Raw genomic sequence first — 109,042 nt, forward strand, 5'->3', positions numbered from 1 at the left:
GGAAGGTCAACGCGGAACTGCCCCACCCGGACTCCTTCGAGGCGGCGACCCAGTTCGTCACCCCGGACGACGTGGCCGAGTCCATTCCGTGCGGTGACGACCCGGAGGCGTTCGTCGAGGCCGTCCGTCCCTACGTGGAGGCCGGGTTCACCGAGGTCGCCCTGGTCCAGATCGGCGGCGAGTCGCAGCCGGCGTACCTGGACTGGTCGGAGAAGACCCTTCTGCCGGCGCTGCGCGACGCGTTCGCCTGAGGTCACGCGCCGGCGCCTGTCCGCGCACGGGGAGGCGCCCTCCGCCTCGGAGGGCGCCTCCCCGTGCGCGGACCCGGCCGCCGCGGCGGGTGCCGATAGGCTTCCGTCCGCATGCGAGCCCCCCACCCAGGAGAGTCGTCCGTGACCGTCGCCCTCACCCCGCCCGAGACCTCCCCCGCCTCCCCCGGACCCGTGTCCGACCTCGTCGCCCGCGACGCGCGCGAGTTCGGCGCCTACGCCCGGACCGGGGGGTGGGCCTTCGGGCTGAAGGTGGCGCGCAGCGTGCGGCCCGGCGGGGAGGCGGCGGGCGAGACGCCGAAGGTTCCGGCGAAGGAGTTCGCCGAGCTGGCCGGGTGCTCCCCGGAGCGGGTCATGCGGTACTACAAGGCGTGGGACCGGGCGGCCGACGACGGCCTGGTGCCGCACTTCGAGGCCCTGACGCCCGGTGCGGAGGTCGAGCTTCCCGACGCGGACGTGTGGCCGGACTACTACGTCTCCCGCAGCAGCGCCGGCTCCCCGCGCGGCACCGCCATCACGGAGGCCGCCGCGGCGGAGGGCATCCGGCCCACGAAGGCCCTGGAGGTCGCGGAGAACCCCACCGCGCTGCGCGCGGCGATCCTCGCCGACCCCTCGACCGCCCGCGCGGCCCGCCAGGCCCTGCTGGACCGTGTCCGCGAGGACCCGGAACTGCAGTCCGAGCTGGCCCGGGACGTGGTGCGCACCGATGAGCTGAAGAAGGCCGTCGCCGGGGAGAGCAGGGCGGCCGACCGCATCGGCTACGTGCGCCAGATCGCCGAGTCGGGGCAGATCAGGACACCCGCCGGCCAGACGGTGGAGGCGCCCGCCGGACTGCGCCAGGAGGCCGAGCGGCATCTGTCGCTCATCGACGAGCTGGACGAGGACGAGGACGCCGGCGAGTGGGCCGCGGAGGCCTACGGCACCATGAAGTCGCTGGTCGTCGAGGCCGTGGAGGCCGACCCCGGGCTGCGGGTCCAGGAGCGGCGCACCAGGTTCTACAGCAGCCTGGAGAAGGCGACCAAGGTGTTCGAGGAGCTCACCTTCGACGACGCCGGCGAGTTCTACGAGGACGACATGGTGCAGCGGCTGGAGGAGCTCCAGCGGGCCGTTGCCGTATGCATCGACTCGCTGCGCGGTGCGCGCGGGAATCACCCGTTGAGCTGAGCATCACTGCGGAATCGGGGGTACAAGAGGGCTCTACATCGGTTTTCCGGAGGCCCTCTCGTGAACTCGTTCGTCCACAAGACCGTGGTGGTGCAGCTGCAGGCGGGTGACACGGACCGCTTCTCCGTGCTCGCCCACCTCGGCTACGACGCGGCGGACCCGTTCGCCGTGACCGTCGTCTTCAGCCACGACGGCCGGGTCCTGGCCCGGTGGCAGCTGGACCGGGAGATGCTCGGGGAGGCGCTGCGGCACCCGGCGGGGATCGGCGACGTGCGCATGCGCCCCGAGTCGCGGGGCATGTGGCGCGAGCTGCGCATGGAGTTCCTCGGTGACGTCCGGCCCGACGGCGGCCGTCACCACGCGATCGTGTTCGCCTGGGCCCCGGCCCTGGCGGCGTTCCTGCGGGAGACGCACGAACTGGTCCCGCCGGGCCACGAGGAGGTCTGCATCGACGACTTCCTGGCGGACATCCTCGCGGGGAGCTGAAGGGCGGCCGGCCGGGCCGGAGCCCGGGCCGACCCGGGTGAACGACCGGTGCCGGGCTGAGTAGCCGTACTCATGGCACCGCGCACCGGGCGCCGGGACGATGGGCTGCCACGAGAGGAGCCCGCCCATGTCCGCCCTGTCCGAGGTGCGTTCGCGTCCACGCCCGTCCCTGCCCGCCGCGCTCGCCGTGGGCGTGGTCGCGGTGCTGGCGCTGTCCGCCTGGAACCCGCACGACCGCACGACCTGGTTCCTGGAGACCGTGTGGGTCGTCGTCGGCCTGCCGCTGCTGGTGCTGGTGTGGCGGCGCTTCCCGCTCACGCCTCTGCTGTGCTGCCTGCTCGCCGTCCACGCGGTGGTGCTGATGGTCGGCGGCCACTACACGTACGCCGAGGTTCCGCTCGGTGACTGGGTCAGGGACGCCTTCGGGCTGGACCGCAACCCGTACGACCGGCTGGGCCATCTGATGCAGGGCTTCGTCCCGGCCGTGCTGGTGCGGGAGCTGCTGGTGCGCACCTCCCCGCTGCGGGACAGCCGCTGGCTGGCGCCGCTCACGGTGTGCGCGTGCCTGGCCTTCAGCGCCGTCTTCGAGATGCTGGAATGGGCGGCCGCGGTGGCCGGCGGGCACGCGGCGGACGCCTTCCTGGCGACCCAGGGCGATGTGTGGGACACCCAGTGGGACATGTTCTGCGCGCTGATCGGCGCGACCTCCTCCCTGCTGCTGCTCGGCCGGGTGCACGACCGGCAGCTCGCGGCGCGGTGGCCGTCACCGGGCGGTGTAGCGGTGCCGGGTCCACAGCGGCAGGACGAACCAGCACAGCAGGTACCAGCCGACCACCCCGGCGACCAGGTAGGGCACGAAGCCGTTGTGCGTCGCCACGCGCAGGATGAGCAGCAGTGAGGCGGTCGTCGTGGCGAGCAGCAGCAGCAGGCCGAGCAGGGTCAGCCGGGAGGCCACCCGTACGGCCTGGGCCTTGATGCGCCGCCCGGCGACCAGGCGGTGCAGGGACACCGGCCCGATGAGCGCCCCGGTGGCGCAGGCGCCGAGGACGACCGTGACCAGGTAGATCGTCTGGTCGGTGGCGGACAGGTCGTCGTACTTGTCGGTGAAGACCACGGTGAGCAGGAAGCCGAACAGGATCTGCACGCCCATCTGCGCGACGCGGACCTCCTGGATGAGCTCCTGCCACATCCGGTCGGCGCGCTCCTCCTCGGTCTCGTTGCGCCCGCGGCGCGGGGCTACGCCCTCGGACGTCTCCGGCACGGTTCCTCCCGGTGGTCGACGCGGCCTTCCCTCCCCGTGTGCCCCGTAACGCGCCGTCGTCCCCGGTCGGCACCGGTTTGAACCACCGGTGGACGGTTACACGGACGGCTCGAACGCAGCACATCCCGAGGAGGTCGTGGACGCATGTCCGGTACGCAGCTCACCGTGACGCTCAGCGGCGGAGGCGCCGACGACGCGCGCACGGTCGTCCGGGCCCTGGAGGGCACCTTCGGGGCGCCCGACGAACGCCCGGCAGACGGCAACGCGACGGTGCACACGGCGACCTTCGACGGCGAGACGGACGCGGGCGCCGCCGGCGGCGGCGAGGACGCGGGACGTCTGTCCGCGCCGGTCACCGTCACCGTGCAGGGCAGCCCCGAGGCCGTGCGCCGGGCGAGCGAGACGCTCACCCGGGCCTTCACGGCCCGCGACGAGGGTGCCTCCTCCGGCGACCAGGAGCAGGAGAGGCAGCTGCACCTGGAGCCGTGACAGCCGGCTTGACGGGGTGGCCGGGCAGCCATGCTGCCCGGCCGCCCCGTCGGCGCTACCAGCGGTGTTCGACCTGGTCCTTGATGCGCCGGTCGTACAGGTCCCGGATCGCGTCCAGCGTCGCGGCGGGCAGTTCCGGCAGCCGGGCCGCGGCGGCGTTGGCACGGGCCTGCTCGGGTGAGCGGGCGCCGGGGATGACGCTGGTGACGCCGGGCTGCTCGACGATCCAGCGCAGGGCCAGCTGGGCCGGGGTGTACCCCTCGGGAGCGAGCGCGGAGAACTCGGCGGCGGCCTGGACACCGGTCGTGTAGTCGACGCCGGAGAAGGTCTCGCCCACGTCGAAGGCCTCGCCGTGCCGGTTGTAGGCGCGGTGGTCGTTCTCCGGGAAGACGGTCTCCTCGGTGTACTTGCCCGACAGCAGTCCGGAGGCCAGCGGGACCCGGGCGATGATGCCGACGCCCGCGGCACGGGCGGCGGGAAGCACCTCGCGCAGGGGTTTCATCCGGAACGGGTTGAGGATGATCTGCACGCTGGACACGTTCGGCCGCGCGATGGCGGTCAGCGCCTCGGCGCAGGTCTCCACGCTGACGCCGTAGGAGGCGATCCGCTCCTCCTCGACCAGGGTGTCGAGGGCGTCGAACACCTCGTCCGTGGAGTAGACGGGTGTCGGCGGGCAGTGCAGCTGCACCAGGTCGATCCGGTCGACGCCGAGGTTGCGGCGCGAACGGTCGTTCCAGGAGCGGAAGTTGTCGAGGACGTAGTTCTCGGGGATCTGCTCGACCCGGCGGCCCATCTTGGTGGCCACCATGACGTGCAGGTCCGGGCGTCCGCTGAGGAACGCGGCGATGGTCTGCTCGCTGCGGCCGTCGCCGTACACGTCGGCGGTGTCGAAGAAGGTCACCCCGGCCTCGGCCGCCGCCTCCAGCACGGCGAGGGCTTCCTTGTCGTCGACGTCTCCCCAGTCGGCACCCAGCTGCCATGTGCCGAGACCGATCACGGAGGCGTGCCGGCCCGACCTGTCGAATGTGCGCTCGTCCATGGGCGTCAGTCTGTCACCTGTCCCCGCCGGGCGCGGAGACGGAGTGGTCCGGACCGCCCGCCCGGGCCGCCTCGCCCGGCCCGGGTCCGTGGGCGGGGCGTCAGTCGCGGGGTGTGAGCGTCCGGGCGTGCACGGTGCGGGCCACCTTCGGCCCCAGCCAGCGCTTGAAGCGCCGCAGCGACTCCAGCTGTCCGGCCGCCCGGTCGAGCCGGTAGTAGACCTGCGGGGGGATGTGCGGCAGCAGGGGCGAGTGGCGCTGCCCCAGCAGGGCGAACATGCGCTCCGGCGGCAGGTGGATGTAGCGCGGGAGGTTCTCGTACCACTGGGCGCTGTAGCGTGCGGCGCTCTGCACCGGGAGCAGGGCCGCCTTGCGTTCGGCTTCGTAGCGGGCCAGCGCCTGGGGCAGGGCGGTGTGCTCGCGCAGCGCGGTGGCCAGGGCGATCGCGTCCTCCAGGGCGAGGGTGGTGCCGGCGCCGATCGAGTAGTGGGTGGTGTGGGCGGCGTCGCCGAGCAGGACGAGGTTGCCGTGGTGCCAGGTGCGGTTGGTCAGGGTGCGGAAGGTCTGCCACGGGCTGCCGCCGGGCCGGCCGAGCAGGGGGTGGCCGTCCAGGACGGTGGCGAAGAGCCTCTCCAGCAGGGCCCGCCCGTCGGCCTCGCTCGCCCGGTCCAGGCCGAGGCCGGTCCAGGTCTCGGGAGCGCACTCGATGACGCAGGTGCTGCGGTCGGCGCCGTACCCGTACCCGTAGCACCAGATCCAGCCGTGCCCGGTGTCGACGAAGGCGAAGGTGAAGGCGTCGAAGACCTTGGTGGTGCCGAGCCAGACGTAGTGGTTGCGCCCGGCCGTGAGCCGGGTGCCGAAGTGTGCGGCATGCCGTTCGCGCAGCGTGCTGCGGACGCCGTCGGCCGCCACGACCAGGTCGGCGTCGGCGGGCAGGTCGGCGGCCGTGACCTCGCGGGCGTACTCCAGCCGGACACCGAGTGCGCGGGCACGGGCGGTGAGGACCTCCAGCAGGCGGTGGCGGCCGATGCCGTGGCCCTCGTCGCCGCGGTGCCGGGTCGTCAGGTCGCCGACGTGGGCGACGCCGTCGCGCCAGCGGACGGAGCCGGCGTCCAGGGCCCGCGCCGACTCGGGGTCCTCCGCGTGGAGGCGGTCGAGCAGTCCGCGCCAGTAGGTCACGCCCCAGCCGTAGGTGGAGCCCTCCGGGTCGCGTTCGTGGACGGTGATGTCGTGGGACGGGTCCTGCCGCTTGAGCAGGATCGAGAGATACAGGCCGGCGGGCCCGCCACCGACGCAGGCGACCTTCACGCACACCCCTGGGATCACTGAGAGCTGTCGATTGCGGACGCAGGGTAGCAGCAGAGGGAGCCGATGGCCGGGCGGCCGGATCGCGCCAGGTTGACGGCGTGACGTGCGCCACGCACCGCCCGGAAGGCGGGGAGAAACATCCGGCACGGCACCCACAGCGGGCGGAATTTCCCCTTCCGTACACGGGGCCACTCCCCTCCGCAGCAAGATCATCTTCGTTCAATCTTGCAGGACATAAGGGGAATTGCCCGGATCGCAGCCAACCGGCTCGGGGGGATTTCTCCCGCTCGCGCACCACCCGGTAGGCATGCGGGGTCAGCAGCCGAACCGATCAAGGAGATCCGCATGCCGGAACTCAGCCGTCGCCGCGCGCTCACCGCCGCGGCCGCCCTCGCCACCGTCACGGCGGCGGCGACCCTGCCGGCCGCCGGGCCGGCGCAGGCCGCCGGGCACCACGCCGACCCCGGCGCCTTCGACGAGGTCTACAAGGGCCGCCGGATACAGGGCCGTCCGGGCGGCGGGTCCGGGCACCACCACCACGGCGCCGGCTACGCGGTGTTCGTGGACGGCGTGGAGCTGCACGTGATGCGCAACGCCGACGGCAGCTGGATCAGCGTCGTGAGCCACTACGCCCCGGTGCCGACGCCGCGCGCCGCCGCCCGGGCCGCGGTGGACGAACTGCAGGGCGCACCGCTGCTGCCCTTCCCCGCCAACTGACCCACCCCGCACGGCACCTGGAGCACCCGCACATGGCAGTCCGCAAGAACCAGTCCGCCCTGACCCCCGACGAGAAGCGGCGTTTCGTCGCCGCGCTGATCGAGCTGAAGCGCAGCGGCCGCTACGACGAGTTCGTCACGACGCACAACGCGTTCATCGTCTCCGACACCGACAACGGCGAGCGGACGGGCCACCGTTCACCGTCGTTCCTGCCCTGGCACCGAAGATTCCTGCTGGAGTTCGAGCGGGCCCTGCAGTCGGTGGACGCGTCGGTGTCCCTGCCCTACTGGGACTGGACCGTCGACCGCACTGCGCGCGCCTCGCTGTGGGCGCCCGACTTCCTCGGGGGCACCGGCCGGGAGCGGGACGGCCGGGTGACGGACGGGCCGTTCTCCGCGTCGGGCGGCAACTGGCCGATCAACGTGCGCGTCGACGGCCGCACGTTCCTGCGGCGCACGCTCGGCGCCGGGGTGCGCGAGCTGCCGACCCGCGCCGAGGTCGAGTCGGTGCTGGCGATGCCCACCTACGACATGGCGCCCTGGAACAGCGGTTCGGACGGCTTCCGCAACCACCTGGAAGGGTGGCGCGGGGTCAACCTGCACAACCGGGTCCATGTGTGGGTCGGCGGCCACATGGCCACCGGGGCCTCCCCCAACGACCCGGTGTTCTGGCTGCACCACGCGTACATAGACAAGCTGTGGGCCGACTGGCAGCGCCGGCACCCCGGCTCCGGGTACCTGCCGGTCTCGGGTACGCCGAACGTCGTCGACCTGAACGAGACGATGCGGCCGTGGCACGACACGAGCCCGGCGGACCTGCTGGACCACACGCGGCACTACACCTTCGACGTCTGATCAGACGCCGGCGCCCGCCCGGCACTCCGGGTGGCCCCAGCCGCTGTCGTTCTTGGCGATCTGCTCCCCGGCCGCGTACGGCCGGCCGCACTGGCAGCGGCCGGGGAACTTGGCCTTGAGGGTGCGCGAGGACCCGCTCTTCGCGGCGGATCCCTTCCCCGTCGACGCCCTGCCCTGGCGGGACGAACCGCCCCGGGGGCGCGGCGCCCTGGCCGGGGTGTCCGGGGAGGGCGGCGGCTCGGGCGAGCCGAGGCCGCTGCCGGCCGGCTCCTGGACGGTGGCGGCCTGGCTGGCCGCGCGGTCGGCGAAGTCGTTGAGCCGGTCGCCGTCCACCTGGTGGGCGGGGACGTAGCGGAACTCGACCGAGCGGCCGTCGAGGAGTTCGTCGATGCGGACGACGAGCTCCTGGTTGGCGACGGGCTTGCCGGCGGCGGTCTTCCAGCCGTTGCGCTTCCAGCCGGGCAGCCAGGTCGTCACGGCCTTCATGGCGTACTGCGAGTCCATGCGGATCTCCAGCGGCACGGCCGGGTCGGTCGCCGCCAGGAGGCGTTCGAGCGCCGTCAGTTCGGCGACGTTGTTGGTCGCCCTGCCGAGCGGCCCCGCCTCCCACCGCTGCGGCGCCTCGGAGGCGTCGGCGACGACCCAGGCCCAGCCGGCGGGTCCGGGGTTTCCCTTCGAAGCGCCGTCGCACGCGGCCACCACACGTTCACGCATGGCCCGATCATGCCATGGCCGCGTGGACCGTCCCGACGGCCGGAGTTCCCGGCATCCTGCGCAGCGCCCGGGCGATCACGGAAATCCGTTCGACACGACGCGGCCCGGCCGCTGCAATGGTGCGCCATGGGCGCCCCACGCATGCACGAGGACGAACGGCACATCGACACCGCGCTCGTCGGCCGGCTGATCGCCCGGAGGTTCCCCCGGTGGGCGGGGCTGCCGCTGAGGCGCCTGTCGTCCTCCGGCACGGAGAACGCGATGTTCCGCCTCGGCACCGACAAGGTCGTGCGGCTCCCCCGGCATCCGCGGGCCGTCGACGCGATCACGCACGAACTGCGCTGGCTGCCGCGGCTGGGCCCCGGACTGCCCGCCGCCTCGCCCGAACCCCTGGGCGAGGGGGAGCCGGACGAGGACTTCCCGTGGCCCTGGTCGGTCTACGGCTGGCTGGAGGGCCGCAACCCCGAGCCGGGGCGGCTGGAGCGGCCGGAGCTGCTCGCGGAGGACCTCGCGGCCTACGTCACGGCCCTGCGCCGCGTCGACGCCTCGGGCGGTCCGCCCGGCCGGGGTGTACCGCTGGCGGCCCGGGACGCCGAGGTGCGCGCGGCACTGGACCGGCTGGCCGGCCGGGTCGACACCGGTGCGGTCGCGGCCCGGTGGGAGGAGGCCCTGGGCGCCCCGCCGCACACCGGGCCGCCGGTCTGGGCCCACGGCGACCTGATGGCCGGGAACCTGCTGGTCAGGGAGGGTCGGCTGAGCGCCGTGATCGACTTCGGCACGGTCGGGGTGGGTGATCCGGCCGTGGACCTCATCGGCGCCTGGTGCGTGCTGCCCGCCCGTGCCCGCGCCGTCTTCCGCGCGGCGGTGGGCGCCGGCGGGGCCGAGTGGGCGCGGGGCAGGGGCTGGGCCCTGTCGATCGCGGTGATCGCGCTGCCCTACTACTGGGACACCAACCCGCCGGTCGCCGCGAACTCCCGCCACGTGATCCGGGAGATCCTGGCCGAGCCGGCGTAGCGGCGCGGTGGCGGCTCCCCGTGGGGAGCCGGTCCCGCCCCGGGTCGCCGCGTCACTCGCCGGCGTACGCCCGGTCCAGCGCGGCGAGGTCGAACTTGCCCATCGCCATGAACGCCTGGGTCACCCGGGCCGCCTTCGCCGGGTCCGGGTCGGTGATCATCGCCTGGAGCCGGTCCGGGACGACCTGCCACGACACCCCGAAGCGGTCCTTGAGCCAGCCGCAGGGGCCGGGCTCGCCGCCGTCGGCGGTGAGCCTGCTCCAGTAGTGGTCGATCTCCTCCTGGTTCTCGCAGAAGATCATGAAGGAGACCGACTCGTTGAAGGTGAACTGCGGTCCGCCGTTGAGTGCGAGGAACCGCTGGCCGTTGGCCGTGAACTCGACGGTCATGACACCGCCGGCCGGCTGCGGCGCCCCCTCGGGATAGCGGGCCACCTCGCCGATGGCGGAGTTCTTGAAGACCGACACGTAGAAGTGCGCGGCCTCCTCGGCGCGGCCGTCGAACCAGAGACACGTGGTGAAGCCGTCGGATGCCATGGGTTCCTCCCGGGGGCGTTCGTCGCTGTCACCCATGTCGACCGGTCCCGGCCGCGAAACTCATCGCCGGTCCCCGGCGGATCTGCCGGCAGCGGATCTGCCCAGGGCAGAGGAACGGCCTGCGAGCGGCCAACGGCGCCGACAGTGGACCCGACGGCACGTCCGCGGCAGATCCGCGGCCCTCTCGCCACGACGAGGAGAACCGATGACTCCACTCACGACCCTCGCCCCGCGGGCGGAGGAGGGGGACACCCCTCCCACCCGCTTCGACGACCATCTGGCCGCCCAGTTGCTCACGCAGCGCATCGTGCTGCTCGGCACCCAGGTCGACGAGGTCTCCGCCAACCGGGTCTGCGCCCAGCTGCTGATCCTGTCCGCCGAGGACCCGCGCACCGACATCAGCCTGTACATCAACAGCCCCGGCGGTTCGGTGCACGCGGGGCTCGCCATCTACGACACGATGCGGCTCGTCCCGAACGACGTCGCCACCCTGGCGATGGGCTTCGCCGCCAGCATGGGCCAGTTCCTGCTGAGCGTCGGCACGCCGGGCAAGCGCTACGCCCTGCCCCACGCGCGGATCATGATGCACCAGCCCTCCGCGGGCATCGGGGGCACCACCGCCGACATCGAGATCCAGGCGGAGAACCTGGAGTTCACCAAGCGCACCATCGAGCGGATCACCGCCGAGCACACCGGTCAGAGCCCGGAGACCATCTCCCGGGACGGCGACCGGGACCGCTGGTTCACGGCCGAGGAGGCCAGGGAGTACGGCATGGTGGACCGGGTCGTCCACTCCCTCGCCGACGTCCGCCCGGCCACGACGCGACGCAGGATGGGGCTGCAGTGATGGGGAGCTACACGATTCCGAACGTCGTCGAGCGGACCCCGCAGGGCGAGCGGTCCTTCGACGTCTTCAGCCGGCTGCTCAACGAGCGGATCGTCTTCCTGGGGACCGAGATCGACGACGGCGTGGCCAACGTCGTCATCGCCCAGCTCCTGCACCTGGAGTCGTCGGCGCCGGAGAGCGAGATCTCGGTGTACATCAACTCCCCCGGCGGCTCGTTCACCTCGCTGATGGCCATCTACGACACGATGTCCTACGTGCGGGCGCCGATCTCCACGTGCTGCGTCGGGCAGGCGGCCTCCACCGCCGCCGTGCTGCTCGCCGGCGGCGACCCGGGCCGGCGGTTCGTGCTGGAGCACGCGCGCGTGCTGCTCGGCCAGCCGGCCTCGGGCGGGCAGCGCGGCATGGTCTCCGACCTGGCGCTCCAGGCCAAGGAGATGGTGCGGATCCGCGGCCAGGTGGAGGAGGTGCTGGCGCGCCACACCCACCACGACGTGGCCACGCTGCGGGCGGACATGGACCGCGACAAGGTGTTCACCGCTGCGGAGGCGGTGGCGTACGGGCTGGCCGACGAGGTGCTCAGCCGGCGCCTCGTGACGGTGTGAGGCACCGGCCGGCCCGGCTCAGGCGGCCAGGCACATCCCGTCGTGGGAGGCCGCCTGCGCCCCGCGGCGGCCGCCGCCCGCGTAGCGGGAGGTGACGCGCACCAGTTCGCCCTGGGCCCGGGCCAGCAGGTCCCCCAGGCCCATGCCGAGGGCCTGGGCGGCGGCCGCGAGGACCTCCGAGGAGGCCTCCTTGCGGCCGCGCTCCACCTCCGACAGGTACGGCATGGAGATGCGCGCCGCGTCGGCGACGTCCTTCAGCGTGCGCTCCTGTGCGAGCCGCTCCCGGCGCAGGACGTCCCCCACCAGGTCGCGCCAGAGCGGCTCCTTCGCGGCGGGGGCCGGGGGCCCCTGGAGCGGCGGGGCCGCCGGGCGGCCGGCGGGCGGGCGCAGGGGGACGACGCGGGCGGTGTTCTGCGGTCGGTTGCTCACCGTCCCAGCCTAGGAATCCCGGCCGCCGGGGGAAGGCTCCGGCGTTCCGCCCTGAGGGGAATCAGCGGGAAACGGGATTCCGGAAAATTGGTGGGCATGGTGCACGCGTGAGCGGGTACTCGCAACCCGGGAGTACCCACGCACAGCACAGCCGCGACGTTCGGGAGAGGTAATGGAGACCGCCGTGATCCGGTCGAAGGCAGAGGTCGTCGCAGAGAACGCCGAGGTCGGCACGGGTGACGGGACACTGCCGGGTCTGGCGGACCCGCGGTCGGTCGCCCCGCGGGACGCCCGCGCGCTGTCCCGCCAGTTCTTCCGGCGCCTGACGGAGCTCGAAGAGGGCACGCACGAGTACCAGTACGCGCGCAACACCCTCATCGAGATGAACATGTCGCTCGTGCGGTTCGCTGCCGGCCGGTTCCGGGGCCGCGGCGACGACATGGAGGACATCGTGCAGACCGGCATGATCGGTCTGATCAAGGCGATCGACCGCTTCGAGCTGTCGCGCGAGGTCGAGTTCACCTCCTTCGCGCTGCCGTACATCGTCGGAGAGATCAAGCGCTTCTTCCGGGACACGACGTGGGCGGTGCACGTCCCGCGGCGTCTGCAGGAGCTGCGCGTGGAGCTGGCCAAGGCGCGTGAGGAGCTGGCCAGCCGCCTGGACCGCGAGCCCACGGTCGCCGAGCTGGCCACCTTGATGAACATCTCCGAGAAGGAGGTCGTCGAGGGCCAGATCGCGGCGAACGGATACAACTCGTCCTCGCTGGACGCCGCCCTCACCGGGGACGGCACGGAGGGCGGCGAGGCCGTCCTGGCCGACTTCCTCGGCGTCGAGGAGGAGGGCCTGCGCCTCGTCGAGGACTTCCACTCGCTCGCCCCGCTGATGGCGGAACTCAGCGAGCGCGACCGGCAGATCATCCACATGCGGTTCGTGGAAGAGGCCACGCAGGCGGAGATCGGTGAGCGGCTCGGCTGCTCGCAGATGCACGTCTCCCGGCTGATCAAGCGCATCATCACGCGGCTGCGCGAAGGGATGCTGGGCGAGCTGGGCTGCGCCTGACACGGAGACCGGAGCAGCGGGTGCCGTCCCCCGAGCGGGAGGGGGCGGCACCCGCTGGTCATGTCCGCACGCCTCGGCCGCGCGAGCCCCGGATCCCGACAGCCGGCTTCGCCTGCGGGCCCGCGACCGGCGACGACCGGCACGTCCACGCACGGCGGAGACCGGAGGGTCCGCAACCGACTGAGAGCCGCCCGGTGTCCGGGCGGCTCCGATGTATCTCCATGTTCGTGGTGTAGCCGGGCCACCCGCAGTGGCTCGGTGACGTGACGTCCCCGCAGGGCCTCGCGCCGTCGGTGGATCCGCGTCCCCGCGGGGTTCACGCTCCGGTGGCGCCGGTCAGCGGCAGCACGGCACGCACCCGCTTGCCCACCGGCACCCGCTCCACGGTGACCTGCTCCGCAAGGGCGTGGACGATCTCCAGGCCGTGCCGGCCGATGCGCTCGGGGTTGCGGGGGAAGATGCGCGGCAGTGCGGAGCTGCTGTCGTAGACCGACACCGTCACCGCGTTGTCCGTGCCCGTGAGCTCCAGGATGTAGGGGCCGTTGCTGTGCCGGTCGGCGTTGGTGACCAGCTCGCTGACGACCAGCAGCACCGCCCCGTCGATCCGCTCGTCGACGCTTGCGCACCACTCGGTCCGCAGCTGCTCGAGGAAGAGCGCGGCGAAGGACCGCGCCTCGGCGATGCAGCCCTGCTCGCCTGAGTAGTGTGCGGACCGCCGCAGCGGCTCCACGGGCACGTCGAAACCAGTCGGTATCACTGCCCCGTCCAGGTGGTCGATCATACGTTTCTTTCTGGGAAGCCGGACTGGCCGGACGCTCTGCAGAGTGCTCGTACCCCGAGTCGGCCTTCACAGTCCTCACGATTTCCGGCCCTTGTGGGACCCCGGGCATTGTCCCCCTTCGACGGGGCACCCGGAGGACACCGGGACCGGTCGAGGGGCGACCGGACCGGATCGCCGGAGGTGCGCGGTGGCCTGGTGGACATGGCTGGTCGTGGTGATCGCGGCGCTCGCCGCCCTCGCCGTGGTGACGCTCGCGGTGCAGGCGGGCAGGCGGTCGGGCACGGTCATCGCGGTGCGCCGCCGGCCGGGCGGGAAGGGCGTGCGATGAACGAGCTGCTGGCCGCGCGGAGCCTGACGACCCTGCCCGTGGTCACCCTGGGCGGCGACGCGGTGGCCCAGATCAAGGACACCGTGTTCGACCCCGCGGCCGGCCGCATCACCGGCTTCACCCTGAGCGGACGCGGTCTGCTGTCGGGCCCGCTGAAGCAGAGCCTGCCCTGGTCGGCGGTGCACGCCCTCGGCCCGCACGCCGTCATGGTCCGCGACGCGCACGCCCTGCAGGACACGTCCGTCGTGGTGGCACGGCGCGAGGCCCAGCAGGGGCGGGTCCTGCACGCGAAGGTGCTGACCGACGAGGGGGCGGAGGTCGGCACGGTGCTCGACGTGGTGGTCGAGGGCGGTGGCAGCGGCCGGGTGGTGGGTTTCCGGATCGCCGCGGACAAGGCGCTGGTGCCGGGGTCCCGGCGCAAGAGGCAGCGGGTGTACGTGCCGCGCGGCGAGACGCTCGCCGTGTCCGGCCGGGCCCTGGTCATACCGGCGGACGCCACGCGGTACGTCGCCGACGACCTGCCGGCCTTCACCGCCCGGGTCGGCGCCTTCCGGCAGGAGCACCGGGGGGCACCGTCATGATGCTGTTCTCGCAGGCCCGGGGGCTGCCGGTGCTGACCCTGGACGAGGCCGAGGAGATCGGCGTCCTGAAGTCGCTCACGGTCGACGCCGTGTCCGGCGTGGTGACGCACGTCCGGGTGGGCGGCAAGCACTCCCGCAAGGAGACCGTGCTGCCCTGGGGCGCCCTGCACGCCGTCGGCCCGGACGCCGTCCTGGTCCGCACGACCGCCGCCCCGGCCGCCACGCCGCCCCACCACGAACTCCAGGGCCTCAGGATCCTCACCGACACGGGCGACGCCCTCGGCACGGTGCAGGACGTCGCCTTCGAGCCGGAGACCGGCCGGGTGGAGTCGGTGGTCACCGCCCGGGGCGAGCTGCCGGCGGAGCGCCTGCTCGGACTCGGCGACTACGCCCTGGTGGTCCGGGCCGGCTGAGCCCTCTCCTCGGGGCCCGGTGGCCCGGGCCCCGAGGGCTGTCGTCAGGACGCGGGGGGCTGCTCGGTCGTACCGCCGCCGCTGCCCGAGCCGGTTCCCGGGTCCGAGCCCGAGCCGCCGCTGTCCGGCGGGGACTGCTGCTCCGACGACGGGGGTGCCGGTCCGTCACTGCTGGGCGGCTCCGACGTCGTCCCGCCGTCCGAACTCGGCGGTTCGCCGGTCGACGGTCCGTCGGACGTCGTGTCGCCGGGTGACGAGGGCGTGGTCACGCCGGTGGACGGGGTGGGCTCGTCCGGCTTCTCGGTCTTGTGGTCCTTCTTGCCCGTGTCGCCCTGGTGCCGCTCGAACCACTGGCCGTCGGGTTCGCACATCACGAAGACGTCGACCGGCTTCGGCGCTGGCTTGACCACCACGAGCCTGGAGGGCGAGTAGCCCGGCCACGCCTCGCCGGTGGTCCTGGCGTTCTTCTGGGCGACCGGGGGGTCCAGCGGGTTGCCGCAGGCGCAGCGCACCCGGGGCACTCCGCGCTCGTCGACGAGGACGGCGGTGCCGGCCTGAAGCACCGCCTGGTAGGTGGTGGGAGTGCCGCCGTTGTAGCCGTGGTTGGTGACGCGGGTGTCCATCCGCAGCTGCACGGGGGTGAGCGAGCGCAGGTATGCGGGCACGTCGGACGGCTCCTTGTGCACGACCGAGGCGAACGCCCGCTCCTTGTCCGGGTCCTGCTCGAAGAACGTGATCTGTTTCTCCACGTCGCAGGCGGCGACGTTGCGGGTGCCGCCGTACAGACCGGGTGCGTCGCCCTTCACCCCCGGGAGGGTGTTCGGCCCCGCCGACTCGCTGGCCCGGGTGGGCGGTACGGGCGAGGCCGAGCTCTTCTCGTCCGCGGTGGAGTCGGTGAAGGGGTCCGGGCCGGTGTCCGCCGCGGGTTCGAGGAACACCTCGCCGCTGGAGGTGCTCGTGCCGGCGTCGGAGGCGCCCGTGCTGCCGCCGTCGGGCCGGGACAGCACGACGGCCAGGATCACGGCGGCCACGACGGCCGTGGCGACGATCGCGACACGGGGTACGGAGCCCCACCACGGCCGGCGGGGCTGCGGGGGTTCGCCACCACCGCGCCCGGTGGGCGGTTCGGACGGCGGCCCGCCGCCCGGCGGAGGCTGGGAGGGGCCCGACAGGGGCCCCGAGGGAGGACCTGTGGGACGGCCGGACGACGGCGGATCGACGCTCACGATCTCTTCTTCCGCGTGATTGCCTGCGGCCTTCGCGCAGTCGGGGCACTCGGCCCGGCATGTGCTGGTGTGCCGCCTTTGCACTCTTCTTTCATTGTGTGCTCCAGTCCCACCGGTCCCGCAAGCCGACGCGGACGGACCTCTCCGGCGGGCGTCCGGGCGGGGCGCTGCTTAGCGTGACAGCGTGACTTCGCGCTCCCCCTCCGACCGGGCCGAGCCCTCCGCCGGCCGGGCGACCGCCCCCCACGGCTGGGTACACGCCCTCGTCACGGTCCTCGCCGGGCTGCTGGCGATGGCGGTGGTGGCCGCGCTCGGCCTGTGGGCCGCCGGGGCCACGGATCTGCCGGACGGCGCGTTCGCGCCGGTCGTCGCGGCGACCATGGTCACCGCCGTGGGCGGCACGGTGGAGCTCTCCGGCAGCGCCGGGGACCTCGCCGACACGCAGGCGGGCCTGACCGTGATCCCCCTGTCGGTCACGCTCACCGGGGCGCTCGTCATCGCCTGGGGTTTCCTGCGGCCCCTGCGGCACCGCGCGGTCGCCGGTAGCGCCGAACTGGCCGGCTGGGCCGGGCGGGTGGCCGCCCTGTGGCTGCTCGCCCTGATCGGGCTGACGCTCGCCGCCCGCCACACCTTCGACATCTCCCTCGGCGACGAGCTCGGCGCACTGGGGGATCTGTTCGGCGCCTCACCCGAGGTCGGCTTCACCACGGACGTCCCCCTGTCGGTGTTCGTCGGCGTGGTGTGGCTCGCCGGTGTGCTGGTGCTGGCCCTGCTGGTCGCGCGCGGGGCCCCGCTGCCCGGCGGGCTGCTCCGCTTCCAGGCGTCGGTGCGCCCGGCCGCGTACGCGATGGTCGCCATGCTGCTGGCCTGGGTCGTCGCCGGTGTGGTGATCGCGCTGGTGGTCGCGGCCACGCGGGGGCACGCGGCCGAGACCTTCGCCGTGATCCTGCTCGGCATGCCGAACCTGATGTGGCTGGGGCTGACCATCGGCCTCGGTGCCACCTGGAACGGGCAGGTGCAGGGGCCGTTCGGGCTGCCCATGCCGCACGTGCTGGACGAGGTGCTGCGCACCCCGGACGTCGCGGAGCTGAATCTGCGCACGCTCTCCGAGCACGACGGCCGGGTGTGGTGGCTGCTGGTCGCCGACGTCGTGCTGCTGCTGGCCGCCGCGTTCGTGATGGCGGCGCGGTCGCCGGCCCGGGTCAGGGCCTGGCAGCACGCCGTGCACATGGCGGTCGCGCTCGCGCTGACGGTGTTCATGATCTGCCTCGTCGGGCGGATCTCGGCGCACTTCGGCCTGTCGGTCCTCGGCATCGGCGACCTCGGCGGCGGTCTGTCGGGGCGGCTGTTCCTGCGGCCCCGGATGTGGGGGGCGGTGGGTCTGGCCGTGCTGTGGGGGCTGGTGGCCGGGTTCGCCGGGGCGCTGCTGGCGCGGCACGTGCGGCGGCGGGGCGAGGCAGGGCCCGCGAGCGAGGGCTGAGCCGCCCTCCGCTACAGCCCGCGTGTGCGCTCCACGAACACCGGCTCGGCCCAGCGCGGCGGCGGCTTGGGCAGCTCCTCCCCCGCACCCGGCACCTGCCGCTCGGCGCGGGTCGACGCCCGCACGGCTCCGACCGCGCCGCCGGTGGTGGCGGCCCGCAGTGCGGTCACGAACGCCAGGCAGGACGGGTAGCGGTCGTCCGGGCTCTTGGCGAGGGCCTTGGCGACGACGGGGTCGGCGCCCGCCGGGAGGTCCGGCCGGGCCTCGGTCAGCGGGGGCGGCTCGTCGTACTGGTGGGCCCACAGCAGCGCCATGTCGTCGTCGCGCAGGAAGGGCGGGTGGCCGGTGAGGATCTCGTAGACCACGCAGGCGAAGCCGTAGACGTCGCAGCGCGCGTCGACGGGCTTGCCGGAGATCTGCTCGGGGGCGACGTAGTCCAGGGTGCCCACGAACTGGCCGACCGTGGTGAAGCCGGTCAGGGACAGCGACTTCTTGGTCAGGCCGAAGTCGGTGAGGTAGACGTGCTCGGGGTGGTCGCTGTCGGTGCCGCGGGAGACCAGGATGTTGCCGGGCTTGACGTCCCGGTGCACCAGGCCGTGCTCGTGCGCGGCGTCCAGCGCGGAGGCGACCTGGGCGGCGACGCGGACGGCGGTGGCGGGTGGCATCGGGCCCTCGCGGTCCAGGAGGTGCCGCAGGTCGCTGCCGGCGACGTACCGCATGGCGATGTAGAGGACGCCGTCGGTCTCGCCCGCCTCGAAGACCGGGACGATGTGCGGATGGTCGATCGCAGCCGCGGCCCGGGACTCGTGCGTGAACCGGCGGCGGAAGGTGTCGTTGCGGGCGAGTTCCGGGGCGAGCAGCTTCAGGGCCACGGTGCGTTCCAGGCGCAGGTCGCGGGCCCGGTAGACGACGGCCATGCCGCCGCGCCCGATCTCCTGCTCGATCCGGTAGCCCGCGATCTGCTGTCCGAGCAGTTCGGAGGGCCGTCCCGAGAAGAGGCTGGTCTCGCGGTTCACCGCCCGTCACCTTCGGGCGGGACGACACGGGTGGGCGCGTACCCGACGGCCCGGGTGGGGGGCGCCCCGGCCGGCGGCTGCGTCTCCTCCGCCTCGTCGGTCTCCCGGTGCCCGCCCGGCGCCGCGGCCTCCTCGGCGTCCTCGGGGCGGACGACGCGGGTGGGCCCGGGCGGGCCGCCCGCCACGACCCGTGTGGGCTCGGGGGCGTCGGGGGACGCGGGCCGCTCCGGCCGCGGCGGCTCGGACCCGGCGGCCGGTTCGGGCGCGGGGTCCTGGGGGGTGACGACCCGGGTGGGGACCGGGGCCTTCGGCGGTACGCCCCCCGGCGTCCCGGGCGCGACGACCCGGGTCGGTTCGGGGGCCTGCGGTGGCGGGTCGCTTCCCCGCGGGGACGCCCCGGCAGGGCTGCGGGGCTCCTGCGGCGCCGGGGGCGGCTCGGGGGCGACCAGCCGGGTCGGCGGGTGGGCGGGCGCCGCCTGCGGCGGGGACGGGGCGGGGCCGCCCTGGGCCGGACGGTCGGCCCGGGGCGTGTCGTCCGTGGCGTAGGTGGTCAGCCGGGTGCCGTCGGCGTACACCCAGCGTCCGTGCGCGGAGTCGTACAGCCAGACGGACTCGCCGTCGACGACCACGCCGATGCGCGTGCCGCGGGTGCGGGCGCGGAAGGACTCCAGGTCGAGCCCGCCCGCGAGGTCCTCGACCGCCGACCGGTAGCGCGCGAGGGCCTCCTGCGCGCGGCCCAGCAGCGGACGCGGGTCGGCGGTGCGGGTCAGTGGCCCGTCGGTGGTGGGCGGGTCCTGCGGTACGGCGACCAGGCGGCGCCCGTCGACCCAGGCCGACCAGCCGTTGGAGCACAGCACGTGCCCCCAGTCGCCCTGGCGTTCCAGCAGCTGCACCGGCAGCAGGGGGTCGAGGTCGACGGTGGTCCGGGACGGGTCGGGGGCCTCCCAGGCCGGCATCCCGTGCTGCGGGACGACGTGCGTGGGCCGGAATCCGGGGGTCGTCACGGGCGGTGCCTACTTCCGCATCACGGCGGGCTCGTGGCGGCGCAGCAACCGGGACACCAGGAACCCGAAGACCACCGACAGCACGACGAGCATGGCCACGTCGAGCAGCCAGGTGCCGACCGCGTGCTCGAAGAGCGGGTCCTCGGTCAGCTCACCGGGCACGATCCGGGACAGCCCCACCGTGCCGGCCATCGCGGCCAGGGCCCAGCGCGCCGGCACCAGCCAGCCCAGCTGCTCGAGCCCCGGGGTGCCGGCCAGGTGCAGCAGGGCCCCGCAGAAGACGACCTGGACGATGGCGATGAGCACGAGCAGCGGCATCGTCACCTCTTCCTTGCGCACCAGCGCGGAGACCAGCAGACCGAGCATCATCGCCGTGAAGGCCAGCAGGGCGACGGCGACGGTGATCTCCACCAGGGGCGGCATGAGCACCCCCTCGCCGCCGGGCGCGTTGATGTCCACCCCGAGCAGGGCGACCAGGGTGAGCACCACCGCCTGGAGCACGGTGATGACGCCCAGGACGACGACCTTGGACATGAGGTACGCCGATCTGGACAGGCCCACCGCCCGTTCGCGCTGGTAGATCACCCGTTCCTTGACGAGTTCGCGCACGGCGTTGGCGGCCCCGGTGAGGACCGCCCCGACGCAGAGGATGAGCAGGGCGTTCATCGCCGTGTCGAGGGTCAGCTTGCCGCCGGCCAGGGCCCGTGCCATGGCGCCCATGACGAACGGCAGCGCGATCATGATGATCAGGAAGGTGCGGTCGGCCGCGAGCGCGGCCGCGTACCGGCGCACGAGGGTGCCGAGTTGGGCGCCGCGGCTGCGGGGGCGGGGTGGCGGGGCGATGACGACCGGGCCGGAGCGGTCCTGTCGCGGCTGCGCCGAGGCGTCGGTGACGTACCGGCCGTGCAGGGGCGACGCCAGGTACTCCCCCGCCCAGTCGCGTTCCCGGTCCCGCTCGAAGTGCTCGAACGCCTCCGGCCAGTGCTCGAAGCCGAAGAACGGCAGGGCGTCCTCGGGCGGTCCGTAGTAGGCGATCTTCCCGCCGGGCGCGAGCACCAGGAGGCGGTCGCACACGTCGAGGCTGAGCACGCTGTGCGTGACGACGATGACGGTCCGGCCGTCGTCGGCGAGGCCGCGCAGCATGTGCATCACCGAGCGGTCCATGCCCGGGTCGAGGCCGGAGGTCGGCTCGTCGAGGAAGAGCAGCGAGGGCTTGGTCAGCAGTTCCAGGGCCACGCTGACGCGCTTGCGCTGGCCGCCGGAGAGGCTGTGCACGGGCTGGTCGGCGCGCTGCTCCAGTCCGAGTTCGCGGATCACCTCGTCGACCCGGGCGCGCCGCTCGGCCTTGGCGGTGTCCTGCGGGAAGCGCAGCTCCGCGGCGTAGGACAGGGCCTTCCGTACCGTCAGTTGCGCGTGCAGGATGTCGTCCTGCGGGACGAGGCCGATGCGCTGGCGCAGTTCGGCGTAGTCGCGGTAGAGGTCGCGGCCGTCGTAGAGGACGGTGCCGTGGCCGGCGGGCCGCTGCCCGGTGAGGGCGTTGAGCAGGGTGGACTTGCCCGCACCGCTCGGGCCGACGACGGCGAGCAGGCACTTCTCGCCGACGGGAAAGGAGACGTGGTCCAGCAGCGTCTTGCGGCCGCGGTCGACGGTGACGGCGAGGTCCTGCACGTCGAGGGAGACCTCGCCGGTGTCGACGTACTCCTGCAGTTCGTCGCCGACGAGGCAGAACGCCGAGTGGCCGATGCCGACGATGTCGCCCTGGCCGACCGGCGCCGTGGTGACGGGGCTGCCGTTGAGGTACGTGCCGTTGTGGCTGCCGAGGTCGGTGATCTCGTAGGTGCCGTCGGGCAGGGCGCGCAGCTCGGCGTGGCGGCGGGAGACCACGAGGTCGTCGATGACGAGGTCGTTGTCGCCGGCTCGGCCGATGCGGACGGTGCGGGACGGCAGGGGCCGCACGGTGGTGGGCGCCCGGTAGGTGCCGGTCATGGCCGGCATGGAGACCGCCGAGGGGCGTTCGGGGGCGGGTGCGGGGCGGCCCGTCAGCACGACGCTCGGTCCGTCGGCGGGGTTGCCGAAGCGGATGACGCTGCCGGGGCCGACGTCCCACGCGTGCACGCGGCGGCCTTCGGCGTAGGTGCCGTTGGTGCTGTCCTCGTCCTCGATGGTCCAGTGGCCGTCCTCGGGCCTGAGCACCGCGTGGTGCCAGGAGACCCGGTCGTCGTCGATGACGATGTCGCTGAGCGGATCGCGTCCCACGTGATAGTCGCGGCCCGGGATCATCACGGTGGAGCCCGTCTCCGTCCGCAGGACGAGTTCTGGTGCTACCGATGGCTGCGCCATGGTCAGATTCTACCGATGTGCCCTGGTATGCGCCTGGGCGGACGGGTGGCGGCGGGCTCAGGCCACGGGCACCCCCAGCAGGGGCGCGGCACGCTGCATCCGCAGGGCGTCGACGGACTCGGCGAGCAGTTCGTACTCGGTGGTGTCGTCACTGGTGGCGATGCGCACCAGCCGTCCGGCCGCCAACTCCTCGGCGACGCGCTCCTGCTGGGCGGGGTCGGCGCACCAGGCGCGCAGCAGCATGGGCACGTCGGGCACGGTGTCGGCGACCGGCACGAGCGCGCCCGGCGGTAAGTGCTCGGCCTCGGGCCGGGGGTCCAGGCGTTGCGCGATCCAGGAGGCGCGGTCGCGCAGCCACCACAGGGCGAGGGCGAGGGTGGGCGCCCGGTAGGTGCCCAGCGGCACACCGATGCGGCGGCCGTCGCACACCCCGTACGCGGTGACATGGCACAGGAACTCGTCGTGCACGTGACCCTCCCCCGTTGCCCGGCCCATCGGCCGTGCCTCGCGTGTCGTGCGGCTCGCGTGCGGTGCGTGAGGGCGCGGTCGCTCGATGTGAAAGCGCTCTCGCGTGTCAGTATGTTCACCGCTGAAACACTGTCACCATGACTTTTTGGCCACTCTCCTGGCATATTCACCGCCCGAGTTGGCCGAAATCCGGCAAGGCCCGCGTGGAGGGCAGGACCGCCGCGGTGATCCGGCCGCGGGACCCGGGCCCCGACCAGCGCGAAGGCCTCCCGCGTGCCGGGGTGCGATGAGTTTCCCGGGCCGCCGCGGTCTGCACCCCCGAGAGCGCGAGACGAGAAGGCCGACCGCACCGGAGGATCCGATGGCCACCACCGCAGCCCTGGACGCCGAGTTCACCGCCGTCCTGCGCAAGAGCCCCGCCGAGGGCGGCTGGACGTACCTGGTCTGGCCCCGGTCCGTCGAGTACTTCGGCACCCGGGGCCTGGTCAAGGTCCGCGGCACGATCGACGGGCAGCCGTTCCGCAGTTCCTTCATGGCGCTGGGCGACGGCACCCACAAGCTGCCCGTGCGGGCCGAGATCCGCCGGGCCCTCGGCAAGCAGGAGGGCGACACGGTGACCGTGCGCCTGGAGGAGCGCCTCGGCTGACGCCCGGGCGCCCGGACCGGCGCCCGCGCGGGTACGCGTGCGGCCCGGAGGCGGGAGACCGCCTCCGGGCCGCACGGTGGCCGCTACTGCTTGACGATCGCGTCGATCCGGGCCAGCTCGTCGGCGTCGAACTCCAGGCCGGCGATGGCGCCGACGCTGTCCTGGAGCTGCTCCGGGCTGCTCGCCCCGACCAGCGCCGAGGTGACCCGGCCGCCCCGCAGCACCCAGGCCAGCGCCATCTGGGCCAGGGTCTGGCCCCGGGACTCGGCGATGGCGTTCAGCTCGCGCAGCCGGCCGACCAGGTCCTCGGTGAGCGCGTCGGAGTTCAGGAACGGGCTGTCGCTCGCCGCCCGGGAGCCCTCCGGGATGCCGTTCAGGTAGCGGCCGGTGAGCAGGCCCTGGTCCAGCGGGGAGTAGGCGATGGACCCGGCCTGCAGTTCGTCGAGGGCGTCCAGCAGCCCCTCGTCCTCGGGGCGGCGGTCGAGCATGGAGTAACGCGGCTGGTGGATCAGCAGCGGCGTGCCCAGCTCGCCCAGGATGCGGGCGGCCTCGCGGGTCTGCTCGGCGGAGTAGTTGGAGACGCCCACGTAGAGCGCCTTGCCCTGCTGCACGGCCGAGTGCAGCGCGCCCATCGTCTCCTCGAGCGGGGTGTCGGGGTCGGGGCGGTGCGAATAGAAGATGTCGACGTGGTCCAGACCCATCCGCCGCAGGCTCTGGTCCAGCGAGGACAGCACGTACTTGCGCGAACCCCACTCGCCGTACGGGCCGGGCCACATCAGGTAGCCGGCCTTGGTGGAGATCACCAGCTCGTCGCGGTAGCGCGCGAAGTCCGACTTGAGGAAGGCGCCGAGCGCGGACTCGGCGGCACCGGGCGGCGGGCCGTAGTTGTTGGCGAGGTCGAAGTGGGTGATGCCGAGGTCGAAGGCGCGGCGCAGGATGGCGCGCTGGGTCTCGGCGGGGCGGTCCGGGCCGAAGTTGTGCCACAGGCCGAGCGAGAGCGCGGGGAGCTTCAGGCCGCTGCGTCCGGTGCGCCGGTAGGGCATGTCCGCGTAGCGGTCGGGGTGTGCGGTGTACAACGCGACTCCAGAGGGGTTGGCTCGGTCGGGGTGAAACCGGTGTCCACTCTGGCGTGACCTGCGCCCATGCGTCCAACAGAAGAATCCGATGGAATTCAGCGGTTACGCTTCTCAGTCATGGAACTGCGCCACTTGCAGCACTTCGTCGCGGTCGCCGAGGACCAGCACTTCACCCGGGCGGCGGAGCGCCTCCTGGTCTCCCAGTCGGGGCTGTCGGCGTCCATCCGCGCCCTGGAGCGGGAGCTGCAGACACCGCTGTTCGTGCGCACGACCCGCCGGGTGACGCTGACCCCGGCCGGGCGGGCGCTGCTCGGCGAGGCGGAGCGGATCCTGGCGCAGGTGCGCTCGGCGCACGAGGCGGTCGCGGCGGTCCAGGGCGTGCTGCGCGGGATGCTCGCCCTGGGCACGGAGCAGTGCGTCGCCGGGGTGAACGTGGCGGGCCTCCTGGCCGGCTTCCGGCGGCGTCACCCCGACGTGGAGATCTGCCTGCGGCAGGCCGGCTCGGGCGCGCTCGCGGAGGAGGTCGCGGCCGGGCGGCTGGACCTGGCGTTCGCCGTGCGCACCGCCCGGGAGGAGACCGACCAGTTGCGGGCGGTGCCGCTGTCGAGCGAGCCGATGACCGTGCTGTGCCATCCGAGCCACCGGCTCGCGGCAGCCGGGGAGCCGGTGGGCCCGGAGGATCTCGGCGGAGAGGTCTTCGTCGACTTCCACCCGGACTGGGGCCCCCGCCGCACCACGGACGCGGCCTTCGCCGCGGCGGGAGTGCGGCGCAGTGTCGCCCTGGAGGTCAACGACGTGCACAGCCTGCTGGACCTCGTGGACGAGGACCTGGGCATCGCCGTCGTGCCGCGCCACTTCCGGCACAAGCGCGCCTCGCTGACCGCCCTGCCCGTGCGGGGCTTCGGGGACGCCGGCTACGAGACCGTCGCCCTCCTGCCGCCCGCCCAGGCGACCAGTCCGGCCGCCCGGGCCCTGATGGCCCTGCTCGAGCCGGAGGTCCCGGCGCCCTCCCAGGAGGGCGTCCAGCCCTCCTGACCGGCGTGCCGTGCGGGACGGACTCGTGCACCCCCCCTACAAGAGGCGACGACGGCCAGGAGCCGGGCAGGCGACGAGCCCCACCCGACGGCCTTACCGCCGGGCGGTCGCGTCATGCCGTCCGGGCGGTGCTGCGCGCGGGCGGCGGACGACGACGGATACGTGCTTCCCGTCCACGACCCCGACCCGCGGTGCGGCGGACCTGCGAGTCCTGGCGGCCCGGGATGTCACCGGGGGACCCGTGGCGCGCATCCGCCCGCCCGGGCGGGTGGCCGCCGGCGTGCCGGGGAAGCCGGATTCTCTGCGCGTGTTTTCCGGCGATGGGCGAAGGTGGACGTATGCATGCCAAGGACATCCTCATCGAGGGCTACAGCCGCATCCGGGAAGAGGTCCACGCTACGCTCGACGGCCTCGGGCCCGAGGAGCTGGCCGCCCGGCCCGCCCCGGGCACCAACTCCGTCGCCTGGCTGGTCTGGCACCTCACCCGCGTCCAGGACGACCACGTCGCCGACGCCTTCGGCCTGGAGCAGGTGTGGCTGTCCCAGAAGTGGGACAAGCGCTTCGGGCTGCGCCTGCCCCGCCGCGACACGGGCTACGGCCACAGCCCCGAGCAGGTCGCCGAGGTGACCGTCGACTCGGCGGAACTGCTCACCGGCTACCACGACGCCGTGCACGAGCAGAGCCTCGACGCCCTGCGCGGCCTGACCGCCAAGGACCTGGAGCGCGTCGTCGACGAGCGCTGGGAGCCGCCGGTCACCCTGGGCGTTCGGCTGGTCAGCGTCCTGTCCGACGACCTCCAGCACATCGGACAGGCCGCCTACCTGCGGGGACTGCTTCAGAGCGCGGCGTCGTAGCCGGGCAGCACGACGTCGCGGAGCAGGGCGGTGCGCTCGTCGAACGGCAGGAAGGCGCTCTTGACGGCGTTGACGGTGACCGTCCGCAGGTCCTCGACGGTCCAGCCCGCCTCCTCCACCAGCAGGGACATCTCGCGGGTCATGGTCGTGCCCGACACCAGGCGGTTGTCGGTGTTGAGGGTGACGCGGAAGCCGAGGTCCTTCAGCGCGGTGATCGGGTGCTCCGCGATCGACGTGGCGGCACCGGTCTGCAGGTTGGAGGTGGGGCACATCTCCAGGGCGATGCGCCGGTCGCGCACCCAGCCCGCGAGGCGGCCGAGCTTGCCGGACGCGAGGTCGGGGATGTCGTCGGTGATGCGCACGCCGTGACCGATGCGCTGGGCGCCGCACACCTGGACGGCCTGGTGGATGCTGGGCAGGCCGTGCGCCTCGCCGGCGTGGATGGTGAAGGGGACGCTCTCGCGGCGCAGGTGCTCGAAGGCCGCGAGGTGGTCGGCGGGCGGGAAGCCGTCCTCGGCGCCGGCGATGTCGAAGCCGACCACGCCCGCGTCGCGGAACGCCACGGCCAGGTCGGCGGCCTCGCGCACCCGGTCGAACATCCGCATGCCGCACAGCAGGGTGCCCACCCGTACGGGCGTGCCCGCGGCGGCGGCCTTGGCCATGCCCGCGGCCAGGCCCTCCTGGACGGTCTCCACGACCTCGGCCATGGTCAGTCCGCCCCGGGTGTTCAGCTCGGGCGCGTAGCGCACCTCGCCGTAGACCACGCCGTCGGCGGCGAGGTCCAGGACGTACTCCTCGGCGGTGCGCAGCAGGCCCTCGCGGGTCTGCATCACGGCGAGCGTGTGCTCGAAGGTGGCTATGTAGCGCACGAGGTCGCCGGAGTTGGCGGCCTCGTAGTACCAGGCGGCGAGCTCGTCCGGGTCGGTGGTGGGCAGCGTGTGGCCGACGGCGTCCGCGAGCTCCACGACAGTGGCGGGGCGCAGACCGCCGTCGAGGTGGTCGTGCAGCACGGCCTTGGGGAGACGGCGGATCACATCGGCGTCTACGCGCGTAGCAGTCATAGCGGGGTCTTTCCTTGATCGGGCGGTACGAGCGGGGAGCGGAGCGGGTCAGGCGGCGGGCTGGAGCAGGTCCCAGCGGTTGCCGTACAGGTCCTGGAAGACGGCGACCGTGCCGTACGGCTCGTGCCGGGGCTCCTCCAGGAAGGTCACACCGGCGGCGGTCATCCGGGCGTGGTCGCGGGCGAAGTCGTCGGTGTGCAGGAAGAAGCCGACCCGCCCTCCGGTCTGGTCCCCGACCCGGGCGGCCTGAGCCTGCCCCTTGGGCCGGGCCAGCAGCAGCCCGGTACCCGTCGCCGCTCCGCCGGGTTCGACGACGACCCACCGCGACCCGTCGGGCCGGGCCTCGTCCTCGGCGAGCCGGAAGCCGAGGGCGTCGGTGTAGAAGCGGATCGCCTCGTCGTAGTCGTCGACGACGAGGGTGACCAGGGCGATACGGCGCATCGGGACCTCTCGGAGCACGGGGTTGACCGGAGAGGTTATACGTAAAACCCCCTGGGTGACAACCGTTGCCGCGTGGGCGCGCGCGGGGCGGGACGTCGCACCGTCCCCACCACGGTCGCGCCCTCTGCGCAATGTGAGGGAGATCCGGTGCATATATGGCCCACTTCTGGGTGGGTTGCACTGTCGCCCCGGATGCGGGACGGTTGCGGTTGCATGTTTTCCAGACAGGAAGGTGGTGGGGTGCGCATCATGCGTGCCTCCGCTTGTGACCGCTTCCCCCAGTTCCTCCGCCCGCTCACGCAGCGCCGACACCAGGGTCGGCAGCGCGTGGGGTGACGCCCCCTATCCCGTGCTGGTCGTCGACCGGCACGGCACCGTCGTGCAGCTGAACCAGGCCGCGCGGCTCCTCCTGCCGGACGCGGCGAGCGGGGACGACCTGCACGAGGCGGCGCCTTCCTGGCTCTTCGAGGCGCACCGGCGCCTGGCCCTCGAACCGTCCGTCCCCGGCGCCGCCGCCCCCCTGAGCGGCCCGGTCAACGACCGGATCGTCCAGGCCCACCCGACCGCCGCGGTCGACGGGGACGTGGTGTGGTGGCTGGTCGACGACACCGACCGCCGGCTGGCCGAGCAGGCCGCGCACAACGCGCAGGCCCGCTCGGAGATCCTCTCCGAGGTCTCCTCGACCCTGCTGTCGACGCTGAACGTGCCGCGCTGCATGGAGGTGGCCGCGTCGATGGCCGCGGAACATCTCGCGGAGGCGGCCGTGCTCGTCGCCCCCGCACAGGGCCGCCGTCATCCGCTGACGTACGCGCCGCAGGGCGGGCCCGTGGTGCAGGTGACGCGGCAGATCGACACGCACAGCGTGCCGGGCCTGCCCGAGGCGCTGCAGGGGTTCCCGCCGGTGCCCGCGCGCTGGATCGACCCGGCGCTCCTCCCCGACTGGGTGATTCCCGACGCCTTCACCGGCCCGGTCGGCTCGGTGATAGTCACTCCCCTGCCCGGGCACGGGGTGCCCGCCGGGGCCCTGATCCTGCTGCGCTCCAGCACCGAGCAGGCGTTCACGGAGGGCGAGGAGGTCTTCGCCCGGCTGTTCGCAGCCCGGGCCGGTGCCGCCCTCTCGGCGGCGCGGCTCTACACCGAGCAGGCCACCCTCACCGCGACCCTGATGCACGAGCTGCTGCCGCCCACGCTCCAGCGGGTGCACGGCGTGCAGTACGCCGGCAGCTACCGGGCCGCCAAGGACCACGAGCGGGTCGGCGGGGACTTCTACGACGTCCACCCCGGCGCCGACCCCTCGCAGGAGACCCTGGTCGTGCTGGGTGACGTGGCGGGCAAGGGTCTGGACGCGGCGGTGCTGACCGGCAAGATCCGCAACACCCTGCACGCCCTGCTCCCGCTGGCCGGCGACCACCAGCGGGTGCTGGACCTGCTCAACGGGGCGCTGCTCAGCTCCCGGCACACCCGCTTCGCGACCATGGTGCTCGCCTCGGTGCGCCGCCGGGCGGGCCGGGCGCAGCTCCGGCTGACCAGCGCCGGCCATCTGCCCCCGCTCGTCGTGCGCACCGACGGCCGCGTGGAGGAGATCGCCTCCCGGGGCACGCTGATCGGCGCCCTGCCGACGGTCGCCGCGCACACGGTCGAGACGGTGCTGGAGCAGGGGGAAGCCTGTCTGCTGTACACCGACGGCATCACCGAGGCGCGCGGCGGTCCGCTCGGCGACGAGCTGTTCGGCGAGGCCCGGCTGAAGCGCGTCCTGGGCGAGTGCGCCGGGCTGCCGGCCGAGGCCCTGGTGGAGCGCGTGCAGATGCTGGCCGCCGACTGGGTCGGTGGCGGACGCCACGACGACATGGCCGTCGTCGCGATCGGCGTCCCCAGGACCGGTGGGCTGTCGATCGTCAACGGCCGCCGGGGCGACGGGAAGGCCGGGTGAACGCTCCCGCGATGTCCGTGACACTGCAGAAACGGTTGTGGAGGGCCGTGGCCGAGGGCGACGAGTACGGCGCCGTCGACGTGCTGTCCGGTGCCCTGGCCGACGGGCTGGACGAGGAGACCCTGCTGCTGGAGGTGATCGCGCCGGTGCAGGAGAAGGTGGGGGCCGAGTGGGCCGCCGACCGCATCACCGTCGCCCAGGAGCACGCCGCCACCGCCATCAACGAACGCGCGATGGCCGCGCTGGCCCATCGCGGCCAGGACGCGGTCGGACGCCCGCCGCACCGGGGCCGGGTGACCGTCGCCTGCATCGACGGGGAGTGGCACGCCTTCCCGGCGCGCCTCGTCTCCGAGACGCTGCGTCTGCGCGGCTGGCAGGTCGACTACCTCGGGGCGCAGACGCCGACCCCGCACCTGATCGCGCATCTGCACGGGACCAACCCGGACGCGGTGCTGCTGTCCAGTTCGATCCCCACGCACCTGCCGACCGCGCACGGCGCGATCACCGCGTGCCAGGCCGTCGGCGTGCCCGTCATGGCCGGCGGTCTCGCCTTCGGCCCCAAGGGGCGCTGGGCGCGGGCGCTGGGCGCGGACGAGTGGGCGGCCGACGCGCGCGGCGCCGCCGCCGCCCTGGAGGCCGGACTCGCCCGGCCCCGGCCGGCGGCGCTCCGCCAGGCCGTCGACGACCTCCCGCACCTGGCCGACCAGGAGTACACGCTGGTCGTCCAGAACCGGGCCCGGCTGGTCCGGGGCACGCTGTCGGACCTGGAGGAGCGCTTCCCGGCGATGCGGTCCTACACGGACGAGCAGCGCGAGCGCACCGCCGAGGACGTCGCCCACATCGTGCAGTTCCTGGCGACGGCCCTGTACATGGACGACGCCGACCTCTTCACGGCGTTCCTGAGCTGGACCGCCGGCATCCTCGAAGCCCGGAACGTGCCCGCCCGGTCGCTGCTCGCCGGTCTGGACATCCTCGCCGGGCAGCTGCACGACTTCCCCCGGGCCCTCGCCCTGATCCGCGACGGCACCGGCGTGCTCGCCGACCGCCCCGCCCGTCCTGTCCCCGGCTCCGAGACTCCCGCATGACGAATCTGCCATCCGTTCCGTTCACCGTGGTCCCCGACCGCGTCGCCGACACGCTCACCGTGCGCGTGAGCGGCGAACTCGACTACGACACCAGCGGCGATCTCCTGGACGCCGTCGTCCCCCTGCTGTCCGCGGGGGCGGGACTGCGCGAGGTCCGCCTGGACTTCGGCGGCCTGACGTGGATCGACTCCTCCGGGCTGTCCGCCCTGCTCATGGTGCACCGGCACACCAGCGAGGCCCGGGCGGTCCTGCACCTCGACCACCGGCCCGACTTCCTGGAGCGCATGCTCCACCTCACCAATGTCCTGGACTTCCTGACGGAGCCCGTGGCCCCGGCGGGTGCGCTCGAGGACGGCCGGAGCGACGAGGTGACGGAGGCCGGGGCCACCTGACCGGCGGGCGCGGAGGTCCGCGGCCGACCGCGGTAGCCCGGCGCCCCGGCACGCGCACCGCGCCTCGGACGGGGCCCCGACGAGGGGCCCCGTCCGGCGTCCTCTACGGGTACGTGTACGTGTTGAGGGTGTCGACGGCCGCGGCCGGGTTGCCGCGGTCGTAGTGGTCCACCGCGAGGAAGTTGGGCTTCTTGCGGGCCGCCGGGCGGCAGAAGCGCTGAGCGCGGTCGGCGAGTTTGGCGTTGTCCGTCGCCGCGGTGCCGGTGAGCGGCACGTCACGGAAGTGGTTCATGACGAACAGCGGACGGAACGCCGCTTCGGTGCGGGTCAGCGGGATGTTGGTGTCGGCGCCGTACCAGCGGCTGTAGCAGGACCAGTCGGAGGAGCCGACGCCCGGCCCCATGGACCAGTAGTTCTCGACGGTCCATTCCTGCTGGTACATCACCCCGAAGCTGTCCCGGAACAGGCCGCCGGCCTGGTCGGCGGAGCGTGTGCGGTCGCTGAAGATGAGCAACCGGTCGTTGGCGGCGGCCAGTTGGGCCATCGTGGGCCACCCGTTCTGCCGGACGCCGGTGAGGTCGGGCCGGTACAGCACGTCGGACAGGCCGCGGACGCGGGCGAGTTCGGCGCGCAGGACGCCCGGGTCGACGCGGTCCTCCAGGAAGACGGTCACGAACTGGTCGGGATGCGCCTGGAGGAAGTCGACCATGCGCTGGAGGTCGACCCACAGGGCGACCGGCCGGCTGACGAGGGTGCAGCTGTTGTGGCAGAGGATGGCGCCGTCGCGGGTCTGGTGGATGTCCAGCATGAAGCCGCGGACCCCGTCGGCCAGTTGGCGTTCGATGCCCCGGGTCTGGTTGGGCACGAGGTTGACGAAGGGCGGGGCGAAGCCACCGTCGACCCCGTTGGCGTAGGCGTTGTGCGCGGTGAGGAACGTGACCTGGTCCAGGGTGCGCCGGTCCTGCGGCGGCATGGGAGAGGTGGCGGGGTCGACGGGGGTCAGGTACCAGTCGGCGAGTTCGCCCGCTCCGCCGAGGGCGAGCCGGGCGGGGTGGGCGGAACCGGCGGGCTTGGGGGCGACGGTGAGGTGGCGTGCGGTGCCGGGCGCCCTGAGGGTGTACCGGTCGGCGCCTGAGGGGGTGACGTCCCAGGCCGCGTCGCCGCTCGTGCAGGCGACGGTGGCGGCGAGGTCGCCGCTGCGGCCGAGACAGCTGCCCGCCGCGTCGGTGTTCTCGAGCAGGTAGGAGGATCCGTCCGGCTTCAGCCGCCACTGCTGGCGGTCCTCGTTGCCCCGGGGTCTGTGCTGCTCGACGGCCCCGTTGCTGTCCGCCGCGTTGAGGCCGGTCGTGGCACTCTGGACGTAGTAGGTGCCCGGCGCGGGGACGGTGGCGGCGGCAGCGGGCTGCGGGGCCGCGACCGCGGTCGCGAGCGCCGCGGTCGTGGCCAGCAGGAGGTGGGGGGTGCGTGGGCGCATGCGGGGATGCCCTTCGTCCGAGGGACTGGTCAGGAGCATGACACCCCGCATGACACCACGTCAGTGGGCCCGCCGTCAGCAGTAGAGGTTGCCTCCGGGGGTGGTCCCGAGGATCTGCGTGAAGCGCTGGTAGTTGTTCACGCGGCTCTGGACCTGCGCCGGGTTCTTGCCGTCGCACTCCAGGGAGCCGTTGATGCTGCGGATCGTCTGGCCGAAACCGGCGCCGTTCACCATGGCGTTGTGCGGGGTCATGCTGCCGGGTCCGGTCTGGGTGTTCCAGTACCACAGGGCCGTCTTCCAGGCGACGGCCGAGTCGTTCTGCACCAGCCAGGGGTTGTTGAGGAGGTCGATGCCGAGCGCGTCGCCCGCCGCCTTGTAGTTGAAGTTCCAGCTGAGCTGGATCGGGCCGCGCCCGTAGTAGGCGGCCTGCCCGGCCGGACAGCCGTAGGGCTGCCCCCAGTCGCAGTAGTGCGGGTAGTTAGCGGTGTTCTGCTCCACCACGTGCACCAGACCGCCGGTCTCGTGGCTGACGTTGGCGAGGAAGGCCGCGGCCTCCTGCTTCTTCACCGTGTCGCTGCCGGTGTTGGCGAAGCCGGGGTAGGCGCTCAGGGCCGCGGTCAGGCCGCTGTAGCTGTAGAACGAGTTCCGGTTCGGGAACATCTGGTTGAACTGCGCCTCCGTCACGACGAAGCGCGCGTTGGGCGTGCCGGTCCCGCCGTCGCAGGCGTACGGCTCCCAGTACCAGGTGCTGATGACCGGGTCGTAACCCGGGTTGGCGTGTTCGGCGACGTAGGCCTTGCCGTCGGTGTAGCGGACGATGTCACCGGCGTTGTACGCCTTGCCCGCCACCCAGTTGGGGTAGCTGGAGCAGGAGGCGGCTGCGGCGTTCGTGGCCGGGAGCAGGACCGGGGCGGTGCCGGCGAGGGCGAGGGCGGCCAGGACGGCGGAGACACGGCGTCTCGACACGGGATCAACTCCTTTGCGGGGCACGGCCGCACCCCGGTGGGGCAGGACGCAGCGTCGCCCGCACCGCACGCACCGGCGGACCGGACACGGCGTGGGGGCGGCCGTGGTGGGGGGCTGTGGGGCACACTCAACCGTGTTGGTCTGTACCAGTCAAGGGTCTGGACCAGTCAGGTATAGACCAGTTGGGGTGTCGGCTGGTCGGAGGGGGGAGCTCCGTCGAGGTCGAGCACGTCCACGAGGGCGAAGGCGGCACCCGGTCCGTCCGTCTCGGCCACGGCGACGGCCACGGCGACGGCGGCGGCGGCGGCCCGGTTCAGCGCCACGAACGGCACGCCCCCGGAGCGACGCCCCGCGCCGCACGGGCAGCACAATCTCCCGCATGACCACCACACCGCACCCCCTCGTCACCACCGCCCAGCGGCTCGCCCACGACCTTCTGGTCCCGCAGGCCGAGCGGGTCGACCAGGAGGGTGTGCCCCCGGGCCACATCGAGGCGGTCAGGCGGTCGGGACTGCTGGGGGTGGCCGCACCGACGGAGTACGGCGGGGCGGGGGCGCCCGCCTCCGTGGCGCGCCGGACGGCCGAGGTCCTGGCCGGGGCGTGCTGCTCCACCTGGTTCGTGCAGACCCAGCACCACACGCCCGTGAAGATGCTCACCGGCCACGACGGCCCGGTCCGGGAGAGGCTGCTGCGTCCGCTGGCCACCGGCGAGCTGATGGCCGGCATCGCCTACGCGCACGTGCGCGCCTTCCCGCGGGTGCCGGTGCGGGCCACCCCCGAGCGGGGCGGCTGGCGCTTCGACGGCAGGGTCCCCTGGTACACGGGGTGGGGGCTGAACGACGTGATGCTGCTGGCCGGGGTGACGGACTCGGCGGAGCTGGTGTTCGCCTTCGCCGACGCCCGGGAACAGCCGGGTCTGGTCGCGTCCGCACCGATGCGGCTCGCGGCCCTGACGGCCGCCCGTACGGTGTCCCTGGACCTGGACGGCCTGTGGGTGCCGCAGGAGTCCGTCGTCCGGCGGGTGCCGCAGGCGGAGTTCGCCGAGGAGGACCTGGCGCGGGCCGCGAACGCGGGCCCCGCCGTGTTCGGTGTGGCGGACGCGGCACTGGAGCTGGTGGCGCGGGCCGCGGACGGCGAGGAGCCGGCCCGGACGCTGCGCGTCCGGCTCGACGAGGTCCGGCGGCAGGCGTACGCCCTGGCCGACGAGCCCGTCACCCGCGAGTGCGTCGTCCGGCGGCTGGCCGTGCGGACGCGGGCGTACGACGTGATGCGCGCGGCCACGACCGCGGCCGTGGTGGCCGGTGGCGGGCGGGCCATGGCCCTGGACAACCGCGCGCAGCGCCTGGCCCGCGAGGGGATGTTCCTGCTGATCCAGGGACAGACGCCCGACGCACGCCGCGCCCACCTGGGGTCCTTGGCCACCGGCTAGGGACAACCCGGCCTCCGGCCGGCGGGGGGCGCGGGGCTACGGCCGCGGGGGGCTCGGGGCGACGGCCGCGAGGGGCGCGGGGCGACGGCCGGGAAGGGCCCGGGGCGACAGCCGGGAAGGGCCCGGGCGATGGCCGCGAGGCGCGCAAGCCGACAGCGGCCAGGGGCGCACGGCGACAGTCGCGAGGGACCGGGGCGACGGCGGCGAAGGGGTCGGGGCGACAGCTGCGAGGGGCGCAGCCCGACAGCCGCGAGCGGTGCAGGCCGACAGCGGCAAGGGGCCCGGGGTGACGGGCGCGAGGCGCGCACTGCATACAACCGCGAGAGGCACAGGCCGACAGCCGCGAGGAGCGCATGACGTACAACCGCGAGGGACCCGGAGCGATGGCCGCGAGGGGCACAGGCCGACACGCCCGAGGGGTGCACGGCGACAATCGCGAGAGGCGCACGGCGTACATCCGTGAGGCGCCCAGGCCGACACCCGCGAGAGGCACAGGGCGACAGCCGCGAGGAGCGCACGGCGTACAACCGCGAGGAGTGCAGGCCGACAGCCGCAGGGGGCGTAGGGCGACAGCCGCAGGGGGCGCAGGGCGATGGCCGTCGCTCCGGGCCCCCCGCAGCGGGTCCGTGTCGGTCCCGGTCAGTCCTCGTCCGGGACGACCACGAGGAAGGCGTCCGACTCCAGGTCCATCACGACCGTGGCGGCCTCGCCCTCGGCGCGGCGGCGCGCCGCGTACTCCTCCGCCGGCCACGAACCACGGGGGGATCCCGCCGGGAACCGTTCCAACACCTTCGCACTGATGGCCGCAGTCACGTCCGCTGCCCTCCCCAGTCCCGCGCCGCCCACCGGGGCCGCGTCGTTCGGTCGCTGTCGTACCCATCCGGTTGCCCCCGATCCGCCCGCACATGTACGGGCGTTCGAGCTTCGCATCACCCGCCGCATCTACACATAAAGGAAAAATAAGAGCAGAATGACGCTTATATGGCGTTTCCCGCACTCCCCTCCAGACGCGGGCGCCCTGCACATGAAGGAGACGAGTCATGGCCAACGTCTCGCCCACCCGAGGTGACATCACCAGCCACCCCGATGCCTCCGAGATGCGGGACCGGTACGCCCGGGTCCTCGGCGGCCGCGATGTGGCGCTCGTCGACGGACCGGTGTTCCTGCTCGGTCTGTACTGCGCCGCGTCGCCGTGGATCGTCCACTACACGGCGAGCCAGCCGTCCGTCGCGGCCCACAACCTGATCATGGGGATCGCCATCGGACTGCTGGCGCTCGGCTTCACCCGTGCTCCCGAGCGCATGTACGGCCTGAGCTGGGCCATGTGCGCCCTCGGGGTGTGGATGATCGTCTCGCCCTGGATCGTCGGCAGCAGCCCGGACGCCGGTGTCGTGTGGAACAACATCGTCATCGGCGCCCTGGCCGTGGTCCTGGGCCTGGTGTGCGCCGGTACGGCGGCGAAGGCCGCGCCGAGGCCGTAGCCCCCTGACGGCCGTAGCCCCCCTGACGGACGACCGCGGGAGCGGCCGGGTGCCCCCGGGAGCGGTCAGCCGCGCCCCGTGTACCGGTACGGCGTCGTCGTGGTCAGCGGGACGAAGCCCAGGCGTTCCAGGATCGGCCGGCTCCCCTCGGAGGCGTCCACCTGCAGGTGGCGGTAGCCGCGGGCGGCGGCGGCACGGGCGCGATGGGCCACCAGGGCCCGGTACACACCCCGGCCGCGCCAGCCCTCGACCGTCCCACCGCCCCACAGGCCGGCGAAGTTCGTGCCGGGCACGAACTCCAGGCGGGCGGCGCTCACCGCCTCGTCACCGGCCATCGCCACGACGGCGACGACACTGCCGGGGTCCGCCGTGAGGCGGGCGAGCACCTGCCGGCGCAGCCAGGAGCCGTCCGAACCGAACGCCTTCTCGTGGACCTCCGCCATGAGGCCGACGCCCGCGGCGTCGGTGACCGGCACGATGCGCACGCCCTCGGGCGGCTCGGCGGCGCGGGCGGGACCGTCGCTCGCGCCGATCATCAGCGTCTCCGCCGGGCCGGGCTCGAATCCGGCCGCGCGCAGCCGCTCCCCCAGGTCGGCGGGGCCGTCGTGCCCGTACAACTTCCACTCGAAGTCGGCGCGCGGGCCGCCGAAGCGGTCGATCTGCGCGGCGATCGCCGCGTCCGCCGCAGCCGCGTCGAGGGCGGACCACACGACCCCGTTCCAGCTGTGCGCACCGCCGACATGGCGGACGACGTCCCCGGCACGCTCGACGCGGGCGCCGGGGCCGTCCGGCCGCGCCCCGAGCCGTACGTCGCGGTCGAACTCGGCGAGCAGCGCCGCCCGGTGTCGATGATCCATGACCGAACTCCAGCACCGGCCGGCCGCCCCCGCAACGCCTTTTCCCGCGCGGCGGCCGCCCCGGTGCCGTCCGGGCCCCGCCGCGCCGTCGTTTCCCCCGGCGGGGCCCACACCGTAGGGTCCTTGCCGATCACACCCGCTGCGAGAGGGCCGCACCCATGGTCGTGAAGGACTCGGAACTGCCGTTTCTGCGCCGCTGCGTGGAGCTCGCCGCCGAGGCGCTGGAGGCCGGGGACGAGCCCTTCGGCTCGGTGCTGGCCGGCGCGGACGGCACCGTGCTGGCGGAGGACCGCAACCGCGTGGCGGAGGGTGACCGCACCCGCCACCCCGAGTTCGCACTGGCGCGCTGGTCGGCGCGGCACATGACCCCCGGGGAACGGGCCGCGGCCACCGTCTACACGTCCGGTGAGCACTGCCCGATGTGCGCGGCCGCGCACGCCTGGGTCGGCCTGGGCCGGATCGTCTACGTCGCCTCCTCCGAGCAACTCGCCTCGTGGCTCGCGGAGTTGGGAGTCCCGGCACCCCCGGTGCGGACACTCCCCGTTCACGACGTCGCACCCGGCGTAGTCGTCGACGGCCCGGTGCCGAAACTGGCGCGCGAGGTGCGGGAGTTGCACGTGCGGCTGCATCGCGCGCGCGGCTGAGCCGGGGGTAGGCCCGGCGGGCGGTGGCCGCCCGAGATGCAGGGCCACCGGGGCGAACCTACGATCGGATTCAACGAGATCAGGTGTACGCCCCGGTCTCCCCGACGGGGGGAGGCGCATGTCCTCGCTGCCGGCACACCGGCTGATGGCCGCCTACATCGGCATGGTCACAGCCGCGACCATCCTCTACATGACCCTGCCGGTGGCGGCTCCGGCGCTGTGGGCCGTCATCGGGCTCGGGGGCGTCGCCGCCGTGGCGACCGGCACCCGCCTGCACCGCCCGGCCCACCCGTGGCCCTGGTGGGTGCTGGCCGGCGGGCTGCTGACGTTCATCGCGGGCGACACCTACTACAACGTGATGGAGGAGTACTTCGACGCCTCCAACCCGTTCCCCTCCCCCTCCGACGCCCTCTACCTCCTCACCTACCTGCTCTTCGCGATCGGCCTGTCGGGGCTGGTGCGCCACCGGTGGGCCGACCGCGACCTGCCGAGCCTGCTGGACGCGCTGATCATCACCGCCGGTCTGGCGCTGCCCGTGTGGGTGTACCTGGTGCAGCCCCTGACCGTCGCGGAGGGGATGACCTGGCAGCAGCGCGCCATCAGCATCGCCTACCCCCTCGGTGACGTGCTGGTGCTGGCCCTGCTGGCCCGCCTGCTGGCCCCGAGCCCGGTGAGCGGCCCCAACCGGGCCGTGCAACTGCTGGTCGTCGGCACGGGGACGCTCCTGGTCTTCGACATCGCCTACGGCATCCTGCAACTGAAGGACGTCTGGGAGACGGGCACCCTGCTGGACCTGGGCTGGATCGCCTTCTACACCGCCTGGGGCCTGGCCGCGCTGCACCCCTCCATGGTCGAACTGACCGCTTCGATGCCGCAGCGCGAGTCCCTGCTGCCGCCACCGCGCCGGCTGGTCATGCTCGCCGTGGCGACCCTGATCCCACCGGGGATCCTGCTGCACGAGGGGCTGTCCCACGAGACACAGGACGCCGCCGTGATCGCGGCGTTCTCCGGTGTGCTCTTCCTGCTGGTGATCCTCCGCCTGGCGGGGATGGTGGTGGCCCACCGCAGATCCGTGAGCCGGGAACTCGCGCTGCGTTCGGCCGCCGCGTCCCTGGTCTCCGCGTTCCGGCCGGAGGAGGTCGACCGGACGTGCCGTACGACCGTCGACCGGCTGATGGGCGCGGACGTGGCGCACCGGACGATGCTGCTGCCCACCGAGCGGGCCGGGGACCTGGGCGCCCGCGGCGCCCGGCTGGTGAGCCCGGCCGCGCTCGACCCGCGCATCGCCGCCGGACTGGGCGGCCTGCCCTCGGTGCTGGTGTGCCCCATGATCCAGCCGGACCGGCCCGGCGCGACCGTCCCCGGCGTCCTGCTGGTGTCCGCGCCGGAGCGGCAGCTGAACGAGACGTGGGGCTCGCTGGAGATCCTCGCCTCGCACGCCGGCCTGGCCCTGGAGCGCGTCACCCTGCGCCAGGAGGTGGTGCGCCGGGAGAACGAGGCGTACTTCCGCACCCTCGTGCGCAACGCCTCCGACGTCATCCTGATCGTCGAGGACGACGACACCATTCGGTACGCCAGCCCGTCGGCGCGCTCGGTGTTCGGCACCGAGGAACTGGTCGGGGTGTCGCTGCCGGGTCTCGTGGACCCGGCCGACCGGCGGCGGGCCCGGCGGGAGCTGGCAGCGCTGCGGGAGCACGGTTCGCGGGCGGGGCACGACCACTGGTGGGTGCGCCGCGGGGACGAGCGCGTCGAGGTGGAGGCCCGCTTCAGCGACTTCCGCGCCGAGCGGACCGTGTCCGGCCTGGTGGTGACCCTGCGGGACGTCACCGAGCAGCGGCGGCTGGAGCAGGAGCTGACGCAGCGGGCGTTCCACGACTCGCTGACCGGCCTGCCCAACCGGACCCTGCTGCTGGAGCGGATCGAGCGCGCCCTGCTGCGCGGCCGCCGCGAGGCGTCCCTGACGTGTCTGCTCTTCATCGACCTGGACGACTTCAAGCTGGTCAACGACACGATGGGGCACCGGGCGGGCGACCAGCTGCTGATCTCGGTGGGCAACCGGCTGTCCCGGACGCTGCGGCGCACCGACACCGCGGCCCGGCTGGGCGGGGACGAGTTCGCGGTGCTCATGGAGGACGCCAAGCAGCCGCTGGACGCGGAACTGCTGGCGGCCCAGGTCATCCAGACGCTCGGCCGGCCGTTCGACCTGGCCGACGAGTCGGTGACGGTGTCGGCCAGCGTGGGCGTGGCCACCGCGCGGGACAGCACGGACGCGGAGGAGCTGCTGGGGCACGCCGATCTCGCGCTGTACGCGGCCAAGGCGGCGGGCAAGCGGCAGTGGCGCCGCTTCCGGCCGCTGCTGCGCAGCCGCATGGTCGAGCGGCACGACCTGCAGACGCAGCTGGCCAAGGCCGTGGCGGACAAGGCCTTCCACCTGCGCTACCAGCCGGTCGTGGACATCACCGCGGGCGAGGTCGTCGGATTCGAGGCACTGGTGCGCTGGCCCTATGCGCAGCGGCCCCATATCGGCCCGGAGCAGTTCATCGGCCTCGCCGAGGAGACCGGGCACATCGCGCCGCTCGGCTCCTGGGTGCTGGAGAACGCCGTCAACGACATCATCGGCCTGCAGAAGCTGCCCGGGCCCGCCCGCCCGCCGTACGTGAGCGTGAACGTCTCCGCCCGCCAGTTCCGCGACGCGGGCTTCATCGAACAGGTCGGCCAGGCACTGAGCACGCCGGGGCTGGAACCGGGGTCGCTGCAACTGGAGCTGACGGAGACGGTGCTGCTGCAACGCGACGACCGGTTGCAGACGGTGCTGAACACCCTGAAGGAACTCGGGGTGCACATCGCCGTCGACGACTTCGGCACCGGCTTCTCCTCCCTGCGCTACCTGCGCGACTTCCCCATCGACGTGCTGAAGATCGACAAGTCGTTCATCGACGACATCGCCCGCGACGCCCAGCAGGTCGCCCTGGTCGAGGGGATCGTGCGGATCGCCGACACGCTGGGGCTCCAGGTCATCGCGGAGGGCATCGAGGACACCTCGCAGCGGGACCTGCTGGCGAGCATGGGGTGCCGCTTCGGGCAGGGCTTCCTGTTCGCCCGGCCCATGACGGTGCAGCAGAGCGCGCACGTGCTGCGCGAGCCGAGCGCCCGTCCCTTCGCACCGCCCCGGCCCCGGCGGCCGCGGATGGACGCGGCCCGCGGGCGCAGGGAGGCGCGCTGGGCGGATCTGGAGCACCTGCGGCGCACCAGCCCGATGAGCGACGCGGTCCTCGACGAGGTGCGCGGCCGGCACATCCGCAGCGGCGACCACTGGCTGATCGACTTCGCCTCCTGCAACTACCTGGGCTTCGACTGGGACCCGGAGGTCATGGGGTCCGTGGAGCCGGCGGTGCGCCGGTGGGGCACGCACCCCAGCTGGTCGCGGCTGCTGGGCAGTCCGCGCCTGTACCCGGACATCGAGGAGCGGCTCGCCGCGCTGCTGGGCGCGCCGGACACCCTGCTGCTGCCGACGCTGACCCTGGTGCACTCGTCGGTGATCCCGGCGCTGGCCGAGGACGGGCACATCTTCGTGGAGGCCACGGCGCACCGGACCGTCTACGACGGCTGCGTGGTGGCCCGGGCGCAGGGCGCCACCCTGCACCGCTTCCACGCCGAACGGCTGGACGAACTGCGCACCTCCCTGGCCGCGGTCCCGCCGGGCACGCCCCGCCTGGTGTGCCTGGACGGCGTGAACAGCATGAGCGGCAACATCCCCGACCTGCCCGCGCTGGCCGCGGTGTGCCGCGCCGAGGGGGCGACGCTGTACGTCGACGACGCGCACGGCTTCGGCGTGATCGGCGAACGGGGCCCGGGCGAGCCGTGTCCGTACGGCATGCGCGGCAACTGCGTGGTGCGGCACACCGGGGAGTCGTACGACGGGATCGTGCTGGTCGGCGGGTTCTCCAAGGCGTACTCGTCCCTGCTGGCGTTCCTCGCGCTGCCGTCGGAGCTGAAGAACCGGCTGAAGACCGCGGCGGCGCCCTATCTGTACTCGGGGCCCTCCCCCACCGCGTCCCTGGCGACGGCCCTGTCGGGCCTGGACGTCAACGAGCGCCGCGGGGACGCCATCCGGGCCGACCTGTACCGCAAGACGGTGCGGGTGCTGGACCACCTCGACGGCATGGGGGTGAGCACCCTGAACGCGGACCGGCTGCCGATCGTGGAGGTGCCGCTGGCCAATCCGGCGGACCTGGACGCGGTCGCGGCGTTCCTGTGGGAGGAGGGGGTCTATGTGACGCTGGCGGCCTATCCGCTGGTGCCGCGCGACCGGGTGGGTTTCCGCGTCCAGCTCACGGCGCTCAACTCCGACGAGGACATCGATCATCTGAACGGGACCCTGACCCGGCTGTCCGAGCGTTTCCCGCTGCGGATGAAGGGCTGAACGGCCATGACGACGCACAACGACGACGTGGACTGGGACCGCTGGCCGGTCGCCGACTACCTGGCGGAGAACTACCGCGAGGTGCATCCGTCGGACGCGGCGGTCATCGCCCACCACAGCGCCTTCTACCGGCGTTTCGCGCCGGGGGCGATCGGGCGTTCGGTGGAGTTCGGGGCGGGGCCCAACCTGTACCCGCTGATGCTGGCGTCGGCGGCGTGCCGGCGGATCGACGCGGTGGAGGCCGGGGCGAGCAACGTCGGCTATCTGACCAACCAGATATGCCACCGCCCGGACGCCAGCTGGCTGCCCTTCCACGCGCTGTGCCGGGAGCTCAACCCGGACGTCCCGGCGACCCTGGCGGGGGCGCTCGCCCCGGTGAACGTCGTCCACGCCGACGTCCGCACCCTGCGGCCGGGGACGTACGAGCTGGCCTCGATGCACTTCGTCGCCGAGGGCGCGACGGAGGACTTCGGCGAGTTCGCCGACTTCTGCCGCCTGTTCGTGCGGACCGTCCTGCCGGGCGGTCACCTCGTGGCCGCGTTCATGGAGAACATGCCGACGTACCGCATCGGCCCGGCGTCACGCTGGCCGGGCTGCCCGGTGAACCCGGACACCGTCACGGAGGTCTTCGCCCCGCTCACCCGCGACCTGGACGTGACCCGCATCGACGTGGACCCGACGCTGCCGGACTACGGCGACTCCGGGATGGTGCTGCTGACGGGGGTGGCGGACGCGGTGTGAGCGGGGACGCGGCCGGGCCCGGCGGAGGATCCGTGCCCGTCCGGCGCGGCCCGGTGGCGTGCGCCGGGGTTCAGCGCTCGGAGCCGGGGCGGAAGCGCCGGCGCAGCAGGACTCCGCCGGCGAGCAGCGCCGCACTCGCCGCGACGGTCTGGAGGGCGTGGTCCGTGCCCGTGTGGGCCAGGGCGGCCCGGGTGTGGGGGGCGGCGTGCGGGACCGGGGCGGGAGCGGGGAGCGTCCGGGGCCGGGTGGGCGGCTCCGGCTCCGGCTCGGGCTTCGGCGGGCGGGGGCGGTCGGGCCGCGCGGGCGGGCCGTCCGGGGTGTTCACGGACGTGTTCCCGGTGGCGGGGTTGCCGACGCCCACCACGTTCACCGAGTTGCCCGTGACGTTGACCGGCAGGTCGACGGGCAGCTGCACGCCGTTGCCGGAGATCACGCCCGGGGAGTCCTTGGCGGTGCCCCCGGCGGCGGCGCCCTTCGGGCCGTGGTGTCCCTCGTCCACGTCGGCGCAGGCGTTGCCCGCGGCCGGGTTGAGCAGCCCCACCACGTTCACGGTGTTGCCGCACGCGTTCACCGGGACGTGCACCGGGAGCTGGACGGTGTTGCCGGAGACCAGTCCGGGCGATCCGGCGGCGGCGCCGTCCGCCCCGGCGCCTGCGTACGCCGGTGCGGTCATGGCCATCGCGCCCGAGGCGGCGGCGACGGCGATCATGCCGTTTCGGGTGACCCGTTTCATGGGGTGCCTGCCTTCCAGACATCGTCGTCGCGGGCACTCACCCGCACCGGGTAGAACGCCCGCCGCCCGGTCGGAGTTATGGCTGATCGGTCTTTCACTCCATCGAGCGTCCTGCTTGTCGAACTAGCGGTAAAGCCCTTCGTATGCCGCTCGCCGGGCGCAGCCCCGGGCGGCCACGCGTGCGGAGGCGAGGGTTCCGGGGTGCGCTTATCGTGGGCGAGGGCGCCGTTTCCCGGTCCGCTGCGAAGCCCTGCGTCCCTGGAGGCATCCATGCTGCCCAAGCTGTCCACGCGCCCTCCGATACGGCGCTGCGCGGTCACGGCGGCGGCCGGTCTCGCCCTGCTGGGCATCGCACTGCCGGCCGTCGACGCGCCGTCGCCCGGCCTGGCCCGCTTCTACGACCAGAAGGTCGCCTGGTCGAGGTGCGCGGGCGTGGAGATGCCGAAGGATCTGCAGTGCGGCAAGGTCACCGTTCCGCTCGACTACGCGCACCCCGGCAAGGGCACGCTCGACCTCGCCGTCGCCCGCTACCGTGCCACGGGCGATTCCCGCGGCTCGGTGCTGCTGAACTTCGGCGGCCCGGGCGGTCAGGGCGTGGCCCAACTGGCCATGGGCGGCAAGGACTTCATGGGCCTGACGGACGGCTACGACGTGGTCTCCTTCGACCCCCGCGGGGTCGGCCGCTCCTCACCGGTCAGCTGCGGGAACGCCCCCGACGCCCTGGCCGCGGCGGACGAGGCCGCCGACGGGGGCGACGCCCGCGTCGTGCTCGAGGAACTGCGCGCCGCCGCGGCCGCGTGCGCCGAGCACTCCGGCCCGGTCCTGCCCCACATCGGCACGGTGAACGCGGCCCGCGACCTCGACGTCATGCGCGCCGCCCTCGGCGACGGCAAGCTGAACTACCTCGGCTTCTCCTACGGCAGCCGGCTCGGGGCCGTGTACGCGGCGGAGTTCCCCGGCAAGGTCGGCAGGATCGTGCTGGACGGCGTCGACACCCTGACCGAGCCGCTGGCCGAGCAGGGCGTGGTGAGCGCACAGGGACAGCAGACCGCTCTGGAGAACTTCCTCACCTGGTGCACCGAGGACATCGCCTGCCCCTTCGGCCGCAACCCCCGCGAGGCCCGGGAACGGGTCGTTCAGGTGGTGAAGGCGCTGGACAGGGACCCGGTGCCGACGGACTTCGGCGAGGCGTTCTCCGGGCAGGACTTCGCCGGCGCCCTCGGGCAGGGCCTCTACAGCCGTGCGCTGTGGCCCTCGCTCCAGCGGGCCCTGTCGCAGTTGCTGGAGGAGGGCGACACCCGGGGCCTGGAGGCCTTCCTGTCCGGAGGGTTCGCCACCACCCCGGGGCGGGCTCCGCACGCCGGGCTGACCGACCCGCAGGACGTCCCCATGGACAACCTGCCGGCGGCGCTGATGGCGGTCAACTGCGCGGACGACCCCGACCGCCCGGCCGCCGCGCAGGTCACGCGTGATCTCGACCGGCTGCGCGCCCGCTACGAGGAGGCCTCGCCCGTCTTCGGCCGGTACCGGCTGACCCAGGTGCTGATGTGCTACGGCCGCCCCAAGGGCACCGACTACATCCGCGAGAAGGTGAAGGACGTCGACGGTCCGCGGATGCTGCTCGTCGGCACCCGGGGCGATCCGGCCACGCCGTATCGGTGGACGGTGGAGACGGCGAAGCGCCTCGGCTCCTCGGCCGTGGTGCTGGACAACCGGGGCGAGGGACACACCGGCTACGGCTCCTCCACGTGCGTGCAGCGCAAGGTCGACGCCTTCCTGCTCTACGGCACCCTGCCGCCGGACGGCAGCTCCTGCGGCTCCGACCACGACGCGGAGTGAGGACGTCCGGGCAGCACCGAGCCGTCGAACACAGGGCCGTCGAACATGTGCCGCAGCACTGCGCGGGTGACCCGACGGGTCGTCAAACCCCCTGTGTACGCTACGACTTGGGATCGCCGGGGGCACCCGGGGCGCCTACCTCCGAGTAACCCGGTGAGACGGTGGCATATGCCAGAAGCACCACCGTATCGTGTGGTGCCAAATCCCTTACAGGCCGTCGCGGGCTGTGCAACAGTCGTAACGGTCCCTCCGTCCGCCTTGGTCGTACCGTCCCCGCATCGGAGTCCGTCATGCCGTCCCACCTCTCCGCGGACCGCCCCGCCGCCCAGCCGCCCGGCCGCGGCTCGGTCGACGCGCTGATATCGCAGACGCGGCGGCTCAAGGGCGATGTGGACGCGGTGCGCCGGGACGCGGCGGGTGACGAGCCCGACCACCCCCGGGGCCGCTGGCAGCGGGCGCTGTACGACCTGGCCCTGCACCAGCTCGACGACCTCGACGAGCACCTGGCCCAGTTGCGCGACGGCCCGCCGCCCACGACGGCGGCGACTGAGCCGGCGCCGGGGGGCTCGCTGCTCAGCCGGGTCGGCAGCGCGGAGTGGAACCTGCTGACGGACGAGGCCAGTTGGTCGGAGGAGCTCTACCGGATCCTGGGCCGCGACCCCGCCGCCGCCCCGCTGACCCTCGATGAACTGCCGTCGGTCGTGCTGGACGAGGACCGGCCGGGACTGACGGCGATGGTCACCAACTGCCTCGTGGACGCCCGGCCCATCGACGGCGAGTTCCGCATCGCCCGCCGGGACGGGGACGTGCGCACCGTGCACATGATGGGCGAACCGGTGCTCGACACCGACGGGAGCACGGCTTCGATGTGGGCCGTGCTGCGCGACGTCAGTGAACTGCGCCGCAGTGAGCGGGCGGTGAGCGAGACCCGTGACTCGCTGCACCGCCGGCGGGAGGCCGCGCGCAGCGAGCAGCGGCTCGCGGCCGAGCTGCAGGAGGCCGCGCTGCCGCCCTGGCGCGGCTCCCTGCGGCTTCCGCACCGCGTCCCCGGCGTGCTCGACCTCGCCGCCCGCCGCCTGCCGGCGTCCACACGGACGCCGATCGGCGGCGACTGGTACGACGCGCTCGAACTGAGCGACGGGGACACGCTGCTGAGCGTCGGCGACCTCACCGGCCAGGGCGTGGCCGTCACGTCGAACATGACCATGCTGCTGGGCGCCGTGCGCGGCATGGCGATGGCCGGGGCCGGCCCCGCCCAGGTGATGGGCTGGCTGAACCAGTTACTCGACGCCACGGTGCAGCCCGCCCTCGGCAGCGCCGTCTGCTGCCGCTACCGGCCCGGCACGCGCACCCTGGTGTGGGCGCAGGCCGGGCACCCCGCCCCCCTGCTGTTCCGCGGCGGGACGGGGCGCGTGCTGGACGCCCCGGACGGCGTCCTGCTGGGCGCCACCTCCGGGCCGGTCTACGGGCAGGCCGAGGAGGTGCTGCAGGCGGGTGACCTGCTGCTCCTGCACACCGACGGGCTGGTGCCCGGCCACACCGGCGCGGCGGCCGCGCACCGACTCCTCGGCCTGGCGCCGCGCCTGACCGGCGACCGCACCGCGGAGGACTGCGTGCAGACGGTCGTCGAGGAGTTCGGCACGCACGAGCGGGAGGACAACGCCTGCCTGCTCGCCGTCAGACTGACGGGCGAGGCCTAGGAACCGGCGACCCTTCAGGCCGGGGCGCGGCCGGTTCCCCTGCTCTTGGTCCTGGGCAGGGCCAGCTTGATCTCCTCCCGCAGTTCCTGGACCTTCGGGGACCCCGAGTACTGTGCGGTGAGCCGGTACATCTCGCGCAACCGGTCCCAGGTGCGGTGCGAGGAGTTGGACCCCATCGACACCAGGGCCAGCCGCGCGTAGCGGTCGGCCTGTTCCGGGTCGTCCGCGATGAAGCAGGCGGACGCCATCGACAGATAGTCGAAGATCTTCGACCGCTGACGGCCGTCGACGCGCAGGGCCAGCGCCTTCTCGGCGTAGTGCTGGGCGTGCACGGCCGCACCGGGCTCGAACTCGGCCAGCGTCCGGTAGGCCAGGGCCTGCATGCCGTACAGGTCCTCCTCCTTGAAGGTCTGCATCCAGTCCGGGGGCGGGGCGTCGGCCCGGTCGGAGACGAACAGGTCCTCCGCGCGGCCCAGAGTGCGGCGCATGGCCTGCCCCTTGCCGAGGGCGGCCTGCGCCCACGCCTCCACGGTGCAGAGCATCGCCCGGGTGCGCGGCAGCACCTCGTCGCCCGAGCCGGACGTGGCGAGCTTCATCAGGTGCAGGGCGTCGTCCGGCTTGCCCAGGTGCACCATCTGGCGGGCCGCGCGGGAGAGCGCCTCGCCCGCGCGGGGCCGGTCCCCGCCCTCCCGGGCGGCGTGCGCGGCGATGACGAAGTACTTCTGCGCCGTGGGCTCCAGGCCCACGTCGTGGGACATCCAGCCGGCGAGGACGGCGAGGTTGGCGGCCACGCCCCACAGGCGCCGCTGCAGATGGGGCGGGTGGCGGTAGGCGAGCATGCCGCCCACCTCGTTGAGCTGGCCCACCACCGCCTTGCGCTGGAGCCCGCCGCCACGGGCGGCGTCCCAGGCGCGGAACACCTCGACGGAGCGCTCCAGTTCCTCGATCTCCTGCGACCCGATGGGGGCGGCCTCGTAGCGGTCGAACCCAGCGGGGTCGGCGTGCAGGGAGTGGTCGGGGTGGGGGGTGCCGGCCGTCAGGGCAGGGTCGGTGTGCAGCCAGTCGTACATGGCGCTGCTGAGTGCGGATCCCGCGGCGAGCGCGGCGCCCGCGCCCACCAAGCCGCGTCGGTTGAGCATGAGGTCCATTCCCGTGAATTCGGTGAGGACCGCGGCGGTTCGCTCGGGCGCCCACGGCACACCGTCGGGAGAGTCCGCACTCCCGCCGCCCTGCCGTTTCCCCGCGCGCCCGTGCCTGACCAGACCGAGGTCCTCGATGGTCACGACACGGCCGAGACGCTCGGTGAACAGAGCCGCCAGCACCCGCGGCACCGGATCGCGCGGGATCTCTCCCGTGTCGATCCACCGCCGCACCCGGGAGGTGTCGGTCGCCAGCTGGGGATGGCCCATGGCCGCCGCCTGCCGGTTGACCAGCCTCGCGAGTTCGCCCTTGGACCAGCCGGCCAGGCCGAACAGGTCCGCGAGCCGGGTGTTGGGTTGTCCGCTCACGTCAAGCCCCCAGGTTCTCGGCTGAGTTGACAGTAGCCCCGCCGGAGTTGCCGGGCGACTATTCGCCAGGGTTCGCCAGGGTGCGCCAGATGGTGTGCCACGGGCCATCCGGTGTCAGGTAGGAACGCGCCACCCCGACCCGGTCGCCCCAGGGGCATTCCCCAGGGTGATCCCGGGCTCCGGGCCGGGTGGTGCGCTGTCGTCGCAGGCACACGAAGGGATCTGTCTCGCCCATGTACGCAGCATCGTCCTCCGTGTCCGCACCGCCCCGGTCGCTCCACCCGCGTCCCGCGGACAGCGGCCCCTACCTCGCCCCCGCGCGGCCGGCGACCCCCGTGCTCGGCGCGGGCCGGGCCCGGCGCGGCGCGGTCCTCGGCACCCAACCGCTCAGCGGGAGACTCGACTTGTCCGGCCCCCAGGGGGCGCAGCTGCGCACGGCCATCGCGTCGGTGCACCGCATCTGCCCGGAGTTCAGCCCGGTGCAGGTGCTGCGCCGCAGCGGCCGGTCCGTGCTGCTGGTCGGCACGACCGGCCGCAGCTCCGCCGTCGCCAAGTGCTTACTGGACCACTCCCCCGCCTGGTCCGAGCGGATCCGCCACGAGATAGCGGCATACCGCTCGTTCGTCCGGCACCGCCCTCCGGTGCGGGCGCCGAGGCTGGTCGCGGCGGACCCGGACAACTGCACCCTGGTGATCGAGCGGATGCCCGGGCGGGTGGCGGCCCTCCAGCGTCACCCGGTCGAGGCGCCGCCGCGCGCGGACATCAGAGCGGCTCTCGGCGCGATCTGCCGGCTGAACGCCTGGCGGCCGCCGGCGGGCACGTTCGACGCCCCGCTGGACTACGCGGCCCGTATCGCGCGCTACCACGAGCTGGGTCTGCTCACCGACCGCGACCTGGGCGACCTGCAGAAGCTGCTGCACGGCATCGCCCAGGCCTCCGGACGGCAGGGCATGGGCCAGTTCTGCCACGGCGACGCGCTGCTGTCGAACATCCTCCTGTCACCGGCCGGTCCCGTGCTGGTGGACTGGGAGCACGCGGGCTGGTACCTGCCGGGCTACGACCTGGCGACGCTGTGGTCGGTGCTCGGGGACGCACCGGTCGCCCGCCGTCAGATCAGCCAGATCGCGCAGTCGGCGGGCCCGGCGTCCCGGGACGCCTTCCTGGTGAACCTGATGCTGGTGCTGACCCGCGAGATCCGCACCTGTGAGACGGCCGTGCAGCGCTCCCTGCACGAGACGGCCCCGGCGGCACCGGGGGCGGCGGCCCACCCGGGTGCTGCGCCGTCCGGCGAGGAGCAGAGGCTGCTGCTGCGGCGGCTGCACGACGACTGCCAGCTGGCCCGCCGGGCCGTGCGCGCGGCGGTCGGCACGCGCTGACGGGGACGGAAGGGCCGCTGTGCGCCGGTCGGCGCGCAGCGGCCCTTCTCGTGCGTGCGGGGGCTCGTTCAGCCCTGCTGGACGTTCAGCCCTGCTGGAACAGCTCCGCGGGCAGCGGCTTGAGCAGCGCGTACAGGTCGTCCGTGATGGGGCGGTCCCAGGCGGCGATGGTCACCAGGACGTTGTCGCTGCGGTCGAACTGCACACAGGAGATCCGGCTCTCGGAGAGCTTCACGCGCCGGACGATCAGGAGGTTGTCGCCCTGCATCACCGGGACGTCCTCGGTGTCGACGACCGTGACCTCCTCGTCGTTCTCCAGCGCGAGCAGCAGCTGGGCCACCTCGAAGGGGACCTCGCCCTCGGGAACCTCGCGGGCCGGTGATCCCTCGGGCAGATTGCCGATGATCATCGCGGGGCCGCGGCCGCCGAACAGGTCGTAGCGCAGGAAGACGCCCTGGCAGGTGCCGTCGGGCGCGGGGAGCAGTCCCGCGCCCAGGTTGCCGGGCCAGTCGCCCGGGTCCATGGCCAGGACGTCGAAGTCGGGCCCGGCGGGCGTGGCGCTGCGGCGGCGGAGGAACGACATGTCGCCCATGGTACGTGTCCGGGCCTGCGATGCGCCGGGCGGGCGGCGGACGGATGGGCCCCGGCCGCCGCCGCACGCGGCCGCGCCGCGCTCAGTCCTCGGCGGGGGCGGGCGGCACCACCGCGACGGGGCTCGCGGCGTGCAGCAGGACGGCCTGGGTGACCGAGCCCACCATGCGGGCCGGTGCCGTCAGCCGCCGCCGGTGCCGGCCCACGACGACGAGGTCGGCGTCCGCGGAGGCGTCGACCAGGTGACCGGCCGCGTCACCGGCCGCGGCGACCGTCTCGACCTCGACCTCGGGATGCCGCTCGCGGTACGGGGCGAGGAAGCCGTCGGCCAGGACGCGGGCCTCGTCCTCGATGCGGTTCTGCTCGACGATCGGCGGGGGCAGTTCCCCGGGCATCATCCAGGGCTGCGCCGGCCACGGGTATGCGGCGACGGCCCGGAGGCGGGCGCCGCGCCGGGCGGCCTCCGTGAAGGCGAACTCCAGGGTGGCCTCGTCGGGGCCGTCCACCTTCAGTCCGACGACCACGCGCGAGCGCGGGCCGGACCCCGCGTCGCCGGGCGCCTCGCGTCCGGGCCGGGGCACCACGACGACCGGGCATGCGGCGTCACGGGCGACGGCCATGCTGGTGGAGCCGAGCAGCAGACTGGCGAAGCCGCCGCGGCCCCGGGAGCCGAGCACCAGCAGCTGCGCCTCGGCGCCCAGTTCGGGCAGGACGACGCCGATGGCGCCCTCCAGGGCCGGTGCAGCGCGTGTCCGGCGGGCCGGGGCGTCCTTCGAGGTGGGCGCGGACGCGGTCGAGGACGGGGTCGTCCTGCGGATCCGCCGGGCCCGCGGTGAGGACGTCGGGCTGGGCCCAGTGCGCGTACTGGCGGACATGGACCACGCGCAGGGGCGCCGCACGCCGGCGTGCGGCGTCGACGGCCCAGTCGAGGGCGCGCAGGCTGTCGTCCGAACCGTCGACCGCCGCGACGACCGGCAGGGTGCTCATGGGTTCCTCACCTTCCGGGATACGACCGTCCCTCCCGGTGCCGGGCCGACGTGCGCGGCGGCTCCGGGAGGATGCCTCAGGTCTCGTGTCCGCGATCGCCGCGGGAACACCCCCGGACCGGCCGCCGCCGGCGCCCGCTAGGTGAGGTCGAACTCGCCCTCCCGGGCTCCCGAGACGAACGCGCCCCATTCGTCGGGCGTGAAGATCAGGGAGGGGCTCTCGGGCCGGGCGCTGTTGCGCATGGCGATGAAGCCTTCGACGAAGGCGATCTGCACATCTCCCCGGCCGCGGCTGCTGGACTGCCAGTGTGCGTTGCTGAGGTCCAGGTCCGGCTTGTCCCAGCCCGTGAACGGGCGCTGCTGGGTGGTGGTCTCGGGCACGTCCGTGCTCCTCCCCATTTCGTCGTCCGCGGCCAGCCTAGCGACCGGGCCCCACCGCCGACAGGGCACGTGAGGGGGACCTTTCCGCGGTGGCGATTGAACTGGAGGTGACGTCCGGACGTACTGGTGGGGGCAGGCCCGCGCGAGGGCTCTGTTCGCCATGCCTTTGCACCTCTGCACGACCGCACGGAAGGACCACCGGGTGTCGCCTTTCACTCGCTCCCGCCCTCAGCCGGACCCGGCCGCGAGCGGAACGGAACCGGACGACGACGGCACCGGGCCGGCACCCGGCCGGATCCCGGCCCCGGACCCGTCTCCGGCCCCGGGGGAGGACGCTCCCGGCGAGGACGGGAGCGGCGGTACGGCGGACTCCGGGGCCGCCGGGGACGGGCGGCGGCCCGGCTGGCTCGGCCGGCGTCATCCCCGGGCCGCTCGGTGGACCTCGCTCGCGATCACCGTCCTGGCCGGCGTGCTCGTGCTGTTCGCGTTGCTCGTGCCCAACCGGATCGAGCGGCTGGAGTTCACGTCGTTCGTCCGGATCCCCGCCGAGGGCGTGCTGCTGGCCGGGCTGCTGCTCGCACTGCCGCCGAGGCCGCGGCGGATCACGGCCGTCGTGACGGGGGTGCTGCTGGGGCTGCTGACCGTCCTGAAGTTCCTGGACATGGGGTTCTACCAGGTCCTGGCGCGGCCGTTCGACCTGGTCCTGGACTGGATCCTGCTCGACGACGCGACGGACTTCCTGCGGGAGTCGTTCGGCCGCACCGGCCAGGTCCTGGCGGTGACCGCCGTGGTCGTGCTGTTCGTCGCGCTGCTGGTGCTGACGACGCTGGCGGTGGTGCGGCTGACGAACCTGATGGTGCGGCACCGGCAGACCGCCGGCCGGACCGTGCTCGTCCTGGGCACGGCGTGGATGACCTGCATGACGCTGGGCCTGCAGATCGGCACCGTGCCGATCGCCACGAAGGGCAACGCGGACTTCGTCGGCAACCGTGTCGAACAGGTCCGGGCGGGGCTGCGGGACGCGCGGGTGTTCCGTCAGCAGGCCGCCGTGGACGCCTTCGCCGAGACCCCGCCGGACCGGTTGCTGACGGGACTGCGGGGCAAGGACGTCCTGTTCACCTTCATCGAGAGCTACGGCCGGGTGGCGATCGACGATCCGGCGATGGCCGCGCAGACCGGCGCCGTCCTCGAGGAGGGCACGGCCGGGCTGAAGTCCGCCGGGTTCGCCTCGCGCAGCGGCTGGCTGCGCTCGCCGGTGACGGGCGCGGGCAGCTGGCTCGCCCACTCGACGTTCCTGTCCGGACTGTGGATCAAGAACCAGCAGCGCTACCGCAGTCTGACCACCAGCGACCGCATGACGCTGACCAAGTACTTCGGCAGGACGGGCGCCTGGCGGACCGTCGGCATCGTGCCGGGCGTGCGGCGGGCCTGGCCGGAGGGGAAGTTCTTCGGCCTGGACCACATCTACGACTCCGAGCACCTCGGCTACCACGGCCCCTATTTCAGCTGGACGCCGGTGCCCGACCAGTTCAGCATGGAGGCCTTCCAGCGCCTGGAGCACGGGAAGAAGGACCGCGAGCCGATCATGGCGGAGATCATCCTGGCCTCCAGTCACAACCCCTGGTCCCCCGTGGCGCACATGATCGACTGGGAGGACCTCGGCGACGGCTCGGTGTTCCACCGGATCAAGAAGGAGGGCACCGACCCGAAGGAGGTCTGGAAGGACCCGGAGAAGGTGCGCGCCGAGTACCGCAAGGCCATCGCGTACTCGATCCGCAGCCTGACCGAGTGGATGCGGCGCTACGGCGACGAGGACACGGTCCTGGTCTTCCTCGGCGACCACCAGCCGGTGCCGACCGTCCTCGCCGGGGACACCGGCAGGGACGTGCCGATCAGCATCGTCGCCAAGGACAGCAAGGTCCTGGACCGCATGGCCGACTGGGGGTGGACCGACGGCCTCAAGCCGGCGAAGGACGCGCCCCGCTGGGGCATGGACCGGTTCCGCGACCGCTTCATGACGGCCTACGGCCCCCAGCCGTGACCGGGCCGTCCGGCCGACGGCCCGACCGCGTGCCCCGCGGTCGGCCGGCGTGCGGCCGGCCGGCGCGCGGTCAGGCGAAGAAGGCGGACACGCGGCCGGTGAACCACTCCGGGTCGTCGAGCCACGGGTAGTGCCCCGCGCCCGGCTGCACCACGCACTCGGCGTGCGGGAAGACCCCGGCGGTCCGGCGGGCGAGGCCGGGGGCCGGTCCGCCGTCGGCCTCGCCCGCCAGGACGAGCACCGGGGCGGCCAGGAGGGCCAGTGCGCCGCGCGTCGCCTCCGGGTCGTAGGCGCCGTCACCGCCGTAGGCGTCGGCCGCCTCGTCGTTGGTCTCGGCCTCCTCGCGGCCGGCATGGGCCCGGGCGGTGTCGTCCCAGCGTCCGTGGAAGAACGGTACGAACACCGCGTCGAAGTCGCCCGAACCGTCGAGCCAGGCCTCGAACGCCGGGAACGCCTCCGCGAACCAGGGTTCCGCGGCCCTCAGCCGGGCCGCGGAACGCCGGTCGTCGGCCGTCGCGGGCCACCCCAGGGCCCAGGGAGTGGCGGTGACCAGCGCCAGCCGTGCGACCCGCTGCGGATACCGGGCCGCGTAGAGCATGGCGAGACTCCCGCCCGCCGAGTGCGCGAGCAGGTCCATCCGCTCCAGGCCCAGGTGGAGCCGCAGCGCCTCGACGTCGTCGACGAGCCGGTCGCAGCGGTACGTCGCCGGGTCCGCCGGGGTCTGCGACTCCCCCGTACCGCGCAGGTCGAGCAGCACCAGCTGCCGGTGGGCGTCCAGCCCGCCGAGGTTCCCCAGGTAGGCGGAGGCCCGCATGGGGCCGCCCGGCAGCACGACCAGCGGCTCTCCTTCGCCGAGCCGGTGGAAGGCGAGTCTGGTCCCGTCCGGGGCGTCGAAGATCGGCATGGCGTGGATCCTCGCGCCCGGGGCGGGTCCGGCACAAGCGGGCCGGCCGGCCGCTCTACCGCTTGCCGAGGTCGTCCCGGAGCAGGCGTTTGAGGATCTTTCCGCTGGCGTTGCGCGGGAGTTCGTCGACGAACACCACCCGTTTCGGCGCCTTGTAGGGGGTGAGCCGCTCGCGGACGTGGTCGATGAGCTCCGCCTCGGTGACCTGTCCGTGCGGGACGACGACGGCTGTGACGGCCTCGATCCACCGCTCGTCGGGCAGGCCGACGACCGCGGCCTCGGCGACCTGCGGATGGGTGTACAGGGCGTCCTCGACCTGGCGGGACGCGATGACGACACCACCGGAGTTGATGACGTCCTTCACCCGGTCGACGATGGTGAAGTAGCCGTGGGCGTCGCGCACCGCGAGGTCGCCGGAGCGGAACCAGCCGTCGCGGAAGGCCTCGGCGGTCTCCTCGGGCTTGTCCCAGTAGCCCTCGCACAGTTGCGGGGAGCGGTAGACGATCTCGCCGGGGGTGCCGTCGGGCACGTCCTTGCCGTCCTCGTCGACCACCCTGGCATCGACGAACAGCACGGGCCGCCCGCAGGAGTCCATGCGGCCCTTGTGCTCATCGGGTGCGAGGACGGTGGCCAGCGGGCCGATCTCGCTCTGTCCGAAGCAGTTGTAGAAGGCCAGGCCCGGCAGGCGCTCCCGCAGCCGTTCGAGCACCGGCACCGGCATGATCGACGCGCCGTAGTAGGCCTTGCGCAGGCCGCTCAGGTCGCGGGTGGCGAAGTCGGGGCGGTGGGACAGGGCGATCCACACGGTGGGCGGGGCGAACAGGCTGTCCACCCGGTCCGTCTCGATCAGGTCGAACAGCCGGTCGCCGTCCGGTGCGTCGAGGATGATGTTCGTCGCGCCGACGGCCAGGTACGGCAGCAGGAAGACGTGCATCTGGGCCGAGTGGTACAGCGGCAGCGCGTGCGCGGGGCGGTCGCCCGCGCGGAGATCGAGCGCGGTGATGGCGCTCAGGTACTCGTGCACCAGGGCCCGGTGCGTCATCATCGCGCCCTTGGGCAGGGCCGTCGTGCCGGACGTGTACAGCAGTTGCACGAGGTCCTCGCCGCGCGGCTCGGGACCGTCGTACACGGGTACCCCCTCCAGCCGGACGAGCAGCGAGCCGTCGGCGTCGCGCAGGGGCAGCGCCGGTGGCCCGCCGGGGAGCCGGGCGGCCAGGTCCGGGTCGGTGAGGACGAGCGAACTGCCCGACTGGGAGACGATGTAGGCCAGATCGTCGCCGGTGAGGTTCTGGTTGACCGGGACGTGCACGAGGCCGGCGCGGGCGCAGGCCAGGAAGGCGATCAGGTAGGCGTCGGAGTTGTGGCCGTAGGCGCCGACCCGGTCGCCCGGGGACAGTCCGAGGCCGAGCAGCACGCTCGCCGCGCGGGAGACGGCGGTGTCCAGTTCCCGGTAGGTCCAGGTGCGCTCGCCGTACTCCACGGCGACGCGGGCGGGGGTGCGCCGGGCGCTGCGCCGCAGGAGTCCGTCGACCGTGCTGTCGTGTCCGGGCGGGGTCGTCGCGGGCGTCGTCATGACGACGATCCTCGGTTCGGCCCGGCAGCGGGTCAAGCAGGTGCACCGGCGGCCCGCCACCTCTCCCCCGTCTGATCGCTCGTCAGCGAGCCCCGCGCCGAGGGGGCGTGCCCGGCGCCGTCCTCCGGTTCGCGGGTGGGTGCGGCGGACATACTCCGGGGGACAGCGTGACGGTCGAGGCGAAGGGATGCGCGGTGACCCACGAGGCGGCAAGCGGCGGACCGACCCGGCGTCAACTGGCCAGGGCGGGGATGGCTTTGGGCGGAGCCCTCGCCCTGGCGCCCCTGCCCGCCGGACCGGCGGCGGCCGCGCCCGCGGCGCGGGACCGGCGTCCCACCCTGCGGCACGGCTCGGCCGCACGGGCGGGGCTGCTCCCCTCCCATCTGCGCCGGCTCGTCACCGACGCCGAGGCGTTCCTCGGCCCTTCCCCCGTGCACCCCTGGTACGCCGGCGCCGTGCTGCTCGCCGGGCGCGGCGGCACGGTCGCCCTGCACCGGCCCCTCGGCATGGCGGTGCGCTACCGGGCCTACGACGAGAAGACCGACACGGGCGTGGAGTTCCCGCCCGGCGAGCAGATCCCCATGGCCGCGGACACCGTCTTCGACCTGGCGTCGGTGTCGAAGCTGTTCACCTCGATCCTGGCCGTGCAGCAGATCGAGCGGGGCGCGCTGGGGCTGGAGGCGAAGGTCGCCTCGTATCTGCCGGACTTCGGGCGGGCGGGCAAGCAGGACATCACCGTCCGGCAACTGCTGACGCACACCTCGGGGTTCCGCGCGTGGATCCCGCTGTACGGCGCGCCGACGCACGAGGCGAGACTCGAACTCGTCTGGAACGAGGCGCCGGTCGCCGCGCCGGGCACGGCGTACCTCTACTCGGACCTGAACCTCATCTCGCTGCAACTGGTGCTGGAGCGGATCACGGGCCGCTCCCTGGACACCCTGCTGCGCGAGGAGGTCACCGCGCCGCTCGGGCTGCGCCGCACGCGCTACAACCCGCCCGCCTCGTGGCGGCCGCGGATCGCGGCCACCGAGGACGCCCGCAAGCCCTGGTCGGGGCTGGACCGGGGTCTGGTGTGGGGCGAGGTGCACGACGAGAACGCCTACGCGCTGGGCGGGGTCGCGGGTCACGCGGGTGTGTTCTCCGACGCGTGGGACCTCGCGGTGCTCGGCCGGACCCTGCTCAACGGCGGTGTGTACGGGCGCCGCCGGATCCTGTCGCCGGAGTCGGTGGAGCTGATGTTCACCGACTTCAACACCGCGTTCCCCGGTGACGAGCACGGCCTCGGATTCGAGCTCTACCAGCACTGGTACATGGGCGCGATGGCCACCCCGCGCACGGCCGGGCACACCGGTTTCACCGGCACCTCGCTGGTGCTCGACCCGACGACGGACTCGTTCCTGGTGGTGCTCGGCAACTCCGTTCATCCGGTGCGCAGTTGGCGTTCGGGGTCGGCTCCGCGGGTGGCCGCCGCGAACCATCTGGCACGGGCGGTGCCGGTCCGGCCGGCCCGGGGCCGCACGGCCTGGTTCTCCGGTACGGCGGTCTCCGCGACGGCGACGCTCACCCTGCCGGCGCTCGACACCTCGCAGGGCCGGGCGCGGCTGCGCTGCGCGCTGTGGTGGGACACGGAGCCGGCCTCCGACGTGCTGGCCCTGGAGGCGTCCACCGACGGCGGTGCCGGCTGGCAGCCGGTGCCCTTCACCACCTCGCGCCCGGGCGAGGAGCCGCGACCGCACCCGGCGGGCACGGTCACGGGCTTCTCGGGCCGGGTCTGGCACCGGCTGACCGCCGAGGTGCCCGCGGCCCGCGGCCTCGTCCTGCGCTGGCGGTACACGACGGACCGGCTCTACGTGGGACGCGGCTGCTACGTGGACGGGCAGCGGGTGGAGTCGGCCGGCGGCGTCCTGTTCGACGAGGCGCGTCCGGCGGACACGGCACGCCTCGAAGCGGTGGGCTGGACGCCCTCGGCCGACTGACGCGGCCGTCCGCTCACTGGTTGAAGACGGCCTTCTGCACCTCGTTGGGGCCGTCGAAGCGGTCTTCCTTCAGGCCGTCGAGGGTGCTGACGACCTTGTCGTCGGCGTGGTTGCTGCGGGCGCGGTCCACCAGGTGCTGCTTGTCCGTGGGGTAGTCCATGCCCTTGAGGGCCTTCTGCAGGTCGGTCGGGCTGAGCTCGGCCATGAGGGGTCTCCCGGGGGTGGTGCGACCGTTCGAGACGGCCGGATGGTCCGTTTCCTTGTGTTTTGTCGGAGTGCCCCGGGACGGCGGAGCGATTCATCCCGTCCGCGTTTCGAGGACCGCCATCGCGGCGTTGTGCCCCGGCACCCCGCTGACGCCGCCGCCGCGCACCGCGCCCGCCCCGCACAGCAGCACGTTGGCGTGCCGGGTCTCCACGCCCCAGCGGCCCGTGCCGTCCTGGGCGAAGGGCCAGCTCAGCTCGCGGTGGAAGATGTTCCCGCCGGGCAGGCCCAGGTCGCGTTCCAGGTCGAGGGGTGTGCGGGCCTCGATGCAGGGCCGGCCGTCGGCGTCGGTGGCCAGGCAGTCCGTGAGGGGCTCGGCGAGATGGGCGTCGAGCTGGGCGAGGGTCGACGCCAGCAGTTCCTCGCGCACCGCGTCGTTGTCCCGCGCGAACAGCCGGGCCGGGGTGTGCAGGCCGAAGAGGGTGAGCGTCTGGCAGCCGCGCTCGGCGAGACCGGGGCCGAGGATGGTCGGGTCGGTCAGGGAGTGGCAGTAGATCTCGGAGGGCGGGGCGGCGGGCACCTCGCCGGCGGCCGCCTGGGCGTGCGCGGTGGCGAGCTGCTCGTAGCCCTCGGCGATGTGGAAGGTCCCGGCGAACGCCTCGCGCGGGTCGACGGAGGTGTCGCGCAGCCGCGGCAGGCGTTCGAGGAGCATGTTGACCTTGAACTGGGCGCCTTCCGCGGGCTCCGGGGGCGTGTCGCCGGTGAGCGCGGCAAGGGCCTGCGGGGAGGCGTTGACCAGGACGTGCCGGGCGGCGACGGCGCCCTCGCCGTCGGCGGTGCGGTAGGCCACCTCGGCCGTGCGGCCGTCGGTGGCGATGCTCAGCACCTCGTGACCGGTGGCGAGGACGGCGCCGGCGGTGCGGGCGGCGTCCGCGAGGGCGTCGGTGAGCGCGCCCATGCCGCCGACGGGCACGTCCCAGTCACCGGTGCCGCCGCCGATCACGTGGTAGAGGAAGCAGCGGTTCTGCTTCAGGGAGGGGTCGTGGGCGTCGGCGAAGGTGCCGATGAGGGCGTCGGTCAGGACGACTCCACGCACCAGGTCGTCCCGGAAGTGCTGCTCGACGGCGACGCCGACGGGCTCCTCGAACAGCGTCCGCCAGGCCCGGTCGTCGTCGAGGACGCGGCGCAGCTCCTCGCGGGTGGGCAGCGGCTCGGTCAGGGTGGGGAAGATCCGCCGCGCCGCGCGGCCGGTCATGCCGTAGAACTCCTGCCAGGAACGGTACTCGCGGTCGGAGCCGGTGAGCCGGGCGAAGGCCTCCCGGGTGCGACGCTCACCGCCCCCGACCAGGAGGCCGGTGGCCCTGCCGTCGCGTTCGGCGGGGGTGTACGAGGAGACGGTGCGGGTGCGGACCCGGAAGTCCAGGCCGAGGTCCCGGACGATCTTTCGGGGCAGCAGGCTGACCAGGTAGGAGTACCGGGACAGCCGGGCGTCGACCCCGGCGAAGGGCCGGGTGGACACCGCCGCCCCGCCGGTGTGGTCCAGCCGTTCCAGAACCAGCACGGAGCGGCCCGCGCGGGCCAGGTAGGCGGCGGCGACCAGGCCGTTGTGGCCGCCGCCGACGATGACGGCGTCGTAGGTCCGGTGGGCGCGGGGTGCCTCGGGTGCGGTCATGGTTCTTCGTAACACGGGGTGATCGTCGTCGGCCAGACGGCCGCCGGACCGGTCACTGACCGGCCGGCGTCCGCTGGTCCCGCAGGGCCGCCACCCTGCGGTACAGGCCGGCCGCCTCGTCGGCGCGGCCCAGGCGTTCCAGGCAGTGCGCCTCGTCCCTGCGGGCGGCCAGGGTCTCGGGGTGGTCCGGCCCGAGCAGGCTCTCCCGGGCGGCGGCCACACGCCGGTAGGCGGTGAGCGCGTCCGCCCAGCGGCCCAGCCGGCCCCGGGCCGCGGCCACCTCGCGGTGGCTGAGCAGGGTGTCCGGGTGGTCCGGGCCGAGGACGTGTGCGCGTTCGGCGGCGACGGCCCGGTGCACCTCCTCGGCCTCCGCCCAGCGGCCGAGCCGGCCGAGGCTCAGGCCCGCCTCGTGCCGGGCGGCAAGAGCGGTCACGGCTTCCGGGGACGGGGTGGGCCGCTCCTCGGGGACCGGATCACCGGTGCCGGTGGCGGGGCCGGGCGCGGGGCGTGCGATCCACTCGCCGGACAGGGCGGCCGCCGGGTCGGGCCGCGGGGTGCGCGACACGGCGCCGGCCGCCCTGCGTCCGCCGGTCATGCCGTGGGCCCAGGACGGCATCCGGCCCGCCGGCGCCGGTCCACCGGGAGCCGGGAAGGGTACGGCGGTGCCGGACGCGGGGACCGGGGCGGGGCGGTGGGCGGTGATCCGCCACGCCAGTTCCCGTGCGTCGCCCGGTCTGTCCTCGGGGTCCTTGGCCAGGAGGTCCAGGATCACCCGCTCCAGGAACACCGGCAGCCCGGGCCGGAGTTCGCGCGGCGGACGGGGCGGGGTGTCGCGGTGGCCGACGAGGATCGCCCAGGCGTCCTCGAGGTCGAACGGCGGTACACCGGTGGCGAGTTCGTACAGCACGCAGCCGAACGAGTAGAGGTCGCTGCGCTCGTCGACGTCGGTGCCGCCGATCTGCTCGGGGGACATGTAGAGCGGGGTGCCCATGGCGATGCCGGTGCCGGTCAGCCGGGAGGTGAAGCCGATGTCGTGGCCGAGGCGGGCGATGCCGAAGTCGCAGATCTTCACCGTGCCGTCGCCGAGCCGCACGATGTTGGCGGGCTTCAGATCACGGTGCACGATGGCCTGTTCATGGCAGTACGCCAGGGCGGCGGCGACCTGTGCGGCGATCTCCACGATGTCGGCCACCGGCAGCGGGTGATTGCGGTGGCCCGCGAGCAACTCGCTGAGGTTGTGGCCCTCCAGCAGCTCCATCACCAGGTACAGGACGCCCTCGGACTCCCCGAAGTCGTGCACCACGGTGATGCCCCGGTGCTGCAGCGCGGCGGCCACCCGGGCCTCGCGGCGGAACCGCTCCCGCACGACGCGGGTGAAGGCGCGGTCGTGGTTGGCGCCCAGCGGCTTCAGGCACTTGACCGCGACGTGCCGGCCCAGCGACTCGTCGCGGGCCCGCCACACCTCTCCCATGGCGCCGCGCCCGATCAGCTCCAACTGCCGGTACCGGCCCTGGATGAGCCTGCTCTCCCCCATGTCGCGCGACGCTCCCCCCGGTAGCCGTTCGCCCGCCCCCTGGCCCCTTCAGTATGGCGGCCCGCCGTCCGCGTGTGTACGGGGCGGGCCGGGGGTGCGCGCCGAACCCGCCGCGGACCGCGGGATGTGCCGGGCGCGAGTCTGCCGGTGTGGCCGCCGCCCGCCCCTGGCGTGCGGTCAGGCGAGCGTGGCGAGGAACTCCGTGCAGGCCCGCGCGCAGGCGCGGCAGGCCGCCGCCGAGTCCTCGGCGCCCGGCTGCCGGTCGAAGACGTGCGCGGCCTCCAGGCACACCGTCCGGCACCACTCGACCTGGACCCGGATGGTGTTCTCGTCCACCTGGTTCTGCTCGGACAGCACACGGCAGGTCGCGTCGCAGACCTCCGCGCACATGATGCCCTTGCGCCGTACGAGTTCCTGGTTCTCGGTGCCGTCGGGATCCACGAGGCTCGCGCGCAGCGCGCAGGCCCGAGCGCACTCGGTGCACGCCTGAGCGCAGGCGAACCGGTCCTCCAGGAACCGGAACAGCTCCTGCTGGGATGTCGTCGAAGTCACGCAGCGCGGGTAGCCGCGCCCGGCGCCGGTCAAACCCGGTACGGAGGCACGGGGTGAGCCTGGTTCGCGGCGCGCGGCAGGGGGTACCCGCGTGCCATGGATAGCGCATGGATGGAGATGGCCGCGGGGCGTGGCGCCCTGGGCATCGGGCTGGTCGTGGCGGGTGTGGTGGTCGTGGCCCTGCTGCTGGGGGCCTTCGTCCTCGGCTTCCGCGGCAAGCGCAGGGAACTGCCCACACCGCGCCCGGAGGAGCAGCCGCGTCTGCCCGAGGGCGGTCCGGTCCGGGAGACGCAGGAGCGCCGGGAGCCCGACGAGATGCCGCGCAGCGACGAGCGCCTGACGCCGCACGAACTGAAGACGAACGGCCGGCAGAGCGACCGGACGAGTGCCGCGCAGGAGCGCCCGCGCTGGAACGAGGGCGGCAGCGGAGGGTTCGGCAGCGGCGGCCCCGGAGCCCGCTGAGCCGCCCCCCTTCCCGCGAGACCGGCGTCCGGTCGGGGAACCGACGAAGGGCCCGTGCCTGGAGCACGGGCCCTTTCGCATGCCCGGCACCCTCCGGCCGCAGTGGCGTGGATCACAGCCTCGGGGTGCAGCGCGGCGGAGGGTCCAGCGTCTTTCCACAGGTGTAGGAGGCCACACAGACGCGGGACGGTGAGGATGGAGCAGGTTCGGGCGGACGGCTTCGACGAGTTCGCGGCCGCCCGTTGGTCGGCGCTGCTCCATGTCGCGCGTCTGCTCACGGGGGGCGATCGGCAGCGGGCCGAGGACTTGGTGCAGGAGGCCCTGGTGAAGCTCTGGTTCGCCTGGCCGAAGGTCGCCGAGCAGGCTCCGGAGGCCTATGTGCGCACGGTGCTCGTGCGGCTCGCGGCGCGCTCGGCCAGGCGCCGCTGGTGGGGCGAGCGCCCGGTGGACCAACTGCCCGACCGGGCCGACCCCGGCGACATGTCGTCGGCCGTCGCGGAACGCTCGCGGCTGGAGGCGGCGCTGGCCCGGCTGTCACCGAAGCAGCGGGCCGCGGTGGTGCTGCGCTACTACGAGGACCTGCCCGAGACACAGGTCGCCCAGGCGCTGGGCTGCCCGGTGGGCACCGCGCGGTCCCACGCCTCCCGCGGAGTCGCCCGGCTCCGCCTGCTTCTGTCCGACGCCGTCCGGCCCGTGGGGTGAGAGGAGTGGAGATGGACGACTTCGAGCGGGACCTGTCACGCCTGATGCGCGACACCCGGCAGCACGCCCCCTACGAGCCCGAGCACCGGCAGCGGCTGCACGCCGGCATCCGGGCCCGCCGCCGGTCCAGGATGCTGTGGAAGGCGGGCGGTTCGGCCGTCGCGGTGGCCGGGCTCAGCGTGGGGCTCGCCCTGCTGCCCCAGATGGGCAGCCGCGCCCAGCCCGCCGAACCCCGGCCGCAGCGCACGACCAGCCCGGCGCCCACCGTCGAACCGTCGCCCACGACCGACGCGCCCGGACCGAGCGTCACCCCGACCCGGCCCGAGTCCACCGCCCCCGCGACGACGGCGGGCAGCGACGCCCCGCAGGCCGGCACGACCATGCCGGTAGACCCGACCCCGACCCGTACGGTCGCCGAGAGCCACGCCGCGTCGGGCCCACCGGACACCGCGCCGCCCTCCTCGCCCTCCGGCACCGTCCCGCCGTCCGTCCCGGAGTCGCGCACCCCCTCCGCCTCGTCCTCCGTCGAGTAGCCGCCCGCACGGCCCGTCCCGCCGGGGCACCCCGCCCCGAACCGTCATCCCGCCACCCGCCACGGGCGCCTTCGGCCTGCCCGGAAACCGGCGCGCCCGCCGCGGCCCCGCGCCAGAAAGCGACCGTGAGACCCCATGAGAACCGCACGGCGGCCTGTCCCGGCCGCCCGCCCGGCCCCCGAGCCGTCCGCGCTGCCGCGCCGGGCTCCCCTGCCCGCGCACCACCCCGAGCCGGTGCTCGACGTGGTCGTGCCCGTGCACAACGAGGAGCACGATCTGGAACGGTGCGTCCGGCGGCTGCACGCGCACCTGGGCGAGACGTTCCCCTACCCGTTCCGCATCACCGTCGCCGACAACGCCAGCACCGACGCCACGCCCCGCATCGCCGCGCGGCTGGCCGCCGAGCTGCCCGGCACCCGCTGGATCCGGCTGGCCGAGAAGGGGCGCGGCCGTGCGCTGCACACCGCCTGGTCGCGGTCGGGTGCGCCGGTGCTGGCCTACCTCGACGTGGATCTGTCCACCGACCTCGCCGCCCTGCTGCCGCTGGTGGCGCCGCTCATCTCCGGGCACTCCGACATCGCCATCGGCACGCGGCTGGCGCGCGGCGCCCACGTCGTGCGCGGGCCGAAGCGGGAGATCATATCCCGCTGCTACAACGGCCTGCTGCGCGGCACGCTCGCGGTGGGCTTCTCCGACGCGCAGTGCGGGTTCAAGGCGGTGCGGCGCGACGTCGCCGAGCGGCTGCTGCCGCTGGTCCGGGACCGCGAGTGGTTCTTCGACACCGAGCTGCTGGTCATCGCCGAACGCGCGGGGCTGCGGATCCACGAGGTGCCGGTGGACTGGGTGGACGATCCCGACAGCCGGGTGCACATCGTGTCCACGGCGCTGGCCGACCTGCGGGGCATGGCCCGGCTCGGCCGGGCGCTGGCCTGCGGCCGGCTGCCGCTGACCGCGCTCCGCCGCAACGGCGGCGACCTCGCCGGGAGGCTGCCGGCGGACCTGGCCCGGCAGGCCGTGCGCTTCGCCGCCGTCGGCCTGGCCAGCACCCTGTGCCACCTGCTGCTCTACACGGCCCTGCGACCGGCGGCGGGCGCGCAGACCGCCAACTCCCTCGCCCTGCTCGTCAGCGCGGTCGCCAACACGGCCGCGAACCGGCGGCTCACGTTCGGCGTGCGGGGCCGCGGCGGCGCGCTGCGCCACCACCTCAAGGGCCTCGGGGCGTTCGTCGTCGCCCTGGTCCTCACCGGCGGCTCCCTGGCCGTCCTGCACCGTGCAGCGCCCGGGTCGGGCCACCGCGTCGAACTCCTGACGCTGATCGCCGCCAACCTGGCCGCGACCCTACTGCGCTTCCTCCTCCTCCGGGCCTGGGTCTTCCCCACCCGGCCCGCCCGCCGTACGACAGGACCCGCATGACCACCGCCGAGCTGCACCGGCCGCCGTCCGGCGGTGGAGCGCCCGAAGTCCCGGACATCGGTGGCAGGTTCCGCTCACGGCTGCGGGCCGCAGCGGTCCGCCACGGCCCCGTGCTGCTGACCTACGGCGTGCTGAAGCTGGCCGGATTCGCCGTCTTCCTGTGGCTGCTGGACTCCACGGGGGACTTCCGCCGGAAGAATCCGCGCTTCGGCGGTGGTGAACACGCCTGGGACGTCCTGGCCAGCTGGGACGGCTGGTGGTACCAGCAGATCGCCCTGCACGGCTACGACCCCGCCCTGAAACCCATCACGGGCGCGACCGGCCTGATCACGCTGGAGGGGAACTCGGCGGCGTTCTTCCCGCTGTACCCGGCACTGATGCGGCTCGTCTCGGAGGTCACCGGCCTCGGTCCGTACGGCGCCGGCATGACCGTCTCCGTGGTCGCCTCCTTCGTCGCCGCGCTCGGCATCCACGCGGTCACGCGCCGGTTGGGCGGGCACCGGGCCGGTCTGGTCGCGGCCGGGCTGTGGGCGGTCTGGCCCGGATCAGGGACCGAGTGGTCGGGCTACTCGGAGTCCCTCTACACGGCGCTGGCCGCGTGGTCCTGCCACGCCGTCATGACCCGCCGCTGGCTCACCGCCGGTCTGCTGACCTGCGCCGCCGGGCTGTGCCGGCCCACCGCCGCCGCGCTGGTCGCCGCGCTCGCCGTCGCCGTCGTGCTGTCCCTGCGGCGGCGCGAGGACGGGATCCGCCGCCCGCTGGCCGCGCTGGCCGTCGCCCCGCTGGGCCTGCTGGGCTACCTGGGCTGGGTCAATCACCGCATGGGGGACGTCAACGGCTACTCCGAACTCCAGGAAGGCGCCTGGGCCCACACGTTCGACTGGGGCGCGCATACGGTCGACGTGCTGACCTCCGTGCCCGTCGGGCGCTTCGACTACCTCTTCGCGATGCCCTTCGAGGACGTCATCGGTGTGTGCGTGGTGCTCATGGTGCCGGTGCTGACGGTCCTGCTGCTGCGTCTGCGGCCGCCCGCGGTCCTGGTGGTGTACACGGTGCTGTCGTACCTGATGGTGATGTCGACCCAGCAGTACTTCGGGAACGTCTCGCGCTACCTCCTGCCGCTCTTCCCGCTGTTCGTCCCCCCGGCGCTGGCGATGCGCCGGCTCGGACGGCCGTCCCTGGCCGCGGTCCTCGGCACCGCCGCCCTGGCCTCCGGTTCCTACGCGGGATACGTGCTGTTCGAGCTGGGCGTGCCGTGACCCGGCGCGGAAGCGGGCGCGCGGGCGGGCGCAACGGCGTGACCTGGCGGCATACTGATCCCGCGCCGTGCCACGACCGGGCAGATCGGCGCGGAGGGGATGAGGTGGCGTGACCGCGGAAGGAACGGGTGGGCGGGGGACGTCCGGCGAGCCGGACGGCCTCCCGGCGCTCACCGACGAGGTGTGGCTGAGCTTTCTCGGGGACAGCGAGTCGGCCATACGGGCCACCGCGCCGAGGGAGCCCTCCGCACGGGAGCGGGCGGAGGGCGTGCGGCCCGAACCGCCGCAGTCCGTGGGCGAACTGTGGCAGCCGGACGACCCGCGGGTCCGCGTGGCCTGGCGGGACCTGGACCACCGCGCGAGGGTGCGGCGCGCCGGACGGTTCGCGGCGACCGCGGCCGCCGTGGCCCTGGCCCTCGGGGCCTGGTCGCAGCTGTCCACGGGCGCGGGCACGGACGGCCGGCGGGAGGAGGGCACCGTGCAGCAGGTGGGCGCCGAGCTCTCCACGGCCACTCCGCTGCCCTCGGGTACGCCCGCCTTGGACGCACCCCGATAGCACGCGCAGGACGGGTGCGGTCCGGCCCCGCCGCTTAGGATGACCTCACCGGCCGGATCCGGGCGTCTCCCCGGGCACGGCCCCCGCCGGCGAGCCGACCGGGACGCGCACGCCGACCCGAAGGGGACAGCCATGAGCGCGCCACGCCTCAGCAGTACGCCGTTGCCGGGCATAGGCGTGCGCTACGACCTGACGACCCGGGACAGCCGCCGCCTGTCGGTGGTCGCCCACCGCGACGGCCACCGCACCCTCAGCGCCTACCGGGAGGACGACCCGGACGCCTGCGACCTGTCGGTGCGGCTGACGGCCGACGAGGCGGCCACCCTCATCGACGCGCTGATGCCGGCCCACCACACACCCAACCTGCTCTCCACCACCGACCTCGGACTCGTCGCCGAGCGAATAGAACTGCCCGGTGCCTCGCACTGGAACGGGCGGCTGCTGGGCGAGTCCCGGATCCGCACCGACACCGGCGCGTCCGTCGTGGCGGTGCTGCGCCGGGCGGACGCCGTCCCCTCCCCCGCCCCGGACTTCCGGCTGGCCGGCGGCGACATCCTCATCGTCATCGGCACCCGCGAGGGTGTGGAGGCGGCCGCCGCGATCCTCGGGCGGGAGTGACCCGCCGTGCACGACTCCGCGGTGTTCCTGATCGAGTTCGGGTGCCTCATCCTCGGGCTCGGACTGCTCGGCCGGATCGCCGGGCGCTTCCGCTTCTCACCGATCCCGCTGTACCTGCTGGCCGGGCTGGCCTTCGGCAAGGGCGGTCTGCTGCCGCTGGGCGCGAGCGAGGACTTCGTGGCCATCGGCGCGGAGATCGGCGTCATCCTGCTGCTGCTCATGCTGGGCCTGGAGTACACGGCGGCCGACCTCGTCACCAATCTGCGCACCCACTACGCGGCCGGGCTGGCCGACGCCGTCCTCAACGCCCTGCCGGGGGCCGTGCTGGCCCTGCTGCTGGGCTGGGGCCCGGTCGCCGCCGTGGTCCTGGCCGGGGTCACCTGGGTGTCGTCCTCCGGCGTCATCGCCAAGGTCCTCGGGGACCTGGGCCGGCTCGGCAACCGCGAGACGCCGGCCATCCTGAGCATCCTCGTCCTGGAGGACCTCTCCATGGCGGTCTACCTGCCCATCGTCACGGCCCTGCTGGCCGGGGTGGGCCTGGCCGCCGGCGGTGTGACCCTCGCCATCGCCCTGGGGGTGGCGTCCCTGGTCCTCGTCCTGGCGGTGCGCTTCGGCCGCCACGTGTCCCGCTTCGTCTCCAGCGACGACCCCGAGAAACTGCTGCTGGTCGTCCTGGGGGTGACGCTGGTGGTGTCCGGGGTGGCCCAGCAGTTGCAGGTGTCGGCCGCGGTGGGCGCCTTCCTGGTGGGCATCGCGCTGTCCGGGGAGGTGGCCGAGGGGGCGACGAGCCTGCTCGCGCCGTTGCGGGACCTGTTCGCCGCGGTGTTCTTCGTCTTCTTCGGTCTGCACACCGACCCGGCCAGCATCCCGCCGGTGCTGCTGCCGGCCCTCGCCCTGGCGGCGGTCACGGCGGCGACGAAGATCGCCACCGGTTACTGGGCGGCGCGCCGGGCCGGGGTCGGCCGCAAGGGGCGCTGGCGGGCCGGCGGCACGCTCGTCGCCCGCGGGGAGTTCTCCATCGTCATCGCCGGTCTCGCCGTCACCTCGGGCATCGAGCCCTCCCTCGGCCCGCTCGCCACGGCGTACGTGCTCATCCTGGTCCTGCTCGGTCCGCTGACCGCGCGCTGGACCGAGCCCCTGGCCACCCGTCTGAGCGACCGCCGGGGCCGCCGGAGGCGGACCGGGCGGACACCGCCGGCTCCCCCCGGGGACCACGAGACGATCGAGGGGCGGGACGCGGTCGGGCGGGCCTGACGCGAGCCCGGCGGCCACGGTGCGGGACGGGGTCGTTCAGCCCGTCTTCCAGCCCCGGCGGGTGTCGACGCGCTCCCACTCCGCGTCCCACATAGCCGAGCGCCGCCGGTCAAGGGCCAGGCGGGTCAGCCACAGCGTGCCGAGGACCGTGCCGCCCACGAACGCCCCCGCCAGCACACCGCCCATCGACGCGTGCAGCCACGCCTCGCCGCCGGACACGGGTGGGCCGGTGAGGTCGCCGGCCCGGTTCACCCAGACGGGGACCGCGGAGCCGGCCTCGGCCCGGGGTGGCACGCGGGCCTGCTCCTGGTGGAGGGACCCGTCGGGTGCGATCCAGCGCACCTTGCCCCACACGCGGTTGTCGTTCGCGGCACGGGCCGCGGACGGGCCCGGCGCGTCCTGCACGAGGACCGCCCGCACCTCGTGGCTCTCCGCCCGCTGCCGGTCGACGGCCCGGTCGACGGCGGCCGCCGCCGCCAGCCCCGCGAGCAGTCCGCCGAGCAGGGCAAGCAGCCACCCGGCGAGCACGACCCAGGCCTCGACGACGTCGACGCGCCGTCGGAGCGGGTTGTGTCGCCACCGCCACCACCGCACGGTCGTGCGCCCGGACGCCTCCATGGCCGACACCCCCTCGTGAGCACCGGCAGCACCCTTCCAGTGTGCTCCCTGAAGTGCCGCGAGGCCCTGTCGAGAGGGCCTTCAATCGGACCAGCGGTCCTCTCCGGGGCGGCGCAGCACCGTCAGCAGGCCCTCTTGGCCGGCCACCGCCTCCAGGGCCAGGGTGCGGTACCCGGCCTGCGCGAAGAAGACGGTGATGCGGTCCTGGTCCTCGCTGAGCACGGTGCCGTCCCCCCACTGCTCGTGCCGCACCTCGGTGCCGACGGGGTAGGCGGCCGCGGCCGGGTGCTCGGGCCGCTCGCCGGGCCCCTGTCCGTCCCGGTCCCCGTCGCAGAGGTCGCAGTTGCCGCAGGGCGCCTCGTGCTCCTCCCCGAAGTAGCCGAGCAGGAACTGCCGCCGGCAGCCGGTCGTCTCGGCGTAGGCCCGGGCCATCTCGACGCGGGTGCGGTCCGTGCGGCGGTGCGCCTGCGCCGTGCGCGCGGCCTCCTCCGCCGCCTCCTCGGGGGTCACCCCGCCGGCCGGACGGATCTCGCCGTCCTCGCCGGTGTCGACGGCCTCCGCCTCCTGGAGGAGGTTCACCGCGGCGGTGACCCGGTTCCTGGACAGTCCGGTGTCCTCGCGGAGTTCGTCGAGGCCGGCGGGGTCGTCGCCGTGCTCGTGGACGGCCCGGGCGACGTCGGACAGGGTGTCGCGGCCGGGGGTGCGGCCCGCGAACCAGGTCTGCATGCCGGTGTCCTCGGACCGGTAGTGCAGCACGGCCAGGGCCGGGTCCCCGTCCCTGCCGCAGCGGCCGATCTCCTGGTAGTACGCGTCCAGCGAGCCGGGCAGCGACGCGTGCAGGACGAACCGCACGTCCTCCTTGTCGATGCCCATGCCGAAGGCCGAGGTCGCCACCACCACGTCCGCCTCGCCGGAGAGGAACGCGTCGTGGATGCGCTCGCGTTCGGCCGCGCGCATCCCGGCGTGGTAGGCCTCCGTGGTCAGTCCGAGGGAGCCGAGTTCGCGGGCGAAGTGCTCGCTGTCCTTGCGGGTGCCGGCGTAGACGATGCCGGGCTTGGGCTCCGCGGCGGCGCGTTCGACGACGGTCCGGCGCCGCTCCTCGTCGTCCAGGAAACGGCGGACCTCCAGCCGGATGTTGGGCCGGTCGAAGCCGGTGACCATCAGCCGCGGCCGGCGCATCCCGAGCCGTTCGGCTATCTCCTTGCGCACCGGTGAGGCGGCGGTGGCGGTCAGGGCCAGGACGGGCGGCCGGCCCACCCGGCGCACGGCCTGCTCCAGGCGCAGGTAGTCGGGGCGGAAGTCGTGGCCCCAGGACGACACGCACTGCGCCTCGTCCACGACGAACAGGGCCGGTTCCACCGCGGCGAGCCGTTCCAGCACGTCGTCCTTGGCCAGTTGCTCGGGCGACAGGTACAGCAGCCGGGCCTCACCCCGCTCCACCGCCTCCCAGGCCTCCCGTGTCCCGGCGGCGCCCAGGTCGGAGTTGATCGCGACGGCGCCCGGCGCGCCCTCGCCCTGGGGCAGCCCGGCGATCTGGTCGCGTTGCAGGGCGAGCAGCGGTGACACGACCACGACCGGCCCGGGCAGCAGGACCACGGGGACCTGGTACACGGCGGACTTGCCGGACCCGGTCGGCATGACGACGAGGGTGTCCTCGCCGTCGAGCACCCATTCCATGGCGGTGGCCTGCTCGGGCAGGAGCGTGTCCCAGCCGAACACGTCGGCCGCGGCCTTCCGCAGGCTCGCGGCCCGGTCCCGTGGCGTCCCCGACCCCTTCCGTCCCATGCCGGCTCCTCGCTGTCTCCGTGCGGACGGCGCTGCGTCGCGTCCGCGGCGCAGCCCTGGGTACCCGCCGGACCGCGTGCGTATCAGGGGTGTGCGGCGGCGGCCTCAGCGCGGGGCCGCGGCGATCCGCACCCGCCCGCGCCCCTCGCCGGGGCCGCCGGAATCCGCGGGGCTGCCGGAATCCGCGGGGCCGCCGGAATCCGCGGGGCTGCCGCACAGAAAGGAGGCCAGGGCGCTTCCCTCCTCCCCCACGGCGTCGCGTTCGGCACGGGAGAGGCCGCGCAGCGGGGCGACGTGGACGGTGTCCGCCTCGACGGTCCAGGTCGCGGCGACCCGGCCGTCGACGAGGACCAGGCGGGCACCGGCGACCGACAGGCCGCGGTGCGCGTCGTCGATGACGCGGCTGCGGTCGTCGTAGCCGAGGACCGCGTTGTCGAACGCGGGCAGGAACCGCACGGGGGCCGGGGTATCGGGGTCGGGACGCGGCGCGCCAGGAAGGTCGAGGAGTTCCCGGCCGCGCTCGTCGCGGAAGGAGAGCAGTTCCCCGCGCAGGGCGCGCACCGCGCGCGGCAGTCCGGCCAGGCCGCACCAGGCGCGCAGGTCGGCGGAGGCGGCGGGGCCGTACGCGGCGAGGTACCTGCGCACGAGCGCCTGCCCGACGGGGTCGGAGCCGTCCGCGGCCGGTGGGTCGATCGCGCGTCCCAGCCAGGAGGACATCAGGCCGTAGCGTGCGCCGCCCTTGGTCCGCCACAGGCCGCGCGGCGGGAGCTGCACGGTCGGCAGGAGACCGGCGACCAGCATCTCGCCCAGGGGCCGCGGGCCCGCCTGCGGCCAGCGGCCGGCGACGGCCCGGGCCAGCTCGGGCATGGTGCGGGGTGCGCCGTCGGACATGACCTTCTCGCCCTCCGCGGCGAGTTCGCCGAGGTCCACGCCGTCCAGCTCGCGGCGGTAGACGCCCAGGACCCGTTGGCGCAGCATGGCGTCGTGGCGGGCGCGCCAGGCCAGGGCGTCGTCGGCGGTGACCAGGTGGACGGTGCGGCGCATCAGGTGGGTGCGCACCACCCGCCGTGCGGTGACCAGCGCGGACAGGTCGTCCGGGTCGAACGCCCGCAGCCGCGACCAGAGTCCGGTGAACGGCTCCTGCGGTTCCTGCGCCTGGAGCCCGCCCAGGTGGGCGACGGCGTCGAGCACGGGCAGGCCGGTGCGCTCCAGGAGCAACTGGCGTGCCAGGGTGGCGCGGTTGAGCGCCCGTGCGTCGAGAACGGTCATCTCGGAACCTCGGTCCTCGCGTCGTTCGCCGGCCCGTCGTCCGCTGGGCGGGCGGCTTCGCGGCCAGACTGGCAGGCGACGAGGTCAGGTCGTGACCGCAACCGCCGGGTCCGCGGCCCGGCATCGGTCTGCGTGCGGTGCCGGGCCCGCGCGTCCTCGCGTCTGTGCGGCGGTCCTGCCGTCACGGCCCCGGCCCGGACGGCGAGCCGCTGCCGGTCCGCGACGACAGTCCGGTCAGCCCGGCCGCCGTGCCGACCGGCTCCAGGTGCGGTCCGATCCATTCGCACAGCAGGACGGTGGCGTCGTCCTCCAGCCGGCCGTGGTGGTACTCCAGGACGGCCTGCACCAGGCGGCGCAGCGTCTCGGGGACGGGCAGGCCGTCGGCGTGGTGGCGGACGAGGAAGTCCGTGAAGCGCGCCAGTCCGAACTCCCGGCCACCCGAACTGCGGGCCTCGGTGATGCCGTCCGTGTACAGGACGATGCGGTCCCCCGGCTGGAGGTGCTCCTCGCACACGGTGGTGCGCAGGCCCAGTCCGGTGCCCATGGGGTGGGCCGGGGGGCAGCGCAGATGGCTGGACCAGCGGCTGTCCCGGATGATGATCGGCGGGTGGTGGCCCCTGTTCACCCACCGCAGGACGCCGGTGCGGGTGTCGAGCGTGGCCAGGATGCCGGTGACGTAGCGCCGGCGGTCGTACTGCTCCAGCAGGGCGGCTTCGACGGCCTCGGCCTTGGCGGCCAGACCGGCCCCCTGACGCCTGGCGCTGCGGCACGCGCCCAGCGCGAGGGCTCCGGAGAGGCCGGCGGCGGTGTCGTGCCCCATGGCGTCGAAGATCGTCAGGTGGACCAGGGGGCCGTCGACGGCGTACTCGAAGACGTCGCCGCTGATGTCGTAGGCCGGTTCCAGGACGGCGGAGATGGTCACCCTGCCGTCCGCGTAGGTGCGCGGCGGCAGGAGGTTCCACTGCATCTCCGCGGCCAGGCTCATGGGCCGGCTGCGCGCGGTCCGGGCCAGCGCGTCGCTGGTGCTCCGCTTGCTGACGATGATCAGTGCGACGAGGCCCGCCAGCGCCTCCATGTCCGCGTGGGCGGCCGCGTCGTCGCGCTCGGCGCTCACCCGCAGCAGTCCGATGCGTTCCGTCCCGTCCAGCAGCGGCACCCACCACTCGAAGGCGTCGCCGCCCGGGGGCGAGGCGGGCAGGACGTCGCCGTACTGGAAGGCCCGTCCGGCGACCGTGCCCTCGACGGGCAGCTCCCGTTCGGCGTCGTCGTCGACCCCACCGGCACCGGGCAGCAGGCGCAGCGTCCGGCGCTGGAGGTCGGCGAGGTAGATCAGCACCCGGCCGAAGGAGGCAGCGCGTGCGCACTCGGTGGCCTTGTCCGGCAGCAGCTCGACCGGCATGAGATGGCTCGCGGCCAGCAGATCGGCGAGCATCCGCCGTCCGCCCTCCCCGCTGTGTTCCCTCACCGTCCCGCCTCCTTCGTTCCCCGGCCGCACCGGACGTACAGGCTCCTGCCGCGCACCGGACGGTCCCCCTCCGGGCCGCGGCGCTCCGCCGCGGAGGCGTCGGTGACCGGCCCTTGGGTACTTCGAGGGTGAACCACCCCCTGCCGCACGTGGAAACGGAGGCCGTGTTGCTGTCCTACTCCCTCGCCCGCGGAGTTCTCGTCGTCACCGTCCACCGCGACCCCGGCGTCGGCGGGCGGGCCGAGCTGCTCAGCCGGATCAGCGGTCTCGCCGAGGCGTACCGCCCGGCTCCCCTGGTCGTCGTCCTGGAGGAACCGGCCTCGCCCGCCGCGGTCGGCGTGCTGCTGCGGGTGCACCGCCTGTGCGGCCGGCTGGGCGTGCTGATGTCGGTGGCGTCGCACAGCGCTCCCACCCGCCGGGCCCTGGAGGCGGCAGCCGACCCGGCGGGCACGCGCCTGGTCGTCCACGCCCGTACGGACGTCGCCGTCGCCGCCGCGTACACCGCGGCCGCCTGAGAAGGGGGTCACCGGCGTCACGGCATCGTGCTCTGGGCGCTGACCAGGTCGGTGACGGCCCGCAGGCCCCCGTGCGCGAGGGCCGCGCGCTGCCGGTCGGCCCCGGTGCCGTCCTGAAGCAGCCGGTGGACCAGGGACGTGACCTGACGGGCGTCGCCCGAGGCGTCGAGGGCGAGGCTCACGTGCCGCAGGAGCTGGTACAGCACGTCGCCCGCGCGGTGCAGGGTGCCGCCGGGGTCGACCAGGGTGTCGCCCAGGCCGTGCCGGGCGGCGTGCCACATCGCGCCCTGGAGCAGTTCCTGGTCGCAGTCGGGGGCGGGGACCCCGGCGTTCGCCTCCGCCAGAGCCGTCTCCACCAGGGCCCGGATGATCGCGGCGAGCATGACCGCCTCGTCGGCGCGCAGCTGGACGTCCGGGCAGCGGACCTCGATGGTCGGGTAGCGGGAGGAGAGGCGGGCCTGCCAGTAGAGCTGACCGACGTCGGTGATCAGGCCGGCCTCCAGCAGCCGCTCCACGCGCCGGTCGTGGTCGTCGACGTCACGGAAGGCCGGGGGCATCCCGCTGACCGGCCACCGGCTGAAGATCACCGTGCGCCAGCTGGCGAAGCCGGTGTCGTGACCGTCCCACAGCGGGGAGTTGGCGGCCATGGCCGTCAGCGTCGGCAGCCAGTGGCGGATCCGGTTGAGGACCTGCACGCCCGCTTCCCGGTCCGGCACGCCGACGTGCACGTGCGTGCCGTTGACCAGCTGCTCGGCGACCAGCTGCGGCGCCTGGGCGACCATCGCGCGGTAGCGGGCCTGGTCGGTGACCGCGATGGGACGGCCGTGCCGCACGGGGGGTGTTCCGCACACCCCGATCCGGCAGCCGTGCTCCTCGGCCGCTCCGCCCACGGCGTGGCGCAGCCGCAGCAGATGACCGCCGACCTCCTCCAGGGTGGTGCAGACCGGGGTGGCCACCTCCACCTGTGCCTGCAGCAGCTCGTACTGCACCTCCTGGTCGGCCACCAGACGGCCCACGCCGGCCGCGGCGCGCACCTTGTCCGCCTGGGGCACCGGCAGACCCGTGACCGGGTCGAGCAGCAGGTACTCCTCTTCCACGCCGATCGTCGTCATCGACCACCCTCTGTTCCGCCCGCCCGGCGGGCCGGGGCACCGTACGCCCGGCCTGCGCTCGGTGCGCGGGGAGGACCGCTCTCGCGGGTCACCGAGTGCCGCGGCCCGCACGCGGCAAACCAGGCCGGGGAGGGGGAAACCAGCTTCTCCCGGGAAGGGCGCGTCCGCGAGGTGTGGACGGCGGAGCACGGGTACCCGCGCGCGGCATCCGGCGCCCGCGGTTGGCGGTGCCGGCGTCGCACCGGCCCGCCGAAGGGAACGGCCCATGCCGAGAACCGCTCACGCCGAGGACGGCTCATGCCGAGGACCGCCCTTGCCGAGGACCGCCCCTGCCGAGGACCGTCGAGGGGCAGTCGGTCCCGCGCGAACGGCGTCGATCGCACCGCCCCATCGAATGGATCATTCCGCCATTCAGCCCAGGAAAGCATGATGTCGGGCAATGGCGACGAATGAGAGCGATTAGGTTCCTCGGGTCGGATGACCCGTCACCCGTCACGCATTGTTGCTGCCGATAGAGGACTGATGGCGACACACACTGAACCGGTTGCGCCCGTACCCGCGGCGGAGCGCCGCGGCAGGGGGAAGGTGATCGTCTCCTGGCTGACGACCACCGACCACAAGAAGATCGGACATCTGTACCTGATCACCTCGTTCCTGTTCTTCCTGATCGGAGGAGCACTGGCGATGGCGATCCGGGCCGAACTGGCGCGGCCGGGCCTGCAGATCCTGTCCAACGAGCAGTACAACCAGTCGTTCACGATGCACGGCACGATCATGCTGCTGCTGTTCGCGACGCCGACGTTCGCCGGGTTCGCCAACGCGATCATGCCGTTGCAGATCGGTTCCCCGGACGTCGCCTTCCCCCGGCTGAACATGTTCTCGTACTGGCTGTTCGCCTTCGGCGGGATCATCGTGATCAGCAGTTTCCTCACCCCGCAGGGCGCGGCCGACTTCGGCTGGACCGCCTACACCCCGCTCAGCGGCGGCGAGCGCACCCCGTACATCGGCGGGGATCTGTGGATCATGGGGCTGGCCCTCGCCGGTTTCGGCACGATCCTCGGGTCGGTCAACTTCGTCACCACGATCATCTGCATGCGCGCCCCCGGCATGACGATGTTCCGCATGCCGATCTTCACCTGGAACGTGCTGCTCACCTCGGTGCTGGTGCTGCTGGCGTTCCCGGTGCTGGCGGCGGCGCTGTTCGCCCTGGAGGCCGATCGCCGGTTCGGGGCGCAGGTCTTCAACCCGGAGAACGGCGGGGCGGTGCTCTGGCAGCACCTGTTCTGGTTCTTCGGCCACCCCGAGGTGTACATCCTCGCCCTGCCGTTCTTCGGCGTGATCACCGAGATCATCCCCGTCTTCGCGCGCAAGCCGATCTTCGGTTACACGGGGCTGGTCGGCGCCACCATCGCCATCGCGGGCCTCTCGGTGACCGTGTGGGCCCACCACATGTTCGCCACCGGCGCGGTGCTGCTGCCGTTCTTCGCCTTCATGACGTACCTGATCGCCGTGCCGACGGGTGTGAAGTTCTTCAACTGGATCGGCACCATGTGGAAGGGCTCCCTGTCCTTCGAGCCGCCCATGCTCTGGGCGGCCGGCTTCCTGGTGACCTTCCTCTTCGGCGGCCTGACCGGCGTCATCCTGGGGTCGCCGCCGCTGGACTGGCACGTCACCGACAGCTACTTCGTCATCGCCCACTTCCACTACGTGCTCTTCGGCACCATCGTGTTCGCCATGTTCGGCGGCTTCAGCTTCTGGTGGCCGAAGATGACCGGCACGATGCTGGACGAGCGCCTCGAGAAGATCCACTTCTGGACGCTGTTCGTCGGCTTCCACATGACGTTCCTGGTGCAGCACTGGCTGGGCGCCGAGGGCATGCCCCGCCGGTACGCCGACTACCTCGCCGCCGACGGGTTCACCGCCCTCAACACCATCTCCTCGATCGGCGCTTTCCTGCTCGGCATGTCGACCTTCCCCTTCCTCTACAACGTCTGGAAGACGGCCCAGAAGGGCGAGAAGGTCGAGGTCGACGACCCGTGGGGCTACGGCCGTTCCCTGGAGTGGGCGACCTCCTGCCCGCCGCCGCGGCACAACTTCGTCACCCTGCCGAAGATCCGCTCCGAGTCCCCCGCCTTCGACCTGCACCACCCCGACGTCGCCGTGCTGGACCAGGCGGAGAACACCGGACGGCGCGACGCCGTGGAGGCCGAGGGCCACAAGGGCGACCGGCCGTGAGACGCGGCGGGCACGGGGCGCCGGCCGGCGCGACGGGCAGCGGCAGCGGTAGCGGCCTGGCGGAGGAGGCCGAGGGGTATCTCCTCGCCCGTACCCACCGCGATCAGGCCCGGCGTGAGGCCGAGGAACTGTGCGCGCGGCTGCCGTGGCTGACCGCCGCCGAGGCCGAGGATCTCACCGTCCACTTCGTCCGGCAGCGGCTCGACGTCAGCCGCCGCCTGCTGCGCGGCACGATCCAACGGGCGGCGGAACTGCGCGAGGAGTACGAGGCCCGTTACGCCGAACTGCGGCGCGCTCTGCTCCGGCGCCATGCGGCCGGGGCGTGTGCCGTCCTGGCCTGTGCCGCCACGCTGAGCACCGTGGTCCGCGACCTCACCGGCTGACGACCGGGGACGAACGGGAGCGGGTCGCCTCGATCGCGAGGCGACCCGCTCCTGTTCGTCGCGCGCGGAACGGCTTACCGGGCGTGGGCGTCCTTGCGGGGCAGGGGCCCGACGCCGGCCCGGCGGCCCCGGCGCAGGGCGGCGTGCCGCTGCCCGGGGCCGGGGCCGTTCCGTGCGGCGAGCGCGTCGGCGACGGCACCGGTGACGAAGGCGTAGACGGCCTTGTGCAGGACGTCCACGACGAGTTCCTTGCGGGGCCAGGTCTGGGGCGGTGCTCCGACGCCGGTCGCGTTCTCGAGGATCTGGTCGTTGGTGAGGCGCACGACCGTGAACTTGGCCGAGGCGACCGGGCCGCGCAGCCCGGCCTGGGCCATGACCGAGCGCAGCACCCCGAGTGCGGCTGCCTGGCCGAAGTGCATGGCCCAGTTCACGGGCAGCGGCTGGGTGCCGGGGCGTTCGGGCAGCCCTGTCAGCCGCTGCAGGACCCGGGCGGGCACGTGGGAGTCGGGCCGGCCGGTCACCGCCTGCTCCGCCTTCTCCCCGAGGGTCATCACGACGCCGCCGACGCTACCGGCGACCAGCCCTTGCCACAGTGCGCGCCTGATCATGCGGCGCCGGGTACCCCGGTGCCGCGGGCTTCATCCCGGTGCTCCGCGGCTTCGGCCGGGTGCTGCGGCTGCGCCCGGATGCTGCGACGTCGGCCGGAGCGGCGGCTCACGACTGGGCGGTAGGCCGGGGGCCCTCGGTGAAGGTCTCCGCCAGCAGGTCGGCCAGGGCCTCTGCAGAGGGGTGCGGGGCGCGGCGGGGGGGTGAGGGCGTAGATGCCGCGGGTCGGCGCGTCGACGAGGGGCACCGCGGTGACGTCCGCGCGCAGTGCGCCCGTCAGCACACCGGGGACGAGCGCCACGGCGTGGCCCGCGGCGACCAGGGCCAGTTTGCCGAACAGGTCGGCGGCGGCGAGGTCGATGCGCGCGGTGACTCCGGACCGGGCGGCGTGCCGGCCGAGCAGCGCAGCCGAACCGTCGTTGTCCTCGGCCCAGATTTCGTCGGCCAGTTGCTCGATGCGCACCGGTCCCCGCCCGGCGAGCGGGTGGTCCGCGGGCAGCACGACCGTCATCTCGTCCAGGCCGAGGAACCGGTGCTCGGCCCGCGGGTCGGTGGGCAGTCCGGGGGGCGCGTCGGTGACGACCGCGAGGTCGAGCGTGCCGGCGAGCACCCGCTCGTGCAGCTCCTGGCTCAGCTCGGGCAGCAGGCTCCAGCGCAGGGTCTCCCGCGTCCGCAGCAGGCGGCGCAGCGCGACCGGCACCAGCCCCGCGGCCAGGGACGGGGTGGCACCCACCGCGAGGGGCCGGCCGGGCGCCCCGTCCCGGCACTCCCGTACCGCGCGGACGGCCCGGTCCGCCTCGTGCAGCGTGGCCAGCGCGTGGTGGCGGAACACCTCGCCCGCGGGTGTCGGGCGCACCCCGCGCGCCTGCCGCTCCACCAGCGGCACGCCCAACTCCCGCTCCAGCCCGGCGATCTGCCGGGAGACGGCCGACTGGGTGTAGCCGAGCTCGGCCGCCGCCGCCGACAGCGACCCCAGCCGGCACACCGTCACGAACGTCCGCCACGCAGTCAGTGCCATGCCGGGAGTATGCCGGTCCGGCGGGGGCGGCACGGTGCCGGCCACCCGCCGGGACAGCTCTGCGCTGTACGCATGACTGCCCTGCGGGATCTGCGCTTGTGGCAGGTCGGGCCGGGGCAGCAGGCTGTGCGCATGACAGCGCACTCGATCGCCGTACTCGGCCTGGGCCGCATGGGCTCCGCCGTCGCGGCACGACTGACCGACCGGGGCCACGACGTCGTCGGCTGGACTCGCTCCGGCCGCCCGGCGGGCGCCACCCGTACGGTGCGGGATCCGGGCGAGGCCGTGGCGAGGGCCGATGTCGTGGTCCTGGCCCTGTTCGACGGCCGGGCCTGCGAGGAGGTCGTCGACCGGGTGCACCGCGCATTGCGCCCCGGCACGATCGTGGTCAACACCGCCACCGTCGCCCCCGCCGAGGCGGCGGTGCTGGCCGGGCGGCTGGGCACCGTCTACGTCCACGCGCCCGTCCTGGGCTCGGTGCCCGCGGTCGCCGCCGGGACCCTGCACCTGCTCGTCGGGGCCGACCCGGACACGCTCGCGGAGGTCCGCCCCGTCCTGGACGCGCTGGGCACCGTGCGACCGTGCGGCGACGCACCGGCCGCCGCCGCTCTGAAGCTGATCGCCAACAGCAGCCTGGCGGGGGCCGTGCTCAGCCTGCGCGAGGCGCTGCGGCAGGCCGACGCGCTGGGTCTGCCCCGCGGGCAGGTCCTGGACGTGCTGGAACTGGGGCACTTGAGCGCGTTCGTCTCCCGCAAGCGGCCGTTCCTCACCGGTGAGCGGGGGCCGGAGCCGGGCGCGGCCCAGTTCACCGTCGGGGCGCTGGCCAAGGACATGGCGTTGCTCGCCGACGCGTCGGGCGTCCCGTTGCGCAGTGCGGCGGACCTGACCGGCACGTCCGCCGACCCGCAGTCCGACGTCGCGGTCGCCGCCACGGTCCCGGGCCCGGACGACGCCGTGCTGGAACCGCTGCGCGCCTACGTACGCGGCCATGCCACGGGCCAACCGGGGCACTTCCGCGACGCGTTCCTGCCGACCGCGCACATCTCCGGGATCCGGGAGGGCGGGTTCGTCTCGTGGGGCCTGGAGGAGTACTGCGCCCTGTTCACCGGCACGCCGGCCCCCGACGAGCCCACGCGCCGGCGCCGCGTCGACGCCGTCGACGTCCACGGCAGCGTGGCCACGGCGTCGATGACGCTGTGGCACGGGCCGGACACCTTCACGGACGTCTTCCTGCTGGTGCGGACCGGCGAGGAGTGGCGGATCGCCGACAAGGCCTATCACCGGCGTCAGCACCGGCACCAGCACCAGCACGGCTGAACGGCCGGTGACAGGCCTGCCTCACGGCATGCCGTGGACCGTCCGTCCGGTCACAGGGCGTCGGCCAGGCGGTCGACCTGGTCCGGGTCGGTGCCGTAGCAGTAGAGCATCACCTCGTCGGCACCGAGGCCGGCGAAAGCGGTGACGGCTTCCCGGACGCCGCCGGGCGTGGTGAGCAGCCCGGCGACCATGTGGTCCGCCCTGCCGGTGAAGGCGTAGTAGGCGTGCATCGCGGCCCGGGCCTCGTCGACGACGTGGTCCGGACCGAGCGCGACGTTGACCTGGGCGACCAGGCGGGGCTCGCCGTCGCGGCCGTATTCCCGCCAGAAGGCGCGGGCGGTGTCGAACAGACCGCCCGCCCAGGTCGGCGGTGCGGCGGCGAGGAAGCCGTCGCCCCAGCGGGCGACGCGTTCGATCGCGGCGGGCCGGAAGCCGCCGAAGAGGACCTCGGGGCCGCCGGGCCGGGCGGGCAGCGGGCCGATCGGGCCCGCGCCGTCGCCGTGGGCCTTCCCCGACCACAGGCGCCGCATGACCTCCATCTGCCCGTCCAGGCGTCGGCCCCGGGTGCTCAGGGGGACGCCGGCGACCTGGTGGTCGTCGTCCCGGCCGCCGACGCCCAGACCCAGGACGAGGCGGCCGCCGGTCATCCGGTCCAGCGTGGCCGCCTGCTTGGCGAGCAGGGCGGTGTCGCGCAGCGGGGCGAGCAGTACCTCGGTCTGCACGCGGATGCGGGAGGTGGCACCCGCGAGGATCGCGAGCGCGACGAGGGGTTCGGGGTTGTCGTAGACGAGCCGGTCGAGCAGGCCGAGGGTGCTGAAGGGCCCGGCCTCGGCGCGCCGGGCCCAGGAGAGCAGGGCCGCGGGGTCGCCGATGGGCAGGCCGATACCGACGTTCATGGAGAAGACCTCCGACAGGAAGGGTCGATAAGGACAGCTGCCGCCCCTCCGGCACCTCAGCGAGGTGGGACGCTCCCGCCCTGCGGCGTGCTTCCGGGGAACGTCTCGTCGAAGTGCCCCCACCCTAGGGGCGCTTGCGGCCGGCGCCAACCGGATTTCGCGGGGATGCGCCGCAGGGCTGTCGGACCCGGCTCGTCCCGCCGGGTGGGGGCCCGGCGGGACGAGCCCTCGCCTGCCCCGCCGGGGCGGGTCGGGTCAGAAGCCGCCGTCGACCCGGTCCTGCCGCATGAGCCGCTCCAGCTCCGCGTCCGACAGCGGGCGCAGCGTGTCCAGGAGCCGGCGCAGACCGGGTTCGCCGAGGGTCTGGCTGGAGACCTCGGCCTCCCTGCCGCGGTACCTGCGGACGAGGGTGATCTCCGGCCGGCCGCCGGGGATCGGGCGGACCCTGCGGATGCCGCCCCGCGCGTCCGCGGTGCAGGTCGAGCCCTCCTCCGGCACTTCGGGGCACCGCGCCCGGGGCGCCCACGGGGAGCGCACGGTGAGCGTGACCAGTGACAACCCGTCCTCGCGGACACCGCGGTACTCGACACCGAACGCCGGGCCGACCCGGACGCGCTCCACCCTCATCCCGGGCGGCGCGGCACCCAGGTACTGCACGTCCTCGTACTCCCGGTAGCGGGCGACCTCCGCCTCGTGCTGCCGCTGCCGGGCCTGCGCCGGTCCGGCGAAACCGCCGTAGGCCACACCGGCCGCCAGCGCGGCCACGGCCCCGGCCCGCACCCACCGGTCCGGCACGAAGAACGCGGCGGCCACGGCGTAGGGGAGCCCCGTCAGCGCTACCCGGGTGCCGGCACCGCCCAGGTCGACCCCGGCGTGGTACGCGGCCAGCCCGGCCAGGACTCCGGGCGTGCCGAGGAGGAAGACCGCGGCCGCCCAGCCGAGGCGGCCCCGGGCCGTACGGCACAGCGGGACCACGGCCCCCGCCGGGACGGCCGCCGCGGCCAGCAGGGCCACCACCGCGGGCACCCCCACCGCCAGGACCACGGCCGCGGCTCCGCCGCCGCCGCCCCAGGCCGCCGCCGCCAGCGCGAGGCCCAGGGCCGGTACGGCCGCCACCGCCACCCCCCAGACCAGGAGAAGGTGCAGCGCCGCCGTCGCTCCCCTGCCACCGCTCGTCATACGGCGGATGCTGTCAGCCGGCCTTCCGTTCCACATGAGTTGCCGTACTCAGTCCTCGTCGGAATCGGCGGCACACGTGACCGTCGCCGCCGTACGGTCGATACTTGCCCGGAGCTGACGCCCTGTCGGCGAAGCCGGTGCCGCCAGCGCCGGCGGAATGCCTCGCCCGCCTGCGGACCGGGCAGGCCGAGAACTGGCCCGCCCCACGCTGAACTGCGAAAATGTTGGCCGGAGACATGTTCACCGGTCCCACCAGGAGGTTCCCGTGAAGATGCTGATCAACGTCCCGGAGACCGTGGTCGCGGACGCGCTGCGCGGTATGGCGGCTGCTCACCCGGAGCTGACCGTGGACGTGGAGAACCGGGTGATCGTGCGGCGGGACGCCCCGGTCGCCGGGAAGGTGGGGCTGGTCTCGGGCGGGGGTTCGGGCCACGAGCCGCTGCACGGCGGTTTCGTCGGCCCCGGCATGCTGTCCGCGGCCTGCCCGGGCGAGGTCTTCACCTCCCCCGTGCCGGACCAGATGGTGCGCGCGGCGGCCGCCGTGGACAGCGGGGCCGGTGTGCTGTTCATCGTGAAGAACTACACCGGTGACGTGCTCAACTTCGACATGGCCGCCGAGATGGCCGAGGACGAGGGCATCCAGGTCGCGAAGGTGCTGGTCAACGACGATGTGGCGGTGACCGACAGTCTCTACACGGCCGGCCGGCGCGGCACGGGCGCGACCCTGTTCGTGGAGAAGATCGCGGGAGCCGCCGCCGACGAGGGCATGCCGCTGGAACGCGTCGAGGCGATCGCCCGGCAGGTCAACGAGAACTCCCGCAGCTTCGGTGTCGCGCTGAGCGCGTGCAGCACTCCGGCCAAGGGCAGTCCGACCTTCGATCTGCCGCCCGGTGAGCTGGAGTTGGGCATCGGCATCCACGGCGAGCCCGGGCGGGAGCGGCGGGCGATGATGACGTCCGGCGAGATCGCCGAGGCGGCCGTCGACGCGGTCGTGGAGGACCTGCGGCCGCGCAATCCGGTGCTGGTGCTGGTCAACGGCATGGGCGCGACGCCGTTGCTGGAGCTGTACGGCTTCAACGCCGAGGTGCAGCGGGTGCTGGCCGTGCGCGGGGTGCCGGTGGCCCGCGTCCTGGTGGGCAACTACGTCACGTCCCTGGACATGGCGGGCGCCTCGCTCACCCTGTGCCAGGTCGACGAGGAGATGCTGCGGCTGTGGGACGCGCCGGTGAAGACGCCGGGGCTGCGCTGGGGCATGTGACGCGCGAGGCGCAGCGGACCACCAGGTACCTACCAGGCAAGGAGAGCCCGTGCTCGACGCCGATTTCTTCCGCCGTTGGATGACGGCGACCGCCGCGTCCGTCGACCGTGAGGCGGAACGGCTGACCGCCCTCGACTCCCCCATCGGGGACGCCGACCACGGCAGCAACCTGCAGCGCGGCTTCGCCGCCGTGACCGCCGCGCTGCGGGAGGAGTCCCCGGACACCCCCGGCGCGGTCCTGACCCTGGCGGGCCGCCGGCTCATCTCCACGGTCGGCGGCGCCTCGGGGCCCCTGTACGGGACACTGCTGCGCCGCACCGGGAAGGCCCTCGGCGACGCTTCCGAGGTGAGCGCGGAGCAGTTGGGGCAGGCGCTGCGGGCCGGGGTGGACGCGGTGATGACGCTCGGGGGCGCCGCACCGGGCGACAAGACCATGATCGACGCCCTGGTCCCGGCGGTGGACGCGCTCGGGGAGTCGTTCGCGGCGGCCCGCACCGCCGCCGAGGAGGGGGCCGTCGCCACGACGCCCTTGCAGGCCCGCAAGGGCCGGGCAAGCTACGTGGGCGAGCGCAGCATCGGGCACCAGGATCCGGGTGCCACCTCGGCCGCGCTGCTGATCGCGGGACTGGTGGAGGCCGGCGGTGAGTGACGAGCGGCTGGTCGGGATCGTGCTGGTGTCGCACAGCGCGGAGGTGGCCGCGTCGGTCGCCGCGCTGGCCAAGGGCCTCGCGGGCGGCGGCCCGGTGGTGCCGGTCGCCCCGGCGGGCGGCACGGAGGGCGGAGGGCTCGGCACCAGCACCGAACTGATCGCCGCGGCGGCGGCGTCGGTCGACCGGGGCGCGGGGGTCGCCGTGCTCACCGACCTGGGCAGCGCGGTGCTCACCGTCAAGGCGCTGCTGGCCGAGGGCGACGAACTCCCGGAGGGCACGCGCCTGGTGGACGCACCGTTCGTGGAGGGCGCCGTGGCCGCGGTCGTCACGGCGGCGACCGGGGCGGACCTGGAGGCCGTGGAGGCGGCAGCGGCCGAGGCGTACTCCTACCGGAAGGTGTAGCGACGGGGTACTCCTGCGGAGGCCGAGCGGCGACGGGCTGCGGGCTCGCCCACGCGCGAGCCCACAACCCGCCCCCGAGGCACCCGCGCGGCACCGCGCGCCGGGCGCGGGTGCGGGTAGTGCACCCCGGCCGCCGCACGCGCGGCCTGGCGCCGGAAGCACCCACGCGCGGGCACACCACCTGCCCGCGAGGGACCCGGACGCGCCGCGGCCGCCGCACGCCTGACGCGGGTGCCAGTCACGCGCCCCGGCCAACGTCAACGAGGCCGGACCCCGGAAGCACCACGCGAGCACAGTCGCAGCCCGCCGACGAGGCACCCGCAGCCGCCGCCCGCCCGACGTGGGCGCCAGTCACGGGCCCCGGCCAACGCCAACGCGGCCGGACGCCGGAAGCACCACGCGAGCACAGTCGCAGCCCGCCGACGGGGCACGCAGCCGCCGGCCCGTCCGACGTGGGCGCCAGTCACGCGCCCCGGCCAACGCCAACGCGGCCGGACGCCGGAAGCACCCACGCGCGAGCACACGGCCCGCCGAAGAAGTACCCGCTCCCAACGCCCACGAGCCGACGCACGTCCGACGCGGACGCCACTCACCCGCCCGGCCGACGCCAACAAGGCCGGGCCCCGGAGGCGCTCCGGCAGGGTGCCCACACTCGCCGCGGCGCGCCCTGCGGATGCGGCCGGAGCGACGCACGTCGCCCGCGGTCGCCTGGCCGCGGGCGCGACCGGCACCGACGCGGTCGGGTGCTGCGTGCCCGGTTCGGGCGGCCGGCTCGGGCGGTGGCCGGTCAACCCGTCGGCGTGCTCGCGTCGGGCGTCGTGCCGACGAGCCGCCGGGCCGCCCGCTCCCCCGCCTTCACGGCCGCCGCGTGATCCTCGATCGGGGACGCCTTGGTGTTCTTGAACACGATGTACGTCACGCCCGATGGCACGCCCCCGCCGTGCGGGTCGGGTCGGATGCCGAGCGCCTCGGCGGTCGCGTAGGACGCCTCGCCGATGATGTTCTGGGGGCCCGTGTCGCCGACGACCGCGTACTGCACGCGGTCGCGGTGGACGACGGCCACGACCGAGCCGCCGCCGATCCCGTGGGCACGGTAGTCCCAGATGCGGCTCGGGGCCGGCACCACGATGAAGGGGAGGCGTTCGGCGCTCAGCGGGCGGCCGTCGGACTGTGCGAACGCCGTGCTGGCAGCGAAGTACGGGTCGGTGGCCCGGTTGCAGCGCGGCCCGGGGCGGCCGTCGCAGTCGATGTCCATGTCGGCCTTCCAGTGCACGACGTCGCGGGTCCCGCAGACGGGGATGTCCGCCGGTCTGCCGTTGTCGCTGCGGTAGCGGCCCGTGGAGATCTGGTCGCAGTGGCGCACCGCGGCGAGCAGGTCGGCGGCCCGGACGGTGCCCTCACGCCACACCACCGGCTGGGCGCGGTGCGGGGGCGGCCCGGTGGGGACGGCCGACGGGGCGAGCAGGGCGGCACTGGCCGCGGCCAGTGTGAGGGACCGGGCACGCACGATGGGTGAGCCTCTCCTCGGGGACCTGACGGGCACTCAGCCCAATCTGTCCCCGGTGCGGTGGCCGGGCCACCGCTGGGGGGCCGGACGGTGCACGCGTCCGTGAGCCGCGACGGGGGCCGGGAGGCCGGGTCCGCGGAGGACCAGGCCCTCCCGGCCGCCCACGCCGGCGCGGGATCTGCGACGACAGCGGTCCGCGCGACGGACTCGAACTCCGGTCTGTGGGACCGCAGTTCGAGCACCTGGCTCCTCAGCATACGGGCCGGCGCCGGGCGGCCGGCAGCGGAATGCGGTGCCCGTACGGTGCCCAGGGCGCGCAGATTCGGGACCCGTCGAACGGGGCCGCCCTCTTGATGTGATCGCGTCAGCGGCGGCATATTGGTCCGGACCATTGCCGAGTGCCGCCCCGGGAGGCAGCGACGTGCGAGTTCCCTCCGCTCTGCCCGCTTCCCTGCGCCGGCTCGCGTGCTGCGCGGTCCTCGCCCTGCTCACCGCGTGCGGCGGGCCCGGTGCCGGCCAGGAGGACGGCGGCTCGCCGCCCGGCGCGCCGACGGGCGTCACCGCGCAGGCGGGGACCGCCACCAGCGTGCACGTCATGTGGAACACCACCGCCCGGGCCGAGCGCTACGAGGTGTATCGCGGCACCACGAAGGTCGAGGAAGTGCCTGGTGCCAAGCACATGGTGGACGTCACCAGGCTGCGGCCCTCCACGTCGTACGTCTTCACCGTGCGGGCGCGGGACGCCGAGGGGCGCCTGGGCCCGAGCAGCCGTGCCGTACGGGCACGGACACCGGCGGCCGTCGCGGACGACCGCTCGGCGCCGAGCCGCCCGGCGGCGGCCCGGGGCCGGGTGGCCGGCAGCCGTGCGGTGCAGCTGACCTGGTCCGCGGCGAAGGACGACCGGAAGGTGGTGTCGTACGACATCCAGCAGAGCGGTACGAAGATCCACAGTGTGGGCGGGAACCAGACGGCCGCGGTGGTCACCGGGCTGCGTCCCGGCCGCGCCTATGTGTTCACCGTCCGGGCCCGGGACGCGGCCGGGAACGTCTCCCCCGCCAGTGCCGGCGTGCGGATCACCACCCCGGGCGGGGACGATGGCCGCGGTACGGCGCCCACCGGCTTCCGGGTGGCGAGCCACCGGGCGGACGGTGCCCACTACCTGGACCTCAGCTGGGTTCCGCCCCGGGTCGACGGGCGGATCACGGAGTACGAGATCCAGCTGGACGGCAGGACCGCCACCTCGCTGGTGTACGGGGGCCGGGCTCCCCGGGACCGGGCCGAGTACAGCTTCTACGTGGGCCGGGAGTCCGGGGTCCGGCACCGGGTGCGCGTGCGGGCGATGCTGCCGGACGGCACCTGGGGAGGCTTCTCGGCGGAGCGGACGGTGACCACGGGCGCGGGGCGCTGACCCGCCCGCGCGTCACCCGGTGGAGGCACGGCGTCACCTGCACGGGGGCGCCCGGCGTGCGGCCTTGACCGGGGGCGTCTTGGCTGGCCACGAGGCAGCACGGGCGTTCCCCGACCCTCGGCGGCGCAAAGGGATGTACCGCCAACCGTGCCGCCGGAGGGCAGTCCACATGAGCAACTCATCGTCAGTTCTCCGCTCCGGCCTGACCGTGGCAGCCGCCGCCGCGCTGCCTCTCTTCCCGGCCGCGGCGCCCGCCTTCGCCGGCCCGGGCATCTCCGTGAGCACCACGGGGACGACCGTGTCGGTCACGACCAGCTCGTGCACCCAGATCAACGGCAGCTGGGGCACGGCCTCGCTGCTGACCAGCAGTCAGGGCAGCTTCGCGCAGGGCCGTCAGGTGACCCTGTCGGGGACGTCCACCAGCCAGTCCGCCGCCTGGTCCGGCGTCTCTCCGGGCACGTACACGGTGATCGTCGTCTGCTCCGACGGGACCACGGCCGGCACGCAGTCCGTCGTGGTGTCGACGGCGCCCTCGCCGTCGCGGTCGGCGTCCCCCTCGGCCTCGCCGTCCCGCGGCGTCATGGGCGGGGTCGGCGGCTCCTCGACGGACTACGGCACCGTCACGCTGGTGGCGGGCGGCGCGCTGGTCGGCACCGGCCTGCTCGGCACGGCGCTGTACCTGCGCCGGCGCAACAAGCCGCACCGGATCTGATCCGGTGCGTACGGCGGCCCGCCCTTCCGAAGCGCTCCGGTCGGGCGGGCCGCGGTCATGTCCGTGCGGAGGGTTCGGCCGGTGCGCCGTCCGGCAGTTCGGGGAAATCCGTCAGAGCCCGCCGCAGCCACTGGGTCCAGAAGGTCTCCAGGTCGATGCCGGCCCGTAGCACCAGGTGCCGCAGCCGGTCCTCGGTGCCGTCCCGGCCGGGCGGGAAGTCCCGCTTCTCGATCTCCCGGTACTCCGCCAACTGCTGCTCGTGCAGCTCCAGATGGCGCCGCAGGTCGGCCTCGAGACCGGCCGTGCCGACGACGGCCGCCGCCCTGAGCCGCAGCAGCAGGGTGTCGCGGTGCGGCTTGGGGTCCTGTGCGGCGGCGGTCCAGCGGGCCAGTTCGGCGCGGCCCGCGGGCAGGACCTCGTAGCTCTTCTTCTGCCCGCGGGCGGGCTGCTCGGACGGCAGGGCCCGGATGAGGCCGTCGGACTCCAGCTTTCCCAGCTCGCGGTAGATCTGCTGGTGCGTCGCCGACCAGAAGTAGCCGATCGACCGGTCGAAGCGGCGCGTCAGCTCCAGCCCGGACGACGGCTTCTCGAGCAGGGCGGTGAGGATCGCGTGCGGGAGTGACATGGCCTCATCCTAGGATCGCGGTCGCGCCCTACAGGGCGGCCGCCAGCTCGGTGCCCTGCTTGATGGCGCGCTTGGCGTCCAGCTCCGCGGCCACGTCGGCGCCGCCGATGAGGTGGGCGCTGCGTCCGGCCGCGATCAGCTCCTCGTACAGGCCGCGGCGCGGGTCCTGGCCGGTGCACAGCACGATCGTGTCGACCTCCAGCACGGTGCTCTCCTCCCCGACGGTGACGTGCAGCCCGGCGTCGTCGATCCGGTCGTAGCGCACGCCGGGGACCATGGTCACGCCGCGGTGCTTGAGCTCGGTGCGGTGGATCCAGCCGGTGGTCTTGCCGAGACCGGCGCCGACCTTGGAGGTCTTGCGCTGGAGCAGGTGGACGGTGCGCGGCGGGACGGGCCGCTCCGGCGCGGCGAGGCCGCCGGGGCCCTGGTAGTCCATGTCGACGCCCCACTGGCGGAAGTACGTCGCCGGGTCCTCGTGGGCCTTGTCGCCGCCGTCGGTGAGGAACTCGGCGACGTCGAAGCCGATGCCGCCCGCGCCGAGGATGGCGACCCGGTCGCCGACGGGTGCGCCGTCGCGCAGGACGTCGAGGTAGCCGAGGACGCTCGGGTGGTCGACGCCGGGGATCTCCGGGGTGCGGGGGGTGACGCCGGTGGCGACGACGACCTCGTCGTAGCCGTCGACGTCGGCGCTCGTGACGAGGGTGTCCAGCCGGACGTCGACGCCGTGCCAGTCGAGCTGGGTGCGGAAGTAGCGCAGCGTCTCGTCGAACTCCTGCTTGCCCGGCACCTTGCGGGCGACGTTGAGCTGGCCGCCGATCTCGCTCGCCGCGTCGAACAGCGTGACCTCGTGCCCGCGCTCGGCGGCGGAGACGGCGCACGCCAGACCGGCCGGTCCGGCGCCGACGACCGCGACGCGCTTGCGCAGCCGGGTCGGGGAGAGCACCAGCTCGGTCTCGTGGCAGGCCCGCGGGTTGACCAGGCAGGAGGTGATCAGGCCGCTGAAGGTGTGGTCGAGACAGGCCTGGTTGCAGCCGATGCAGGTGTTGATGGCCTCGGGGCGGCCGGCCTCGGCCTTGGTGACGAAGTCCGGGTCGGCGAGCATCGGGCGGGCCATGGACACCATGTCGGCCGCGCCGTCGGCGAGCAGTTCCTCGGCCAGCTCCGGGGTGTTGATGCGGTTGGTCGTGACGAGCGGGACGGACACCTCGCCCATGAGCCGCTTGGTCACCCAGGTGTAGGCGCCGCGCGGCACGGAGGTCGCGATGGTGGGGATGCGGGCCTCGTGCCAGCCGATGCCGGTGTTGATGAGGGTCGCCCCGGCGGCCTCGACGGCCTTGGCGAGGGTGATCACCTCGTCCAGGGTGGAGCCGCCGGGGACGAGGTCGAGCATGGACAGCCGGTAGATGACGATGAAGTCCTCGCCGACCGCCTCGCGCACGCGGCGCACGATCTCCAGCGGGAAGCGCATGCGGTTCTCGTACGAGCCGCCCCAGCGGTCGGTGCGCCGGTTGGTCTGCGTGGCGATGAACTCGTTGATGAGGTAGCCCTCGGAGCCCATGATCTCCACGCCGTCGTAGCCCGCCTGCCGGGCGAGGCGCGCGGTGCGTACGTAGTCCTCGATGGTCCGCTCGACGTCGGCGTCGGTCATCTCCCGCGGGGGGAAGGGGCTGATGGGCGCCTGGAGGGGGCTGGGCGCGACGAGGTCGCGGTGGTAGGCGTAGCGGCCGAAGTGCAGGATCTGCAGGGCGATCCGGCCGCCCTCGCCGTGCACGGCGTCCGTGACGACCCGGTGCTGCTCGGCCTCCTCCTCGGTGGTGAGCTTGGCGCCGCCCTCGTACGGGCGTCCCTCGTCGTTGGGCGCGATGCCGCCGGTGACGATCAGGCCCACGCCGCCGCGGGCGCGGGCGGCGTAGAACGCGGCCATGCGCGCGAACCCGCCCTCGGCCTCCTCCAGGCCGACGTGCATCGAGCCCATGAGGACCCGGTTGGGCAGGGTGGTGAAGCCCAGGTCGAGGGGGCTCAGCAGGTGCGGGTAACGGCTCATCGGGCCCTCCGTGCGCGGTGTCGTGCCAGTAGTTGTAGAGGACTACCGCGGGTTTGTGCAACTAGTTGCACAAGGCGTGACGGAGGGCACAGCCGGGCCGTGACCAGCGGTTCCGGTCCGCGGCCGGGCACACGCACGGCCGGCCGCCGCGCCCGGGGGCACGGCGGCCGGGGTACGGCGACCGGGGTACGGCGGCCGGGTACGGCGACGGCGAAGGGCTCACCTGCTCTGCAGGCGCACGTGCAGCTCCTTCTCCTGGTCACCGGAGACGGTGCTCAGGTCGTGGACGTCGAACAGCGAGTCCAGGGTCGTGCGGAACCGCTCGATCGCCCAGTAGCCGCCGTGCAGGTCGGCCTCGACGGAGGACGACAGCGTGACCGGGGCGCCGCCCTCGTGCTCGTCGGCCACGTCGAAGGTGCCGAGCCAGACGGTCGGCCGGGTCTCGTGCAGGTCCTCCGGCACGTCGTCGGCGCACCGGTCGGACTCGTAACAGGAGCACAGCGCGTCGAACACGGTCCGGGCGTCGTGCTTGCTGCACCCGCTGATCTCCACCGAGACGGAGTGGGGGTGCGGTCGCTCAAGGTCCATCGTGATCGCTCCTTCCACGGCCACGCTGCCGGTCCGCCCCTCCCCCAGCAAAGCACCACCCGCACGTGAGCACTACCGGCGGCGCCCCGCCGCCCGCACGGCGGTCCGGGCCGCGGTGGGAGATGGTGGAAGGTGACGCAAGGAGCCGGTCGGAAGCGGCCGCACGCGGTAGAACATGGGGTGTCGGTGCACGACGGCGTGCGCCGGGACGGCGAACGGGGCGTGGGATGAGTGCAGCCGGGGCTCCCGAGAACGAGGGACGGCCACGCGGCTCCGCGCGGCCCAGCGGACTGCTCGACGTCCTGCGGGTGGCCTCCATCGTCCTGGACTCCGAGGGCCGCATCGTGCTGTGGAGCCCGCAGGCCGAGGAGCTGTTCGGCTACGACGCCGCGGAGGCGCTCGGGCAGTACGCCGCCCGGATCATGGTCCACGAGAAGCACCTGGACCTCGTGGTCAAGCTGTTCGCCGACGTCATGGGCACCGGCCAGAGCTGGGCCGGGGCGTTTCCCGTCCGCCGCAAGGACGGCACCACGCGGGTGGTGGAGTTCCGCAACATGCGGCTGCTGGACGACCAGGGCGACGTGTACGCGCTGGGCCTGTGCGCCGACCAGCGCACCGTGCACCGGCTGGAGCGCGAGGTGGCGCTGTCCACCCGGATGATCGCCCAGTCCCCGACCGGGCTGGCCGTGCTGGACACCGGACTGCGGTACGTGTCGGTCAACCCGGCGCTGGAGGAGATCAACGGCGTCCCCGCCGAGGAGCACCTGGGCCGCACGGCCCGCGAGATCCTGCCGCAGATGGACGTCGACGCACTGGAGTCCGCCGCGCGCCGCGTGCTGGAGACCGGCCGGCCGGTCGTCGACCAGTCCACCGTCGGCCGCACCCCGGCCGACCCGCACCGGGACCACGCCTGGTCGGTCTCGCTGTACCGGCTGGAGAACGCCTTCGGGACGGTGCTGGGCGTGGCCGTCTCGATCGTCGACGTGACCGAGCAGTACCAGGCGGGCATCGAGGCGGAGGCCGCGCGGCGGCGGCTGGCCCTGATCGCCGACGCCTCGGGGCGGATCGGCACCACGCTCGACCTGGACCGCACGGCCAGCGAGCTCGCCGAGGTCGCCGTGCCCGAGCTCGCCGACGTCGCGGCCGTCGATCTGCTGGACGCGGTGGTGCAGGGCCGGCGCACCAGCCTCGGGCCCGCCGAGTCCGCGGTGATCCGCGCGCTGGCGGTACGGGGTTACGACTCCGCGGAGGCCCTGGAGGCGGCCGACACCCCGGGGCAGGTGGCCCGGTACGCCTCCGACCGGCTGGTCACCGAGTGCGTGCGCACGGCGAGCCCGGTGGTGCTGCCGGAGGTCCGGGACGAGGACCTGGTGCGCATCGCGCGCTCCCCCGAGGCGGCCGAGCTGCTGCGCCGGGCGGGGGTGCACTCGTACCTGGCGGTGCCGCTGATCGCGCGGGGCGAGGTGCTGGGCGCGCTGGACCTCAAGCGCACCCGCAATCCGCTGCCGTTCAGCGAGGACGACCTGCTGCTCGCGCGGGAGCTGGCCGCGCGGGCCGCCGTGCAGATCGACAACGCGCGCTGGTACCAGAGCGCCCGCGAGACCGCCCTCACCCTCCAGCGGAGCCTGCTGCCCAGCCACCCGCCCGTGACGGGCGGCCTGGAGGTCGCCTCCCGCTACCAGCCGGCCGGAGCCACCAGCGAGGTCGGCGGCGACTGGTTCGACGTGATCGAACTGGACGGGGGCAAGACCGCGCTCGTGGTGGGCGACGTGATGGGCAGCGGCATCCCGGCGGCCGCCGCGATGGGACGGCTGCGCACCGCCACCAACACCCTCGCCTCCCTCGACCTCGAACCGCACGTGCTGCTGGAGCACCTCGACCGGATCACCGCCGGCCTGGAGCAGTCCATCGCGACCTGCGTGTACGCCGTCCACGACCCGTATCTGCGCCAGTGCCGGATCGCCAACGCCGGGCATCTGCCGCCGGTGCGGGTACGGGTGGGCCGCTCCCCGGAACTGCTCGACCTGCCGACCGGCGTGCCGTTGGGCGTGGGCGGGGTGGCCTTCGCCACCACCACCGTGGACCTCGACCCGGGCGACCGGCTGGTGTTCTACACCGACGGCCTCGTAGAGACCCGCCGCGACCCGCTCGACGACCGGCTCGGCACGCTGCTGTCCCTGCTGGAGGGCCCGGACCGCCCGTTGGAGGAGGTGTGCGAGCTGCTGCTGCGCACCCTGCACGAGCCGGACAACTTCGACGACGTCGCCCTGCTCGTCGCCCGGGCCACGGCGCCGGGCCCGGGCTCCGGTGCCGTGGCCGGGCGGGACCTCAGGTCCTGACGCCGATCACCACGTGCGCGTGCAGCTCCTCCGAGACGGCCGGGCGGGCCGCCAGGCCGTGGCTCTCGAAGACCGCGACGGCGGCCGGGGTCTGGTCCCGGCTCGTCTCCACCAGGACGCAGCCGCCCGGGGCGAGCCAGTCCGGCGCCCCGGCCGCCACCCGGCGCAGGACGTCCAGGCCGTCGCCGCCGCCGTCGAGAGCGACCCGGGGTTCGTGGTCGCGCGCCTCCTGCGGCAGCAGCGCGATCTCGCCGCTCGGCACGTAGGGCACGTTGGCCGCGAGGATGCCGACCCGGCCGCGCAGCTCGCCGGGCAGCGCCTCGAACAGGTCGCCCTGGTGGACGTGCCCGCCGAGGGGGCCGATGGTGCCGCGGGCGCAGCGCACGGCGGCCGGGTCCACGTCCGCCGCGTGCAGTTCCACGGGGCCGAGTCCGGCGGCCAGCGCGGCGGCGACCGCACCCGCGCCGCAGCACAGATCGACGACGACGCGTGCGTCGGGTGCCTGGAGCAGCGCCTGCTCCACGAGGAACTCGGTACGGCGGCGCGGTACGAAGACGCCCGGGGCGACGGCGATCCGCAGCCCCCGGAACGCGGCCCAGCCGACGACGAGTTCCAGCGGCAGCCCCGCGGCGCGGCGTTCGGCCATGACGGCGGCCTCGGCCGGGGTGCGGGCGGCGTCGAGGATCAGTTCGGCCTCCTCCTCGGCGAAGACACAGCCCGCGGCACGCAGGACGGCGACGAGGGACGTACGGGAGGAGGGCGTGGAAGGGGAGGAAGGCGCAGGCGCAGGCGCGGGTGTGGGTGCGTCGGGGGACGCGGGCGATGCGGAGAACCCGGACGCCGCGGACGACGGGGACGACGCCGAGAACGGGGACGACGCGGAGAACGGGGATGATGCGGGCGACATGGAAGCCAGGAGCCTTTCGAGAGCCGAAGGGCGCTCAGCGGTCGCCTACGGCCGGCGATCCGCGGGAGGTCGGAAGGAGAGCACCCGAGCTGACACAGCGGTAATGGGTCTCACCTCCTCGGCTTTCCGGCGGCCGGGTTCGTTCCCGGCCGGACGGCAACCCTACCCGACCCGCCGACGGCCCCGGGGGCCCGGCGCCCGCGCGGGAACTGGTTGGCTCATGCAACCATGGAGGTGAGCCACAGTCTCCGAGGGAGGTTCCCGTGCACACCGCGCACACCCGGCGTACCGCCGACGCCGTGGAGACGATCCAGCGGGAGATGACGGTCTTCGCCCGCCGGGCGCGGGCCGCCGCGGGGCGGATGCACCCGGAGCTGTCGCTGGTGTCGTACACGCTGCTCGGGCACCTGGAGGAGAGCGGCGGGTGCCGGGCCACCGACCTGGCCGCCCACTACGCCCTGGACAAATCGACGGTGAGCCGCCAGGTCACCGCGCTGGAACGGGCGGGACTGGTCGCACGCCGTCCGGACGCGGACGACCAGCGCGTACAGCTGCTGCATCTGACGGAGGCCGGGCGGCGGATCCTGGCGCAGGTCACCCACAGGCGCAGGGCGGCCTTCCGGGAGCGGCTGGCGCACTGGCCGGCCCCGGACCTGGAGCGCTTCGCCGACTACCTGGTGCGCTACAACACCTCGCCGGGCCCGGACCCGGAGGACCAGGACGCGCACCCGGCCCCGACGGCCACGGCCTAGGGCCGTCGCAGGACGGCCGCCCGGCACCTCTGTCCGCGCACCACGTACGGTTGAGCAGGCAATCACCGAGCACACCGGCCCGGCGGGGCACCGCGGGACCGGCCCGGAGGCACCACCGCATGCACATCACCCGAGGCTTCACCGGCCGCCCGCGCGCCGCCGGTCCCGCCCTGCCGCCCGGGCAGTACGACGCCCGCGACGACTGGCCGGTCCTGTCCGCCGAGGTCACTCCCGAGCTGGCACCCGCCGACTGGACCTTCCGCGTCGACGGGCTGGTGGAGGAGCCGCGCACCTGGGGCTGGGAGGAGGCGCACCGGCTGCCCGCCTCGGCGTACGAGGGGGACATCCACTGCGTGACCGGCTGGTCGAAGTTCGGGGTGCGGTTCTCGGGTGTGTCCGTGGACGCCTTCCTGGACATGGTCCGGCCCCATGGGTCCGCCACCCATGCCGTCGCCTACGCCCACACCGGCTACACCACGAACCTCCCGCTCGCCGACCTGACCGGCGGGCGCGCCTGGATCGTCTGGGAGTACGGCGGCCGGCCCCTCGCCCCCGAGCACGGCGGCCCGGCCCGGCTGGTGGTGCCGCACCTGTACTTCTGGAAGAGCGCGAAGTGGATCGCCGGCCTGCGCGTCCTCGACCACGACGAGCCCGGGTTCTGGGAGTCGAACGGCTACCACGAGCGCGGCAACCCCTGGGAGGAGCAGAGGTACTCCGGTGACTGAGACGTTCGTGCCGCCCACGCCCTTCGCGGTGCCCGGCCGGATCGCCGTGGACGAGCAGGCCGCCTCCGTGTGGCAGACCGCCACCTTGACGGAGATCCGCCGTGAGACCCCGCGTGCCGCCACCTTCCGGTTCGCCGTGGCGGACTGGCCGGGGCATCTGCCCGGCCAGCACCTGATGGTTCGGCTCACCGCGGAGGACGGCTATGTGGCGCAGCGCCACTATTCGATCGCGTCGGCTCCGGACGACTCCGGTCATGTGGAGCTGACCCTCGACCGCATCGAGGGCGGCGAGGTCTCGGGGTGGTTCCACGAGGTCGCCCGGCCCGGCGACCGGGTCGAGCTGCGGGGTCCCGTGAGCGGCTTCTTCGCCTGGCCGGGCGACCGGCCCGCGCTGCTCGTCGGCGCCGGCTCCGGGGTCGTCCCGCTGATGTCCATGGTGCGTCACCACCGGGCGCGCCACCTCGACCTGCCGCTGCGCATGCTGGTCTCCGCGCGCAGCCCGGAGGAGCTCATCTACGCCCGGGAGTTGGGCGCCGAGAGCACCGTGGTGTTCACCCGGAGCGCACCGGAGGGTGCGGCGGTAGGTCGTATGGCGGCCGCACATGTGGCGCCGCTCCTGGCCGCGCAGCCTCCGGGTGGGTGGGAAGCCTATGTGTGCGGCTCCAACTCGTTCGCCGAGCACGCCTCCCGGCTGCTCGTGGCGGCGGGCCAGCCGGTGGACCGCATCCGGATCGAGCGCTTCGGCTGAGGGCGGGTGCGCGGGGTGGGAACGGCCCCCGCGCCCGGCCGTCCGGGACGCCGCGCCCGCCTCAAGTCGGCCCCGCCCTGGCGGGTTTCGCTGCGGCCCCGCCGGGCACCCCCCTGTCGGGCCGAACCCGGGTTGCCGGTCCCGGCCCTCCCCCGCGGGTGACGGTGAGGTGGTCGACATGCGAACCCGGATGCCCGGCCTGTACCGGGGGCACAGTGCGCTGCGCCGCAGGTGCGACGTCGTCGAGACGTGGACGGTCCTGGCGTTCGCCCTCCTGATCCTCGTGGGTGCGCCCCTGGCGGGGACGGCGACCGGGCGCTGGGCGTACGGCGAGGCGAAGTCGATGTCGGTGGCGCAGCACGCCGAACGCCATCGTGTCCGCGCCGAGGTCCTGGGCAGGAGCGAGGGTGCCCTGCCGTCGGCGCAGGCGGGTGGTCAGCATGCCTACCGGGCGACGGTGCGCTGGACGGAGGACGGCGGCGGTGCGCGCACCGCGCGCGTCCGGGTCCGCGCGGGGACGGACCCGGGCGAGGTCGTGGACGTCTGGCTGGACTCCCGGGGACGCCCCGTCGGACGGCCGATGGACGACACGACGGTGTGGCAGCACGCCCTCACCATGGGCGTGGGCGCCGCGGGCGGTGCGGTGCTGCTGGTGCTGCTCGGCCACTTCGCGGTGCGCCGCGTCGCCCTGCGCCGCAGACTGGCCGAATGGGACCGGGCGTGGGCCCGGACCGAACCGCTGTGGACGCACCGCAACGTGTGACGGCGGCACCTCCGCGTATGTATGACGCGGCACCGTCGCGTACGTGTCACGGCGGCAGGGACGCGCACGTGTGACGGCAACACCGGCGCGCATGTGTGACGGCGGCACCGGCACGCACAGGTGACGGTGACACCGGCTCGCACGTGTGACGGCGGCACCGGGCGGAAGCACCTGGCCACCTCTCCGGCCGCCCCCGTACTGTGCTCCTGCGCACCACTCCGGCAGCCGTACTCCCCCAAGGTGGTCCTGCATGGCCCTGTTCGACCTGTCCGACGACGAACTGCGCGCCCACCGGAGCGCGTCCGTCAAACCGGAGGACTTCGACGCGTTCTGGTCCGCGACCCTCCGGGAGGCACGTGCGCACGACCTGGACGCCCGTTTCGAGCCGGTGGACACCGGCCTGTCCACGGTGCGCGTCCTGGACGTGACGTACGCCGGCTTCGGCGGTCATCCCGTCAAGGGCTGGCTGACGCTGCCCGCCGCGGCGCAGGAACCGCTGCCCCTGGTCGTGGAGTTCATCGGCTACGGCGGCGGGCGCGGCCTGCCGCACCAGCACCTGCTGTGGGCGTCCACGGGCCGGGCGCACTTCGTGATGGACACCCGCGGCCAGGGCAGCGCCTGGGGCGGGGGCGGCGGCACGGACGACCCGGTGGGCGGCGGGCCCGCCTTCCCCGGGTTCATGACGCGGGGTGTGGACGCACCCGGGAACTACTACTACCGCCGGGTGTTCACGGACGCGGTACGGGCCGTGGAGGCGGCCCGTGCGCATCCGCTGACCGACCCCGCGCGCACCGTGGCCGTCGGATCCAGTCAGGGCGGCGGCATCACCCTCGCGGTCGGCGGCCTGGTGCCGGACCTGGCGGGCATCGCGCCGGACGTGCCGTTCCTGTGCGACTTCCCGCGCGCGGTGACCCTGACGGATCGTCACCCGTACCGCGAGATCGGGCTGTTCCTCAAGACGCACCGCGGCCGCAGCGAGCAGGTGCTGCGCACGCTGTCCTACTTCGACGGCGTCCACTTCGCCTCCCGCGGCCGGGCCCCGGCGCTCTTCTCGGCCGCGCTGGAGGACCAGACCTGCCCGCCCTCGACCGTCTTCGCGGCGTTCAATGCCTGGGCGCACGAGGACAAGGCGATCGAGGTCTACGACTTCAACGACCACGAGGGCGGCGGCCCGTTCCAGGAGGCGGCGAAGCTGCGCTGGATGCGGTCGTACATCTGATCCGGCCGTTCCCCGCACGCGCCCTTCCCTGCCGGTCCGACCGGTCGGTACGTTCATCGGGCCCCGGGCGCCGACCGACCGGCCCGGGGGCCGAGTGACGGGCCGCTGGAGGGGTGGGGTTCATGTCCGCGAACGGGCGCCATGGGGACGGGACGCGGGTGCACGGCCACTGCGAGCCGCAATTCGCCGCCGTGCGCCGGGCCTTCGAGGAGAACTTCGGCACGCGGGGGGAGCTGGGTGCCGCCGTGGCCGTCGTCCGAGGCGGCCGGACGGTGGTGGACCTGTGGGGCGGCTGGGCCGACGCGGCGCGCACCCGGCCCTGGGAGCGGGACACGCTGGTCAACGTGTGGTCCACCACCAAGGGCCCGGTGGCCCTGTGCGCCCACGTCCTGGCCGACCGCGGCCTGCTGGACCTGGACGCGCCGGTGGCGGCGTACTGGCCCGAGTTCGCCGCGGCGGGCAAGGACAGGGTCCTGGTGCGGCACCTGCTGTCCCACCGCGCCGGGCTGGCCGGGCTGCGCGAGCCGCACTCGCTGGAGCAGCTGTGCGACTGGGAGCTGACCACGCAGCGGCTCGCGGCGACCGCGCCCTGGTGGGAGCCCGGCACCCGGAGCGGCTACCACGCGCTGACCTACGGCCATCTGGTCGGCGAGGTCGTGCGGCGCGTGTCGGGGTTGTCGCCCGGCGCCTTCCTGCGGCGCGAGGTGACCGGGCCGCTGGGGGCCGACTTCGGCATCGGCGTCGCGGAGAAGGACTTCGGGCGGGTGGCGGAGCTGGTCCAGCCGCCCGTCGTGCCGGACGGTGGGCAGGCGACCGCCTCCGCGCGGCCCGCGCCGGTGGTGATCGCCGCGCTGGCCAATCCGCCTGCCTCGGCCGCCGCGGCCAACTCGCCGGCCTGGCGGACCGCCGAGATCCCCGCGGCGAACGGGCACGGCACCGCCCTCGGGGTCGCCGAGGTGTACGCCGTCCTCGCGGGGCGGGGCACCCACCGGGGCGTGCGCCTGCTGTCGCCGCAGGCCGCCGAGCGGGTGCGCGAGGGGCAGGGCCGGTGCCTCGACCTGGTCCTGGGGGCCGGGCTGGGCGGTGAGACGGAGGCCGGGCTGGGGCTGTGGCTCAGCGGCCCGCAGGGCTCCTACGGGCCGAACCCGCGCGCCCTCGGTCACGACGGCTACGGCGGCTCCTGCGGCCTCGCCGACCCGGAGGCCGGCGTCGCCCTCGGGTACGTGATGAACCGCATGGGCCCGCACATCGCGGACGACCCCCGGAAGACGGCGCTGGTGGAGGCCCTCTACGGCGCCTTGTGACGGTGGCGCGGGCGGTGCCCGCGCGCACGATGCCCGGATCGCGGCGACAGTGGGGAGGACGGCCTTCCGACCGATCCGGCACCGTCCCGTGCCGGCCGCCACCGAGAGGAACCCTGTGCGATGAGCACGTTCACCACCTCCGACGGAACCGAGATCTACTACAAGGACTGGGGCTCGGGCCGGCCCGTGGTGTTCAGCCACGGCTGGCCGCTGAACGCCGACGCCTGGGACGGGCAGGCGCGGCTCGTCGCCGAGCACGGCTTCCGCGCGGTGGCGCACGACCGCCGCGGGCACGGCCGCTCGGGCCAGCCGTGGCAGGGCAACCACATGGACCGGTACGCCGACGACCTGGCCGAGCTGATCGAGTCGCTGGATCTGCGGGACGCGGTCCTGGTGGGCCACTCGACCGGCGGCGGCGAGGTGACCCGCTACATCGGACGGCACGGCACGGAGCGGGTCTCCAAGGTCGTGCTGCTGGGCGCGGTCCCGCCGCTGATGCTGCGCACGGAGGCCAACCCGGAGGGCACGCCGAAGGAGGTCTTCGACGGCATCCGCGCGGGCGTGGAGTCCGACCGGTCGCAGTTCTACTGGGACCTGAGCGAGAGTTTCTACGGCTTCAACCGGCCCGGTGCCGCCGTGTCGGAGGGCATGCGCCGGCAGTTCTGGCTGTGGAGCATGCAGGTGGGCCTGAAGGGCGCCTACGACTGTGTCGCGCAGTTCTCGGAGACCGACTTCACCGAGGACCTGGCGCGGATCGACGTCCCGACGCTCGTGGCGCACGGTGACGACGACCAGATCGTGCCGATCGGCGCCTCCGCGCACCGGACGGCGAAGCTGGTGGAGAACGCGACGCTGAAGGTGTACCCGGGCGCCCCGCACGGTCTGGTGGGCGACTACGAGAAGTCCTTCAACGACGATCTGCTGAACTTCCTGCGAGGCTGACTGGCCCTGCGGGGCTGACGGCCCCCGCGGCCCGGGCCACGACCAGACGCGCCCTCGGGCTGCCGTCCGGTCGTCGCCCGAGGCCGGGCAGCGCCCACAGTTCCACCGCGAAACCGGCGCGCAGCAGCTCGCGCCGGACGTCGCCGAGGCGGAAGGCGCGGTAGTACATGACGAACGGGGGCCGCCACAGCGCGTTGCGCACCCGCATCGCGGTGTCGAAGCCGAGCAGGGCCCAGTAGCCCGGGGAGGTCGGCCGGGGCGGGGCGAGGACGGGGAAGGCGAAGCTGCCGCCCGGCCGCAGGACGGCGCGCACCTGGGCGAACAGGCCGGGCAGTTCGCGCGGCAGGAAGTGCCCGAAGGCGCCGAAGCTCACGACCAGGTCGAAGGCGGACGCGAAGGGCAGGGCACGGGCGTCGGCGCGGACCCAGGAGACCGGCGGACGCGCCGGGCGGGTGCGCTCGCGCGCGATCGTCAGCATCCCCGCGCTGAAGTCGACCCCGGTGACCCGCTCCCGGCACACCTCGGCCAGTACGCCGACGCCTGCTCCGGTGCCGCAGCACAGGTCGAGTCCGGCTCCGTAGGGCCCTGTGCCCCGCAGGGCGTCGGCGACGGCGTCGAGGATCACGTCGGGCGTCCGGAACGGGGTGTGGTCGAACTTCGGCGCGAGCAGGTCGTAGCCGCGCTCCACCGACGACAGCGCCTGGACCGCGAGCTCGCGCAGGGTGGGACCCTCGGGGCTGAACATCGGCTCAGCCTAGGGGACTGCGCTGCCGCAGGACGGTCAGCACGCGTTCGCACCAGCGGAGGTTGTCCTCCTCGAAGGAGATGCCTCCCATGAGGGTGAGGTAGGGGCCGATGCGGTCGGTCTCGCGGAGGTAGTCCTCCTCGCTGCGGCCGGCCAGGAGGCGTTCGCGGACGCGCAGGTAGCGGGCGAGCTTGCCGCGGGCCCACTCCCGTCGCTCCTCGACCAGCGCACGGGTTGCCGCGGGATCGACGCCGTCGTCCATGGCCTGGATCTTGATGAGCAGTTCGTCGCGGATGGCGGTGGGCCGCCTGGGCGGCGTGGCGGCGAAGGCCCGCAGGTCCCGGCGGCCCTCCTCGGTGAGGGTGAACATCCGCTTGTCCGGACGCCGTTCCTGGCGCACGACCCGCGCCTGGATCAGGCCGTCCTGGGCGAGCCGCTCCAGTTCCCGGTAGAGCTGCTGGGGGGTGGCGGCCCAGAAGTTGGCCAGCGACACGTCGAACAGCTTGGACAGTTCGTAGCCGGACGCCTCGCCCTCCAGGAGGGCGGCCAGGACGGCGTACTTGAGGGACATGTGGACACCGTACCAAGGCTTGATTAATCTACTGCGCACCTACTCAACTAATTGACCAAGGCGGCCCGAGATGCGTGCATTCCGTGAGGCGATCGAAGCCCTCGACCTCGACGCCGCCGAGGCGCTGCTGGCGCCGGACGTGGTGTTCACCAGCCCGGTGGTGTTCAAGCCGTACGCCGGGAAGGCGATCACGGCCGCCATCCTGCGCGCGGTCTCGGAGGTCTTCGAGGACTTCCGCTACGTGCGCGAGATCAACGACGCGCAGGGCCGGGACCACGCCCTGGTCTTCACGGCGCGCGTGGGCGACCGGGAGATCCAGGGCTGCGACTTCATCCACGTCGACGACAACGGCCTCATCGACGAATTCACCGTGATGGTGCGCCCGTTGTCCGGGGCCCAGGCACTCGCGGCCGCCATGGGCGCCCGGTTCGAGCGCATCGCCGAGGACGCCCGGGCCCGCTCCGTGTGAACGAGCGGGCGCGGGCGCCGGATTGGCGCGTCGGGCCGCCGTCCGGGGCCCGTCCGCGGTTGGATGTCCTCATGACGTCCGCCGAGCACGACCGGCTGATGCGGGCCAACCAGGCGAACTGGGACGCCCGCACACCCGTCCATCTCGCCAGCCGCTTCTACGGTCTCGACCAGGACCTCGACCCGGAGCGCTGGTTCGCCCCGTTCGAGTGGGAGGACCTCGGCGACCTCGCCGGACGGGACGTACTGCACCTCCAGTGCCATCTGGGCACGGAGACCCTGGCCTTCGCCCGGCGCGGGGCCCGGGCCGTCGGCCTCGACTTCTCGGCGGCGTCCGTCGCGGCCGCGTCCGGCATCGCGCGCCGGGCCGGCGCCGACGTGCGGTACGTGTGCGCGAACGTCTACGACGCCGTCGAGGCCCTGGACGGGCGGCAGTTCGACGTCGTCTACACCGGCAAGGGCGCCCTGTGCTACCTGCCCGACCTCGACCGGTGGGCGCGGACCGTGGCCCGCCTGCTGCGCCCGGGCGGCCTGCTGTACGTGGTCGAGTTCCATCCCCTGCTCCACGCCCTCGGCCCCAAGCCCGCACCCGGCGAGGGCCCGGAACTGCTCCTGCGCCACGACTACCTGGGCGGCGGCGGGCCCGTGCACCGCGACGGGACCCACACCTACACGGACGGCCCCCCGGTCCGCGGCGCCACCGACAGCTACGAGTGGATGCACGGGATCGGCGAGGTCGTCACGGCGTCGGTGAGGGCGGGACTGACCGTGCGACAGCTGCGCGAGACCGGTGAACTCCCCTGGCCGCGCTGGCCGCAGATGGTGCGCGCGGAGTCCGGTTGGTGGCGGCTGCCCGAGCCGCGGATCCCCCTGCTGTACGGGCTGTCGGCAATCCGCTGACCCCCGGCCTCTCGCCCGGCGCACCGTCCGGGTGGTAGCCTGCGAACAGCACTCGTGCACGCCCCTTGTCGTGGGCGCCGGTGCGGTTCTCGCATTTCTCTCCTTCTCACAGCACTTCCGTCGGTGCGCCGACGCGCCCGGTGCTGTTTCCCCGCCGCCTTCGAGGTGCTCCCACCCGCGCGCGGCCCTCTCCCCTCCCCCAGGCATGTCCCCTGACGTCCGTCCGTGAAAGGACACCCCGATGACCACCACGATCGACACCACCACGATCGACACCACCCCGGCCGTCCGGCCCCGTCCCGAGACCCGGACCGTCCTCGGCGTCCTCGACGTCGACGCCGGCGGGAAGGGGCACCTGCGCGGCCCCGACTGCCTGCCCACCCCCGCCGATCCCACCGTCTCCCCCGCCCTGGTGCGCCGGCACGGCCTGCGCAAGGGCGACCTCGTCGAGGGCCCCCTCGGTGACCGGCGCGGCCTCGGCGACGTCGTGCGGATCGACGGCCGCACACCGGCGGACGTGCGCGACCGCCGCCACTTCCGTGACCTGACACCCCTGCATCCGCACCGCAGGCTCCGCCTGGAGCACCCGGCCGCCGGGCTCGCCGGCCGGGTCGTCGACCTGGTCGCACCGGTCGGCAAGGGCCAGCGCGGACTCCTCGTCGCCCCGCCAAAGACCGGCAAGACGGTGCTCCTGCAGCAGCTCGCCGCGGCCGTCGCCGGCAACCATCCCGAGTGCCGGCTGATGGTGCTGCTGCTCGACGAACGGCCCGAGGAGGTCACCGACATGCGGCGCGCCGTGCGGGGCGAGGTCTACGCCTCCACGTTCGACCGGAGCGCCCGGCAGCACATCGCGCTCGCCGAGCTGGTGATCGAACGGGCCAGGCGGCGCGTCGAGGCCGGTGAGGACGTGGTCGTCCTGCTCGACTCGCTGACCCGGCTGTGCCGGGCGCACAACAACGCGGCCGCCGCCGGTGGCCGCATTCTCAGCGGCGGCGTGGACGCCTCGGCGCTGACCGGGCCGAAGCGGTTCTTCGGCGCGGCCCGGGCCGCCGAGGAGGGCGGTTCGCTCACGGTCCTGGCCACCGCCCTGGTGGAGACCGGCTCGCGGGCCGACGACTTCTACTTCGAGGAGCTGAAGAGCACCGGGAACATGGAACTCCGGCTGAGCCGGGACCCGGCGTCCCGCCGTCTCTTCCCGGCCGTCGACATCACCTCCTCGGGCACCCGGCGCGAGGAACTCCTGCTGGACCCCGACGAATCGGCGGCCGTGCACGGTCTGCGCCGGGTGCTGCGCGACCGCGACGGCAAGAGCGGTCTGGAGACGCTCCTGGCGCGGATGCGCGAGACGCCGGACAACGCCGCGTTCCTGCGGCGGGTCCGGCCCACCCTGCCCGTGTGAGGCCCCGGCGACGCCGACGACGGCGAAGCGGCCGTCCCCTCATCGCTCCTCTTCGCACCAGGCTGCCCCTGTCCGGCTGCCTCCCGCCGGGCCGCCCCCGTCCGGCTGCCTCCATCCGGGTGCCGGCGGCGGGTGTACGGCCCCGTCGGCTGCGTCGGAGAGCCCGTTGGTTTCTACGTTGATTCGTATGATCATCGGATTCTCCTCGAGGCTGGCCGTATCCGCGGGCGCGCTGTGTGCGGCGGGCCTGATGGTCCTGATGCCCGCCGCGGCGGCTGACACCGGACAGGCGCAGCCCACGGCCCCGCCGGCCGGGCCCAGGGCGGCCGCCCCGCTCCCCTCGCTGCTGCACCGCCCCGGCGTCCAGGTGCGCCCGCGCGCCGGGGCCCCCCGCGTACCGAAGGTCTCCGCCCTGTCCTGGCTGGTGGCCGACGCCCGGACCGGCGAGGTGCTCGCCGCCCACAACGCGCACCGCAGGCTGCCCCCGGCGAGCACGCTCAAGACGCTCTTCGCGCTCACGGTGCTGCCCTCGCTCCCGGCGGGTGTCCGGCACACCGTCCGCGCGGAGGAGCTGCGGGGCATCGGCGCCGGCAGCAGCCTGGTCGGGGTCGCCGAGGGGCGTACGTACCGCGTCGACGACCTGTGGCGCGGTGTCTTCCTCAACTCGGGCAACGACGCCGTGCACGTCCTGGCCGAGCTCAACGGCGGCTGGCGGACCACGGCCCAGCGGATGCAGGCCAAGGCCCGGTCGCTCGGGGCCCTCGACACCCATGTGGTGTCCCCCGACGGCTACGACGCCCCGGGCCAGGTGTCGTCCGCGTACGACCTGGCGCTCTTCGGCCGGACGGGGCTGCGCAACCCCGACTTCGCCCGCTACTGCGCCACGGTCGAGGCGCAGTTCCCGGGCGCGGGCGGGTCGTACGCGATCCGCAACACCAACCGGCTGCTGAGCGGCACCCACGGTGTGAAGCCCTACCGGGGGATGATCGGCATCAAGAACGGCTACACCAGCAAGGCCGGCAACACCCTGGTGGCGGCGGCGCGCCGCGACGGCCGCACCCTGGTCGTGACGGTGATGAACCCGCAGGACGACGGCGGGTCCACGGTGTACGACGAGGCCCGCGCTCTCCTGGACTGGGGCTTCGGCTCGGCCGGCCGGGTCGAGGCCGTCGGCTCCCTCGGCGCGCCGCGGCCCGCGGCGCGGGCGGCGACGACCCCGCCCGCGGTCGCGGCGGCCGTGTCCGGGCAGCCGGAACCCGCCTGGACCTCGGCGGTCCTGATCGCGGGGGCCGCCGGAACGGGAGCCGCGGTCGTCGTCCTGGTGCTGCGCATCCCGGTCCGCAGGAAGAGCCGGCCCTGACGGGTCTCCCGCCGGCCTCACGCGGGCGGCGTGGGCACCCGCGAGGGGCCGGTCCGGGCGGGGTCAGAACACCGACAGACCGGTCAGGGTCGTGAAGCGGTCGAGGGCCGCCACCCCGGCCACCGAGTTGCCCCGCTCGTCGAGGCCGGGGCTCCACACGCACAGGGTGCAGCGCCCCGGGACGACCGCGACGATGCCGCCGCCCACGCCGCTCTTGCCGGGCAGGCCCACCCGGTAGGCGAAGTCGCCGGCCGCGTCGTAGGTCCCGCAGGTCAGCATGATCGCGTTGATCTGCTTGGCCTGGCTGCGGGTCAGCAGGCGCGTGCCGTCGGCGCGGACGCCGTGCCGGGCGAGGAAGCCCGCGGCGAGGGCCAGGTCGGCGCAGGACGCGGCGATCGAGCACTGGCGGAAGTACTGGTCCAGCAGCGTGGGCACCGGGTTGTCGATGTTGCCGTAGGACGCCATGAAGTGGCCGAGGGCCGCGTTGCGGTCGCCGTGGGTGGACTCGGAGGCCTCGACGGTCCGGTCGAAGGTCAGGTCCGGGTTGCCGCTCTCCGCGCGCAGGAACGCCAGCAGCTCGCCCGAGGCGTCACCGGTGCGGGTGTGCAGCCGGTCGGTGACCACCAGCGCGCCCGCGTTGATGAAGGGGTTGCGCGGGATGCCGTTCTCGTACTCCAGCTGCACCAGCGAGTTGAACGGGTTGCCGGAGGGTTCGCGGCCCACGTGCTCCCACAGGGCGTCGCCCTCGCGGGCCAGGTCCAGGGCGAGGGTGAAGACCTTGGTGATCGACTGCGCGGAGAACGGCTCGCGCCAGTCGCCGACGCCGTACACCGTGCCGTCCGGCTCGGCCACGGCCATGCCGAAGCGGCGCGGGTCGCGGGCGGCGAGCGCCGGGATGTAGTCGGCGGGCCGGCCCCGGCCGGGGGTCCGCTCGATCTCCTCGGCGATGCGCTCCAGGACCGGCTGGAAGGTGGTCGGCGACG

104 protein-coding genes and 4 pseudogenes (2 of these 108 running past the window's edge) are annotated in these 109,042 nt (G+C 74.0%); 60 read left to right on the plus strand and 48 right to left on the minus strand.

Annotation, left to right across the window (positions count from 1 at the left end):
* From ACZ6ZN_RS23450 to ACZ6ZN_RS23465, 4 genes and pseudogenes are all read left to right on the plus strand, one after another.
* Positions 1–251, plus strand: partial view of an LLM class F420-dependent oxidoreductase gene (locus ACZ6ZN_RS23450; protein WP_398108273.1) — the end only. Its footprint begins 721 nt before the window's first position; 251 of the gene's 972 nt are visible here — the last part of the coding sequence; the start codon falls outside the window, past its left edge; its stop codon occupies positions 249–251.
* Between the two features lie 141 nt (positions 252–392).
* On the plus strand, positions 393–1,433 hold the full coding sequence (locus ACZ6ZN_RS23455; protein ID WP_451879158.1) for a hypothetical protein: 1,041 nt from the start codon (positions 393–395) through the stop codon (positions 1,431–1,433).
* 60 nt (positions 1,434–1,493) lie between these two features.
* Positions 1,494–1,919 (plus strand): SsgA family sporulation/cell division regulator, encoded by a 426-nt coding sequence (locus tag ACZ6ZN_RS23460; RefSeq protein WP_469649075.1) that lies wholly within the window; start codon positions 1,494–1,496, stop codon positions 1,917–1,919.
* Between the two features lie 127 nt (positions 1,920–2,046).
* Positions 2,047–2,601 (plus strand): annotated as a pseudogene (locus ACZ6ZN_RS23465) (DUF2238 domain-containing protein); the annotation flags it as partial.
* A gap of 81 nt (positions 2,602–2,682) precedes the next feature.
* On the opposite strand, the gene ACZ6ZN_RS23470 reads toward ACZ6ZN_RS23465, so the two are convergent.
* Positions 2,683–3,108 (minus strand): DUF6328 family protein, encoded by a 426-nt coding sequence (locus ACZ6ZN_RS23470; RefSeq protein ID WP_398108704.1) that lies wholly within the window; start codon positions 3,106–3,108, stop codon positions 2,683–2,685.
* A 216-nt stretch (positions 3,109–3,324) separates the two neighbouring features.
* Between ACZ6ZN_RS23470 and ACZ6ZN_RS23475 the strand changes: the two genes are divergently transcribed.
* Positions 3,325–3,669 carry a hypothetical protein gene (locus ACZ6ZN_RS23475; RefSeq protein WP_398108276.1) on the plus strand — a complete coding sequence of 115 codons (345 nt, stop codon included), beginning with the start codon at positions 3,325–3,327 and terminating at the stop codon, positions 3,667–3,669.
* 55 nt (positions 3,670–3,724) lie between these two features.
* Here ACZ6ZN_RS23475 and ACZ6ZN_RS23480 read toward each other — a convergent pair whose 3' ends face one another.
* Entirely contained in the window at positions 3,725–4,708 is a 984-nt protein-coding gene (locus ACZ6ZN_RS23480) for an aldo/keto reductase (RefSeq protein WP_469649078.1), read from the minus strand.
* Positions 4,709–4,808: 100 nt separating this feature from the next.
* Positions 4,809–6,020, minus strand: a complete 1,212-nt coding sequence (locus ACZ6ZN_RS23485; RefSeq protein WP_469649081.1) for an FAD-dependent monooxygenase — start codon at positions 6,018–6,020, stop codon at positions 4,809–4,811.
* A gap of 339 nt (positions 6,021–6,359) precedes the next feature.
* Between ACZ6ZN_RS23485 and melC1 the strand changes: the two genes are divergently transcribed.
* Both melC1 and melC2 read left to right on the plus strand, forming a co-directional pair.
* On the plus strand, positions 6,360–6,731 hold the full coding sequence (gene melC1, locus ACZ6ZN_RS23490) for an apotyrosinase chaperone MelC1 (protein ID WP_398108279.1): 372 nt from the start codon (positions 6,360–6,362) through the stop codon (positions 6,729–6,731).
* A 32-nt stretch (positions 6,732–6,763) separates the two neighbouring features.
* Positions 6,764–7,585 (plus strand): tyrosinase MelC2, encoded by an 822-nt coding sequence (gene melC2 / locus ACZ6ZN_RS23495; protein WP_451880074.1) that lies wholly within the window; start codon positions 6,764–6,766, stop codon positions 7,583–7,585.
* Here the strand turns inward: melC2 and ACZ6ZN_RS23500 are convergent, their stop codons facing one another.
* Positions 7,586–8,299, minus strand: coding sequence for a ribonuclease H family protein (locus tag ACZ6ZN_RS23500; RefSeq protein WP_469649085.1), 714 nt, complete (start codon positions 8,297–8,299; stop codon positions 7,586–7,588). It lies immediately after the preceding gene.
* 126 nt (positions 8,300–8,425) lie between these two features.
* Between ACZ6ZN_RS23500 and ACZ6ZN_RS23505 the strand changes: the two genes are divergently transcribed.
* A complete protein-coding gene (locus tag ACZ6ZN_RS23505; RefSeq protein ID WP_469649088.1) occupies positions 8,426–9,313 on the plus strand; it encodes an aminoglycoside phosphotransferase family protein in 888 nt (295 codons plus the stop codon).
* A gap of 52 nt (positions 9,314–9,365) precedes the next feature.
* On the opposite strand, the gene ACZ6ZN_RS23510 is transcribed toward ACZ6ZN_RS23505, so the two are convergent.
* Positions 9,366–9,848: a VOC family protein gene (locus ACZ6ZN_RS23510; protein WP_451880071.1), complete on the minus strand. Its 483-nt coding sequence runs from the start codon at positions 9,846–9,848 to the stop codon at positions 9,366–9,368.
* 205 nt (positions 9,849–10,053) lie between these two features.
* On the opposite strand from ACZ6ZN_RS23510, the gene ACZ6ZN_RS23515 reads away from it, so the two are divergent.
* Together ACZ6ZN_RS23515 and ACZ6ZN_RS23520 are read left to right on the plus strand one after the other, a co-directional pair.
* Entirely contained in the window at positions 10,054–10,695 is a 642-nt protein-coding gene (locus tag ACZ6ZN_RS23515; RefSeq protein WP_398108284.1) for an ATP-dependent Clp protease proteolytic subunit, read from the plus strand.
* Positions 10,695–11,297, plus strand: coding sequence for a ClpP family protease (locus tag ACZ6ZN_RS23520; RefSeq protein ID WP_398108285.1), 603 nt, complete (start codon positions 10,695–10,697; stop codon positions 11,295–11,297). The genes ACZ6ZN_RS23515 and ACZ6ZN_RS23520 overlap by 1 nt, the downstream gene beginning before the upstream one ends.
* Positions 11,298–11,315: 18 nt before the next feature.
* Here the strand turns inward: ACZ6ZN_RS23520 and ACZ6ZN_RS23525 are convergent, their stop codons facing one another.
* Positions 11,316–11,726 (minus strand): helix-turn-helix domain-containing protein, encoded by a 411-nt coding sequence (locus ACZ6ZN_RS23525; protein WP_469649092.1) that lies wholly within the window; start codon positions 11,724–11,726, stop codon positions 11,316–11,318.
* A 172-nt stretch (positions 11,727–11,898) separates the two neighbouring features.
* Between ACZ6ZN_RS23525 and ACZ6ZN_RS23530 the strand changes: the two genes are divergently transcribed.
* The gene (locus ACZ6ZN_RS23530) at positions 11,899–12,786 is read left to right on the plus strand and encodes an RNA polymerase sigma factor SigF (protein WP_398108287.1); all 888 of its coding nucleotides are present in this window, start codon (positions 11,899–11,901) and stop codon (positions 12,784–12,786) included.
* 316 nt (positions 12,787–13,102) lie between these two features.
* Here the strand turns inward: ACZ6ZN_RS23530 and ACZ6ZN_RS23535 are convergent, their stop codons facing one another.
* Positions 13,103–13,567: an ATP-binding protein gene (locus ACZ6ZN_RS23535; RefSeq protein WP_469649095.1), complete on the minus strand. Its 465-nt coding sequence runs from the start codon at positions 13,565–13,567 to the stop codon at positions 13,103–13,105.
* A 187-nt stretch (positions 13,568–13,754) separates the two neighbouring features.
* On the opposite strand from ACZ6ZN_RS23535, the gene ACZ6ZN_RS23540 reads away from it, so the two are divergent.
* The 3 genes from ACZ6ZN_RS23540 to ACZ6ZN_RS23550 are packed head-to-tail and all read left to right on the plus strand — an operon-like array spanning position 13,755 to position 14,889.
* Positions 13,755–13,895 (plus strand): hypothetical protein, encoded by a 141-nt coding sequence (locus ACZ6ZN_RS23540; RefSeq protein ID WP_398108289.1) that lies wholly within the window; start codon positions 13,755–13,757, stop codon positions 13,893–13,895.
* A complete protein-coding gene (locus tag ACZ6ZN_RS23545; protein WP_398108290.1) occupies positions 13,892–14,476 on the plus strand; it encodes a PRC-barrel domain-containing protein in 585 nt (194 codons plus the stop codon). Before ACZ6ZN_RS23540 ends, ACZ6ZN_RS23545 begins: the two co-directional genes overlap by 4 nt.
* A complete protein-coding gene (locus ACZ6ZN_RS23550) occupies positions 14,473–14,889 on the plus strand; it encodes a PRC-barrel domain-containing protein (RefSeq protein ID WP_469649100.1) in 417 nt (138 codons plus the stop codon). Before ACZ6ZN_RS23545 ends, ACZ6ZN_RS23550 begins: the two co-directional genes overlap by 4 nt.
* A gap of 44 nt (positions 14,890–14,933) precedes the next feature.
* Here the strand turns inward: ACZ6ZN_RS23550 and ACZ6ZN_RS23555 are convergent, their stop codons facing one another.
* A complete protein-coding gene (locus ACZ6ZN_RS23555) occupies positions 14,934–16,115 on the minus strand; it encodes a DUF6777 domain-containing protein (protein ID WP_469649103.1) in 1,182 nt (393 codons plus the stop codon).
* 184 nt (positions 16,116–16,299) lie between these two features.
* Here ACZ6ZN_RS23555 and ACZ6ZN_RS23560 point away from each other — a divergent pair, with 184 nt between their 5' ends.
* Complete coding sequence (locus ACZ6ZN_RS23560; RefSeq protein WP_469649106.1) at positions 16,300–17,595, plus strand: streptophobe family protein; 1,296 nt, start codon at positions 16,300–16,302, stop codon at positions 17,593–17,595.
* Between the two features lie 11 nt (positions 17,596–17,606).
* Here the strand turns inward: ACZ6ZN_RS23560 and ACZ6ZN_RS23565 are convergent, their stop codons facing one another.
* Genes ACZ6ZN_RS23565 through ACZ6ZN_RS23580 form a run of 4 tightly spaced genes read right to left on the minus strand, consistent with a single transcriptional unit; the run spans position 17,607 to position 22,423 of the window.
* Positions 17,607–18,611, minus strand: a complete 1,005-nt coding sequence (locus ACZ6ZN_RS23565; protein WP_398108294.1) for a serine/threonine-protein kinase — start codon at positions 18,609–18,611, stop codon at positions 17,607–17,609.
* Positions 18,608–19,615 carry a hypothetical protein gene (locus tag ACZ6ZN_RS23570; RefSeq protein WP_469649110.1) on the minus strand — a complete coding sequence of 336 codons (1,008 nt, stop codon included), beginning with the start codon at positions 19,613–19,615 and terminating at the stop codon, positions 18,608–18,610. The genes ACZ6ZN_RS23565 and ACZ6ZN_RS23570 overlap by 4 nt, the downstream gene beginning before the upstream one ends.
* Positions 19,616–19,624: 9 nt before the next feature.
* Entirely contained in the window at positions 19,625–21,955 is a 2,331-nt protein-coding gene (locus ACZ6ZN_RS23575; RefSeq protein WP_469649112.1) for an FHA domain-containing protein, read from the minus strand.
* 57 nt (positions 21,956–22,012) lie between these two features.
* Positions 22,013–22,423, minus strand: a complete 411-nt coding sequence (locus tag ACZ6ZN_RS23580; RefSeq protein WP_398108297.1) for a hypothetical protein — start codon at positions 22,421–22,423, stop codon at positions 22,013–22,015.
* 361 nt (positions 22,424–22,784) lie between these two features.
* Between ACZ6ZN_RS23580 and ACZ6ZN_RS23585 the strand changes: the two genes are divergently transcribed.
* Positions 22,785–23,069, plus strand: coding sequence for a DUF1905 domain-containing protein (locus ACZ6ZN_RS23585; RefSeq protein WP_469649114.1), 285 nt, complete (start codon positions 22,785–22,787; stop codon positions 23,067–23,069).
* Between the two features lie 83 nt (positions 23,070–23,152).
* Here ACZ6ZN_RS23585 and mgrA read toward each other — a convergent pair whose 3' ends face one another.
* A complete protein-coding gene (gene mgrA / locus ACZ6ZN_RS23590; protein WP_469649116.1) occupies positions 23,153–24,145 on the minus strand; it encodes an L-glyceraldehyde 3-phosphate reductase in 993 nt (330 codons plus the stop codon).
* 117 nt (positions 24,146–24,262) lie between these two features.
* Between mgrA and ACZ6ZN_RS23595 the strand changes: the two genes are divergently transcribed.
* Both ACZ6ZN_RS23595 and ACZ6ZN_RS23600 read left to right on the plus strand, forming a co-directional pair.
* Positions 24,263–25,180: a LysR family transcriptional regulator gene (locus ACZ6ZN_RS23595; protein WP_469649121.1), complete on the plus strand. Its 918-nt coding sequence runs from the start codon at positions 24,263–24,265 to the stop codon at positions 25,178–25,180.
* 338 nt (positions 25,181–25,518) lie between these two features.
* Complete coding sequence (locus ACZ6ZN_RS23600) at positions 25,519–26,034, plus strand: mycothiol transferase (protein ID WP_469649124.1); 516 nt, start codon at positions 25,519–25,521, stop codon at positions 26,032–26,034.
* Here the strand turns inward: ACZ6ZN_RS23600 and ACZ6ZN_RS23605 are convergent.
* Entirely contained in the window at positions 26,016–27,095 is a 1,080-nt protein-coding gene (locus ACZ6ZN_RS23605; protein ID WP_469649127.1) for an adenosine deaminase, read from the minus strand. The two genes, ACZ6ZN_RS23600 and ACZ6ZN_RS23605, sit on opposite strands and share 19 nt — an antisense overlap.
* Positions 27,096–27,143: 48 nt before the next feature.
* Positions 27,144–27,536: a VOC family protein gene (locus tag ACZ6ZN_RS23610; protein WP_451880076.1), complete on the minus strand. Its 393-nt coding sequence runs from the start codon at positions 27,534–27,536 to the stop codon at positions 27,144–27,146.
* A 265-nt stretch (positions 27,537–27,801) separates the two neighbouring features.
* Here ACZ6ZN_RS23610 and ACZ6ZN_RS23615 point away from each other — a divergent pair, with 265 nt between their 5' ends.
* Genes ACZ6ZN_RS23615 through ACZ6ZN_RS23625 form a run of 3 tightly spaced genes read left to right on the plus strand, consistent with a single transcriptional unit; the run spans position 27,802 to position 30,943 of the window.
* Positions 27,802–29,466 carry a PP2C family protein-serine/threonine phosphatase gene (locus ACZ6ZN_RS23615; RefSeq protein ID WP_469649131.1) on the plus strand — a complete coding sequence of 555 codons (1,665 nt, stop codon included), beginning with the start codon at positions 27,802–27,804 and terminating at the stop codon, positions 29,464–29,466.
* 11 nt (positions 29,467–29,477) lie between these two features.
* Positions 29,478–30,551 carry a cobalamin B12-binding domain-containing protein gene (locus ACZ6ZN_RS23620; RefSeq protein ID WP_469649134.1) on the plus strand — a complete coding sequence of 358 codons (1,074 nt, stop codon included), beginning with the start codon at positions 29,478–29,480 and terminating at the stop codon, positions 30,549–30,551.
* Entirely contained in the window at positions 30,548–30,943 is a 396-nt protein-coding gene (locus ACZ6ZN_RS23625) for an STAS domain-containing protein (protein ID WP_469649136.1), read from the plus strand. Before ACZ6ZN_RS23620 ends, ACZ6ZN_RS23625 begins: the two co-directional genes overlap by 4 nt.
* A gap of 103 nt (positions 30,944–31,046) precedes the next feature.
* On the opposite strand, the gene ACZ6ZN_RS23630 is transcribed toward ACZ6ZN_RS23625, so the two are convergent.
* From ACZ6ZN_RS23630 to ACZ6ZN_RS23640, 3 genes are all read right to left on the minus strand, one after another.
* Positions 31,047–32,456, minus strand: a complete 1,410-nt coding sequence (locus ACZ6ZN_RS23630) for a phospholipase (protein WP_469649138.1) — start codon at positions 32,454–32,456, stop codon at positions 31,047–31,049.
* Between the two features lie 36 nt (positions 32,457–32,492).
* Positions 32,493–33,383, minus strand: a complete 891-nt coding sequence (locus tag ACZ6ZN_RS23635; protein ID WP_398108307.1) for a glycoside hydrolase family 19 protein — start codon at positions 33,381–33,383, stop codon at positions 32,493–32,495.
* Positions 33,384–33,550: 167 nt separating this feature from the next.
* Positions 33,551–33,715 carry a hypothetical protein gene (locus ACZ6ZN_RS23640; RefSeq protein ID WP_469649141.1) on the minus strand — a complete coding sequence of 55 codons (165 nt, stop codon included), beginning with the start codon at positions 33,713–33,715 and terminating at the stop codon, positions 33,551–33,553.
* 47 nt (positions 33,716–33,762) lie between these two features.
* Between ACZ6ZN_RS23640 and ACZ6ZN_RS23645 the strand changes: the two genes are divergently transcribed.
* Positions 33,763–34,812 carry an acyl-CoA dehydrogenase family protein gene (locus ACZ6ZN_RS23645; protein ID WP_469649144.1) on the plus strand — a complete coding sequence of 350 codons (1,050 nt, stop codon included), beginning with the start codon at positions 33,763–33,765 and terminating at the stop codon, positions 34,810–34,812.
* A gap of 639 nt (positions 34,813–35,451) precedes the next feature.
* On the opposite strand, the gene ACZ6ZN_RS23650 is transcribed toward ACZ6ZN_RS23645, so the two are convergent.
* Entirely contained in the window at positions 35,452–35,625 is a 174-nt protein-coding gene (locus tag ACZ6ZN_RS23650; protein WP_369194118.1) for a hypothetical protein, read from the minus strand.
* A 227-nt stretch (positions 35,626–35,852) separates the two neighbouring features.
* Here ACZ6ZN_RS23650 and ACZ6ZN_RS23655 point away from each other — a divergent pair, with 227 nt between their 5' ends.
* Positions 35,853–36,293, plus strand: coding sequence for an SPW repeat protein (locus ACZ6ZN_RS23655; protein ID WP_451880085.1), 441 nt, complete (start codon positions 35,853–35,855; stop codon positions 36,291–36,293).
* Positions 36,294–36,358: 65 nt separating this feature from the next.
* Here the strand turns inward: ACZ6ZN_RS23655 and ACZ6ZN_RS23660 are convergent, their stop codons facing one another.
* Positions 36,359–37,150 (minus strand): GNAT family N-acetyltransferase, encoded by a 792-nt coding sequence (locus tag ACZ6ZN_RS23660; RefSeq protein ID WP_469649148.1) that lies wholly within the window; start codon positions 37,148–37,150, stop codon positions 36,359–36,361.
* Positions 37,151–37,308: 158 nt separating this feature from the next.
* Here ACZ6ZN_RS23660 and ACZ6ZN_RS23665 point away from each other — a divergent pair, with 158 nt between their 5' ends.
* The 3 genes from ACZ6ZN_RS23665 to ACZ6ZN_RS23675 all read left to right on the plus strand — a co-directional run bounded on the left by ACZ6ZN_RS23665 (position 37,309) and on the right by ACZ6ZN_RS23675 (position 42,958).
* Positions 37,309–37,794, plus strand: coding sequence for a nucleoside deaminase (locus ACZ6ZN_RS23665; protein WP_469649150.1), 486 nt, complete (start codon positions 37,309–37,311; stop codon positions 37,792–37,794).
* Positions 37,795–37,912: 118 nt separating this feature from the next.
* Positions 37,913–42,217 carry an aminotransferase class I/II-fold pyridoxal phosphate-dependent enzyme gene (locus ACZ6ZN_RS23670; protein WP_469649153.1) on the plus strand — a complete coding sequence of 1,435 codons (4,305 nt, stop codon included), beginning with the start codon at positions 37,913–37,915 and terminating at the stop codon, positions 42,215–42,217.
* Positions 42,218–42,223: 6 nt separating this feature from the next.
* Entirely contained in the window at positions 42,224–42,958 is a 735-nt protein-coding gene (locus ACZ6ZN_RS23675; RefSeq protein WP_451880089.1) for a class I SAM-dependent methyltransferase, read from the plus strand.
* Positions 42,959–43,028: 70 nt separating this feature from the next.
* Here ACZ6ZN_RS23675 and ACZ6ZN_RS23680 read toward each other — a convergent pair whose 3' ends face one another.
* Complete coding sequence (locus ACZ6ZN_RS23680) at positions 43,029–43,691, minus strand: chaplin (RefSeq protein ID WP_469649156.1); 663 nt, start codon at positions 43,689–43,691, stop codon at positions 43,029–43,031.
* Between the two features lie 270 nt (positions 43,692–43,961).
* Between ACZ6ZN_RS23680 and ACZ6ZN_RS23685 the strand changes: the two genes are divergently transcribed.
* Positions 43,962–45,530 carry an alpha/beta hydrolase gene (locus tag ACZ6ZN_RS23685; RefSeq protein ID WP_451880091.1) on the plus strand — a complete coding sequence of 523 codons (1,569 nt, stop codon included), beginning with the start codon at positions 43,962–43,964 and terminating at the stop codon, positions 45,528–45,530.
* A 290-nt stretch (positions 45,531–45,820) separates the two neighbouring features.
* Entirely contained in the window at positions 45,821–47,230 is a 1,410-nt protein-coding gene (locus ACZ6ZN_RS23690; protein WP_469649160.1) for a PP2C family protein-serine/threonine phosphatase, read from the plus strand.
* A 14-nt stretch (positions 47,231–47,244) separates the two neighbouring features.
* Here ACZ6ZN_RS23690 and ACZ6ZN_RS23695 read toward each other — a convergent pair whose 3' ends face one another.
* Positions 47,245–48,738, minus strand: a complete 1,494-nt coding sequence (locus ACZ6ZN_RS23695; RefSeq protein WP_469649163.1) for a DNA-binding protein NsdB — start codon at positions 48,736–48,738, stop codon at positions 47,245–47,247.
* A 233-nt stretch (positions 48,739–48,971) separates the two neighbouring features.
* On the opposite strand from ACZ6ZN_RS23695, the gene ACZ6ZN_RS23700 reads away from it, so the two are divergent.
* The gene (locus ACZ6ZN_RS23700; protein ID WP_451880094.1) at positions 48,972–50,114 is read left to right on the plus strand and encodes an aminoglycoside phosphotransferase family protein; all 1,143 of its coding nucleotides are present in this window, start codon (positions 48,972–48,974) and stop codon (positions 50,112–50,114) included.
* A gap of 85 nt (positions 50,115–50,199) precedes the next feature.
* On the opposite strand, the gene ACZ6ZN_RS23705 is transcribed toward ACZ6ZN_RS23700, so the two are convergent.
* The 3 genes and pseudogenes from ACZ6ZN_RS23705 to ACZ6ZN_RS23715 all read right to left on the minus strand — a co-directional run bounded on the left by ACZ6ZN_RS23705 (position 50,200) and on the right by ACZ6ZN_RS23715 (position 52,072).
* Complete coding sequence (locus ACZ6ZN_RS23705; protein ID WP_333930152.1) at positions 50,200–50,697, minus strand: hypothetical protein; 498 nt, start codon at positions 50,695–50,697, stop codon at positions 50,200–50,202.
* Positions 50,698–50,788: 91 nt separating this feature from the next.
* Positions 50,789–51,692: pseudogene (locus ACZ6ZN_RS23710) on the minus strand (universal stress protein).
* A 137-nt stretch (positions 51,693–51,829) separates the two neighbouring features.
* On the minus strand, positions 51,830–52,072 hold the full coding sequence (locus ACZ6ZN_RS23715; protein WP_369194108.1) for a DUF397 domain-containing protein: 243 nt from the start codon (positions 52,070–52,072) through the stop codon (positions 51,830–51,832).
* Between the two features lie 202 nt (positions 52,073–52,274).
* On the opposite strand from ACZ6ZN_RS23715, the gene ACZ6ZN_RS23720 reads away from it, so the two are divergent.
* Complete coding sequence (locus tag ACZ6ZN_RS23720; protein ID WP_469649165.1) at positions 52,275–54,113, plus strand: alkaline phosphatase family protein; 1,839 nt, start codon at positions 52,275–52,277, stop codon at positions 54,111–54,113.
* Positions 54,114–54,183: 70 nt separating this feature from the next.
* On the opposite strand, the gene ACZ6ZN_RS23725 is transcribed toward ACZ6ZN_RS23720, so the two are convergent.
* Both ACZ6ZN_RS23725 and ACZ6ZN_RS23730 read right to left on the minus strand, forming a co-directional pair.
* Complete coding sequence (locus tag ACZ6ZN_RS23725) at positions 54,184–55,017, minus strand: alpha/beta fold hydrolase (RefSeq protein WP_469649168.1); 834 nt, start codon at positions 55,015–55,017, stop codon at positions 54,184–54,186.
* 55 nt (positions 55,018–55,072) lie between these two features.
* Positions 55,073–56,590 carry an acyl-CoA synthetase gene (locus tag ACZ6ZN_RS23730; protein WP_469649171.1) on the minus strand — a complete coding sequence of 506 codons (1,518 nt, stop codon included), beginning with the start codon at positions 56,588–56,590 and terminating at the stop codon, positions 55,073–55,075.
* A 251-nt stretch (positions 56,591–56,841) separates the two neighbouring features.
* On the opposite strand from ACZ6ZN_RS23730, the gene ACZ6ZN_RS23735 reads away from it, so the two are divergent.
* Positions 56,842–58,566, plus strand: coding sequence for a serine hydrolase domain-containing protein (locus ACZ6ZN_RS23735; RefSeq protein WP_469649830.1), 1,725 nt, complete (start codon positions 56,842–56,844; stop codon positions 58,564–58,566).
* A gap of 13 nt (positions 58,567–58,579) precedes the next feature.
* Here the strand turns inward: ACZ6ZN_RS23735 and ACZ6ZN_RS23740 are convergent, their stop codons facing one another.
* From ACZ6ZN_RS23740 to ACZ6ZN_RS23755, 4 genes and pseudogenes are all read right to left on the minus strand, one after another.
* Positions 58,580–58,771 carry a DUF2795 domain-containing protein gene (locus tag ACZ6ZN_RS23740; RefSeq protein ID WP_398108323.1) on the minus strand — a complete coding sequence of 64 codons (192 nt, stop codon included), beginning with the start codon at positions 58,769–58,771 and terminating at the stop codon, positions 58,580–58,582.
* A gap of 93 nt (positions 58,772–58,864) precedes the next feature.
* Complete coding sequence (locus ACZ6ZN_RS23745; protein ID WP_469649175.1) at positions 58,865–60,442, minus strand: phytoene desaturase family protein; 1,578 nt, start codon at positions 60,440–60,442, stop codon at positions 58,865–58,867.
* Positions 60,443–60,515: 73 nt separating this feature from the next.
* Positions 60,516–61,976: pseudogene (locus ACZ6ZN_RS23750) on the minus strand (serine/threonine-protein kinase); the annotation flags it as partial.
* Positions 61,977–62,153: 177 nt separating this feature from the next.
* Positions 62,154–62,528, minus strand: a complete 375-nt coding sequence (locus tag ACZ6ZN_RS23755; RefSeq protein ID WP_451878636.1) for a four-helix bundle copper-binding protein — start codon at positions 62,526–62,528, stop codon at positions 62,154–62,156.
* A 96-nt stretch (positions 62,529–62,624) separates the two neighbouring features.
* Between ACZ6ZN_RS23755 and ACZ6ZN_RS23760 the strand changes: the two genes are divergently transcribed.
* The 8 genes from ACZ6ZN_RS23760 to ACZ6ZN_RS23795 all read left to right on the plus strand — a co-directional run bounded on the left by ACZ6ZN_RS23760 (position 62,625) and on the right by ACZ6ZN_RS23795 (position 69,325).
* Positions 62,625–62,990, plus strand: a complete 366-nt coding sequence (locus ACZ6ZN_RS23760; RefSeq protein ID WP_469649178.1) for a DUF6479 family protein — start codon at positions 62,625–62,627, stop codon at positions 62,988–62,990.
* A 195-nt stretch (positions 62,991–63,185) separates the two neighbouring features.
* A complete protein-coding gene (locus ACZ6ZN_RS23765) occupies positions 63,186–63,692 on the plus strand; it encodes a SigE family RNA polymerase sigma factor (protein ID WP_469649180.1) in 507 nt (168 codons plus the stop codon).
* A gap of 11 nt (positions 63,693–63,703) precedes the next feature.
* Positions 63,704–64,225 carry a cellulase gene (locus ACZ6ZN_RS23770; RefSeq protein WP_451878638.1) on the plus strand — a complete coding sequence of 174 codons (522 nt, stop codon included), beginning with the start codon at positions 63,704–63,706 and terminating at the stop codon, positions 64,223–64,225.
* Between the two features lie 135 nt (positions 64,226–64,360).
* Positions 64,361–65,638, plus strand: coding sequence for a bifunctional glycosyltransferase family 2/GtrA family protein (locus tag ACZ6ZN_RS23775; protein ID WP_451878639.1), 1,278 nt, complete (start codon positions 64,361–64,363; stop codon positions 65,636–65,638).
* A complete protein-coding gene (locus ACZ6ZN_RS23780) occupies positions 65,635–66,897 on the plus strand; it encodes a glycosyltransferase family 39 protein (protein ID WP_469649183.1) in 1,263 nt (420 codons plus the stop codon). The genes ACZ6ZN_RS23775 and ACZ6ZN_RS23780 overlap by 4 nt, the downstream gene beginning before the upstream one ends.
* 109 nt (positions 66,898–67,006) lie before the next feature.
* Entirely contained in the window at positions 67,007–67,453 is a 447-nt protein-coding gene (locus tag ACZ6ZN_RS23785; RefSeq protein ID WP_469649186.1) for a hypothetical protein, read from the plus strand.
* Positions 67,454–67,585: 132 nt separating this feature from the next.
* Entirely contained in the window at positions 67,586–68,071 is a 486-nt protein-coding gene (locus ACZ6ZN_RS23790) for a cation:proton antiporter regulatory subunit (RefSeq protein WP_398108331.1), read from the plus strand.
* Between the two features lie 6 nt (positions 68,072–68,077).
* Positions 68,078–69,325 (plus strand): cation:proton antiporter, encoded by a 1,248-nt coding sequence (locus tag ACZ6ZN_RS23795; RefSeq protein WP_469649188.1) that lies wholly within the window; start codon positions 68,078–68,080, stop codon positions 69,323–69,325.
* Positions 69,326–69,361: 36 nt separating this feature from the next.
* Here the strand turns inward: ACZ6ZN_RS23795 and ACZ6ZN_RS23800 are convergent, their stop codons facing one another.
* The 4 genes from ACZ6ZN_RS23800 to ACZ6ZN_RS23815 form a co-directional block, all read right to left on the minus strand.
* Entirely contained in the window at positions 69,362–69,943 is a 582-nt protein-coding gene (locus ACZ6ZN_RS23800; protein ID WP_469649191.1) for an Rv1733c family protein, read from the minus strand.
* 81 nt (positions 69,944–70,024) lie between these two features.
* Positions 70,025–71,728: a RecQ family ATP-dependent DNA helicase gene (locus ACZ6ZN_RS23805; protein ID WP_469649193.1), complete on the minus strand. Its 1,704-nt coding sequence runs from the start codon at positions 71,726–71,728 to the stop codon at positions 70,025–70,027.
* Between the two features lie 105 nt (positions 71,729–71,833).
* Positions 71,834–72,997 (minus strand): winged helix DNA-binding domain-containing protein, encoded by a 1,164-nt coding sequence (locus tag ACZ6ZN_RS23810; RefSeq protein ID WP_451878646.1) that lies wholly within the window; start codon positions 72,995–72,997, stop codon positions 71,834–71,836.
* Between the two features lie 181 nt (positions 72,998–73,178).
* Positions 73,179–74,429, minus strand: a complete 1,251-nt coding sequence (locus ACZ6ZN_RS23815) for a PP2C family protein-serine/threonine phosphatase (RefSeq protein ID WP_451878695.1) — start codon at positions 74,427–74,429, stop codon at positions 73,179–73,181.
* Between the two features lie 161 nt (positions 74,430–74,590).
* On the opposite strand from ACZ6ZN_RS23815, the gene ACZ6ZN_RS23820 reads away from it, so the two are divergent.
* Positions 74,591–74,977 carry a hypothetical protein gene (locus ACZ6ZN_RS23820; protein WP_469649195.1) on the plus strand — a complete coding sequence of 129 codons (387 nt, stop codon included), beginning with the start codon at positions 74,591–74,593 and terminating at the stop codon, positions 74,975–74,977.
* Positions 74,978–74,994: 17 nt separating this feature from the next.
* Here the strand turns inward: ACZ6ZN_RS23820 and ACZ6ZN_RS23825 are convergent, their stop codons facing one another.
* Positions 74,995–76,089 carry a carboxylate-amine ligase gene (locus tag ACZ6ZN_RS23825; protein WP_451878648.1) on the minus strand — a complete coding sequence of 365 codons (1,095 nt, stop codon included), beginning with the start codon at positions 76,087–76,089 and terminating at the stop codon, positions 74,995–74,997.
* 522 nt (positions 76,090–76,611) lie between these two features.
* On the opposite strand from ACZ6ZN_RS23825, the gene ctaD reads away from it, so the two are divergent.
* Positions 76,612–78,324 (plus strand): aa3-type cytochrome oxidase subunit I, encoded by a 1,713-nt coding sequence (gene ctaD / locus ACZ6ZN_RS23830; protein ID WP_398108337.1) that lies wholly within the window; start codon positions 76,612–76,614, stop codon positions 78,322–78,324.
* Positions 78,321–78,707, plus strand: coding sequence for a hypothetical protein (locus ACZ6ZN_RS23835; RefSeq protein WP_469649198.1), 387 nt, complete (start codon positions 78,321–78,323; stop codon positions 78,705–78,707). The genes ctaD and ACZ6ZN_RS23835 overlap by 4 nt, the downstream gene beginning before the upstream one ends.
* Positions 78,708–78,781: 74 nt before the next feature.
* On the opposite strand, the gene ACZ6ZN_RS23840 is transcribed toward ACZ6ZN_RS23835, so the two are convergent.
* Both ACZ6ZN_RS23840 and ACZ6ZN_RS23845 read right to left on the minus strand, forming a co-directional pair.
* The gene (locus ACZ6ZN_RS23840) at positions 78,782–79,315 is read right to left on the minus strand and encodes a hypothetical protein (protein WP_469649201.1); all 534 of its coding nucleotides are present in this window, start codon (positions 79,313–79,315) and stop codon (positions 78,782–78,784) included.
* 139 nt (positions 79,316–79,454) lie between these two features.
* Positions 79,455–80,331: pseudogene (locus ACZ6ZN_RS23845) on the minus strand (LysR family transcriptional regulator); the annotation flags it as partial.
* A gap of 72 nt (positions 80,332–80,403) precedes the next feature.
* Here ACZ6ZN_RS23845 and ACZ6ZN_RS23850 point away from each other — a divergent pair.
* Positions 80,404–81,648 carry a nuclear transport factor 2 family protein gene (locus ACZ6ZN_RS23850; RefSeq protein WP_469649204.1) on the plus strand — a complete coding sequence of 415 codons (1,245 nt, stop codon included), beginning with the start codon at positions 80,404–80,406 and terminating at the stop codon, positions 81,646–81,648.
* Between the two features lie 50 nt (positions 81,649–81,698).
* Here ACZ6ZN_RS23850 and ACZ6ZN_RS23855 read toward each other — a convergent pair whose 3' ends face one another.
* Together ACZ6ZN_RS23855 and ACZ6ZN_RS23860 are read right to left on the minus strand one after the other, a co-directional pair.
* Positions 81,699–82,544, minus strand: a complete 846-nt coding sequence (locus ACZ6ZN_RS23855) for an LLM class flavin-dependent oxidoreductase (protein ID WP_469649207.1) — start codon at positions 82,542–82,544, stop codon at positions 81,699–81,701.
* Between the two features lie 255 nt (positions 82,545–82,799).
* Entirely contained in the window at positions 82,800–83,723 is a 924-nt protein-coding gene (locus tag ACZ6ZN_RS23860) for a hypothetical protein (protein WP_469649210.1), read from the minus strand.
* A 265-nt stretch (positions 83,724–83,988) separates the two neighbouring features.
* Here ACZ6ZN_RS23860 and dhaK point away from each other — a divergent pair, with 265 nt between their 5' ends.
* The 3 genes from dhaK to ACZ6ZN_RS23875 are packed head-to-tail and all read left to right on the plus strand — an operon-like array spanning position 83,989 to position 86,033.
* Positions 83,989–84,981: a dihydroxyacetone kinase subunit DhaK gene (gene dhaK / locus ACZ6ZN_RS23865; RefSeq protein ID WP_398108344.1), complete on the plus strand. Its 993-nt coding sequence runs from the start codon at positions 83,989–83,991 to the stop codon at positions 84,979–84,981.
* A gap of 49 nt (positions 84,982–85,030) precedes the next feature.
* Positions 85,031–85,630 (plus strand): dihydroxyacetone kinase subunit DhaL, encoded by a 600-nt coding sequence (gene dhaL / locus ACZ6ZN_RS23870; protein ID WP_469649213.1) that lies wholly within the window; start codon positions 85,031–85,033, stop codon positions 85,628–85,630.
* Positions 85,623–86,033 carry a PTS sugar transporter subunit IIA domain-containing protein gene (locus ACZ6ZN_RS23875; protein ID WP_469649215.1) on the plus strand — a complete coding sequence of 137 codons (411 nt, stop codon included), beginning with the start codon at positions 85,623–85,625 and terminating at the stop codon, positions 86,031–86,033. The genes dhaL and ACZ6ZN_RS23875 overlap by 8 nt, the downstream gene beginning before the upstream one ends.
* Before the next feature lie 787 nt (positions 86,034–86,820).
* Here the strand turns inward: ACZ6ZN_RS23875 and ACZ6ZN_RS23880 are convergent.
* Positions 86,821–87,540, minus strand: coding sequence for a glycoside hydrolase family 75 protein (locus ACZ6ZN_RS23880; RefSeq protein WP_469649218.1), 720 nt, complete (start codon positions 87,538–87,540; stop codon positions 86,821–86,823).
* Positions 87,541–87,961: 421 nt separating this feature from the next.
* Between ACZ6ZN_RS23880 and ACZ6ZN_RS23885 the strand changes: the two genes are divergently transcribed.
* Both ACZ6ZN_RS23885 and ACZ6ZN_RS23890 read left to right on the plus strand, forming a co-directional pair.
* The gene (locus ACZ6ZN_RS23885; RefSeq protein WP_469649220.1) at positions 87,962–88,948 is read left to right on the plus strand and encodes a fibronectin type III domain-containing protein; all 987 of its coding nucleotides are present in this window, start codon (positions 87,962–87,964) and stop codon (positions 88,946–88,948) included.
* Between the two features lie 169 nt (positions 88,949–89,117).
* The gene (locus ACZ6ZN_RS23890; RefSeq protein WP_398108349.1) at positions 89,118–89,660 is read left to right on the plus strand and encodes a hypothetical protein; all 543 of its coding nucleotides are present in this window, start codon (positions 89,118–89,120) and stop codon (positions 89,658–89,660) included.
* 55 nt (positions 89,661–89,715) lie between these two features.
* On the opposite strand, the gene ACZ6ZN_RS23895 is transcribed toward ACZ6ZN_RS23890, so the two are convergent.
* The 3 genes from ACZ6ZN_RS23895 to ACZ6ZN_RS23905 all read right to left on the minus strand — a co-directional run bounded on the left by ACZ6ZN_RS23895 (position 89,716) and on the right by ACZ6ZN_RS23905 (position 92,917).
* Positions 89,716–90,285 (minus strand): PadR family transcriptional regulator, encoded by a 570-nt coding sequence (locus ACZ6ZN_RS23895; protein ID WP_451878659.1) that lies wholly within the window; start codon positions 90,283–90,285, stop codon positions 89,716–89,718.
* A gap of 28 nt (positions 90,286–90,313) precedes the next feature.
* Complete coding sequence (locus ACZ6ZN_RS23900; RefSeq protein ID WP_469649223.1) at positions 90,314–92,329, minus strand: FAD-dependent oxidoreductase; 2,016 nt, start codon at positions 92,327–92,329, stop codon at positions 90,314–90,316.
* A gap of 219 nt (positions 92,330–92,548) precedes the next feature.
* Entirely contained in the window at positions 92,549–92,917 is a 369-nt protein-coding gene (locus tag ACZ6ZN_RS23905) for a hypothetical protein (protein ID WP_398108352.1), read from the minus strand.
* Positions 92,918–93,144: 227 nt separating this feature from the next.
* Between ACZ6ZN_RS23905 and ACZ6ZN_RS23910 the strand changes: the two genes are divergently transcribed.
* Positions 93,145–95,256 (plus strand): SpoIIE family protein phosphatase, encoded by a 2,112-nt coding sequence (locus tag ACZ6ZN_RS23910; protein ID WP_469649226.1) that lies wholly within the window; start codon positions 93,145–93,147, stop codon positions 95,254–95,256.
* On the opposite strand, the gene ACZ6ZN_RS23915 is transcribed toward ACZ6ZN_RS23910, so the two are convergent.
* Positions 95,246–96,163 (minus strand): putative protein N(5)-glutamine methyltransferase, encoded by a 918-nt coding sequence (locus ACZ6ZN_RS23915; RefSeq protein ID WP_469649228.1) that lies wholly within the window; start codon positions 96,161–96,163, stop codon positions 95,246–95,248. The two genes, ACZ6ZN_RS23910 and ACZ6ZN_RS23915, sit on opposite strands and share 11 nt — an antisense overlap.
* Before the next feature lie 320 nt (positions 96,164–96,483).
* Between ACZ6ZN_RS23915 and ACZ6ZN_RS23920 the strand changes: the two genes are divergently transcribed.
* The 7 genes from ACZ6ZN_RS23920 (at position 96,484) to ACZ6ZN_RS23950 (ending at position 102,616) form a co-directional block, all read left to right on the plus strand.
* Positions 96,484–96,915, plus strand: coding sequence for a MarR family winged helix-turn-helix transcriptional regulator (locus tag ACZ6ZN_RS23920; protein WP_451878696.1), 432 nt, complete (start codon positions 96,484–96,486; stop codon positions 96,913–96,915).
* A 119-nt stretch (positions 96,916–97,034) separates the two neighbouring features.
* Positions 97,035–97,640, plus strand: coding sequence for a sulfite oxidase-like oxidoreductase (locus ACZ6ZN_RS23925; protein ID WP_469649231.1), 606 nt, complete (start codon positions 97,035–97,037; stop codon positions 97,638–97,640).
* Positions 97,633–98,388 (plus strand): ferredoxin reductase, encoded by a 756-nt coding sequence (locus ACZ6ZN_RS23930; RefSeq protein WP_469649233.1) that lies wholly within the window; start codon positions 97,633–97,635, stop codon positions 98,386–98,388. The genes ACZ6ZN_RS23925 and ACZ6ZN_RS23930 overlap by 8 nt, the downstream gene beginning before the upstream one ends.
* Positions 98,389–98,566: 178 nt before the next feature.
* Entirely contained in the window at positions 98,567–99,151 is a 585-nt protein-coding gene (locus tag ACZ6ZN_RS23935; protein ID WP_469649235.1) for an Rv1733c family protein, read from the plus strand.
* Between the two features lie 250 nt (positions 99,152–99,401).
* Positions 99,402–100,370, plus strand: a complete 969-nt coding sequence (locus ACZ6ZN_RS23940) for an acetylxylan esterase (protein ID WP_469649238.1) — start codon at positions 99,402–99,404, stop codon at positions 100,368–100,370.
* A 122-nt stretch (positions 100,371–100,492) separates the two neighbouring features.
* The gene (locus tag ACZ6ZN_RS23945) at positions 100,493–101,674 is read left to right on the plus strand and encodes a serine hydrolase domain-containing protein (RefSeq protein WP_469649241.1); all 1,182 of its coding nucleotides are present in this window, start codon (positions 100,493–100,495) and stop codon (positions 101,672–101,674) included.
* Positions 101,675–101,794: 120 nt separating this feature from the next.
* Positions 101,795–102,616 carry an alpha/beta fold hydrolase gene (locus ACZ6ZN_RS23950; protein ID WP_469649243.1) on the plus strand — a complete coding sequence of 274 codons (822 nt, stop codon included), beginning with the start codon at positions 101,795–101,797 and terminating at the stop codon, positions 102,614–102,616.
* Here ACZ6ZN_RS23950 and ACZ6ZN_RS23955 read toward each other — a convergent pair.
* Positions 102,582–103,361: a class I SAM-dependent methyltransferase gene (locus tag ACZ6ZN_RS23955; RefSeq protein ID WP_469649245.1), complete on the minus strand. Its 780-nt coding sequence runs from the start codon at positions 103,359–103,361 to the stop codon at positions 102,582–102,584. The genes ACZ6ZN_RS23950 and ACZ6ZN_RS23955 overlap by 35 nt on opposite strands.
* Before the next feature lie 4 nt (positions 103,362–103,365).
* A complete protein-coding gene (locus tag ACZ6ZN_RS23960) occupies positions 103,366–103,932 on the minus strand; it encodes a PadR family transcriptional regulator (protein WP_398108362.1) in 567 nt (188 codons plus the stop codon).
* A 70-nt stretch (positions 103,933–104,002) separates the two neighbouring features.
* Between ACZ6ZN_RS23960 and ACZ6ZN_RS23965 the strand changes: the two genes are divergently transcribed.
* From ACZ6ZN_RS23965 to ACZ6ZN_RS23980, 4 genes are all read left to right on the plus strand, one after another.
* The gene (locus ACZ6ZN_RS23965) at positions 104,003–104,401 is read left to right on the plus strand and encodes a nuclear transport factor 2 family protein (protein ID WP_469649249.1); all 399 of its coding nucleotides are present in this window, start codon (positions 104,003–104,005) and stop codon (positions 104,399–104,401) included.
* A 71-nt stretch (positions 104,402–104,472) separates the two neighbouring features.
* Positions 104,473–105,300 carry a class I SAM-dependent methyltransferase gene (locus ACZ6ZN_RS23970; RefSeq protein ID WP_469649251.1) on the plus strand — a complete coding sequence of 276 codons (828 nt, stop codon included), beginning with the start codon at positions 104,473–104,475 and terminating at the stop codon, positions 105,298–105,300.
* A 241-nt stretch (positions 105,301–105,541) separates the two neighbouring features.
* On the plus strand, positions 105,542–106,699 hold the full coding sequence (rho, locus tag ACZ6ZN_RS23975; protein WP_469649253.1) for a transcription termination factor Rho: 1,158 nt from the start codon (positions 105,542–105,544) through the stop codon (positions 106,697–106,699).
* Between the two features lie 187 nt (positions 106,700–106,886).
* Positions 106,887–108,059: a D-alanyl-D-alanine carboxypeptidase family protein gene (locus ACZ6ZN_RS23980; RefSeq protein WP_398108365.1), complete on the plus strand. Its 1,173-nt coding sequence runs from the start codon at positions 106,887–106,889 to the stop codon at positions 108,057–108,059.
* A 63-nt stretch (positions 108,060–108,122) separates the two neighbouring features.
* Here ACZ6ZN_RS23980 and ACZ6ZN_RS23985 read toward each other — a convergent pair whose 3' ends face one another.
* On the minus strand, positions 108,123–109,042 hold the 3' portion of the coding sequence (locus ACZ6ZN_RS23985; RefSeq protein WP_469649256.1) for a glutaminase. Its footprint extends 13 nt past the window's final position; the window shows 920 of its 933 coding nt (coding positions 14–933); its start codon lies off the right edge, out of view — the gene reads right to left on this strand; the stop codon is at positions 108,123–108,125.

The sequence above is a fragment of the Streptomyces sp. NPDC053665 genome, from assembly GCF_055585285.1.

Bases quoted from the DNA above. Each gene is read 5' to 3' on its own strand.
- ACZ6ZN_RS23470 (WP_398108704.1), bottom strand. From the start codon at position 3,108: ATGTGGCAGGAGCTCATCCAGGAGGTCCGCGTCGCGCAGATGGGCGTG.
- ACZ6ZN_RS23475 (WP_398108276.1), top strand. From the start codon at position 3,325: ATGTCCGGTACGCAGCTCACCGTGACGCTCAGCGGCGGAGGCGCCGAC.
- ACZ6ZN_RS23480 (WP_469649078.1), bottom strand. From the start codon at position 4,708: ATGGACGAGCGCACATTCGACAGGTCGGGCCGGCACGCCTCCGTGATC.
- melC1 (WP_398108279.1), top strand. From the start codon at position 6,360: ATGCCGGAACTCAGCCGTCGCCGCGCGCTCACCGCCGCGGCCGCCCTC.
- melC2 (WP_451880074.1), top strand. From the start codon at position 6,764: ATGGCAGTCCGCAAGAACCAGTCCGCCCTGACCCCCGACGAGAAGCGG.
- ACZ6ZN_RS23500 (WP_469649085.1), bottom strand. From the start codon at position 8,299: ATGCGTGAACGTGTGGTGGCCGCGTGCGACGGCGCTTCGAAGGGAAAC.
- ACZ6ZN_RS23505 (WP_469649088.1), top strand. From the start codon at position 8,426: ATGGGCGCCCCACGCATGCACGAGGACGAACGGCACATCGACACCGCG.
- ACZ6ZN_RS23510 (WP_451880071.1), bottom strand. From the start codon at position 9,848: ATGGCATCCGACGGCTTCACCACGTGTCTCTGGTTCGACGGCCGCGCC.
- ACZ6ZN_RS23515 (WP_398108284.1), top strand. From the start codon at position 10,054: ATGACTCCACTCACGACCCTCGCCCCGCGGGCGGAGGAGGGGGACACC.
- ACZ6ZN_RS23520 (WP_398108285.1), top strand. From the start codon at position 10,695: ATGGGGAGCTACACGATTCCGAACGTCGTCGAGCGGACCCCGCAGGGC.
- ACZ6ZN_RS23530 (WP_398108287.1), top strand. From the start codon at position 11,899: ATGGAGACCGCCGTGATCCGGTCGAAGGCAGAGGTCGTCGCAGAGAAC.
- ACZ6ZN_RS23535 (WP_469649095.1), bottom strand. From the start codon at position 13,567: ATGATCGACCACCTGGACGGGGCAGTGATACCGACTGGTTTCGACGTG.
- ACZ6ZN_RS23545 (WP_398108290.1), top strand. From the start codon at position 13,892: ATGAACGAGCTGCTGGCCGCGCGGAGCCTGACGACCCTGCCCGTGGTC.
- ACZ6ZN_RS23550 (WP_469649100.1), top strand. From the start codon at position 14,473: ATGATGCTGTTCTCGCAGGCCCGGGGGCTGCCGGTGCTGACCCTGGAC.
- ACZ6ZN_RS23575 (WP_469649112.1), bottom strand. From the start codon at position 21,955: ATGGCGCAGCCATCGGTAGCACCAGAACTCGTCCTGCGGACGGAGACG.
- ACZ6ZN_RS23585 (WP_469649114.1), top strand. From the start codon at position 22,785: ATGGCCACCACCGCAGCCCTGGACGCCGAGTTCACCGCCGTCCTGCGC.
- ACZ6ZN_RS23595 (WP_469649121.1), top strand. From the start codon at position 24,263: ATGGAACTGCGCCACTTGCAGCACTTCGTCGCGGTCGCCGAGGACCAG.
- ACZ6ZN_RS23600 (WP_469649124.1), top strand. From the start codon at position 25,519: ATGCATGCCAAGGACATCCTCATCGAGGGCTACAGCCGCATCCGGGAA.
- ACZ6ZN_RS23605 (WP_469649127.1), bottom strand. From the start codon at position 27,095: ATGACTGCTACGCGCGTAGACGCCGATGTGATCCGCCGTCTCCCCAAG.
- ACZ6ZN_RS23610 (WP_451880076.1), bottom strand. From the start codon at position 27,536: ATGCGCCGTATCGCCCTGGTCACCCTCGTCGTCGACGACTACGACGAG.
- ACZ6ZN_RS23620 (WP_469649134.1), top strand. From the start codon at position 29,478: ATGTCCGTGACACTGCAGAAACGGTTGTGGAGGGCCGTGGCCGAGGGC.
- ACZ6ZN_RS23625 (WP_469649136.1), top strand. From the start codon at position 30,548: ATGACGAATCTGCCATCCGTTCCGTTCACCGTGGTCCCCGACCGCGTC.
- ACZ6ZN_RS23630 (WP_469649138.1), bottom strand. From the start codon at position 32,456: ATGCTCCTGACCAGTCCCTCGGACGAAGGGCATCCCCGCATGCGCCCA.
- ACZ6ZN_RS23645 (WP_469649144.1), top strand. From the start codon at position 33,763: ATGACCACCACACCGCACCCCCTCGTCACCACCGCCCAGCGGCTCGCC.
- ACZ6ZN_RS23655 (WP_451880085.1), top strand. From the start codon at position 35,853: ATGGCCAACGTCTCGCCCACCCGAGGTGACATCACCAGCCACCCCGAT.
- ACZ6ZN_RS23660 (WP_469649148.1), bottom strand. From the start codon at position 37,150: ATGGATCATCGACACCGGGCGGCGCTGCTCGCCGAGTTCGACCGCGAC.
- ACZ6ZN_RS23665 (WP_469649150.1), top strand. From the start codon at position 37,309: ATGGTCGTGAAGGACTCGGAACTGCCGTTTCTGCGCCGCTGCGTGGAG.
- ACZ6ZN_RS23670 (WP_469649153.1), top strand. From the start codon at position 37,913: ATGTCCTCGCTGCCGGCACACCGGCTGATGGCCGCCTACATCGGCATG.
- ACZ6ZN_RS23675 (WP_451880089.1), top strand. From the start codon at position 42,224: ATGACGACGCACAACGACGACGTGGACTGGGACCGCTGGCCGGTCGCC.
- ACZ6ZN_RS23680 (WP_469649156.1), bottom strand. From the start codon at position 43,691: ATGAAACGGGTCACCCGAAACGGCATGATCGCCGTCGCCGCCGCCTCG.
- ACZ6ZN_RS23685 (WP_451880091.1), top strand. From the start codon at position 43,962: ATGCTGCCCAAGCTGTCCACGCGCCCTCCGATACGGCGCTGCGCGGTC.
- ACZ6ZN_RS23690 (WP_469649160.1), top strand. From the start codon at position 45,821: ATGCCGTCCCACCTCTCCGCGGACCGCCCCGCCGCCCAGCCGCCCGGC.
- ACZ6ZN_RS23700 (WP_451880094.1), top strand. From the start codon at position 48,972: ATGTACGCAGCATCGTCCTCCGTGTCCGCACCGCCCCGGTCGCTCCAC.
- ACZ6ZN_RS23705 (WP_333930152.1), bottom strand. From the start codon at position 50,697: ATGTCGTTCCTCCGCCGCCGCAGCGCCACGCCCGCCGGGCCCGACTTC.
- ACZ6ZN_RS23725 (WP_469649168.1), bottom strand. From the start codon at position 55,017: ATGCCGATCTTCGACGCCCCGGACGGGACCAGACTCGCCTTCCACCGG.
- ACZ6ZN_RS23730 (WP_469649171.1), bottom strand. From the start codon at position 56,590: ATGACGACGCCCGCGACGACCCCGCCCGGACACGACAGCACGGTCGAC.
- ACZ6ZN_RS23735 (WP_469649830.1), top strand. From the start codon at position 56,842: ATGGCTTTGGGCGGAGCCCTCGCCCTGGCGCCCCTGCCCGCCGGACCG.
- ACZ6ZN_RS23740 (WP_398108323.1), bottom strand. From the start codon at position 58,771: ATGGCCGAGCTCAGCCCGACCGACCTGCAGAAGGCCCTCAAGGGCATG.
- ACZ6ZN_RS23745 (WP_469649175.1), bottom strand. From the start codon at position 60,442: ATGACCGCACCCGAGGCACCCCGCGCCCACCGGACCTACGACGCCGTC.
- ACZ6ZN_RS23760 (WP_469649178.1), top strand. From the start codon at position 62,625: ATGGATAGCGCATGGATGGAGATGGCCGCGGGGCGTGGCGCCCTGGGC.
- ACZ6ZN_RS23765 (WP_469649180.1), top strand. From the start codon at position 63,186: ATGGAGCAGGTTCGGGCGGACGGCTTCGACGAGTTCGCGGCCGCCCGT.
- ACZ6ZN_RS23770 (WP_451878638.1), top strand. From the start codon at position 63,704: ATGGACGACTTCGAGCGGGACCTGTCACGCCTGATGCGCGACACCCGG.
- ACZ6ZN_RS23775 (WP_451878639.1), top strand. From the start codon at position 64,361: ATGAGAACCGCACGGCGGCCTGTCCCGGCCGCCCGCCCGGCCCCCGAG.
- ACZ6ZN_RS23780 (WP_469649183.1), top strand. From the start codon at position 65,635: ATGACCACCGCCGAGCTGCACCGGCCGCCGTCCGGCGGTGGAGCGCCC.
- ACZ6ZN_RS23790 (WP_398108331.1), top strand. From the start codon at position 67,586: ATGAGCGCGCCACGCCTCAGCAGTACGCCGTTGCCGGGCATAGGCGTG.
- ACZ6ZN_RS23800 (WP_469649191.1), bottom strand. From the start codon at position 69,943: ATGGAGGCGTCCGGGCGCACGACCGTGCGGTGGTGGCGGTGGCGACAC.
- ACZ6ZN_RS23805 (WP_469649193.1), bottom strand. From the start codon at position 71,728: ATGGGACGGAAGGGGTCGGGGACGCCACGGGACCGGGCCGCGAGCCTG.
- ACZ6ZN_RS23810 (WP_451878646.1), bottom strand. From the start codon at position 72,997: ATGACCGTTCTCGACGCACGGGCGCTCAACCGCGCCACCCTGGCACGC.
- ACZ6ZN_RS23815 (WP_451878695.1), bottom strand. From the start codon at position 74,429: ATGCTCGCCGATCTGCTGGCCGCGAGCCATCTCATGCCGGTCGAGCTG.
- ACZ6ZN_RS23825 (WP_451878648.1), bottom strand. From the start codon at position 76,089: ATGACGACGATCGGCGTGGAAGAGGAGTACCTGCTGCTCGACCCGGTC.
- ctaD (WP_398108337.1), top strand. From the start codon at position 76,612: ATGGCGACACACACTGAACCGGTTGCGCCCGTACCCGCGGCGGAGCGC.
- ACZ6ZN_RS23840 (WP_469649201.1), bottom strand. From the start codon at position 79,315: ATGATCAGGCGCGCACTGTGGCAAGGGCTGGTCGCCGGTAGCGTCGGC.
- ACZ6ZN_RS23850 (WP_469649204.1), top strand. From the start codon at position 80,404: ATGACTGCCCTGCGGGATCTGCGCTTGTGGCAGGTCGGGCCGGGGCAG.
- ACZ6ZN_RS23855 (WP_469649207.1), bottom strand. From the start codon at position 82,544: ATGAACGTCGGTATCGGCCTGCCCATCGGCGACCCCGCGGCCCTGCTC.
- ACZ6ZN_RS23860 (WP_469649210.1), bottom strand. From the start codon at position 83,723: ATGACGAGCGGTGGCAGGGGAGCGACGGCGGCGCTGCACCTTCTCCTG.
- ACZ6ZN_RS23890 (WP_398108349.1), top strand. From the start codon at position 89,118: ATGAGCAACTCATCGTCAGTTCTCCGCTCCGGCCTGACCGTGGCAGCC.
- ACZ6ZN_RS23895 (WP_451878659.1), bottom strand. From the start codon at position 90,285: ATGTCACTCCCGCACGCGATCCTCACCGCCCTGCTCGAGAAGCCGTCG.
- ACZ6ZN_RS23900 (WP_469649223.1), bottom strand. From the start codon at position 92,329: ATGAGCCGTTACCCGCACCTGCTGAGCCCCCTCGACCTGGGCTTCACC.
- ACZ6ZN_RS23905 (WP_398108352.1), bottom strand. From the start codon at position 92,917: ATGGACCTTGAGCGACCGCACCCCCACTCCGTCTCGGTGGAGATCAGC.
- ACZ6ZN_RS23910 (WP_469649226.1), top strand. From the start codon at position 93,145: ATGAGTGCAGCCGGGGCTCCCGAGAACGAGGGACGGCCACGCGGCTCC.
- ACZ6ZN_RS23915 (WP_469649228.1), bottom strand. From the start codon at position 96,163: ATGTCGCCCGCATCATCCCCGTTCTCCGCGTCGTCCCCGTTCTCGGCG.
- ACZ6ZN_RS23920 (WP_451878696.1), top strand. From the start codon at position 96,484: ATGACGGTCTTCGCCCGCCGGGCGCGGGCCGCCGCGGGGCGGATGCAC.
- ACZ6ZN_RS23925 (WP_469649231.1), top strand. From the start codon at position 97,035: ATGCACATCACCCGAGGCTTCACCGGCCGCCCGCGCGCCGCCGGTCCC.
- ACZ6ZN_RS23935 (WP_469649235.1), top strand. From the start codon at position 98,567: ATGCGAACCCGGATGCCCGGCCTGTACCGGGGGCACAGTGCGCTGCGC.
- ACZ6ZN_RS23940 (WP_469649238.1), top strand. From the start codon at position 99,402: ATGGCCCTGTTCGACCTGTCCGACGACGAACTGCGCGCCCACCGGAGC.
- ACZ6ZN_RS23945 (WP_469649241.1), top strand. From the start codon at position 100,493: ATGTCCGCGAACGGGCGCCATGGGGACGGGACGCGGGTGCACGGCCAC.
- ACZ6ZN_RS23950 (WP_469649243.1), top strand. From the start codon at position 101,795: ATGAGCACGTTCACCACCTCCGACGGAACCGAGATCTACTACAAGGAC.
- ACZ6ZN_RS23955 (WP_469649245.1), bottom strand. From the start codon at position 103,361: ATGTTCAGCCCCGAGGGTCCCACCCTGCGCGAGCTCGCGGTCCAGGCG.
- ACZ6ZN_RS23960 (WP_398108362.1), bottom strand. From the start codon at position 103,932: ATGTCCCTCAAGTACGCCGTCCTGGCCGCCCTCCTGGAGGGCGAGGCG.
- ACZ6ZN_RS23965 (WP_469649249.1), top strand. From the start codon at position 104,003: ATGCGTGCATTCCGTGAGGCGATCGAAGCCCTCGACCTCGACGCCGCC.
- ACZ6ZN_RS23970 (WP_469649251.1), top strand. From the start codon at position 104,473: ATGACGTCCGCCGAGCACGACCGGCTGATGCGGGCCAACCAGGCGAAC.
- rho (WP_469649253.1), top strand. From the start codon at position 105,542: ATGACCACCACGATCGACACCACCACGATCGACACCACCCCGGCCGTC.
- ACZ6ZN_RS23980 (WP_398108365.1), top strand. From the start codon at position 106,887: ATGATCATCGGATTCTCCTCGAGGCTGGCCGTATCCGCGGGCGCGCTG.